This is a genomic window from Stenotrophomonas sp. SAM-B (assembly GCF_013387485.1).
Lineage (GTDB): Bacteria > Pseudomonadota > Gammaproteobacteria > Xanthomonadales > Xanthomonadaceae > Stenotrophomonas > Stenotrophomonas maltophilia_AA.
Map to the genome: position 1 here is coordinate 113776 of NZ_JABBXB010000006.1, position 111746 is coordinate 225521.

Consider the following 111746-nt stretch of genomic DNA (forward strand, 5'->3'; position numbering starts at 1 on the left):
GCTGGGTTGCACCAACACAGACGGGTTCGCCTATTTATCTTTACCGGGCGATCGGCGGCGCGGAACCAGGCGCTTCCCACTGGCTGGGCTTGGCGATTGACTCGGACGCCATGATCAAGACCATGAATGGCAACGGCATTGGCGACTTTGCTTTGCTGGACAGGCACGGGGAGGCAGTCCTGACGCAAGGGGAGCGCTCCCCTTCCGCGAACTGGATGCGTCGGCATGCACAGGACGAGTTCGGATGGATCTGGGATGGCGCACGTCCCGAAGGCCTGGCACTGGTCAAGGGCATTGGCGAAGACGGCTGGCGGCTGGTGTACCACGCGCCCCTGAGCCTGCTGCTGGTTGATATCGCGCCCCATCTGGGCATTTCGCTGCTGATGTCCTTGGCTGGCGTGGTTGCGCTGCGTGCGCTGACTCGACGCATCGACCGTCAGTTGATCCAGCCGGCGCTGCTACAGCATCGCCAACTCCTGGAGAGCTTCGATTTCGGCAGCACGGTGATCGAGATGGCGCCGGTCGGAGTTTGCGTGCTGCGCGGCCACGATGGCACCCCGATGGTGGAGAACCAGCTTGCACGTGACTGGCTTGGCAACGATGCCGCAGCAGGCGACTGGCTGGGCAATCTGCGAACCGGCAATGCGGACCCGCTGGGCGAACGTCGCAGCGCGGACTACACCACCAGCGATGGCCGACAACTCCAGGTGCTGGCCGCTCGGACCCGCTATCACGGCGAAGATGTCCTGCTGTGCGTTTTCAACGACGTGAGCCGACATCGTCAGATCCAGGCTGCCTTGTCCGCGGCAAAGCAGGCGGCTGACGCCGCCAGTCAAGCCAAGACTGCCTTTCTTGCCACGATGAGCCACGAGATCCGGACCCCGTTGTATGGCCTGCTCGGCACGCTGGAGCTGTTGGCGCATACGTCACTGGACGCTCGACAGAGCCAGTACCTTGCAACCATCGAGCAATCCTCTTCGGCCCTGCTTCAGCTGATCAGCGAGATTCTGGATGTGACCAAGATTGAATCGGGTCAGCTCACCTTGGTCGTGGCACCGTTCTCCCCCTTGGATCTGGCGGAGTCGACCCTTCGTGCGTATGCGGCAGCCGCTGAACGAAAGGGAATACGGATCATGGTGTGCACCGACCCCGGGCTGCCGGACCATGTCCTGGGCGACGCCGGTCGGATTCGGCAGATTCTGGGAAATCTGTTGAGCAACGCGATCAAATTCACTGACAGCGGGAACATCTGCCTGCGCGTCCGGCTGGTCGCACGTGAGGCGGATATGGTGTCCGTAAGCTGGCAGGTCACTGAGACCGGCGTAGGCATCGCCCAAGCCGAACATGCGCGTCTGTTCGAACCCTTCCGTCAGATCGGCACACACAGCCGCTTGGAAGGTGCAGGGCTGGGATTGTCCATCAGCGACCGACTGGTGCGGCTGATGAACGGCGACATCCGTCTGGTCAGCGAGCCCGGCCTGGGCAGCAGTTTCACGATGGTGCTGCCGCTGAAGACCGATTCGCGGGCCACGCCCGAGGAAAGTGCGCCCAAGTTGCTGGCGCAACCGCTGATCTATGTCCGGTGCTCTGTTTCCGAGTTGGCAGATAGTGGGAGCGATTGGCTGCAGCGGTGGGGTGCCACCGTGCGTCGCTATGAACCGGGGATGCCGCTCGCGCCGGACGAGAACGCCATTCTGCTCGACAGCGATCCACGCGGCTCTCCCCCCGTCAGCTGGCGGGGCCCCCGCGTCACCGCACTGCCTGATGCAGGCGATACGCCCGTCGTTGATCCGGAGAACCCCCGCCACCTCACCGTCACAATGTTCAGCATCCGCGCCATTGCAAACGCGTTGGCGCGGCTGCAACAGAGCGACGCCCCTGTCCCGATGGCAGCGGTATCCCGACCCGACGCGCTGGATCTGCGGGTGCTGGTCGCCGAGGACAATCCGATCAATCGCATCATCATGAAGGAGCAGCTGGAAACACTCGGCTGCAGCGTCCTGACAGCAACCGACGGCCAGCATGCTTTGGAGCTGTGCCGGTCGCAACCGTTCGACGTGGTGTTGACCGACATCAACATGCCGCGCATGAGCGGGCATGCGTTGACCAGAAGCCTGCGTCAGCACGACATCCTTGTCCCAGTGATCGGCGCGACAGCCAGCGCCACCCCCGAAGAGCGTGAACGCTGCTTTGCCAGTGGCATGGCCGGCTACCTGGCGAAGCCCGTTGACATCGGTACCTTGCGCCGCGCCCTGACCCAACTGTCCCACGGAGCACCGGCATGACCATCCGCCATGTACTGATCCTGGAAGACCAGGCCTTCCAACGCAGCATGCTGGCTCAGCTCTTCAACAGCGCATCGAGAACCCACGCAGATACCTCGGGCGATGGCGCCGATGCGCTGGCGATGTGCCACTGGCGTCCCTACGACCTGGTCGTCACCGACATGATGATGCCCGGGGTGGACGGCATTCAGTTCATCCAGAGCCTGGCTGCCCAGGATCGGAAGCCTGCACTGGTATTGGTCAGCTCGGCATCGACACGCATGATGTTCTCCGCCCGTCTGATGGCCGAATCCTTGGGATTCAGCGTGCTTGCGGTACTCCCAAAGCCCGTATCCCCTGGCGATGTTGCCGATGTAATGGCGTTGTTGAGCCAGAAGCAGGAAGGCGCGCATCGCGTCGCCGCCGTCAGCAAGGAGGCCAAGCTCCCGTTGGCGGCAAGCCGCGACACGTTGTGGCGGGCCATGAAGAGCGGTGAGATCACGGCGTGGTTCCAGCCGAAAAAATCGCTGGGCTCCGGCCTCGTGGTGGCGGCCGAAGCGTTGGTCCGCTGGTGCCACCCAGAACAGGGCTTGATATCGCCCGGTCAGTTCCTACCGTTGATCCAGGAAAACTCACTCGAGCTGGCACTACTGCGGCACATGGTGAAGATGAGCGTTCGCGCGCAGGCCGAGTGGCGCGCGAGGGGCTTTCGAATTCCCGTATCAGTCAATTTGCCTCCCCATCTCCTGGAAAGAAGCACCTTGCCGGAGGAACTGGCGGAGCTGACCATTGAGCACGGCGGCTCGCCTGCTGATCTTTGTTTCGAGCTGATGGAGAGCAGCACCACCCGGCATGTCAGCGACTATTACGCTGGCGCCTGCCGCCTGCGCATGAAAGGCTTCGGGTTGGCCCAGGATGACTTTGGACAGGGACTGAGCTCCGTGCACAACCTGGTGAGCGCTCCATTCACCGAGGTAAAAATCGATCGGTCTCTGGTACATGGCTGCACGCGGGATTCTGCACTGCGGAGCGCCTTGAGCACCGTGATCACGCTTGGCCAGAAGCTCGGCCTCAACATCGTCGCCGAAGGTGTGGAGACGGATGAAGAGCTGTCTACGCTCCGGGCACTCGGCTGCACACAAGTGCAAGGCTATCTGATCTCCGCCGCGATCCCCGCAGACGCCTTCGCAGAGCTTTTGAATGGTGCGACGCGCGCCCAGCGGAATGACGGCCGATGAAACGCCAGGACGGCCGAGGGACGTCCCGCGTTGTGATTGCCGACGATCACCCGTTCATACTGGCGGGCGTTCGTGAACTGATCGAGCAGGACGCCCGATTCCGGGTGGTTGCACAGGTGAGTGATTCCGCCGCACTCATGAGGGCGCTCCATACGCAACAACCTGACATTCTGATCACCGACTACCTGATGCCCGGCGATTCCCGCACCTGCGATGGCTCCGTGCTCATCGGCAGGCTGCACAGAGCGTTTCCCTCACTCCCCGTTCTGGTTCTGACAATGATCACCACCCCGTGGATGATCGATGAGATGTACAGGGTCGGAGCGCACTGCGTGATCACCAAATCGGGGGATCCGGCTGAACTTCTCAGTGCACTGACAGCGGCACGGATGCAGCGCACTTATCGGTCAAATAGCGCTGGTCGTTCCAGCGCAACGACTGACCCCCCTCAAGCGCCTCGACACGGCCTGTCGCCGCGGGAGCTGGAGGTCGTCAGGCTGTTTTCCAACGGCCAGACCGTGAGTGACATCGCGGCGAGATTCAATCGCAGCCGCTGTACCGTCAGCGCCCAGAAGGCCAGTGCGAAGCGCAAGCTCGGTACGAGGAGCGATCAGGAACTGGTAGCACTGGGACTGAACTTTGTCGGGATGGGTGACCAGGTCACCTGACGGGAGCCCGTGAATGGTTACACGGGTGAGACCACTGGGGGGAGCTTCCCCGTTCCGTGCGCGGCCGGGTTCCTATCGATTATCCTTCGCAAGGGCCGCTCCGCCCGTCAGACGAGATATGCATGCCGGTCGAGTCCACTCCCGTGCGCTTGCTTGCGCGCAGGTCCCTGTGGCTGCACAGCCTGCTCGTGGGCACCATCGCCGTGGCCACCATTCAGGCGGGCCTTCTTCTGTCCAGCTCGCTACAGCTGCTTCGGGAAGAGCAGCAGAAGGTGGATTTCCACTTCAAGCGCCTTTCTGGTGCGCTGCACGAACAAGAGCGCTTCATGGCGCGCTGGCAGGGCCATCAGCTGGATTCCGCGGATTCAAAGCGTGCTACGCCACGCTTTCTGGATGCCAGTCCTTACCCCGCAGCCTTCTCTCCATTTTCCGTCGTAAGCAGCAACGGATCCCCCCCTTCACCCGCAGCAATGGAGTTGGGCAGAGCTTTCTCAGGATTCTATGGCAGCTTTTGGTCCGATTCGCGCTATCCGTCGCCCCGTTGCCTCCTGCTCGATGGCACCGGCACGATGGCAGCCCTGGTGCCGCATGCGCTTCCCATAAGCGGTTCCGATAACACTGCGGATCCAACCCTGCGCCGGATGATGGGCATCATTCACGCAGAAGCCTCGATCACAAGCCCGCAGAACGGCGGCATGGGGTGGCACCGACGCGATCTGGCCGATGGGAGCCGTTGGCTGCTGTCCGTCATGCGCTCTCCCCAGGATGCGGCCCTATGGGCCAATGGCGGGACCCCGGCGATCTCCTGCATGGTGGATGTGTCCCGCATCGACGACCACCAGCAGGTGCTTGGAGAGCCTATTTACGACCGGCTTTCGATCCTGGCCCCCGACGGGCGGCTGCTCTACGGGCCGGAGGTCGATGGTGGCGGCGGGCAAAGCAGACACTACAGCGCAGGGAGCATTACCTATCGCATGCGTGACGCTGAAGGCTGGCAAGCGGTCTATCAGGTCGGCTGGGCGCGCGTGCTGCTTCACCAGCGTTGGCCCCTGATCGGCGGCGTGATTGCGGCCATCCTGCTTGCGCTCGGTGGCATCGTGGCGCTTCGCAGCTACCGCCGCTCCGTCCTGGTGCCGCTGCGCAGGAATCAGGAACGGCTGCAGGAGAGCGAGGCGTTCAGCCGCACCGTCCTGGAGGCCGCTCCGATCGGGCTGTGTCTTCTTCGCAGCAGTGATGGCAGCGTGGTACTGGAGAATGCGCTGGCTCGCGAGTGGCTGGGTGCTCGACACGACGCTCCCGGCTGGGATGGCACGTGGCGTCAAGATGCACTGACGTTGGTGAAATCCGGGCAGAGCCGCACGATCCCCTACCGGACACCGGATGGACGCCACCTGCTGATCAATACCACCCAAGCCCGGTATCGCGGCGAGCCTGTCACCCTTTGCCTGTTCATCGATCTCACTACACAGCATGAAGCCGAGCAGGTTCTACAACAGGCTCGGCAGGAGGCCGATCAGGCGAACCGCGCCAAGAGCCTGTTCCTGGCGACCATGAGCCATGAGATCCGCACCCCCCTGTACGGCGTCCTGGGCACGCTGGAGCTGCTTGACCTCACCTCGTTGGACAGTCAGCAGAGAGACTACCTGAGCACCATCCAGCATTCGTCATCCACGTTGATGCAGTTGATTGGTGACATCCTGGACGTGTCCAAAGCCGAAGCCGGACAGCTAATCCTGGAGCCCGTGCTGTTCTCCCCGGCCGAACTCACCGAAGAGGTACTCCGCTCATATGCCGCGTCCGCGACGCGGAAGAACCTGCAGCTGTATGCCTGCATTGATGGCGACGTGCCTGAGCACGTACACGGCGACGGGGCGAGGATACGTCAGGTCCTGAACAACCTGGTCAGCAACGCCATCAAGTTCACCGAAGCCGGCCGCGTGGTCATCCGACTTCAGGCACGAGACGTGAGCGGGCGAAAGGCGACGCTCGCCTGGCAGGTGGCCGATACCGGGATCGGGATCGAGGAACACCATCAAGCGCATCTCTTCGAAGCGTTCTATCAGGCCAATCCGGGCGCCGATGCGCAGCGGGGCACCGGCCTTGGGTTGGCGATCAGCGCGCAACTGGTGGGCCTGATGGGCAGCCAACTGAGAGTGGTGAGTGACACGGGGCTTGGGAGCAGCTTCAGTTTCGAGCTCGAGCTGGACCGGCCAGAGGATTCCTCCCCGACCGGACGTTCCGCCGACGCAGAGCAGCGCGTTTACGTGCGCTCGCCGGCCGGCGAGCTGATTGACACCCTGTGCGCCCGTCTGCGCAAGCGCGGTTTCCTCGCGCAGGGGCTTCACCGGGACCCGGGCATGGATGCGATCCCTGGCACGCCTCTTCTGGAGGTCCCCATGAATGGACCAATCGGCGCATGGGACGGCCCCCACGTGGTCGCCCGCACCGGCGGTGGCGATCATCCCCAACAGGTCAACGGCGTATGGCTGGTGTCCATGCACCGCCTCGATGCGATGGTCGATGCACTGCTCCTCGCGACCGGCCGCCCACTGCCACTGCAGGGGGAACCGTCGGCCAAGGCGTTCCAGCCGCTCCACCTGAGCGTCCTGGTCGCAGAGGACAACCCCATCAACCAGATGATCCTGCGTGAACAGCTGGAGCGACTCGGGTGCCATGCCGTCGTCGCCAGTGATGGCGCCGAGGCATTTGATTATTGGACACGTCGTCATTTCGATGTGGTCATCACCGACCTGAACATGCCGCATGTCGATGGCTATGCACTGGCAGAGCGGCTGCACGGGCACGGCGTCACGGCGCCGATATTCGGTGCCACCGCAAATGCCGACCCTACTGAGCGCGCGCGTTGCCGCAGCGTGGGCATGGCCGATTGTCTGGTGAAGCCCATCCGGCTGGACGATCTGTACCGGCATCTGAGCCCCTTGGCGGTTACCGGATCCAGCCCGGATGTCCTGTCGGTCACTCCGCGGATGCGGACGCTCTTCCTGGAAACCATGCGTGATGATATGGCCGCGCTGGCCAGATCACAGGAGACCGGGGATCTGCAGGGCGTCAAGCACATGCTGCATCGCCTGCGTGGTGCGCTGGTCATAGTGTCGGCAGAGCCGTTGGCCGATGAGAGCAAGCGTATCGAGGATAGAATCGACGACGGGACCAGTGCGGAGGACTGCGCGCCTTGCATCGATGCGTTCATTGTCCGATTGGAATGCGCCTTGGCCCATCTCGAGTCGACATCCGCCGACCCGACCGATCCAACTTGACCTTTCCCCGCGATCCGGAGACCCCGCCTTGAAGACCAAGATCGTCATTGCCGACGACCACCCGATTGTGCTGGCGGGCATCGCCGACCTTGTTGATCGCGACCCGCGCTTCCAGGTCGTCGGTCAGGCACAGGACCCGGCCGGGCTGGTGGAACTCGCACAGCAACATGCGCCGGACATCATCATCACCGACTACAGCATGCCTGGTGACGAGCGGATGGGGGATGGGATCAAGCTCATTTCCTACCTGACCCGCAATTTCCCGGACACTCGCGTTCTGATACTGACGATGGTGTCCAACCCCTCCATCGTTGCCGAAATGTACCGCGCGGGTGCCAGCGGTGTGGTGCGCAAGAGCGGGAACCTCAATGAGCTCGACGGGGCCCTGACCAGCCTGCTGGCACAACGGATCTACCGTTCCCCCGAACTGCCTCGCGAAGAGACGGTACCTGAGGCTGGCGAGCCAACCTCGGCTGCCACCTTGTCGCCCCGGGAGTTCGAAGTGATTCGGCTGTTCGCCAGCGGCCAGAGCGTTGGCGACATCGCTCGCGCGCTCAATCGCAGCAGCAAGACAGTCAGCACCCAGAAGATCAGCGCCATGCGCAAGCTGGGCACCCGGACGGATCAGGAACTGGTCGCGTTCTGTCTGGAATCAGGCCTTTTCGGCTGATCGAGTCGCGGTTGCTTCGCAGGAAGACGTAGAAAAGCCCGCGGTCTTTCGACCGCGGGCTTCTTTTTACACTACAACGGCAAGCTCTCTGCGCTTACCAGCTGATGCCGGCACCTGCCGAGACGCTCTGGTCGCTGCCACTGAAAGCACCGCCCAGCGAGACCGACACGTTCTTCTTCTCGCCGAGGATGCGCTGGTAGCCGACGGCCAATGCACTGCGACCGTTCTGCGACCCGATACCGGCGCCCAAGCGGTTGTCGCCGCTCAGACCGGCCGTATTGATGGCCATACCGGCGTAGGCCGCACTGATGGCACCCATCCGGTCAATGCGCTTGTCCATCGACTGGAAGCGGCTGTTGGACCAGTCATGCTCGGCCTTGAAGCGGTCATCCATCTGCTGCAGATTGACTGCGTCAGTGCCCTGGATACCCGCGGCGACATTGCTGACAACACGTTCCGAACCCGCCGAGCCCATCGACACTTCATTGTCCCGGGTGGTGGTGGATCCGCTGCCGATGGCAACCGAGTTGTCGTTCGTCACCTTCGCACCCTCACCGATGGCGACCGAACCTGTACCACTGGCCGCGCTGCCCTCGCCGACACTGATCGCGCCAGTGCCACCGGCCGAGCTGCCACCACCGACGCTGATGGAACCGGTGCCGGCCGAGCTGCCACCGCCGACGGCGATCGAGCTGTCGCCCTCCGCCTTGCTGCCGTCGCCGACGCTCACCGCACCTGAACCGCCGGCCGAACCGCCGCCGACAATCAGCGCACCTTCGCCAGCACCCGGACCAACCAAACCGCCCTCGGCTGCACCGTCGCCGGCAGGATTGCCGTTGCCGTTGCCGTTGCCGTTGCCGTTGCCGTTGCCGGAACCATTGCCACTCCCAATCGAGCCCTCGGCAATGCCCTTCTCAATGGTGCCGACACGGCCATCCAGCCCATCCATCCTGCCCTGGATAGCGGCATTCATGTCGAACAGCTGGCCACCGTTGATCGCTTCCATGCTGCCCGCGCCGATGAACCCGTTGGCGACGTTGGCCAGCACGGTTCCCTGGCTACCGCCCAGGGTGGCACGCGACAGATCGGTACCGTCGTAGGTCAGCACGCTCAACGTCTGGCCACTGACCGGATCGATCGCACCGGCTGCACGCAGCTGGGCAATCGTCACCACGTCGTCCTCCTCCGTGCCGTTGGCAACACCGCTGACACGACGCTTGCCGTCGGTACCTTCCATGTCGACGAGGGTACCGCCCTGCGCTGCAGCGACCTGCACATTGCCGGTGACCTGATCAACCGTGACCAGACCGGACGTGCCGTTGGACAGTTCCTTGATGGTCGTGCCCAGCGTGGTGAGCTCGGTTGCGTTGATGGTCGTGCGGTCATCGATGTTGGTGATGGCATCGCCGAAGTTGGTCACCGTAGTCCCACCGACCGTGTAGCTCGGCTGGGAGACAGTGCCGTCCGCGTTGACGACCGAACCGCCACCGATGGCTGCGGCCACACTCTGTGCAGTGCCCTTCAGCTGGGCAACATTCACCGCGTCGCCTTCGGCGCTGCCTGCAGCAACGTTGGTCAGCGTGCGCGCTTCGTTGTCACTGTTGGCAAAGTCGACCGTGGTGCCTGCCTGGGCCGAAGCGACCTTCACGGTGTTGGATGCCGCATCGAAGGTGACCATGCCGCTGGTGCCTGCCGTCAGTTCTTCGAACTGCTTGGTCAGGTTGGTCATGCTGCTGCTATTGCCCGTGACACGCCCATCCAGGTCGGTCAGCGAGGTGTCCACTGCAGCGAAAGTGTCGCCGACGTTGCTGTAGCGGCCGCCACCGATGGTGAAGCTCGGCGCGGTGACGGAACCGTCTGCCGCAATGGAGGCGCCTCCGCCGATCGCGGCGGCAACGCCCTTCACCTGGCCGACGTTGGCCGCGTCGGTGTCTGCGCTACCCGCCTTGACGTTGGAGAGGATCGTGCCCTCGGCACCCGCCAGGCTGACCGTGCCCTTGTCGGCATCGGTGTAGGCCACAGCCAGCGGATTGGCTGCACCACCACTGCCACCGTTCTCACCCACGTACTTCTTCAGCTGGCTGAAGTTGACAGCATCGGTCTCGGCCGTGCCGGCCGCCACGTTAGTGATCTGCCGCTCGTTGTTCAAGCTGCCGACTGACACCGTGTTGGCACGGGTATTGGTCGTGTTGCTGCCCAGCGACATCGCATTGGTTGCGCCAGCACCCACGCTGGCGTTGCGGCCAAAGGCCATGGAGTTGGTGGCCGTGGCGTCGATGTTGGCCAAGGTGCCGATGGCCACTGCATTATCAGCGTTCGCGCGGGTGCTGTTACCCAGGGCAACGCCATTCATGCCCCCCGAGCGCGCGTTCGCGCCGATGGCCAGCGTGTAGGCACCGGTGGCACGCGCACCGTTACCCAGCGCCGTGGAATTGTCGGCTTCGGCCCGGGCGGAGCCCATCGCCAGAGCGCCCTGACCCTCGGCGTAGGCGCCACCGCCAATCGCCGCAGCCTGCGAACCCTTCGCGTAGGAGGCGCCACCAATCGCCGTGGCAATACTGCCGATGGCGCTGGTCGATGCACCAATGGCCACAGCGGAGTTGTTCAGATCAACTACCGCCGCATCGGAGCCTTCCGGGGCATCGATCTTGATGAATGAATCGTCCACGACGCCGCGTACATCCAACGCGGCGAAGCGGCTGTCCACATCCTTGAGCGCGCTCTGGGTCCGCGTGTTCTGGCCGGACACCATCGACACAAGCTGGCGGTAGTTGACCGCGTCGTAGTTGCCCTCGCCGTCGGCAACATTGGTGATGCGACGTTTCTGGTCATTACTGCCAACGGACACCGTGTTGTTCTGGTCGGCGACCGAGTTGATGCCGATGGCAACCGAACCGAACGCACTTGCCTTGGCCGCCGTGCCGCCGCCCTTGCCACTGAACCACGGATTGGCGGTTGCAGCGGTCAGCTGGCTGACATTGACCGCGTCGCTGCTGTCCACGCCAGCGGCGAGGTTCTTCAGGCGCACCGGTTCACTGCCAGCGATCTTACCCAGCGTCACCGAACCATAGTTGGTCGAACCGTCCTTGTTCTGGCCGTAGACAACGGCGGCCAACGCATTGCCCTTGTCATCCACCAAGCCCGTGCCGGACAACTTTTCGTCCAGCTGCTTGGCCCGGCCATCCAGGTCAGACAGCGAGGTGTTGACCGCGCCGAAGGCGCTGCCCACATCGCCGTGCTTGGTGCTACCCACGGTGTAGCTCGGTGCCGCAATGCTGCCGTCGGCCTTCACGGTGGAACCGCCGCCCAGCGCTGCTGCCACCGAAGCGGCGGTGCCTTGCAGCTGCGCACCATTGATGGCCTCGCTGCTGCCGGCATTCACTGCACCTGCAGCAACGTTCTTCAGCTTCACTGCCGTGCCCGCGTCACCCAGGGTGACCGACGTGCGATCGACCGTGCCGTCCTTCTTCTGGTCATAGGTGACGGCAGCCAGCGCATTGCCGTCCTCGCTGACCAGGCCGGCATCTTCGAACTTGACGGACAGGTCATTGGTGACTTCCTTCAGATCGGCCAGCGATGTGTCGACCGCACCGAGGGCGCCGCCCACGCTGGCATGCTTGTTGCCACCGATGGTGAAGCTCGGAGCGGCCAAAGTGCCGTCCGGCTTGACCTGGCTGCCACCACCTAGCGATGCGGCAACAGACGCGGCGTTGGCCTGAAGCTGAGCGCCGTTGATGGCCTCGGTGCTGCCGGCGGCTACCGAACCGGCGGCCACATTCGACAGCTTCACCGCATCCTTTGAGCCCAGGGTCACGGACGCATAGTCAGGCGAACCGTCCTTCTTTTGGTCATAGGTGACGGCAGCCAGGCTCTTGCCATCCTCGCCCACCACGCCCATACCTGCGAGCTGCTCCGCCATGGACTTGGCACGGCCATCCAGATCGGTCAGCGAGCTGTTCACCGCACCGAAAGCGCCGCCGACGTCGCCGTACTTGCCGCTTCCCACGGTATAGCTCGGCGCGGTCAGCGTGCCGTCAGCCTTCATCACTGCGCCGCCGCCCAGGGCCGCCGCCACCGAAGTGGCCGTCCCCTGCAGCTGTGCACCGTTAATGGCATCCCTGCTCGCGGCGGTCACCTTGCCGGCGGCCACGTTCGAGAGCTTCACGGCGGTATCCGCATCGCCCAGCGTCACCGACGCGTAGTCCGCCGAGCCGTCCTTCTTCTGGTCGTACGTCACTGCCGCGATGGCATGGCCCTTGTCATCCACCAATCCACTGCCGGCAAGCTGCTCGGCGAGATCATTGGTCCTGCCATCCAGCGCCGTCACCGATGTGTCCAGAGCGTCCAATGCGCCACCGATGGAGGCATGCGGCTTACCACCTACGTTGTAGCTCGGCGCCGAAAGGGTGCCGTCTGCCTGCACCGTCGAGCCGCCGCCAAGTGCGGCCGCAACCGAGGCTGCCGTACCCTGCAGCTGCGCGCCATTGATGGCGTCGGTGCTGGCCGCGGTTACCTTGCCGGCGGCGACGTTCGACAGCTTCACCGCAGTGCCCGGCGTGCCAAGGGTCACCGAAGCACGATCGGCGGAGCCGTCCGCCTTCTGGTCATAAGTAACCGCCGCCAAGGCGTTGCCCTTGTCGTCCACCAGCCCGGTGTCCCTGATCTGGCTGGCCAGTTCATTGGTGCGGCCATCCAGGTCAGTCAGCGACGTATCCACCGCACCAAGAGCGCTGCCGACGGAGCCATGCTTGTTGCCACCCACGGCGTAGCTCGGCGCCACGAGGGTGCCGTCGGCCTTGACTGTGGAGCCGCCACCCAGGGCCGCTGCCACGGAAGCAGCCGTGCCCTGCAGCTGAGCGCCGTTGATGGCGTCGGTGCTGACGGCGGTCACCTTGCCGGCCGCCACGTTCGAGAGCTTCACGGCGGTGCCCGGCGTGCCCAGCGTCACCGAGGCCCGGTCAGCCGAACCATCCGCCTTCTTGTCGTAGGTCACGGCGGCCAGGGCGTTGCCCTTGTCGTCCACCAGGCCGCTGCCCTTGATCTGGCTGGCCAGGTCATTGGTACGGCCGTCCAGAGCGGTCAGGGAGGTATCCACGGCACCCAGAGCGCTGCCGACGGAGCCATGCCTATTGCCACCCACGGTGTAGCTCGGCGCCACGAGGGTGCCGTCGGCCTTGACCGTCGAACCGCCGCCCAGCGCGGAGGCAACCGAAGAGGCCGTGCCCTGCAGCTGCGCGCCGTTGATCGCTTCGGTGCTGGTGGCCGAGACGGCGCCAGCCTTCACGTTGCTGATCGTCGTGCCGTTTTCGCCGGCCAAGGCAAGCGAGGCTTTCGTTTCATCGGCGTACGACACCGTCAGCGGACCACCACCATTGGAACCGACGAAGCTCTTCAGCTGGCTGAAATTGACGGCGTCGGTGTCAGCGGTACCGGCCGCCACATTCGTGATCTGCCGCTCGTTCTTCAGGCTGCCGACCGACACCGTGTTGGCACGGGTATTGGTCGTGTTGCTACCAAGCGACATCGCATTGGTCGCGCCAGCGCCCACGCTGGCGTTGCGGCCAAAGGCCATGGAGTTGGTGGCCGTGGCGTCGATGTTGGCCAAGGTGCCGATGGCCACTGCATTATCAGCGTTCGCGCGGGTGCTGTTACCCAGGGCAACGCCATTCATGCCCGCCGAGCGCGCGTTCGCGCCGACGGCCAGCGTGTAGGCACCGGTGGCACGCGCACCGTTACCCAGCGCCGTGGAATTGTCGGCTTCGGCCCGGGCGGAGCCCATCGCCAGAGCGCCCTGACCCTCGGCGTAGGCGCCACCGCCAATCGCCGCAGCCTGCGAACCCTTCGCGTAGGAGGCGCCACCAATCGCCGTGGCAATACTGCCGATGGCGCTGGTCGATGCACCAATGGCCACAGCGGAGTTGTTCAGATCAACTACCGCCGCATCGGAGCCTTCCGGGGCATCGATCTTCAGGAACGGGCTATCCAAACCGACACGGCCCGTCTGCTCGCTCAGTGCCGACAGGCGCGTGTTGACGTCCTTCAGTGCACGCTGGGCGCTCGAACTGGCGTTACCCACCAGAGCCGTGAGCTGGCCATAGGTTGCGGCATCGCTTTCTTCCTGGGCCGATGCCAGGTTCGTGATGCGACGCTTCCCCGCCGTCGAGCCCACCGACACGGTGTTTGCCTGGTCGGCCACCGAGTTGATGCCCAGAGCCACCGAGTTGAAGCCGGTCGCCTTGGCTGCCGTGCCACCGCCCTTACCGGCCAGGAAGGCGCTTTCGGCCGGCGTTGCGTTGGCCATGGCGTTCTTGAGCTGGGTCATGTTGACGGCGTCGGTATCATCCGTGCCCGCCGCCACGTTCTTTAGCGAGACGGCACCCTTGCCGTTGCCCAGCGTCACCGAGCCATAGTTGGTCACGCCTTTGATATCGCGATCGTAGCTGACAGCAGCAATTGCCTTGCCGTCGGCTGCCACCAGGCCACTGTTTGCAAGCGATTCCTTCAGCGCGCTGGTGCCTGCGTCGAGACTGGTCAGCGCATCGCCCAAGTTCTTCTGTTCCCTGCCGTCTACCTTATAGGTCGGCCCGGTGACCGCGCCTGTGGTGGGATCAATGGCTGCGCCACCGCCCAGGCCAGCCACCAACGGCGACAGCTGGCTGACATTCACCGCATCGGTTGCAGCCTTGCCGGCGGCCACGTTCTTCAGCTTCACCGGACCAGTGCCGTTGCCCATGGTCACTGAACCAAAGTTGGCTTCACCTTTCACATCCCGGTCGTACGTTACCGCTGCGATGGCTTTGCCGTCCTCGGCCACAAGCCCGCTGCTGGTCAGCTTGTCCTTCAGCGCCTGAGCGTTGTTGCCCAACCCGGCAATAGCTTCGCCGAGGTTCTGATCCTTGCCGTCGACCTTGTAAGTGGGGCCGGTGACGACACCTGTCTTTGCGTCGATCGCAGCGCCACCGCCCAGGCCCTCGATGAGTGAAGACAGCTGACCAATCGTGGCCGCGTCATTGGCAGTCCTACCGGCGTCAACATTGACAATTCTGCGCTTTACGCTTGCATTGCCCACTGACACGATTCCGCTTGACTCCGCAATGGAGCCGCTACCTAGCGCCACCGAGGATCCGGCCTTTACCTTCGCCAGGTATCCAAGCGCGGTTCCTAGTTTCGCTTCGGCCTCAACAGTTGCCCCGGTACCGACGGCGGTTGAGCCCTCTCCAGCAGCGATAGAGTCCATTCCGTAAGCACTCGTCCACCTACCCTGTGCTTTCGCGCCTGTCGCCACTGCGGTTGAGTTCAGTCCGGTCGCCATCGACCCTGAGCCGATGGCAATGCTGCCAGTACCCGTAGCACTGCCGCCGTCTAGGGCACCGCGCGGAGCGACGCTGGTTGCGCGAGTCTCCAGTACGTTTACCGCTTCGCAGAGCTTCCCATCGTGGGACCTCACTTCATTCACCGAACACTCCAGCGCCGCCGGAGAATCAGCCGCCATCGCAGCACCCGCCGGCAGCGCCAGCGCAACGGCCATGGCCTTCGCCAACCGGGTGCGGCTCTTCTTGCCGCGCGAAACAGCGAGCTCGTGGGCGACTGCCCATGTGCCCGTCGAAATATTGAAGATCAACTTGTATACAAAGTTCATGGAGTATCCCAGGAGCGGCGCGGAAAACTGCGCGTGAGAGTGGAGGGGCCTTGGTTCCGGTCTTGCCGGATGGCTCCATCCTCCTCACCTGTCTCCCCGGGAGATATCAGCGGTTTCTTAAAAAAGCGTCTTAGGCAAGCTATGAAGCCGATGTTATGTTGCCGTTAAGGGACGGCGCTGCCCAACGAGAGGCTAGCAGGCCTGCCCCCATAGTTTGTGCTGGCTGCTGCGCCCACAGTTTGTGTAATCGACACCAACTATGGGGAGATGGCTACAGATACCGTCGACAAAGTTCCTTCGAATACCCTTGTATTTATGTACTGCTCAGTTTGATATTCAGGGCTAATTGGGGTGACTAACGGATAATTCACACCTGTCGCCAGCAGCGATTTCCCCTCCCCTCTGCTGGCGGACAAAACCAAAAAATAAAAAGGTGTCCCCGATGATGAAGACTTCCCTGCTTGCCCTGGGTCTGCTCGCTGCACTGCCGTTCGCTGCTTCGGCAACCGACGGCCTGTCGTACAACTATGTTGAAGGCGGCTACGTGAACACCGATGCCAAGGGCGGCGACGCTGACGGTTGGGCGGTGAAGGGCTCGGTCGCCGTGGCGCCGAACTTCCACGTCTTCGGTGATTACAACGCGCAGGAAACCAAGCGCGGCAGCAATGATGTGGACCAGTGGAAGGTCGGTGTCGGCTACAACTACGGCATCGCCCCGACCACCGATCTGGTCGCCCGCGTTGCTTACCAGAAGTTCGATCCGAAGCACGGCCTGGACTTCAACGGCTACTCGACCGAAGTCGGCGTGCGCAGCGCGTTCACCCCGAACTTCGAAGGCTACGTGATGGCCGGTTACGAGGATTACAGCAAGAAGCACGGCATCAACCCGGACGGCGAGTTCTACGGCCGCGTCGGCGCCCAGGCCAAGCTCAACCAGAACTGGGGCCTGGCCGGCGAAGTGAAGCTGGCCAAGGGCGGCGACAAGGAATGGTTCGTCGGTCCGCGCTTCACCTGGTAATACGCGATACGCAACACCGCGGTACGTTGTTGGATGGCGCGGTCTCTCTCCCCTGCGCCATGAAGCCCGGCTCACGCCGGGCTTCTTTTATGCAGCACCTGGCGACACCCTCGTCGGTACGCCACGAAACAACCCGGCCATGTGCCGGGTTTTTTCGTTCTGGCGCTGAAAAAAAACCCCGGCGCTTGCCGGGGTTTTTCATGCGTCACTTGAACAGCGTGTCCGGATACTCCGGCTTCTGTTCGCGTGCCAACAGCGCACGCAATCCTTCTTCCGGGGTCTGCTCACCGTGCAGCACGGCGCGCACCCGGTCGGAGATGGGCAGGTCGATGCCGTGACGCCGCGCCTGGCGCATCACTTCATCGGCGGTCTGCACCGATTCCACCACCTGGCCGATCTCGCGCACGGCATCGTTCAACGATTGCCCGCGGCCCAGGGCCAGACCCAGCCGACGGTTGCGCGAGAGATCGCCGGTGCAGGTCAGCACCAGATCGCCCAGGCCGGCCAACCCCATCAGGGTTTCCGGCTTGGCGCCGATCGCGGCGGCCAGCCGCAGCATTTCATTGAGCCCACGCGTGATCAGGCCGGCGCGGGCGTTGAGGCCCAGCTGCATGCCGTCGGCGACGCCGGTGGCTACCGCCAGTACGTTCTTCATCGCACCGCCGAGCTCGGCACCGACCATGTCATCGCCGGTGTAGGCGCGGAACGCCGGGCCGTGCATCGCATCGGCCACCTGCTGGGCGAAGTCCGGCGCGTCACCGTGCACGGTGATCGCGGTCGGCAGGCCCTGGGTAACTTCCTTGGCGAACGACGGGCCGGTCACCACCGCCAGCGGCACGTCCGGCCCGAGGACCTCACGTGCTACTTCGTGCAGGAACCGACCGGAGCCGGGTTCGAAGCCCTTGGTCGCCCACGCCACGCCGGCATCGGCCGGCCGCAGCGGTGCCAGCGCACGCACGGTTTCACCGAAAGCATGCGACGGCACCACCACCAGGACCCAGGCGGCGTCCTTGACGGCAGCGGCGAGGTCGGTGGTCGCGCGCAGCGACTCGGGCAACGGAATGCCCGGCAGATAACGGGTGTTCTCGTGGCGCTGGTCGATGGCCTCGACCATCGCCGCATCGCGCCCCCACAGCACGGTCGGGTGACCGTGCCGCGCGAGCAGGCTCGCCAGGGCGGTGCCCCAGGAGCCGGCGCCGAGAACCGCGATTTTGTCTGCGTGGTTGCTCATCCGTACGACTGCAGCGCCGATCAGGCGTTGCCGGCCGGCTCGGAATCGGCGAGCGAGGTCTCGCCCTGTTCCTGGCGCTGGCGCAGGGTTTCGGCGTACAGGCCTTCGAAGTTGATCGGCTGCAGGAAGAACGGCGGGAAGCCGCCGGCCTGGATCAGCTCGCTCACCAGCGAACGCACGTACGGGAACAGGATGTTCGGGCACTGGGTGCCGAGCAGCACGTCGATCGACTGCGGGTCCAGGCCGACCAGGCCGAACACGCCGGCCTGCTGCACTTCGGCCACATAGGCGGTCTTCTCGCCGGCCTTGCAGGTCAGGGTCACGGCCAGCACGACTTCGAAGGCGCTCTCGCCCAGGCGCTGCACGCGCTGGTTCAGGTTGAGCTGCAGTTCCGGCTGCACGGCGTCATTGAAGACGGCCGGAGCGTTCGGCGATTCGAACGAAACGTCCTTGACGTAGATCTTCTCGACGGTGAACGAGGGACCGGTAGCGGCGTCGACCGGCGCGACGGCGCCGTTGGTGTTCTCTTCGGACATTTCCTGTTGCTCCAAAAATGAATGCTGTAAAAACGGATTGTTACATGCCCTGCGATGGGGGCGCTGTGCGCCGCGCACAAGGCGTGCGCTGGAATCCGAGGGGAATCAGTTGCGGCCCTTGACCAGCGGCAGCTCGGCCTGCTGCCAGGCGGGGATGCCACCGTCGAGCACGCTGACCTGGGTGAAACCGGCCTTCTTGAGTGCCTTGGCCGCGGTCTCGGAGGCATTGCCGCTGCGGCAGACCAGCACCACCGGGCTCTGCTGCGCCTTGGCCACCAGCTTGTGCTCCGGGCCGAACTGGGCCGGCTGCACGTTGCGGCTGCCGGCGATGTGGCCCTTCTCGAAATCGCTGCTCGAGGACAGGTCGACCACGATGGCGCCACCGGCATTCATCAGCTGGGTCAGTTCAGCCGGCTTGAGCGACTTGAAGCCACGGAACAGGCGGCGGACTTCGGTCACGATGATGGCCACGGTCAGGCCGACCAGGGCCATCGACAACATCGGGTTTCGGCCGGCAAAGGCCAGCAACTCTTCGTAATTCACTAAGATCACGGGTCGATAAGCGGGCGCCGATTGTCGCACATGCGGGCGAATCGGCGTCCAGCCCCGTGCGGGCGGGCCTCAGCGGTCCTGCCAGAGGTCCGGCAGGCCGTTGGCCTGGAGCCAGCGCTTGTCCTCGGCGTCCCAGCGCCAGATCTCCCGCACCCGCACCGTCCGCTCGGACTGGGTGTTGTTGTTGATCACCCGCACCTCGGCCGTGCGCCCGACCCGACCGTCGGGCATGGGCACGTTGTCGCTGGCGCGATAGCTGGAGATTTTGACCTGCTCGAAGCGGCGCAGCTCCAGATCGGTCATCGGGTGGGCCTTGGCGTATTCCGGATCCAGGTACGGCAAGGCATCCTCGACGGTGCCCCAGCGCATCGTGGCGTCGTACTTGACCTGGGTTTCCTCCAGCGCCTTGCGCTGTTTCCTGGTGGTCTTCTGCTCGGCGGCCAGCGCGGTCACGCTGGTCAGCGCGAACAGGGCGATCAGCAGGATCTGAAGCGTACGGCGCATGCGAATTCCCCACTAGGCAAGGCGCCCATCCTACCGCCTGGCGAAGGCCACGAAACGGCCGCTCAGTTCAGCGGCCGCCTTGTCGCCCTCGCCCGGCTGGCGGGCGGTGAGGCTGATGCGCGCCTTGCCGCGTTGGGCGAAGGTGGCCAGGAAGCTGTCCCAGTCGGTTTCCGCATCGGCCTGGGCCTGCGCATGCAGATCGCCGTACACCGGCGCGAGGTAGCGGATGTGGCTGTCGGCCACGTAGACATCCGCATCGAACCCGGCCAGGCGCAGCCGCAGCGTCACCAGGGCCCAGCCGGACAGGGTCAGGGCCGAGGCCAGGCTGCCGCCGAAGGCGTTGCCCTTGTCGTTGACGTTGGCGGCCAGCGGGGCATGGATGTGCAGGACGCCGTCGCGATAGTCGTGGACACGGATCTGCATGGCCGCCACCGGCGGCATGGTATCCAGGACATGCTGCAGCGCGGACAGCTGCGCCGGCAGGGAATCGGTTGCGGACATCTGGCTGGTCACGTCACATCGAAGGGCTCGCATAATGCCCGCAATGAACACCGAAACGAAAGTCGCGCGCTGGACCCTGATCTCGCTGCGCCCGCGTGGTCAGCATGCGCCGCTGCGGCGCGCGGCCAAGGGCACCGGCGCAACCGTCATAGCGCTGTCGCCGTGGGCGCTGCAGGCACGCAGGGATGCGGCCACCTGCGTCGACCTCGCCGCTGCGCTGGCGGCCGAGCGGGTCGTCTTCAGCAGTCCGGCCGCCGTGCATGCCGCCGCGCGACTGGTGGACCTCGCCGCGCCCCACCCGGGGCAGTGGCTTGCGGTCGGCGCCGGCACTGCGGCGGCACTGCACCGGCAGGGGGCACTGGACATCGCCGCGCCGGCACGGATGGACAGCGAAGGCCTGTTGGCGCTGCCCGCCCTGGCGGACCTGCGCGGCCTGCGTGCCGGGCTGGTGACCGCACCTGGCGGGCGCGGTGTCATCGCCGACACCCTGCAGCAGCGCGGCGCGCAGCTGCTGCGCGCCAACGTGTATGCGCGCCGGCCGTTGCCCTTCGCGCCGCGCACGCTGCAGCGGCTGCGGCACGCGGTTGCTCCCTGGGCATTGGCGGTGAGCAGCGGAGAGGCGCTGGCGCTGCTGCTGGCGCAGCTGCCCGACGATCTGCAGGCGCCCCTGCGCGCCGCCACCGTGGTGGCCGCCAGCGAGCGGCTGGCGGTACAGGCACGGGCCGCCGGCTTCGGACAGGTCCATGTCGCGGCCGGGCCGTTGCCGGCGCAGCTGGTCGCCGCTGCACACGCCGCGCTCATCCCGCCCGCATCTTCCTGAACAGGGAGGCGGGGCGGTCTTGCAGGGGGCTCGGGCGACGGGCGATGCTGTGCGCCACGTCGCTCGCCAGCCAGCGGACTGCCCGGCGCGCGCGACAAGGATGCCCGTATGAACGACCCGGTTTCGCCCTCCTCTTCGAGCCGCCCCTTGCGCTGGATCGTACCGATCGCGGCGCTGGCCGTATTGGTCGGGGCTGGTGCATGGGGCTGGACGCAGTGGCAGGCGCGGCAAGCCCAGGAGCAGTTGCGGCTGGAGAACGCCCAGCGGCAGGTGCAGGGCCTGCTGGACAGCGTCGAGGCACTGCGCCGCGACCAGCGTTCGACGTCCCAGCGCGTGCAGGATGCCGCTGCGACCAACCGCGTGCTGCGCGATGAAATGTTGGGCCTGAGCCAACGCAACGCCCTGCTCGAAGAGAACCTGGCCAAGCTCGCCGACAGCACCCGCCACGGCGCCCAGGCGCTGCAGCTGGAAGAGGCCGAGTTGCTGCTGAGCCAGGCCGGGCAGCGGCTGGCCTATGCCGATGACGTCGAGGGGGCCAAGCGCTTGTACGCGTTGGCGGCCACCTCGCTGGACGATGTACAGGGCAATGAATATCTGAACCTGCGGCAGGCGCTGATGCAGGAGCGCAACGCGGTGGATGCCCTCGGCCCCGGCGCGCGTGCCCAGGCGCAGGCCGCGCTGGCGCAGTTTGCCGCTGCGCTGACCGGGCTGCCCGAGCAGATCGACGCAGCGGTCGACGCCACCGCGGTGACGCCGTGGTGGCACCAGGTGCTCGCCCCGTTCGTGACCATCACCCCCACCCGCCTGCAGGGCCCGTTGACCGAGGCCGAGCGTGTGGCCGCCTGGGATTCGCTGCAGCTGGAGCTGACCCTGGCACGCGCCGCCGTGGAGCGCGGCGACCAGGCCGGCTACGTCCAGGCGCTGGACCGGGTGGCGCTGTGGCTGCCGCGGCTGTGGCCGGATTCACCTGCTCTGCGCGAGCGTCGTGCTGAACTGCACCAACTACGCGCCCGTGAGCTGCGTCCATCGTTGCCCGAACTGGGCAGCACCCTGCAGCAACTGCGCACGATGCGTACTGGGAGTTAATCGATGAAGCCGTTTCAATCTCTAGTGGTCCTGCTGCTGGCCGTGGCCCTGGGCGTGATCGCCTCGCAGTGGCTCGGCACCGAGCAGCTGCGCCAGTTCGGTGAAGTGATCTACCGCTACGGCGGTACCGACTACCGCTCCACCGTGCCGCAGGTCGCCCTGATGGTGCTGGTCGGGCTGCTGGTGCTGTGGCTGCTGTGGAGCCTGCTAGCCTCGCCGTTCCGCGCGTGGGGCCGCTACCGCCGCAAGCAGGGCCGCGCCCGCCTGACCGAAGGCCTGCAGGCGCACGAACATGGCCACTGGCAGCGTGCGGAAAAGCTGCTGACCAGTGCTGCTGAAGACAAGGAAGTGAGCGCGGTCGCCATGGTGACCGCGGTGCGCAGTGCGCAGGCGCGCGATGACGATGCTGCGGTCAATCAGTACCTGCAGCGCCTGGCCACCGAAGATGCCACCAGCCATGCCCTGCTGCTGGCCGAACGCCTGCTGGCCCAGGAACGCCCGGTCGATGCGATCAACGTGCTCGACGTGGCCGCGATCCAGCCGCTGCCGCCGCGCGGCCTGTGGCTGCGGACCGAAGCACTGGCCCGTGCCGATCGCGCGCACGAGGCGTATGGCCAGCTGGGCGCGCTGCGCAAGCAGAAAGTGCTGCCCGATGCCGCCGTGGCCGAACTGGAAATCCGCCTGGCCGCGCAGTCGCTGCTCGAAGCCGGTGACGTCAACGCGCTGGCCGCCCAGTGGGAAGCCACGCCGAAGGCATTGCGCAGCGATCCCGATGTCGTCTCCGCCTATGCGCTGCGCGCAGTGGCCCTGGACTGGGACGAACCGGCCCTGCTCAACCTCGAACAGGCACTGGACACGCGCTGGGACGAATCGGTGGTGACCCTCTACGGCCAGATGCCGGTAGAGAAACTGGCCACCCGCCAGGCCAACCTGCAGCGCTGGTTGACCACGCAGCCTTCCAGCCCGGCATTGCTGCTGGCGCTGGGTCGCATCGCCGCCCGTCAGCGTCAGCACACGCTGGCCGAGGATTACCTGCATCGCGCGATCGCCGCCGGTGCCGGCCCGGCCGCATGGGAAGCGTTGGGCGAAGTGTTCCTCGACCGTGGCGAGACCGCGCTGGCCTCGCAGTGCTTCGCCAATGCCCTGCGCCAGCAGCGCGGCGATGACAGCGTGGCGCTGGCCCGTGCCTCGACCGCGACCCCACTGGACCCGATCGTGCCCGAGCGCGCCACCATCGAAGAGCAGTCGCTGATGGGCGAACCGGCGCCGCTGCAGGATCGCCTGCACGGGGAGCCGGGTCGCATGCACGTCGAAGAAGATCGCCTGCACGTGGAACGCGACGAGTTCGGCAATCCGCGCCTGCCGTAACAGGCGGCGCGGGATCTGGGACATCCACGCATGGCGTGGATCTACCCGGAAACGAAGAAGGCCGCCCTTGGGCGGCCTTCTTCATTTCCTGCGTCGGCGATCAGCGCTCGACGATCGCCACCACGCCCATGCCGCCGGCGGTGCAGATCGAGACCAGCGCGCGGCCACCGCCGCGCTCGGCCAGCTGCTTGGCCGCCGTGGCGATCACGCGGGCACCGGTGGCGGCGAACGGGTGGCCGGTGGCCAGCGACGAACCCAGCGGGTTGATCTTGGCCGGGTCGATCCTGCCCAGCGGCGCATCCAGGCCGAGGCGGTTGCGGCAATAGTCTTCGCTTTCCCACGCGCGCAGCGTGCACAGCACCTGGGCGGCGAACGCTTCGTGGATTTCGTAGATGTCGAAATCCTGCAGGGTCAGGCCGTTGCGCTTGAGCATCTCCGGCACGGCGATCGTCGGCGCCATCAGCAGGCCTTCGCCGTGCACGAAATCAACCGCAGCCACCTGCGAATCACGCAGATACGCCAGTGGTTCGTGGCCGTGCGCGCGTGCCCAGTCTTCGCTGGCCAGCAGCACCGCCGAGGCACCATCGGTGAGCGAGGTCGAGTTGGCCGCGGTCAGCGTGCCGCGGCCGGAAACCTTGTCGAACGCCGGCTTCAGCGTGGCCAGCTTTTCCAGCGAGGTATCGGCACGCAGGATGTTGTCGCGCTCCACGCCGCGGAACGGGGCGATCAGGTCGTTGAAGAACCCGCGCTCGTAAGCAGCGGCGAGCTTCTTGTGCGAGGACACCGCCCACTCGTCCTGCGAATCGCGGGAGATGTTCCACTCCTTGGCCATGTCCTCGCAGTGATCCCCCATGCTCTTGCCGGTGCGCGGCTCGGCCACGCCCGGGAATTCCGGCTTGAGTTCGCTCAGCTTGAAACCCCGAGTCAGCGCCTTGAGCTTGTCGCCGGTGCTCTTGGCGCGGTTGGCGGCCAGCAGGCGTGCGCGCAGCTTCTTGCCGTAGACGATCGGCACGTCGGACGTGGTATCCGAGCCGCCGCCGATGCCCGAGTCGATCTGGCCCAGCGCGATCTTGTTGGCCACCGCGATGATGGTGTCCAGCGAGGTGCCGCAGGCACGCTGCATGGTGATGCCCGGGGTCAGCGGGGACAGGCCCGAGGACAGCGTCGCTTCGCGGCCCAGGTTCCAGTCGCTGGAGTGCTTGATCACCGCGCCCATCGCCACTTCGCCCAGCTGCTGGCCGTGCAGGCCGAAGCGCTCCACCAGCGCCCCGAGCGTGCGTACCGACATACCGAGGTTGCCGACGTCCGAATAAGCCGTGTTCTGGCGACAGAACGGGATGCGGACGCCGCCGAGGATGGCGACGGGACGGGCGTTGGGCATGGAGATACCTGGCATGGGAGGGGTGTCTGCAACATGGCCTGCACGAAGGAGCAGGCATAATGGGGCCAAGTGTAGCTGCCGCCCTGTGATGGGCCAACCGTGAAACCATGAGCAAACCCGACCACGGCATGAATGCCATTGGCGTACTGGCATTGGAACTGGCCGGCGGCGACGCCCCGCGCCATGCCGCGCTGTCCTCTGAACAGGCTGGTGAACTGGCCGAACGTGTCGGCCGCGATCTGGCCAAGCTGGTGCCCGGCGTCAGCGGGCTGGACTTCGTGTTCGCCGGCGCCCATTTCGATCCGGCCGAAGTGCTGCGTCCGGGCTGGCCGGTACACCGGCGCCTGGAAGAGCTGCAGATGCGTGCCCCGGGCCGCAGCCAGGGTCCGCGCGTGCTGGCGTTCGGTGCCGGCGCCGACGGCGATGTGCCGCTGCCGTTCCAGGCCGATGCCACCCTCACCGGTGGCGGGCTGCGGGTGGTGCCGTTCCTGCTGACCGGCACCGAAGTCGCCCAGACCCAGGCCGTGGCCGAAGCACTGGAAGAAGTGCTGCTGGCCCAAGGCATGGCGCAGCCCGATACCGCCCTGCAGGCGCAGAACGCGTTCGGCGCACAGATCGAGCATGCGCGCTATTTCACGGTGAACGATCTCGCCGCGATGATGTCGATGCAGTACGACAACCAGGGCCTGGCGATCCTGTGGCCGCTGATCGAAACCGCGCTGATGGCACCGCACGTGGAAGAGTGGCTGGATGCCGCGCCGGAGCCGCTTCTTCGATACGCTGACGGCGAAGTACGTATGGCGCTATTCGACCCTGCCGGCTGGTGTGCGTACTACAACCACGGCACCGGTGACTGCGATCGCCTGCAGGCCATCTACGACCAGTACCTGATCCGCCAGCGGCAGATGGCCGCCGTGCTGGAAGCCCACGGACTGCCGGTGCTGTTCGTGCATTGCGAAGCCGGGCAGGACGCGCGCGCGCTGCTGGCGCGTTAATAGGGACGGAGGTAGTTAAGCCGGCGGCTTAACTACCTCCGTCCCCGTTATTTAAAAAAAAACGCCGGCGAATGCCGGCGTTTTTTCGTCAACCACGGCCCGGATTACGGGGCCGCTTTGATGACCGCGCAGGCCAGGCGCGCGCCGGCGTTGCCGGTCGGCTGGGTCTTGTAGTCGTCCGCGTCGGCGTGGACGATCAGCCCGCGGCCGATGATGTCGAAGTCATCGCCCTTGCCGATGTTGACGTTGGTCGAGACCGGAGCGTCGACCACGGCATTGCCCTGGGCGTCGGCCTTGATGTTGGGCATGTCACCGCCGTGGTGCGGTGCGGTGGCAACGCTGCCGTGGTCTTCCTTGCCCGGGTTGAAGTGGCCGCCGGCGCTGGCGCCGTCCGGCGCGCTGCAGTCGCCCTTCTCATGGATGTGGAAGCCATGCTCGCTGTTGGGCTTCAGGCCGCTGACCTGGCCCTTCACGTGGACCTTGCCGTCGACGATGCTGAAGGTCACGTTGCCCTTGACGTCGTTGCCCTGGGTGGCGGCGAGATCGGCGCTGGCGGTGTGGTTGGCATGGGCTTCGCTGGTCATTGCCGGCGGGGCTTCCGGGGTCGCTTCGGCCGTCGGCTGGGCCGCGGTGGCTTCAGCGGCCGGGGTGGCTTCCGGGGTCGTGTCGGCCGGCTTGTTGCAGGCGGTCAGGCCGAGCGCGGCGATGGCAGCGAACAACGAGGTATGGATCAGGCGCATGTGGATCTCCTTGCGGGTAGCGTTGGAAGAAGCGACGTCGGGGGACTGCGCGATCAGCGCACGACCCGGATGACGCCGCAGGCGATTCTGGCGCCGGCGTTGCCGGCGGGTTGGCTGCGGTAATCGTCGGCGTTGGCATGCACGATCAGTGCACGTCCGGCGATATCGGTGGCTGCGCCGCCGCCAAGAGTAACCGCTGGCAGGCGGATGTCGACGTTGACGCGACCCTGCGCGTCGGCACGCAGGTTGTCCATGTCACCGGCGTGATGCGCACCGGCACTGTTGCGGCCGTGCGGCTGGCCGGACGGATTGAAATGCGCACCGGCGCTGCTCGCATCGACCGCACTGCAGTCGCCGCGCTCATGCACATGGAACCCGGCCACCTGCAGTGGCTGCAGGCCGCCGATGACGCCGGTGATATGCACGCCGCGCGTGTCCGGGACCAGCGCAAGGCGCCCGCTGACCAGGCTGGCCGAGGCCGGCGACAGATTGGCTTCGGCCATCTGCGCGGTGCTGACCACCGGCACGACGGGTGCCACGGGGCGCGGCGGCGGCGTGCTGCCGCAGGCGGCGAGGCCGACCGCGATCACCGCAGCGAGGACGACAGGGGAACTGCGCATGGGAAGACTCCTTGGTTGCAAACTAACGGTGCGCTCGTCCACAGGCCATGAAAGTGGCCGGGACACGGCGCACACGCGGTGTGGACATGCGGTTCATCCGCCGCGGCGGCGCCCGGCGCCGAGCTTGCGGGTGAGGGTGTTGCGGCCCATGCCCAGCCGCGCGGCGGCCTCGGCACGGCGACCATGGGTGATCTGCAGCGCGGCCTCGAGCAGTGCGTGGTCCACGCGCTCACGCACCTGTGCGTGTAGGCCTTCGGCGCCTTCGGCCAGCCGCTGGCGCGCCCACGCCGACAGCAGCGTTTCCCACTGGCCCGGATCGCCGGCGCTGCGCGAGCGCGGCGCACCCGCGCCCCGATGCAGCGCGCTGTCGACGTCGGCCACACCGATGCTGTCGGCCGCTGCGAGCGCGGCCATGCGCCAGCACACATTCTCCAGCTCACGCACGTTGCCCGGCCAATCGTGTTCGCGCAGTGCCTGCAGCGCCGCCGCGGTCAGCCGCTTGGGGGACGTGTCCAGTTTGTGTGAGGCAGCCGCAAGGAAGGTCTCGGCGAGCTGGGCGATATCGTCGCGACGCTCGCGCAGTGGCGGCAGCCGCAGCCGAACGACATCCAGCCGATGCAGCAAGTCAGCGCGGAAGCGCCCCTGCGCGACCAGGCTTTCCAGGTCCTGGTGGGTCGCGGCGATCACGCGCACATCGACGCGGATCAGCTCGCGTCCGCCGACACGGAAGAACTCACCCTCGGCCAGCACGCGCAGCAGGCGCGTCTGCAGCGGTAACGGCATGTCGCCGATTTCATCGAGGAACAGCGTGCCGCCATTGGCCTGCTCGAAGCGGCCGATGTGGCGGCGCTGCGCCCCGGTGAATGCGCCGGCTTCGTGGCCGAACAGTTCGCTTTCCAGCAGTTCGGACGGAATGGCCGCGGTATTGAGTGCGACGAACGGCCCCTGCACGCGCGGCGATTCGTGGTGCAGTGCATGCGCGACCAGCTCCTTGCCGGTGCCGGTCTCGCCATTGATCAGCACCGACAGCGGCGCCTGCGCCAAGCGCCCGATCGCCCGGAACAGCGCACGCATCGCCGGCGTATCGCCGACCAGCTGCGGGCGCTGGTCCGGCGGCGTGGCGCTGGCGGTCTCGCTCGGCTCGGCCAGGGGCACATCCGGGGCCGGCAGCACGCGCTGCGCCAGGGCGACCGCATCGTCCAGATCGAAGGGCTTGGACAGGAACTCCTGCGCACCGCCGCGGAAGGCACCGGCCGTGCTGGCCACGTCGGTGTAGGCCGACATCACGATCACCGGCAGCTGTGGATGCGCCGTCTTGAGCTTGTCCAGCAGCACCAGCCCATCATCGCCGGGCATGCGCACATCGGTGAACAGCAGGTCCGGTGGCGGCTGATCGGCGAGCATCGCCAGCGCCGCGGCAGCGCCGTCGAAGCCTTCGACACGGTAGCCGGCCTCGCGCAGCGCGGTGCACAGCACGAAGCGCACCGCGCGGTCATCGTCGACCACCCAGACGCGCTGGGCGGTGGTATCGACCTGGTCAGCCATGGGCGGCGGTGTCCTCGGCGGGGGTGCCCTGCCCGATCGGCAGGAGCACGGTGAATACAGTGTGGCCCGGGCGCGAGCGGTAGGTCAGGGTGCCGCGGTGCTCGCGCGCCACCTGCTGGGCCAGTGCCAAGCCCAGCCCGGTGCCCTCGGCGCGACCACTGACCAGCGGCAGGAACAGATGCTCGGCCAGGTCTTCGGGCACGCCACGGCCGTCATCGGCGATTTCCAGCCGCAGCGCCAGCGGGTGCAGCTGATCGGTGATGCGTACGCCGTGCTCCACCCGCGTGCGCAGGGTGACCGTGCCGGCACCGGCCTGGATCGCATTGCGGACCAGGTTCCACACCGCCTGGGTGAGGCGGTCGGCGTCGCCATCGAACTCGGGAATGCTGGGGTCGTAATCGCGCTGCATCCGGACGGCCCAGCCACCCTCGCTCTCGGCCAGGCGCAGCACGCGCTCCAGCGAGGCATGGATGTTGAGTGGTGCATGCGGCGCGGCCGGTGCCGGTGACAGCAGCTGCTCGAGCAGGCCGTTGAGACGTTCGATCTCCGAGCCGATCAGCTCGATCAGTTCACGCTCATCCGGATCACGCTGCGCGTTGCGGCGTGCCAGCAGCTGGGCTGCGCCCTTCAACCCGGCCAGCGGATTGCGCAGCTCGTGCGCCAGGCCCTTGAGCGCGGCACTGAGCGCGCTGGGCAGCGCCTGGGTGGGATCCAGCCCCGGGAATTCGTCGACCGGATGCGCCTCCAGCAGCCAGCCACCCTCGTCCCAGCGGCTCAGCCACCCTTCGGCAAAGCGTGGCGCATCGCCCGGCAGCGCCAGGGCCAGCCGGTGCAGTCGCAGGGTGTCGCGCTCGTCACGGGCCAGGAAGTGGGCCAACGCGTCGCCCTGTGCCTCCAGCGAGGCCAGCGGCTGGCCCAGCAGGCGCCGCACGCTCACCCCCAGCCAGCGCGCGAAGGCGGGATTGCAGCCCACCAGGCGGCCGCTGGCATCGGCCCAGGCGACCGGGGTGCCGAGGGCGTCGAGGGCGGGGGGCGGTAGCGCGGTGGTCATTGCACCAATGTAGTGCAAAACGGCAGGCCTGTTGATCCCGGTTTCCTGCCTCGCTCACGCATGCTGCAGGATGTTGACCAGCCGGCCCAACGGATCGCGAAGGTAGAACCGACGCACGCCCCACGGTTCGCTGGCTGGGCCATAGGCGATGGGGAGGTTGGCCGCGTGCACCCGACGAAGCACTTCGTCCAGATCGTCGACCTCGATGGAGAGATCAGGCACGACGGTACCGGAGCCGCCTTCGGACGCCACACTCACCTGGACAGTCATATCCGCGGATCCCGCATAGGTGCGGATCCAGCCGTGATCCATGACCAGCTCCAGGCCGAGGATGTCCCGATAGAAACTGTCCGCGGCGGCCGGATCGGACGCGGCGATGTTGGCGATGATGCGTTTGACTTTCATGAGTCCTCCCGGGCGCTGCAACAACCGCACGTATACCCGCCTCCACCAGATCCGCGCGTCGTCAGTTCGCCGTGACCGGCGCCTTCGGCAACGCCACGCCCTTCGGCCACAACATCCAGATCGTGCCCTTCTGCTTCATGTGCCCGGCCAGCTCGCCGGCAGCATCGCCAGTGCCCCAGAACAGGTCCGCGCGGACCTCGCCGGTGATGGCACCGCCGGTATCCTGCGCGGCGACCGGGCGCACCAGCGCAGTGCCGTCCGGGCGCGTGGTGGACAGCCACAGCAGGCTGCCCAGCGGCACCACGTTGCGGTCGACGGCGACGCTGTAGCCGGCGGTCAGCGGCACGTTCAACGAGCCGCGCGGGCCGTCGTCACTGTCGGGGCCGCGGGTGAAGAACACATAGCTCGGGTTGCTGGCCAGCAGCTCGGGCACGCGTGCGGGATGGGCATCGGCCCAGGCGCGGATGGCGGCCATGCTCACGTCGGCCTGCTTCAGCTCGCCCTGCTCCACCAGCCAGCGGCCGATCGGGCGATAGGGATGACCGTTCTGGTCGGCGTAGGCGACCCGAAGCTGGCGGCCGTCGGCCAGCTGCACGCGTCCCGAGCCCTGGATCTGCAGGAACTGCAGGTCCATCGGGCTGGTGAGCCAGGCCAGCACCGGTGCTTTGACGCCGTTCGCGGCGATCTGCGCGGCATCGTCATACGGCTTGAGCACGCGCCCCTCGACGCGGCCGCGCAGGCGCTTGCCCTTGAGTTCGGGGTAGAGGCTGTCGAGCTGGACGCTGACCATGTCGCCCGGCACGCCGTACACCGGCACCGATGCCTTGGCGGTACGGGTGACGCTGCCGGCATAGATCGGCTCGTAGTAGCCGGTGATCAATCCGTCCGACCGGCTGCCACCGGCGCGCAGGGCATAGACGTCGAGATTCGCCTGCAGGAACTGGCGGATGGCGGCCGGCGTGGTGGCGACATTGGCCGCTGCGGCGCAGGTGGATGCCCAGTTGGCCTCCGTCTTCAGGCGCGGGCAGGCACTGCGCCAGGCCGCGAAGCCAGCCTGCAGATCGGCGTCTGCGACGGCAGGCAATGCGTTCCAATTTGCCTTCGCGTAAGTGCTGGTTTGCACAGCCGCTTGTGATGCGGGGCGCTGCGGCGCGACCGCGCAGGCACTCAACAGCGCCAACCCCACGCCCAACAGCGCGGTGTGCTTGAGAGCGGGGCGGAGGGGCGTGAACTTCATGGGCGGCGTTCCTGTTGCAGCAGCAGCGAGTGCAGGATGCGGGCGTCTTCGGCATCGAGATCTGCGGGGAGATCGTCACGGCCGCGGAAGCGGCGATGGAAGGCACCGACCGCGGCAGCCCGGTCGTCCATCGGATAGCCGAACGCCTGCAGCGCCAGCCAGGCATCGAAGCCGGGCGGGGCCGGGCCATCGGCTGCGCGCGGCCATACGCCGAAGCCGGCTTCGGCCAGGGTCTGCCACGGGAAGAAACGACTGGGATCCTGCTTGCGCGACGGCGCCAGGTCGGCATGCGCGATGATCTGGCTGGGTGGGATGCGCAGGCGCGTGCACAGGTCCTCCAGCAGGCGGATCAGGGCGGCGATCTGCGCCGGCGCGAACGGCGTATCGCCGTCGTTGTCGATCTCGATGCCGATCGAGGCCGAGTTGAGATCGGTGATCGTGCCCCAGCGCCCGGGACCGGCATGCCACGCGCGGCGGTCATCGCCGACCAGCTGGTAGAGGTGGCCATCGGCCCCGACCAGATAGTGGGAGCTGACCTTGCCGCCGCTGTTGGCGCTGCGCAGCGTGTCCAGGCTCTCCTGCACGGAGTGCTGATCGGTGTGGTGCAGCACGATCACCACTGGCGCGCGCGCGTTGTGGTTCGGCGACGGCACCCAGGTGGCGAGCGGACTGCGGACCCCGGTACTGGCGCAGGCAGCGAACAGCAGGCAGGCGAGCAGCGGAAGCAGGAAGCGGATCTGGCGCATGACCGCATTGTGCGTGATCTGGCGCGCGGTTGCCGGACGCGGCGTGAATCGGCAGTGTGCGCGGACGTCGTTGAAAGCAGCCCGATAAAAAAGCCGGCGACCCGAAGGCCGCCGGCGAAGGTGAAGCATCTCTCTCTCGTTTCTAATGCGGTATCGCGCGGCTCAGGCCTCGTAGGCCGACTCGCCGTGCGAGGTGACATCCAGGCCGGTGCGCTCTGCTTCTTCGGTGACGCGCAGGCCGAACACCATGCGCACCACCAGCAGGATCAGCACGGTGGCCACGGCGCACCAGACGATGGTGAAGCCGACGCTGACCAGCTGCACCCAGACCTGGTGGCCGATGTCCAGGTCGGCCTTGGTGCCGCCCAGCGATTGCGCGCTGAACACACCGGTGAGCAGCGCACCGACGATGCCGCCGATGCCGTGCACACCGAAGACGTCGGCGGTGTCATCGACCTTGAGCAGGCGCTTGAGGCCGGTGACGCCCCAGACGCAGACCACGCCGGCGACCAGGCCGATCACGATCGCGCCCAGCGGGCCCACGGTGCCGCAGGCCGGGGTGATGCCGACCAGGCCGGCCACGGCGCCGGAAGCAGCGCCCAGCGCGGACGGCTTGCCCTTGCTGACCGCTTCGACCAGGGTCCAGCCCAGCACCGCGGCGGCCGTGGCGAGGATGGTGTTGATGAAGGCCAGCGAGGCGACGGTGTCGGCGGCGGCGGCCGAGCCGGCGTTGAAGCCGAACCAGCCCACCCACAGCAGCATCGCGCCGATATAGGTGAACGGCACGTTGTGCGGCTTCAGTGCGGTCTGGCCGTAGCCGATGCGCTTGCCGACGAAGTACGCGCCCACCAGGCCGGCCACGCCGGCATTGATGTGGACCACGGTGCCACCGGCGAAATCGATCGCGCCGAGCTCGGCCAGGTAACCGCCGCCCCACACGATGTGCGCCATCGGGATGTAGCTCAGGGTGAACCACAGGGCCGAGAACAGCAGCACCGCCTTGAACTTGATGCGCTCGGCAAAGGCACCGACGATCAGTGCGGTGGTGATGCCGGCGAAGGTGGACTGGAAGGCGACGAACAGATAGTCCGGCAGGCCGGCGATCGGCGTGTTGCCGACGGTATCCGGCCCGAAGCCCTTGAGGAAGGCGAACTGGGTGAACGAGCCGAAGAACGCGTTGCCTTCACTGAACACCGCGCTGTAGCCGTAGGCCACCCACAGCATCAGCACCAGCGAGAACACCACCAGAATCTGGCTGAGGATGGAGAGCACGTTCTTGGAGCGCACCAGACCGCCATAGAACAGCGCCAGGCCCGGCACCACCATCAACAGCACCAGCAGGGTGGAGGTGAGCATCCAGGCCACGTCGCCGTGGTCGAAGGTGGGTGCAGCGGCGGCTTCGGCGACCGGGGCAGCCGTGGCCTCCGGCGTGGCCGGCAGCGGCTCGACCGCGACCGTTTCCGACGGCACGGGGGTGACCTGGGCCTGGGCATGCGCACTGCTGGAGAAGGCACCAACGGCCAGCGCGCTGAGCAGCATCATCAGGCACACGGCATGGAACCGGGCTTGCCACCCGGTGAACAAAGAGGTCTTCATTGTGGGCTCCGAGTGGGGTTAGAGCGCGTCAGCGCCGATTTCGCCGGTGCGGATGCGGACGACCTGTTCGACCGCGGTGACAAAGATCTTGCCGTCGCCGATCTTGCCGGTGCCGGCCGCGGTCTGGATGGCCTCGACCACGGCCTCCAGGCGATCGTCGGTCACGACGGTCTCGATCTTGATCTTCGGCAGGAAATCCACGACGTACTCCGCGCCGCGATACAACTCGGTGTGGCCCTTCTGGCGCCCGAAGCCTTTGACTTCGGTCACGGTGATGCCCGACACGCCAGCGTCGGAGAGGGCCTCGCGGACCTCGTCGAGCTTGAACGGCCGGATGATGGCGGAGATCAGTTTCATGCGCATATCCCGATGGTGGATGGAACCGGCCCGCGTGGGGCCGATGTCAGGTCAACCGGCGGCCACTTGCACATGGCCGCCGGTCGTTGCGCCGAACGTTGCATGGGCCACGCCGTTGCCGACGCCCGGAGGGCGACGCCAGCGGTGACGCGGGAGGGAGGAAGGGCCCATGACACGCGTCCGGTCTCTCTTGCCCCTGGTGGTGCGTACTGCCTGCGTCACGGCTCCCCAGCCGCAGCGCATCTACCACTGTCCCGTTGAACCGCGGTGCGGGGCGCGTTGCAGGCCGCCCCGGCCCCGGTTGCAAAAGGTGGCGACGATGACGAAGGGTGGGAGGGAAATCCTTCGTCATCGTCACCCATTGCTCAGTTCGCGTAGTACATCTGGTACTCGAGCGGGTGGGTCGCCGCGCGGAACTTGGTGACTTCCTGCATCTTCAGCGCGATGTAGCCGTCGATGAAGTCGTCGCTCATCACGCCACCGGCCTTGAGGAACTCGCGGTCCTTGTCGAGCGCTTCCAGGGCCTGGTCCAGCGAGGAGCAGACCTGCGGGATCAGCTTCTCTTCTTCCGGCGGCAGGTCGTACAGATCCTTGTCGCTCGGCGCGCCCGGGTCGATCTGGTTCTTGATGCCGTCCAGGCCGGCCATCATCAGCACGGTGAAGGTCAGGTAGCCGGACTGGATCGGATCGGGGAAGCGCATTTCGATGCGGCGCGCCTTCGGGTTGGACACCCACGGAATGCGGCACGAGGCGGAGCGGTTGCGGGCCGAGTAGGCCAGCATCACCGGGGCTTCGAAGCCCGGGACCAGGCGCTTGTAGCTGTTGGTGCCGGAGTTGGCGAAGGCGTTGATGGCCTTGGCGTGCTTGAAGATGCCGCCGATGTACCACAGCGCCAGCTGGCTCAGGCCGCCGTAGCCGTCACCGGAGAACAGGTTGGTGCCACCCTTGGAGAGCGACTGGTGCACGTGCATGCCGCTGCCGTTGTCGCCGACCAGCGGCTTAGGCATGAAGGTGGCGGTCTTGCCGTTGCGGTGGGCGACGTTCTTGATCACGTGCTTCATGCGCAGCAGTTCATCGGCCTTCTGCACCAGGGTGCTGAACTTGGTGCCGATCTCGCACTGGCCGGCGGTGGCCACTTCGTGGTGCTGCACTTCCACTTCGATGCCGACCTGTTCCAGCGTCTTGCACATTTCCGCGCGCAGGTCGTGCAGCGAGTCGGTCGGCGGGACCGGGAAGTAGCCGCCCTTCACCGCGGGACGGTAGCCGCTGTTGGCGCCGTCGTACTTGTCACCGGTGCTCCAGGCCGCTTCTTCGGAATCGATCTTGAAGAAGGTGTGGCCCATGTCGTTGGCGAAGCGGACCGAATCGAAGATGAAGAACTCCGGCTCCGGGCCGAAGAAGGCCTGCTCGGCGATGCCGGAGGACTTCAGGTAGGCCTCGGCGCGCTTGGCGATGCCGCGCGGGCAGCGGCCATACGGCTGCATGGTGGCCGGATCGAGGATGTCGCAGCTGATGACCAGGGTCGGATCGGCGTAGAACGGGTCGATGTAGGCACTGGACGGGTCCGGCAGCAGGACCATGTCCGATTCGTTGATGCCCTTCCAGCCGGCGATCGAGCTGCCATCGAACATCTTGCCTTCTTCGAACAGCGACGGCTCCACGATGCTGACCGGGAAGGTGACGTGCTGCTCGATACCACGCATATCGACGAAACGCAGGTCGACGAACTCGATCTGGTTGTCCTTGATCAGCTTCTCAACATTTTCCACGGACATCGGTGAAACCTCAGATGGGTGATTGCCTGAGTGGATAGAGCAATCCCCGTGCCAACTTTTCAGACTTCACAAACCCTTGATTTCACTGGGCTCATCGACGACCCGGTGGGCGCCCGCCCGCACCAAAGTAGTGCACGCCCTGCACCATGCACACATTTGGTGCGGGACGCGGATGTTTTATGCTGCCTCCCGATTTCACCCATTCCGAGCCCCAGCACTCCCGATGTCCGACCTGCTCTCCGCCCTCCTTCTGGGCATTCTTGAAGGCCTCACCGAATTCCTGCCGATCTCCAGCACCGGCCACCTGCTGATCGCCCAGCACTGGTTGGGCGCACGCTCGGACTTCTTCAACATCATCATCCAGGCCGGCGCGATCCTGGCGATCACGCTGGTGTTCCGGCAGCGGCTGTGGGCCCTGGCGACCGGCCTGCACGAGCGCGCCAACCGCGATTACGTGCTCAAGCTCGGCACCGCGTTCCTGGTGACGGCCGTGGTCGGCCTGCCGGTCCGCCTGGCCGGCTGGGAACTGCCCGAGACGGTCACCCCGGTGGCCTGGGCACTGATCATCGGCGGCCTCTGGATGATCCTGGTGGAGGCCTACACCGCGCGCCTGCCCGAACGCGATGAAGTGACCTGGAAGGTCGCGGTCCTGGTGGGTGTGGCACAGGTGGTGGCGGGCGTGTTTCCCGGCACCTCGCGTTCGGCGGCGGCGATCTTCATCGCGATGCTGTTCGGCCTGAGCCGACGCGCGAAGGCCACCGAGTTCGTGTTCCTGGTGGGTATCCCGACCATGTTCGCCGCCAGCGGCTATGCCTTCCTGGAACTGGCCAAGGACGGCAAGCTCGCCAGCGAGAACTGGACCGATGTCGGCGTGGCCTTCCTTGCCGCGGTCGTCACCGGCTTCGTCGTAGTGAAGTGGTTGCTGGGCTACATCAAGTCGCACCGGTTCACTGCGTTCGCGATTTACCGCATCGCACTGGGCGCGGCATTGCTGCTCTGGTTGCCGGCTGGCAACTGAACAGCCCGGCGCCGGCGTAACCCCGTTGTGGTGGCACCGGCGTTTTTCCCCAGGTTCCCAAGGAGATGTACATGAAACGCACCCTGATGCTGATCCTGCCGCTGGCCCTGATGGCCGCCTGCAGCAACCCCTCGACCGCGCCGGCCGGCCGCGATGACCTCGCCCCGGCGCCGACCGCCGCCGCCGACCAGGCCGCCGTGGCCCGTCTGGACGTGCAGCGCCTGCAGGGCAGCCATTGGCGCCTGGATTCGGCCACCGATGCCAGCGGCAAGCGCATCGATGCCCTGTTCGCGCGCGCCGACAAGCCGGTCACGCTGGATTTCCAAGGTGACCGCATCGCGATCAGCAACACCTGCAACCGCATGGGCGGCGGCTACACGCTGGCCGATGGTTCGCTGACGATCTCGCCGATGGCGTCGACCATGATGGCCTGCACCGACAAGAACCTGATGGCGCTGGACCAGGCCGTCGGCAGCCGTCTGGAAGGCGCGCTGAAGACCGAACTGGGCGATGCCGGCCAGCTGACCCTGCGTACCGCCAAGGGCGATGTGCTGGTGTTCACCCCTGAGCCGACCGCGGAAACCCGCTACGGCGGCGAAGGCGAGACCGTGTTCCTGGAAGTGGCCGCGCAGACGAAACCGTGCCCGCACCCGATGATCCGCGACAAGCAGTGCCTGCAGACCCGCGAAATCCGCTACGACGCCAACGGCATCAAGGAGGGCGAGCCGGGCGAGTGGGAGAACTTCTACGATGTCATCGAGGGGTATACCCACGAAGACGGCGTGCGCAACGTGGTGCGCGTGAAGCGCTACAAGATCGCCAACCCGCCGGCCGATGCCTCGTCCAACGCGTATGTGCTGGACATGGTGGTCGAGTCCGCGAACGAGAAGAAATAAGAAAGCAGAAGGGCGGCCACCGGCCGCCCTTCTCCATTCTGTAGTGCCGGCCGCTGGCCGGCTCCCGATAGCGCAGTACCGGCCAACGGTCGGTACCTACCGGATGTAGTGCCGGCCGCTGGCCGGCTCCCGATAGCGCAGTACCGACCAACGGTCGTTACCTACCGGATGTAACGCCGACCAATTCCCGGCACCCACCGGGGAATCACGCCAACGCCGGGTTCAACGTATAGGTGCCATGCAGCGATGCTTCGGCCAGCACGTGCCCGTGCATGGCGCGCAGCACGTCCGCCCCGGTGAACGGGGTCGGCAGCGCCAGCTGCGCCACGTCCAGCGCGAACACGCGGAAGAAATAACGGTGCACGCGCTCGTCGTTGAACGGCGGATACGGGCCGTCATAGCCCAGGTACTGGCCGGCCATGTCCGGGTTTCCGGCAAACCAGCCGGTGAAATCATTCAATCCCTGGCGGCTGCCCGCCGGGCCCGCCGGCTGGGTCTTGCCGCGCACCGTGAAACCGTCGCTGCAGCTGCCGGCGGCCAGCGCGCGCACGTCGGCCGGGATATCGGCCATCGCCCAATGGGTGAAGTGCGCACGCGGCTGGTCGCGCGGCACCGTGCAATCCTGGCGGCCGACCGTATCCGGCACGGTCGGCACGTCCGGATCGATGCACAGCAGCGCGAACGACCGGGTGCCGGCCGGCACGTCGTGCCAGGCCAGCTGCGGATTGCGGTTGGGTGCGAAGCCCTCGGCATTGCCCGCCGCGAACGTGGCGGGAATCGGCTGGCCGTTGGTGATGCTGTCGCTGCTCAGGTGCATGTGTCTCTCCTCACTCTTCCGGGTAGCCCAGGCGCACCGCGACCGAGGTCAGCAATGCGAACGCGGGGCCCATCTCATCGCGGTAATCGCGCCAATGGCCGGGGGCCATCCGGGCCGGGCCCAGCGTCGCCGCCGGCGGGAAGCGCATGCCGAACAGGTTGCCCAGGTACTGGGCCATCGCCTGCGCGTCGTGCCCGATGTCATCGATGCGCACCAGTGCGTTCGGGTACAGATCCTGCTCGTGCAGCGTCGCGATCTGGGCCAGCGAGCGCGCCAGCCACTCGGCGGCTTCGTGCACCGAGTTCACCGCGAACGGCGCCGGTGCGCCGAAGGCGATCCATTCCAGCAGCATGTCGCGCGGATCGCGCAGGGCGACGATCAGGCGGCCTTCCGGCAGCTGCGGACGCAGCGCCCACAACAATGCGTTGTCCCACCACAGCAGCCAGTCGATCACGGCGCCACTGTTGATCCCGCGTGCAGGCAGCTGCTCGCGCCACCGCGCGACCAGCGCCTCCGGCGTCAGCGTGCCGGTCGAAAGGTCCTGCAGCGTGTGATAGCTCTGGAAGGCATCATTGGGCGGCGTCGCACCGAAGCGATCGCCGCGGACCACCGGGCTGGCGGCGGCCAGGGCGGCGATTACGCGCTCCACGCCCGAGCCCGGGGCGCCCCACACGAAGATCGGCGCGAGGGTATTGTCCTCCGGCACCGTTGCCAGCTCCGGCCAGCTCAGCGGCGCCTTGGCCTGCGGCGGCAGCGGCAGGCGCTGCGGTGCGTCGGCCGCGTGCAGATCCACCCACGTGCGGACGGCATCGCGGTACTGGCCGGCACGGTCCTGGATCGAGCCCAGCCACGCGCGCAGCGATGGCCTGGCCGCCTCGGGTGCGCCATCGTGCAGGGCCTGCACGCGCGCGATCGCAGCGGACGGATCGCGCTTCAGCAGGCCTTCGACCAGGCGCGCTTCGCCACTGACGCGGCCCGGCTCAAGCGTCACGATCCGCTCGGCGATCGCTTCGGCCGCGTCATCTTCATCGTTCATGTCGTGCAGGCGCAGGCGCGTTTCCAGCGCCGGCAGGTGCTCGGGCATGGCCTGCAGCCAGCGCTCGCCGACGGCTACCGCTTCGGGGCCCCCCACCGGCTCGACGGTCAGGCGCGCCATCCACAGGTCGTGCACCTCGGGGTGATCGGCCAGGGTCGCATCGAGGGTCTCGCGGGCCTGCTCTTCGCGACCCAGGCGCTGCCAGGCCATCAGCAGCAGCTGCAGCGTGTGGCGATCGGACGGCCATTGGGTCAGCACCGGCAGCAGATGCTCCAGCGCCTGCAGCGGCTGCCCGGCCTGCAGCTCCAGCTCGCCGGCCAGGCGGCGCATCGCCGGGGTGTCACCGGCCGGCGTGGCCAGCACCTGGCGCATCATCTCCGCGGCCACATCCACATGGCCCTGGCGCAGGGCCAGCTGCACGATCAGGCCCTGCAGCGAGGTGACGCTCGGGTTCAACTCCAGCACGCGGCGGAACGCCTGCTCGGCGAAGGCCAGCATGTCCTTGCCCATGTAGGCGAAGCCGAGCGCGTACAGCACCCGCGAATCGCCCGGCAGGGCTTCGCTGGCGGCCGACAGCAGGGCCAGCGCGCGATCCACCTCGCCCCGGCGCAGCGCGACCATGCCCGAGAGCGCGGCCAGTTCCGGGTGCTCTTCGTCCACGCGGGTGGCCATGCGGGTCAGCCGCTCGGCTTCCTCCACATCGTTGCGGGCCAGCGCCAGATGCGCCTGGATCACGTAGGCGGACAGTTCATTGGGGTTGAGTTCGGCGGTGCGGTCCAGCGCCGAGCCGGCCGCATCGAACTGGCGCAGGGCCAGCAGCAGGCCGGCCTGCTGCAGGTGCAGGTCGGCATTGTCCGGCGCCAGCGTCAGCGCCTGCTGCAGACTGGCCAGCGCGTCGTCGAACTGGCCCTGCTGCTGCAGCGACAGCGACAGCCAGCGGTGCGCCTGCGGCTGCTCCGGCTCGGCCGTGGTCCACTCGCGCGCCAGCTGCACGGCATCGTCCACCGCATTGCGGCGCAGGGCTTGGAGAATCTGGTCTTGCATGACGGTCCGAACTCGAGGGCAAACCCCGATTGTAGCGGGGCCGGCCGGCCTGGGCGGTCGCTCAGGCGGGCGTATTTGCCTCGATCCGCAGTCGCTGGGCCACCCAGCGCTCGGAGAAGCCATCGCCGCGCCAGTTCTCCAGGAAGCCGCAGTGGCCGCCCCAGGGGGCGATTTCCAGGTGGGCGTGGGCCGGCAGGCGCCAGCCGTTGAAGGTGGCGAAGGGGATGACCGGATCGTCCTGCGCCATCAGGATGTCGGCCGGCACCTGCAGCCCGGCCAGCCGGTCGCCGGCGATCGAGTACCCGTCGAAGTAGGCCTGCAGCGAGCCGAACTCGGTGTGGTGCTCGACCAGCCAGGCGGTCAGCGCACGGATGTCCAGCTTCAGCACGCGGTCGTCCCAGTCGCTCAGCTCGGGGAACAGATCGCGCTTGCGGCGCAGCGAGCCGGCCCATTTGCGCCGGAAGTACCAGTCGTACATCGCCGGGCCGTTCTCGATGCTCTCCATCGTGATCGCCGGGTCCAGCACCGGGCAGACCGAGGCCACGCGGCGCAGCGGCACGCCGGCCGAGGGCGCGCGCAGTGCCAGGCGCAGCACGAAGTTCCCACCCAGCGAGTAGCCGGCCGCGACCAGCGGCAGCTCGGGCCAGCGGCGGGCGATGTCGCCGGCGGCCTGCACCACTTCATCGATGCGGTTGGAGTGGAAGATGCCGGGATTGAGGTGATGGGTGTTGCCGTGGTCGCGGAAGTTCAGCCGGACCACGTCGTAGCCCTCCTCCAGCAGCCGCGCGGCGGTCATGCGCATGTAGCTGGATTCGGCACTGCCTTCCCAGCCATGCAGCAGCAGCGCCATGCCGATCGGCTGGCGTCCCTGGATATAGCTGTGCCAGCCCTGCAGGCGGACGCCTTCGCCACCATCGAGGATGAGTTCGTCGGTGTGCGCGCCGGTGGCCGCAAGCAGCACCAGGCCGCGCTGCATGCGCATCCGGCTGGAGCTGAGCATCGACTGCAGGTGCGGATTGCGCAGCCAACGCGGCGGTTGATAGTCGGCAGCGGTCAACATGGGCGCGAGCCTGCTCCCGGCTGCGACGCTGGCGCGTGAAGGAACACCGCCGGCTTACTCGGCGGACATGGCCGCCAGGATGCGCGCACGCGAGGTTTCCGCGATGCGGCGACGGCCTTCCAGATCATGGGTATCAATGGGCGCGAGGAAGTGCACCTCGGCCCGCCGTGCCGGCTCTCCCAGCAGACGCAGGAAGTTGGCGAAAAAGCTCTCTTTCGGGCCGAAGGCGACAATGGTCTGCGCATCACCGCGCCAGCCATAGCGCAACGCCACCGGCTGGATCGGCACCTGGGTCTCGACCGCGGCCTGGAAAATGCGCGCATGGAACGGGCCCACTTCATGGCCGCCGCGGGTACGCCCTTCCGGGAACACACCCACTGCCTTGCCCTCGCGCAGGCGCACGACCATTTCCTGCATCACGCCGCCCAGCGATTCGGTGCTGCCGCGCTGGTGGAAAATGGTCTGCCCGCGCGCGGCCAGCCACCCGACCACCGGCCAGCCGGCGATCTCCTGCTTGGCCACGAAGCCCATCATGCGCTGGCTGTGCAGCATCGAGATGTCGACCCAGCTCACGTGGTTGGCCACGAACAGCACCGCACCCGGCAGCGGCGTGCCGATCCGGTGCAGGCGGAACCCGAAGATCCACATCAGGCCGGCCGACCAGACGTTCACCGCCGCATGCTCGAGCGTGCGCTCGCCCACGCGCACGCGCGCCCACAGCGGCAGCATGGCGATCAGCAGCATCGGCAGGAACAGCAACAGGTGGACCAGCAGCAGCGGTACGCGGTACAGGTAACGGCACACACGCGCCACGCCGCCACGTGAGGCCGGAGTGGGGGAATTCATCCGCGAACGATACCCGAGCGCCGCAGGCTCTGCCAGCGGAATCCGGACAAATCGATGGCGTGCGCACGCCAGCCGCCGCAAGCGATCAAGCCAACGGCCAGCGGCGGCACAACGGCCGTCCGACATGCGCCGGCGCACTGTCGTGGGTCGCGCAACACAGCATCCGTGCCATGTGCGCGATCAGCCCGGGCGCACGGCCGGTACCACCGCCAGGGTCAGCCGCGAGGTGCAGACCAGCTTGCCGGCCTCGTCCTCGATGCGGATGTCCCAGACCTGGGTGCTGCGCCCGACATGCACCGCACGCGCGGTGCCGGTGACGGTGCCGGCGCGCACGGCGCGGATGTGGTTGGCATTGATTTCCAGCCCCACGCAGACCTGCTGCGTGGTATCCACGCACAGATTGCCGGCGCTGCTGCCGAGGGTTTCCGCCAGCACCACCGAGGCGCCGCCGTGCAGGATGCCGTAAGGCTGGCGGGTACGCGGGTCGACCGGCATGGTCGCGCTGATCCAGTCCTCGCCGGCGGCGGTGAACGTGATGCCCAGATGCTCGATGAGCGTGTTGCGGCCGAGATCGTTGAGGGCTTCGATCGACACCGCTTCGCGGAATACCTGGGACATGCAGCTTCTCCGTGGGGGTTGCAGACTTACAGAATCGGGACCAGCCCGGCGCCGAAGGCGGTGAGCATGCGCACCAGCAGCCACTTCGGCCCGACGTTGACCTCGGGGAAGTCCCCGACGGCCACATAGCAGGTGTGGAAGGCCGGGTCCTGCCGCTTGAGCGGGTCCGGGCACTCGGGCCCCGGCTGGAATTCGTAATCGGTGGCGTAGCGCCACGGCCAGAAATCGAGCACCGGCAGCGCTTCGGAGGCCTTGCCGACGCTGTAGTTCAGGCCGGACAGCACCGGCGGCTTGGCCCGCGGCGCGACCACCCAGGAGTTCTGCGGATGGATGTCACGCAGGATGCTCTGCGCCAGCGCTTCGGCGAACACGGGGTCATCGATGATCACCGCGCCTTCGGTGTTGTAGTTCTCGCTGCGCGGATCGAAGTTGTGCGTGCCGATCACGCCGATGCGGCGATCCACCACCATCGACTTGGCATGCAGGCCCATGCGCGCGCCCTTGCGGGTGACCGGCAGCGGTTTGTTGACCGCCTTGGTGCCCAGGAACGAGGGCCGGGTTTCGGCACGCAGCACGCGGCGCTCGACCACGCTGCCATCGGTACGCCGGCGCGCGGACGGACCCGGCGTGGGCTGGCGCGTGACGCGGGCGTCGCTGGCACTGTCCGCATCGCTGCCGGCATCGCGGCCGCGGCGACCATCGGCAGTACCGCTGCCGCGCGCATTGCTGCCGGCCGCGCTGCCACCGAGCAGGCTGCTGCGCTTGCCCTGCGACGCCGGCACCTCGGTTCCCAGCGGGGCGGGCAGCAGATTGCGGTAATCCACCGGCGCGTCCAGCGGGAACGGCTTGAACTCGTAGATGTTGAAGCCCAGCTCGCGCAGGTTGCGACGCTTGTACTTGTAGGAGAGCGCGTAGACGATCGGGTTGTCGGTGGCGGCCAGGCTGTTCGTCGACACCACCACGCGCGGTGCGTGCTCGCGCTTGCGCAGGTCGCGGAACAGGCGCTGCGCCGGCTTGGACAACACCAGATACGGGGTCTGCAGCAGCACTTCGGACTGCGCGCTGGCGATCAGCGCGTCCAGCTGCGGCTCGGTCACGTGCTGGCCGTTGGCCGGCTGGCTGGCGCGTTCGCGGCGATGCTTGCGCGGCAGATCGGCGACGTACTGCACCGAGGCCACCGGCAGGGCGGTATCCACGAACGTGCGGCGCACGAACTCGGGATCGTCGGCCTCTTCGCTGACCCGCTCGACCCGCTCCGGCCGCCGGAAGTCGGCCGGCGGCATGGCCGGAACGCCCTGGCGGAGCAGCGTGCGCCCGACATCGTTGAGACGCTCGGCCGGCACGCTGCGCGGCGCGCGCCAGAACGCATCGAAGTTGGCGGCCATCTCGCGCACTTCCGGGCCGGCCACGATCACATCGCGGTCGCGGAAGTTGTATTCGCTGTCCCAGTCGTAATAGTCGTCCTGGTAGTTGCGTCCGCCGACCACGCCGAGTGCGTCGTCCACCACCAGCAGCTTGTTGTGCATGCGCTGGTTGAAGCGGCGGAAGCAGCACACCACGCTGGCGGCGTAATCGAAGTAGTTCAGGCGGGCCTTGCCGAAGGTCGGGTTGTAGACCCGCAGCGCGAAGTTGGCATGGCTGCCGGACAGGGCGCCGAGGATCTCCAGATCGGAGATCGCCGAGAGCTGGTCGATCAGCACCCGTACCTTGACCCCGCGGCGGGCGGCCGCCTGCAGTTCGTCCAGGACCAGCCGGGCGCTGTCGTCCTTGTCGAAGATGTAGGTCTGCAGGTCGATGCTGCGGGTGGCGCTGCGGATCAGGTTCAGCCGCGCGACCAGGGATACCTCGCCCTCGTCCAGGATGGTGGCGTAATGCCGCGGCTGGTCCGGCCGGGATTCGGCGAACGCGCGGCCGCCCAGGGCGCGCAGCGGTGAATCCAGCGCGCAGCGGTCCGGTTGGTCGCAGTCGACCACGGTCGAGCGCGCCTGCACGGCGATGCCGGCCGCGCGGTCGCGCTCGGCGTTGGACAGCGAGGCACAGCCGCTGCCCAGCAACAGCGTTGCCAGCACCAACAGACGCAGCAATGGGTTCACGGTTTCGGCGCCTCGCTCAGACGCGCACGCAATACAAAAGTCACTCGATCACTCAGGGCAAGCTGCCAGCTGTCCATTCCATACCGGCCACGCTGGACGGTACCGCGGCTGACCACATCGCAATCATACCCGGCCCGGGCACACGCCGGCGGTTCGACCCGCAGGGTCTCCGGGTGGCTGACCCCGCGCAGGATCAGGCGGCCCTCGATGCTGCCGCCCTTCTCCACCACCTCGGGCCAGTACGGCAGCGAGTCGAACTCGACCACCGGGTAGCGGGCCGAGTCGAAGAACTCCTCGCCGCGCATCCAGCCGGTATAGCGCGGCTTGCCGGGAATCTCCACATAGCGGGTGAACATCCGCAGGTGCACCTGGTGGCGACCGTCGGAGAGCACCTCGATATTGCCTTCGAAGCGGGGAAAGACCCCCTCCATGCGCTGTCCCAGCCGCGTCCGGATCTCAAACCCGAAGCGCGAACTGGCCGTATCGAAGGCCAGGGCATGGCTGGTCGGCGCCGGTACCGACGACGGCGGGGCGGCATGCACCGCCCCTGCCATCAACAGCAGCCCGAACCACGCCGCGCGGACTGCCCACACTGCTTACGGCCACCAGAAGGCGGTCAGGCTGGCCACGCCGGGCTCGATGGCAGCCTCACGGTCGAAGGCCAGTACCGCGATTCCGCCCGGCGGCATGCCGCGGTAATCGCTGCTGGTGCCCTCGCTCATCAGGGCCACCAGTTGTTCCAGGCCGGGATTGTGGCCCACCACCAGCAGGCGGTCCACATCGCGGCGCGCATCGATCAACCCCATCAGGGTGCCCGGGGTGGCGTCGTAGACGGCATCCTCCAGCCGCTTCTCGACGAAGCCGGTGATGCCCAGTACGGCCTCCAGGGTTTCGCGGGTCCGCCGTGACGGCGAGCAGAGCACGCAGTCGGGCAGCAGGTTGTTTTCCTTGAGCCAGCGGCCGGCGGCCTCGGCTTCGGCCAGGCCGACCGGCGACAGCGGGCGGTCCAGATCGGCCTGGCCGGTGCTGGCGGTTTCGGCATGGGCGTGACGCAGCAGTATCAGTTCTCGCATGGGATCTCTCGTGTCAGGCTTTCTTCAGCCACTTCAACAGCGGCTCCCAGTCACTCTGGTGCTCGCGCACCTGGGCCGAGCGGTAGTCGAACAGACTCCGTCCCAGCCCGACCATCACCACATAGCTCTGGCTGTCGCGCAACTGCGCGACGACCTCATACGGCCAATCGGCCAACATCTGTATCGCCTGTTGCGAAGTCTGCGTCCAGGGTTTGGTGCGGTTGAGCACCAGGCCGACCGGCAGGCTGCGGTTGTGCACGCGGGGGACGCGCGACAGGCTGTTGAGGAAGCCGACGATGGCCTCGATGTCCAGCGCCGAAGGCAATACCGGCACCACCACGGCATCGGCAACGTCAAGGAAATGCGGAATATCGTCGGCCATCGCACCGGCCGGGGCATCGATGATGACCTCCTCGGTGCCGTCGGGAATCAGTCGTTCCCAGCTCTTTTTGCGGTACACGTCGATGGGCAGCACGGCGCTTTCCAGGACCGAGCGCCGTTGTGCCCAACGGGTACTGGAGCCCTGTGGATCGGCATCGGCCAGGACGGTCGGTCTGCCCTGCAATGCCGAATGCGCGGCCAGGTGGGTGGCAACGGTGGTCTTGCCCACCCCGCCCTTGGAACCGGCCACCAGGATCGTCTTCATGCAAGCCTCGCTTCCGGGGAACGTTTCCGCAGCCTACACCGGCGCCTGTGACGGAGATAGTCGCAGCGCTGAACCCGAACCGACGGCCGTGGCTTTGCTATCGTGGATGGTTCCAATGGACTGACCGCCAGCATGAGCGAACTACAGGACCTCAGCGCGCTGATCCGCGCCAACACCCCGCTGATCATCATCGAGACCCAGGATGAGGGCCGGGTGGTGGAGCTGTTCCGGCAGACCCTGATGCATGTCTGGCGCGCCCTGCACCGCTGGTCGATCACCGAAGGCCTGCGCCGGATCGACATGGACCGCGAGGACGACCCGGTCGGCCCGCCCGATGCGAGCGCGGCGCTGCAGATGATCCGGCAGGCCGAGCAGCGCGGCATCTACCTGCTGCTCGATTTCCATCCCTACCTGGGCTATGCCAGCCATCAGCGCGCGCTGCGCGACCTGATCCAGCGGCGGCACTGCGAGGCGCACGTGCTGGTGCTGATCGGGGCCAAGGTCGAGCTTCCGGCCGAGCTGGAAGCGCTCGCCACCCGCTTCAACCCGCGCCTGCCCGACCTCAACGCGCTGCTGAAGATGCTGCGCGAGGAAGCCGAAGCCTATGCCCGCGAGAACGGCGGACGGCGCGTGGAGGTGGACAACGAGGCGGTCCAGAAAATCCTGCACAACCTGCGCGGGCTGAGCCTGGTCGATGCCCGGCGGATCGCCCGGCAGTTGATCTTCGCCGACGGCGCGCTCAGCCAGGACGACCTGCCGCAGCTGGCCCGGCTCAAGTTCGAGCTGCTCAACCGCGCCGGCCACCTGCACTACGAATACGACACCACCCGCTTTGCCGACGTGGCCGGCGCCAACCGGCTCAAGCGCTGGGTCAACCAGCGCCGCCCGGTGTTCCTCGGCGGTGCCGGCCCGGCCGGCCTGGATCCGCCGAAGGGCATGCTCCTGCTCGGCGTGCAGGGCTGTGGCAAGTCGATGCTGGCCAAGGCGACCGCTGCCGGTTTCGGCGTGCCGCTGCTGCGGCTGGACTTCGGCAGCCTGTACGACAAGTTCCACGGTGAAACCGAGAAGAACCTGCGCGAGGCGCTGGCCTCGGCCGAGCAGCTGGCGCCCTGCGTGCTGTGGATCGACGAGATCGAGAAGGGCCTGGCCAGTGGTGGCGAGGATGGCGGCGTCTCGCGCCGCGTGCTGGGCCACCTGCTGACCTGGCTGGCCGAGCGCAAGAGCACGGTGTTCATCGTCGCCACCGCCAACCAGGTGCACGAGCTGCCGGCCGAGCTGCTGCGCAAGGGCCGCTTCGATGAAATCTTCTTCGTCGACCTGCCCGATCCCAACACCCGGGTCGAGCTGCTGCGGCTGCACCTGGGCAAGCGCCAGCTCAACGCCGACGACTTCGCGCTGCCGGCGCTGGCGGCCGCGGCGGAGGGCTTCTCCGGCGCGGAGATCGAACAGGCCGTGGTCTCCGGGCTGTACGCCGCGCATGCCGAATCCCGGGTGCTGGATACCGAGCTGTTGATGCAGGAGATCCGCGGCAGCCGGCCGTTGTCGGTGTTGATGGCCGAACAGGTCACCGCACTGCGCGACTGGGCCCGGGGGCGCACGGTCAGCGCGGACGAGTGACGCCCGCGCGTCATCCCGCCAGCCGGTGCAGCACCCACACCCACGCCGGCAGCGTCACCAGCGACAGCAGGATGCCGTAGCCGACCAGCGCGGCGGCCAGGCGCGGGGCGAGGCGGTGGGACATCGCCAGCGCGGCGGCGGTGATCATGGTCGGCATCGCCGATTCGAGCACATTGGCCTGCAGCATCGTGCCCTGCAGCCCGAAGGCCCAGGAGATCGGCAGCGCCAGCGCCGGCATCACCAGCAGCTTGAGCAGCAGGCCGATGCCCAGCGGCTTGAGTTCATCCAGGGGCAGCCGCAGCTGGATGGAGAAACCCACCGCCAGCATCACCAGCGGCAGCATCGCATCGGCCAGCTGCTTCAGCCCGGTGCCGATCCAGGCCGGTGGCTGCTCGGGCATCAGGGTCAACGCGAACAGCAGCGCCCACAGCGGGGGGAACTTCGCGATCCGCAGCAGGATCTGCGCGGCGGTGGGCGGGGTATCGCCGCTGTAGCGCGCGATCACGTACAGGCCGAAGGTGGACAGCAGCACGAAGGTGCCGAACTGGTCGTAGACCACCGCATACGGCAGGGCGTGGTCGCCGAGCAGCGCGCGCACCATCGGGTAGCCGATGAAACTGGAGTTGGCCAGCGCCACGCAGATCAGCAGCACCGCGTGCACGTCGCGGGCGAAGCCGAACGCGCGCGTGGCCAGGCTGACCAGGACCAGGGTGGCGAGCATGAGCAGCCACGGCGTCGCCACCAGTCCGATCAGGCTGGCATCCAGGTGCAGCCGCGGGACATAGATCAGCACCGCCGCCGGCAGGCACACGTACAGCACGATGCGGTTGAGCACATCGGCGGTGTTGTCCGGCAGCGCGCGCAGGCGCGAGAACGCCATGCCCAGGCCGAGCATGGTCAGGATGAGCGCGAATGCATCGAAAGCCATCGCGACAGCCTAGCCCACTCGCCTGCGGTCTCCGCCCCGACCTTGGTCGACGTGCCGATGCCCCGCGCGACCGACAGTCCCTGCCCGCCCGCGCGGGCAGGGACGCCCGATCACGGCCAGGCCGGTGGTTTCTCGGCCCACGCCTGCTGGATCTCGGCCAGGGTGCTGCGTTCGCTGTCGCGCCAGCCCGGCAACAGGGCGGCGTAGCGGTCCGTCCCACTCCACTGCTGCGGCTCGGTGCGCACCGCGGCGGCATACCACTGCACCGCATCGTTCCTGCGGCCCAGCGTCCACAGGGCCAGCGCATACGTGGGCGGCACCCACGACGGGTTGCCGCGCAGCCCGTTCTGGGCCGTCGTCCACTGCACCAGCGCGGCCTCGGTATCGCCCAGGCGGAACAGGTCCCAGCCGTAGTTCCAGCGTACCGAACGCGCCTGCATCGAGCTGGCGGCGGTGGTCGAGGTGGCCTGTTCGTACAGGCTGCGCCCCAGTTCCGGCCGCCCCTGCGCGATCGCCACGCCGGCCAGCTGCACGGTCGCCTCCAGCGTCTTGCGGCCGCGTTCGCGCTGCTTCATCAACTGGTCGACCAGGTCGGCACTGCTGCCCGTCACCGCCACCATCGGCGTGGCGGCTGCGTCCTTGTCGAAGTAGAACTCCTGCACGGCCGGCAGCGATTGCGCCGACACGTTGAACACACAAGCCCCCATGGCCAGCATCACGCCGGCCAGCATCTGTCTTGCAACTGCCATGCAAACTCCCCCAGGTTGTCACAACAACCTCCCCTCCTGATCCTAACCGCAGCGCGGGCCCGGCACCAAGCGCCGCCGACCGGCGGTCGGCGCTAGCGGCCGCGGCGCCAGACCCGCAGGCGGTTGTTGGCCGGCATCGCCACGTCCTCGAGCAGCACCAGGCCCACCCCGGCCGCCAGCGCATCCACCGCCTCGGCGTCGCGGATGCCCGAGGCCGGATCCCGCGCCTTCAGCCACGCATCGAACTGGCGGTTGCTGTCGCTGCTGAAGGCGCCGTGGTGATTGAAGGGCCCGTAGACCGCCAGCACGGCGTCATCGGCCATGACCGCGGGCAGGCCGGCGAACAGTGTCTGGACGTGCGCCCAACTCATGATGTGCAGGGTGTTGGCGCTGAACACCGCATCGAAGGCCAGCGGCACGGCCGGCAGCGGGCCGAGCCCGGGCGCGGGCGACAGCACCGCCTGCAGCGGCCATGGGGCCGGCGTGTTGGGCAGGCCGGCCGACTGCAGCCGCGCCGCGATGCCGGGCAGATGATCCGGATGGTCGCTGGCCTGCCACTGCAGGTGCGGCAGTGCGCCGGCGAAGTATTCGGCATGCTGGCCTGTGCCGCTGCCGATCTCCAGCACCCGGCGGCGGTCGGCGAAGTGGCGCTGCAGCACCGCCAGGATCGGCGCGCGGTTGCGCTCGCAGGCCTCGGACCAGCGTATCTGGCTCATCGGGATGTCACACCGGCAGGGAATCGATCTCCATCCAACCATGACCGCAGTCACTTGTGCCACTGTGCGATGGCACCGAAAGTCGAAGACTTGTCCAACGCCGGCCGCCTCCGTGCCGTCGGCCGTCCTTGGGGGATGTGAGCTGTGCAACGTCGTGAGTTCCTAGCGCTGTCTGGAATGGGCCTGGCTGGCCTGGTACTGCCGCACGGCCGGCTGATCGCCGCCGAGCAGCTGCTCGAACCGGGCGATGTCGGCCGGCGCAAGGCACTGGCCGAGGCCGCGCTCGCCGCCGCCAAGCGGGCCGGCGCCAGCTACTGCGACGTGCGCATCGGGCGTTACCTCAACCAGGCGATCATCACCCGCGAGAGCAACGTCCAGAACGTCACCAACAGCGAATCCTCGGGCATCGGCATCCGGGTGATCGTCAACGGTGCCTGGGGCTTCGCGGCCACGCACCAGCAGACGCCGGCCGCGGTGCTGGCCACGGTGGAGCAGGCCGCGGCGATCGCCCGCGCCAACGCCGGCATCCAGACCCGCCCGGTGCAGCTGGCCCCGGTCACTGGGGTGGGTGATGTGAGCTGGAAGACGCCGATCCGCACGAACGCGATGGCGGTGCCGATCAAGGACAAGGTCGACATGCTGCTGTCGCTGAACGCGGCCGCGCTCAATGCCGGTGCCGACTTCATCAACTCCACGCTGTTCCTGGTCAACGAGCAGAAGTTCTTCGCCTCCAGCGACGGCTCCTTCATCGACCAGGACGTGCACCGCATCTGGCTGCCGTTCACCGCCACCGCGATCGACAAGGCCAGCGGCAAGTTCCGCACCCGCGCCGGGCTGTCCTCGCCGATGGGCATGGGCTACGAGTTCCTGGATGGCGACGCGCGCGGCAAGATCGCGCTGCCGGGCGGCGTGGTCGCCTACCGCGATTCCTACGACCCGGTCGAAGATGCCATCGCCGCGGCCCGCCAGGCCCGCGAAAAACTCAAGGCGCCGTCGGTCAAGCCGGGCAAGTACGACCTGGTGCTGGACCCGTCCAACCTGTTCCTGACCATCCACGAGAACGTCGGCCATCCGCTGGAGCTGGACCGCGTGCTCGGCTACGAAGCCAACTACGCCGGCACCAGCTTCGCCACGCTGGACAAGCGTGATGCGGGCTTCCGCTGGGGCAGCGACATCGTCAACTTCTTCGCCGACAAGACCGCGCCGGGCAGCCTGGGTGCGGTGGGCTATGACGATGAAGGCGTCAAGACCAAGCGCTGGGACCTGGTCAAGGACGGCATCCTGGTCAACTACCAGGCCACCCGCGATGAGGTGCACATTCTGGGCGAGAAGGAATCGCACGGCTGCAGCTACGCCGATTCGTGGTCCAGCGTGCAGTTCCAGCGCATGGCCAACGTCTCGCTGGCGCCGGGCAGGACCCCGCTGAGCGTGGCCGACATGATCAAGAACGTGGAGAACGGCATCTACATCCACGGCCGTGGCTCCTACTCGATCGACCAGCAGCGCTTCAACGCGCAGTTCGGCGGCCAGCTGTACTACCAGATCAAGAACGGTGAGATCACCGGCATGGTCGAGGATGCCGCCTACCAGATCCGCACGCCGGAGTTCTGGAATGCCTGCAGCGCGATCTGCGACGAGCGCGATTTCCGCTTCGGCGGCTCGTTCTTCGATGGCAAGGGCCAGCCGGGCCAGGTCTCGGCGGTCTCGCACGGCTCGTCGACCACGCGCTTCGATGGCATCAACATCATCAACACCGCACGCAGCCTGGGATGAGCCTGTCCCCGCTCCGTGCCGAATGTCACTACCGCGGCGCCCGCATGGCCGCAAGAATCGGCTGTGCCGCCGCGGCGGTCGCCCTGATGTCGCTGTTTCCCTGCCACCCCCACACCGACGTGGAGAGCTGCCTTGCAAAGACGTGACTTCCTCGCCCTGACCGGGCTTACCGCTGGCGGACTGATCGTGCCGTCGTTCTTCGGCAAGGTCATTGCCGCCGAACAGCTGCAGAGCGCGCTCGATCCGGCCCTGAAGAAGCGCCTGGCCGATGCCGCGCTGGCCGCCGCCCGCCAGGCCGGCGCAACCTACTGCGACGTGCGCATCGGCCGTTACCTGCGCCAGTACGTGATCACCCGCGAGGACAAGGTCCAGAACGTGGTGAACACCGAATCGACCGGCGTGGGCATCCGCGTGATCGTCAACGGGGCCTGGGGCTTTGCCGCCACCAACCAGCTCGGCACCACCGATGTGGCACGTGCCGCGCAGCAGGCCGCCGCGATCGCCAAGGCCAACGCCGGCGTGCAGACCGCCCCGGTGCAGCTGGCGGCCGCACCCGGCGTGGGCGAAGTGTCCTGGCGCACGCCGATCCGCAAGAACGCGATGGACGTGCCGATCAAGGAGAAGGTCGAGCTGCTGCTGGACGTCAATGCAGGCGCGATGGGCGCCGGCGCCAGCTTCGTCAACTCGATGCTGTTCCTGGTCAACGAGCAGAAGTACTTCGCGTCCACCGATGGCTCCTACATCGACCAGGACGTGCACCGCATCTGGGCGCCGATGACGGTCACCGCCATCGACAAGAGCACCGGCAAGTTCCGCACCCGTTCGGGGCTGTCCTCGCCGATGGGCCTGGGCTACGAATACCTCGATGGCGTCGGCACCGGCAAGGCGGTCTCGCCCAACGGCGTGGTCAACTACCGCAACTCCTACGACATGAAGGCCGATGCGATCGCCGCGGCCAAGCAGGCGCAGGAGAAGCTCAAGGCACCGTCGGTGAAGCCGGGCAAGTACGACCTGATCCTGGATCCGTCGCATACCTGGCTGACCATCCACGAGTCGGTCGGCCACCCGCTGGAACTGGACCGCGTGCTCGGCTACGAAGCCAACTACGCCGGCACCAGCTTCGCCACGCTGGACAAGCGCGAGCAGCATTTCCAGTACGGCAGCGACAAGGTCAACATCTTCGCCGACAAGACCCAGCCGGGCAGCCTCGGCGCGGTCGGTTACGACGATGAAGGCGTCAAGACCAAGCGCTGGGACCTGATCAGTGAAGGCAAGCTGGTCGATTACCAGACCATCCGCGACCAGGCCCACATCCTGGGCAAGACCGAGTCCGACGGCTGCTGCTACGCCGATTCGTGGTCCAGCGTGCAGTTCCAGCGCATGGCCAACGTGTCCCTGGCGCCGGGCAAGACCAAGCTGAGCGTGGCCGACATGGTCAAGGACGTCGAGAACGGCATCTACATCATCGGCGACGGCTCGTTCTCCATCGATCAGCAGCGCTACAACGCGCAGTTCGGTGGCCAGCTGTTCTATGAAATCAAGAACGGCCAGATCACCCGCATGCTCGAGGACGTGGCCTACCAGATCCGCACGCCGGAGTTCTGGAACGCCTGCACCGCCGTGGCCGATGAAAGCGACTACCGCCTGGGCGGTTCGTTCTTCGACGGCAAGGGCCAGCCCGGCCAGGTCTCGGCGGTCTCGCACGGTTCGTCCACCGCGCGCTTCAACGGCATCAACGTCATCAACACCGCGCGCAGCCTCGGCTGACCGGTCAGGAGCCCCAATCCATGAGTATCTTCACCGAAGCCCAGGCCAAGGCCATCCTCGACAAGGTCATCGCGCTCTCCAAGGCCGATGAGTGCACCGCCGTGCTGGCCGGCTCGATCGACGGCAACATCCGTTTCGCACTGAACAACGTCTCCACCAGCGGCATCGTCGACAACACCGAACTGGCCGTCACGGTCGCCTTCGGCAAGCGGGTCGGCACCGCCTCGATCAACGAGTTCGACGACGCCGCGCTGGAACGCGTGGTGCGCCGCGCCGAGGATCTGGCCCGCCTGGCCCCGGAAAACCCGGAATTCCTGCCGGCGATCGGCAAGCAGACTTACCGGTCCAGCCCGACCTTCAGCGAATCCACCGCGGCGATCGACCCGGCGTTCCGCGCCAAGGTCGCCGCCGATTCGATCGCGCCGTGCCGTGGCAACGGCCTGATCGCGGCCGGCTTCCTCGAAGACGGCCAGAGCTTCCAGGCCACCGCCAACAGCAACGGCAACTTCGGTTACCAGCGCGGCACGAACTTCGATTACACCTGCACGGTGCGCACCGAAGACGGCCGCGGTTCGGGCTGGGTCGGCCGCAACCTCAAGGAGGCCGCTGATTTCAAGGCCGGCCAGGACATCCGCATCGCCATGCGCAAGGCCACCGAATCGGCCGAAGCCAAGGCGCTGGAGCCGGGCAAGTACACGGTGATCCTGGAGCCGGCCGCCGCGGCGGGCCTGATCAGCTTCATGATGAACTTCTTCGATGCGCGCTCGGCCGATGAAGGCCGCAGCTTCCTGTCCAAGAAGGGCGGCGGCAACAAGCTCGGCGAACAGGTCTACGACCCGCGCGTGAACATGGTGGCCGACCCGTGGCACCCCGAGGCCGCCGTGCTGCCGTGGGACAGCGAAGGCCAGCCGCGCGAGAAGCTGGACATCATCAAGAACGGCAAGATCGCCAACCTCAACTACTCGCGCTTCTGGGCGCAGAAGCAGGGCAAGACCGCCAACGCGCGGCCGGGCAACCTGCTGATGGCCGGTGGCGACAAGAGCACCGCCGAGCTGGTGCGTGGTACCCAGAAGGGCATCCTGGTCACCCGCACCTGGTACATCCGCATGGTCGATCCGCAGACCGTGCTGCTGACCGGCCTGACCCGCGATGGCACCTTCTACATCGAGAATGGCCAGATCAAGCATCCGGTGAAGAACTTCCGCTTCAACGAATCGCCGGTGATCATGCTCAACAACATCGAAGAACTGGGCAAGCCGGTGCGTGTGGCCGGTGACGAATCCAGCCTGGTGATGATGATCCCGCCGATGAAACTGCGCGATTTCACCTTCACCTCGTTGTCCGACGCGGTCTGATGCACGGTCGTGACGGCCGCTGGCCGTCTCTCCGTCTGGCCGGTTGCCCCCGGGAACGTGCGTGGCGATGAACCGCGCACAGTTCCTGCGCCTGATGCTGGGCAGTGCCGCCTTCGCGGCATTGCCCGCGCCGGCACGTGCCCAGGCCGGGCGCTATGACTTCTGGTTCACCCGCCTCAAGTACGACTCCGGCGACTGGGACGTGGATGCGCGCATGCCGTCCAACGTGATCACCTCGCTGATCGATTACACCTCCCTGCGCGTGGACCCGACCGAGCACGTGATCGCCCTGTCCGATCCGCGCATGCTGGAGGCGCCGTTCTGCTATCTGGCCGGGCACAAGCTGGTCGAGTTCAATGCCGCCGAGCGGCAGAACTTCGTGCGTTACGTGCGTAACGGCGGCTTCGTGTTCGTCGATGACTGCAACCACGACATCGACGGTCTGTTCGCGAAGTCCTTCGAAGCACAGATGGCCAAGCTGTTCGGGCCCAAGGCGCTCAACAAGCTGCCGAACAACCACGCGCTGTACCGCAGCTTCTTCCGCTTTCCCGAGGGCCCGCCCGCCACGGGGTTCGAGCTCAATGGCTGGGGCGACGACCTGGTCCACGATTACCTCAAGGGCATCGAGATCGATGGCCGGCTCGGCGTGCTCTACAGCAACAAGGATTACGGCTGCGAGTGGGACTACGACTGGCGCAACAAGCGTTTCCTGGCCGAAGACAACACCCGCTTCGCGGTCAACATCATCATGTATGCGTTGAACAGTTAGGTTCCTTCCTGCATTCCAGCCACGCATGGCGTGGCTCTACACCGATCTCTGCGAGTGCCTTATGACGACCGACAGCCTTGATGTCCTCCTGCCCCGACTGGATCAACTGCGCAGCGCGCTGGGCCAGGCCGTGGTCGGCCAGCACGCCGTGGTCGAGCAGCTGCTGATCGGCCTGCTGGCCGGCGGCCACTGCCTGCTGGAAGGGGCACCGGGCCTGGGCAAGACCCTGCTGGTGCGCTCGCTCGGCCAGGCGCTGGAGCTGCAGTTCCGGCGCGTGCAGTTCACCCCGGACCTGATGCCCAGCGACATCCTTGGCACCGAGCTGCTGGAAGAAGACCACGGCACCGGCCACCGTCATTTCCGCTTCCAGAAGGGTCCGATCTTCACCCACCTGCTGCTGGCCGACGAGCTCAACCGCACGCCGCCCAAGACCCAGGCCGCGCTGCTGGAAGCGATGCAGGAGCGTACCGTCAGCTACGCCGGCACCACCTATGCGCTGCCCGCGCCGTTCTTCGTGCTGGCCACGCAGAACCCGATCGAACAGGCCGGCACCTACCCGCTGCCCGAAGCGCAGCTGGACCGTTTCCTGCTGCACGTGCGGGTGGACTACCCCACCGAGCAGGAAGAGCGCGACATCCTGCTGCAGACCACCGGCAGCGCCACGGGCAGCGTGCCCAAGGTGATGCACGCCGAAGACGTGCTGGCCCTGCAGGCGGCCGTGCGCCAGGTGCACATCAGCGAGGACGTGCTGACCTGGATCACCCGCCTGGTGCGTGCCAGCCGACCCGGCAGCGATGCGCCGGCGGCGGTGAACCAATGGATCAAGTGGGGTGCCGGCCCGCGTGCCGGACAGTCGCTGGTACTGGCGGCCAAGGCACGTGCACTGCTGCAGGGCCGTTTCGCCGCAACCCGCGAGGATGTGCAGGCCCTGGCGGCCCCGGTGATGCGCCATCGCCTGCTGTTGTCCTTCGCCGCCGAGGCCGAGCAGAAGAGCGCCGACGACGTGGTCGCCGCGCTGCTGCAGGCCGTGCCGTTCCCGGGTTGATCCACACGCCGTGAGCCGCAACGCACCGATCGCGATCCCCGCCGATGTCCGCAGCCGCCTGAGGGCACTGCGGCTGCTGCCGCGCCGTGCGCGGGGTGCACACGGGATCGGCCAGCACGCCAGCCGCAGTCGTGGCGCCGGGCTGGAGTTTGCGCAGTACCGCGCCTATGAGCCCGGCGATGAGCTGCGGCAGATCGACTGGAAGCTCTACGCGCGCTCGGACCGCTTCTTCGTCCGCGAATCCGAGCGCGAAAGCCCGATCACGCTTTGGGTACTGCTTGATGCCACCGCCTCGGCGGGCCAGAGCGATCGCGCGCGACCGGACTGGTCGCGGCTGGACCACGCCTGCGCCACCGCCGCCTGCCTGGTCGAACTGGCCCTGCAGCAGAGCGACCGCTTCGGCGTGATCGTCCTGACCGGCGAAGGCGTGCACCTGGTGCCGGCCGGCCATGGCCCACGCCAGCGCGACCGCGTGCATCTGCTGCTGCGCCGGGTGCAGGCCAGCGGCAGGTGGCCGCCGGTCACGGCACTGGCACCGATCTGGGAGCGCGTGCAGGCCGGCGACCTGCTGGTCGCGCTGGGCGACGGTTTCGACGAGGCCGGCATCGTGCTGCTGGAGCGGCTCGCCGCTGCGCGCCGCGAGGTGCTGCACCTGCAGCTGCTGACCGCCGAAGAGCGCGATTTCCCGTTCACCGACGGCCACCGCTTCCGCGATCCGGAGACCGGCGAAGAACTGCTGGGCGACGGCCGCGCCATCCGCGCGGATTACCTGGCCCGCTTCGACACGGCGCAGCGCGCATTGCAGGCACGCCTGCAGAGCAGTGGCATCGTGCATGCCACCGGTTATCTCGACCAGCCGCTGGATCAACCGCTGCGTGTGCTGCTCGGTGCCGGGGGCGGCGCATGAGCCTGCTGTATCCACTTGGCTTGCTGGCACTGGCTGCCTGGCTGGTGCCGCTGCTGATCCACCTTGCACGCCGGCATCAGTACGCGCCGCTCGACTTCGCCGCCCTGCGCTGGCTGCGGGCCCGGATCCGGCCGCGCCAGAAAATCCGTTTCGACGAGTGGCCGCTGCTGCTGGTGCGACTGCTGCTGCTCGCCGCACTGGCCCTGCTGCTGGCACGCCCGTTGTTGCACGACGCTGCGGCCGACACCCACCCGGTCACGGTGGTCGCCCCGGGGCTGGACGGCACTGCCCTGCGCGGGCGGGACGCCACGGGGGACTGGCGCTGGCTGGCCCCGGGTTTCCCGGCACTGGCCGATGCTGTCCCCGCATCCCCCTCACCGCTGGCCAGCCTGCTGCGCGAGCTGGACCAGACCCTGCCCGCCGGTACGCCACTGACCGTCTACATGCCCGACCCGATGCCCGGGCTGGATGGCGAGCGTCCGCGCCTGTCACGCGCCGTGACCTGGCGGCCGGTGCCCCTGGCACCCGCCATCACACGCGCGGCGACGCTGCCTGAGGTGCAGGTCGGCGCCGGCATCGCCGACGCCGAGCAGCGGGTGCTGGCAGCGATCCAGCGCGCCTGGTCGAATCAACCGCTGTCGCCCGCCCGCGCCGCGGCCACCGCCCCGGACGATGGCCAGCTCGGCGTGTGGCTTGCCGCTGGACCGTTGCCCACCGCCTGGCAGGGGTGGGTGCAACGGGGCGGCAGTGTGCTGGTCGCGCCCGGTGCTGCGGGGTCCGGCTGGACGCCGGCCCTGCGCGATGCACAGGGCGCGGTGGTGCTGGAACAACGGCAGGAAGGCAGCGGTCGTCTGCTGCGCTTCAGCGCAGCGCTGTCGCCGACGGAGCTGCCGGCGTTGCGCGATCCCGGCTTCCCCCGCCAGTTGCTGGCGGTCATCGCGGCACCGGCCGCACCCACCCTCGCACCTGCGGCCACACAGGCACCGTTGCGTGGCGCTGCCGCACCGCTCCCCGCACCACGTGAGCTTGCGCCGTGGCTGCTCGCGCTGATCGTGCTGCTGTTCGCGCTCGAACGGGTGATGGCCACCTCGCCGCGCCGCGGAGCAGGCGCATGAACCCCATCATCCAGCGCGGCTGGCAGCGCGCGCGCCGGCGGCAGTGGTGGATCACCGCCGTACTCGCGGTACCGATCGCGCTGGCACTGAGTGCCGTTGCATGGCGGATCGCGGGCTTCGATGCGTTCACCGTGATCCTGCTGCTGACGTTGCTGGTCGGCGTCGGTCTGGCCACCTGGCGCGCACGCCGGCTCGATCGCCAGTGGCTGGTTCGCCGCCTGGATGAACACCCGATCGCACAGGACAGTGCCGACCTGCTGTTCGCGACCCCCGACATGTTGAACCCGTTGCAGCGGCGCCAGCGCGCGCATGTCGAGGCGGCACTGCAGTCGCGCCTGCCCGAGCTGCGACCCCGCTGGCCGTGGCGCTGGGTACTGGCGTCGGCGGTGATGTCAGTGCTGGCCATGGCCCTGGCCTTCGGCTGGCCGCGCGGCCCGAGCGCAGCGCCGCTGTTCCCCGGCGCGACCGCACCGCCGGCCACACCGGCGCAACCGCCGCAGCTGCGTTCGACGCGGCTGGAGATCACCGCCCCGGCCTACACCGGGCAGGCGGTGCGCGTGCAGAACGCGCTGGATGGCAAGGTCGCGCAGGACAGCCGCCTGCACTGGTCGCTGCGCTTCTCCGCGCAGCCGCACACCGCCGCCCTGCAGTTCCACGATGGCCAGCGCATCGCGCTGCAGCGCGAGGGCGACCTCTGGACCGCACGGTGGACCGCGACCCGCCCGGTGCTGTACCGCGTGGTGACCGAGCCCGCCCTGCGCGACACCCGTCTGTACCGGCTGGATGTGGTGCCGGATCGCCCCCCGGTGGTGCGCGTGATCGCCCCGGACCGCAGCCTCGTGCTGGGCACGCCCGGCCAGCGCCAGTGGCCGCTGCAGTTCGAGGCCACCGATGACCATGGTGTGGTCGCCACCGCGCAGTTGAAGGTCACGTTGGCCCAGGGCAGCGGTGAGAACATCACCTTCCGCGAGCAGACCTTCACCCTGTCCGGCACCGGGCCGGCGACGCAGCGGCGCTTCGCGCGCACGCTCGATCTCGGCGCGCTGGGCGCCACCGAAGGCAACGATGTGATCGCGCAGCTGACCGTGCGCGACACCCACGCGCCCACCGCGCAGAGCGCACAGAGCAGCAGCGTCATCCTGCGCCTGCCCAGCGCCGCCGAGATCCAGGGCACCGACATGGAGGGCATGGTCAAGAAGACCCTGCCAGCGTACTTCCGCAGCCAGCGCCAGATCATCATCGACGCCGAGGCGCTGATCAAACAGCGCCGCCAGCTGCCGGCCGAGGAGTTCGTCAAACGCGCCGATGCGATCGGCGTGGACCAGCGCATCCTGCGCCTGCGCTATGGCCAGTTCCTCGGTGAGGAAAGCGAGGGCGGGGCCAAGCCGCCACCGACCAGCGACAGCCTGCCCACCAGCGACACGCCGGCGACCCCGCATGACGATGATCATGATCACCATGGCGAGCCTGCACAGGCACAGGCCGGCCACGATGATCACGACCATGGCGCACAAACCGACGGCACCGCACCCGTGTTTGGCAGCGCCACCGATGTGCTCTCCGAGTACGGCCATACCCATGACCACGCCGAGGCCGCCACCCTGCTCGATCCCAAGACGCGCGCCACGCTGAAGGCGGCGCTCGACCAGATGTGGTCGTCGGAAGGCGAACTCCGCCAGGGCCAGCCCGAGCGCGCCCTGCCCTACGCCTACAAGGCGCTGGGTTTCATCAAGGAAGTGCAGCAGGCCGAGCGCATCTATCTGGCGCGGGTCGGTCCGGAGCTGCCGCCGATCGATGAAGGCCGGCGCATGACCGGCGATCGCGCCGAGCTGGCCAGCAGGGCATTGCCGCTGCGTGCGCTGGAAGCCCCCGACCAGGCCATCGTGCAGGTCTGGCAGCAGCTGGCCGATCCCGGCAGCGCGCCCGATCTGGACGCGCTGACCCAGTGGCTGCGGCGCAATGAAGCGCGGCTGCCGGATCCATTGAGCCTGGCCGCCGCCATCGAAACACTGCGCATCACCCCGGACTGCGCCGACTGCCATCAGGCCCTGCGCGCGCAGCTGTGGCGTGCCCTGCTGCGGCCGCTGCCGCAGGTGCCTCGTCGCAACGCACCCGATGCCATGGGCCAGCGCTACCTGGATGCCCTGGAGGCCACCCCATGAGCGAACCGCGCTGGATCCTGATCGCGCTGCTGGCCGTGCTGCTGCTGGCCAGCGCACGTCTGTGCTGGCAGCAGTGGCGAGGGCCGGTGCGGTCGCGCGGCGTGTTCGTTGGCCTGCTGCTGTTGCAGATCGCGGTCACCGCGCTGCTCTATCTGACCCTGCTGCCGCCGATGCAGCGCGCGGCCGGGGGTCAGCTCACCGTGCTGACCGCGGCGGCCGATCAGGTGCGCTGGTCGGCCGCGCCCGGCGAGACCGTGGTCGCGCTGCCGGAGGCGCCAACGGCGGCCGAGGCCCTGCGTGCACCCGACCTGGCGACCGCGCTGCGCCAGCATCCGGGTACCACCTCGCTTCGGCTGATCGGCGATGGCCTGACGGCCCGCGATCGCGATGTGGCGCTGCCGCGCGGCGTGCGTCTCGCATCGCCCGGCGCACCGCAGGGCTGGATGTCACTGCAGCCGCCGCCGGTCACCGCGCCCGGTGCGGTGTTCACCGTCGGCGCGCGTGCGCAGGGCGTGCCGGACGCGCGCGCCGAGCTGGTGGATCCGGCCGGCCTGGTCGTCGACCGTGCCACGCCCGGCGCCGATGGCAGCGTGCACCTTGACGGTGTGGCACGCGTCCCCGGGCAGAGTGTGTTCCGCCTGCGCCTGCTGGATGCCCGCCAGCATGTGGTCGATACCCTGGCCGTACCCGTGGACACCGTCGCCGCGGCCACGCCGCGCCTGCTGATCCTGGCCGGTGCGCCAGGCCCGGAGCTCAAGTACCTGCGCCGCTGGGCCACCGATGCCGGCCTGCGCGTGCAGGCGCAGGCCAATGCGGGCGGTGGGGTATCGCTTGGCGATGCGCCGATCACGCTCGCTGCGGACAGGTTGGCCGAAACCGATGTCGTGGTGCTGGATGAGCGCAGCCTGGCTGCACTGTCGGCCACGCAGCGCAGCACGCTGCAACAGGCCATCCGCAATGGGCTCGGCATCCTGGTCCGTACCAGCGGCCCGCTTGGCGATGGCGCCCGTCAGGTGCTGCGCAGCTGGGGACTGCCCGTCACCGGCGGCAACCAGGCCGCGCCCCTGTCACTGCCCGCGGATGCCGACGCCGCCCTGCTGCAGGCGCGCCGTGGCCCACAGCGGCCCGCGTCGGACAGCACCGCCTACGTCGAGGAAGCAGACACCGCCTCGCACCAAGCCGCGCTGCCGGTGTTGGAGCGGTTGGCCGTGCAGACCGCCGGCGCGACGCCGCTGCTGCACGATGACAAGGGCACGTCGGTCGGCGGCTATCGCGCCCTCGGACGCGGACGCGTCGCGCTGCTGCCGGTCACCGACAGTTATCGGCTGGTGCTGGCCGGTCGCGACGATCGCCATGCCGAGCTGTGGAGCAGCGTGCTGGCCAGCATCGCGCGCGCGCTTCCCGCCGCGGAGGCCCCACGCATCGACGCCATCACCCCCTGGGCCGGTGAGCGCATGGCCCTGTGCCACCTGCAGGCGACCGCGCAGGTGCGTGCACCGGATGGTGCGTTCATTCCACTGCGGATCGATCCGGCCAGCGGTGCGGAGCACTGTGCCGGCTATTGGCCAGCGCAGGCCGGCTGGCATCAACTGCAGCAGGGCGAGAACCGCCACACGTTCTACGTGTTCGATCCGGCCACCGCGCGACCGCTGCATCGGCAGCAGCTGCGGGAGGCAACGGCACAGCGTCTGGCTGGCGGCACCGCAGCCGCATCGGTGGGCCTGGTCGAAACGCCGGGCGCACGCTGGCCGTGGCTGTTGGCCTTCGTGCTGGCGGCAGGGTTGCTGTGGTGGCTGGAGCGGCGGCGGGTGGCGGCGGCTGTCTGACCGCTGCGCGCGATGTCGCATCTGGCCGCTCGTGATTGTCGCTTCCAGCACCCAAGGTGTAGCTGATCGCGACTAATGCGCTCTTCAAGCGGTGATCACGACACATACGCTTGCCGTTCCCCTGGCCACCCCACAGTCTGCGCGGTTTCCTGTTCCCCGGTGCGTGCCCGTGTCAGTTCCTCTCTTGGTGATCATGGTCGCCGCGTTCGTACTGGGACCCGGTCGCTACCTGTGGATGCGTGCGTCCAGCCGCAACGCGCTTTTGCACCTTCGCGCCCAGCCTGACCATCGTTCGCTCGAGGCTGACGAACAGGCGGCACTGTCACCGGTGCAGGCCTCGCTGGGTCAATCCGTAGAAGGAGGCGTAAAACGGCTCTCCGGTGCCTACCGCCAGGCCCACCTCTGGTTCCGCGGCGGGATGGCGGCGCACGACCTGATCGAAGGCGTGGAGGTCGTGTTGCCGTTCGATGCGCGGGACCACCTTGGCGCACATAACGACATGGAGGTGGTGATTTGTGGCGAAAGCGTCATCGTCGTACGCGTGAATGCCTTCCACCTGCCGGAGGGATACGCACGCGCCCTTCAAGAGCAGGCTGACCTGCTCGGGGATGTAGGCACGGTACCAACCGTCCTGCCTTTTCCTTCCCCCGCGCAGGTGCTCCTGGAGCGGAATGAGACTACCGAGGAAGTTGCGCTTCGCCGCAGCTGGGCGACGCTATGGCCGTGCCTCGCGGCGGGTATGTCGGCCTGCCTGGTCTGGTGGATCGCCACGTTCGACATCGGCCGCATGAGCTGGGTGGGTCTGGCTGCCGGCCTGGTTCTGCTCGCCGTAGCGGTGGCCTTGATCCGGCGCCCCGCCGCGAAGGGCGCCACGCCGGGCCGGGTGCAGCGGGTCCGTGGCGTCTTCCACGTGCTGACACTGCCCAACCCCGGGAACGCCGCAGTTGCCGAGACCCATCTGCTGATCGGCAGTGATCGACGCCTGGACCTGCCCTTCGAATGGCGCAACTCGAAGAGGCTGGTGTCGGGCCAATGGCTTGAAGCAGAGATTTGCCTGGTCGACGGCAAGACCTTGTCGATTGGCTGCGACTGGTCGCGGGTCGATGAGCAACGGCGCTTTCCAGTCACGGGCTGGGCCCGCCTTGCTGTTCTCTTCGGTGCCGCGATGCTGGCGATGGTCTGGGCGTTGCTGAGCGGGCATGGCCCACTGGACGACGTCCGGCGCGCCGCGTGGTTGTTTTCGGGCAGCGAATCGCGCGATGACGTCGTCCCCGCGACATTGGTGAACCGCGCCCCTGAACCGGGTGATCATCTCCACGTTCGCGCCCACGGCTATTGCGTGTTGACCGGCCATGAAGGCGATATGGAGGCAGTGCCGCACAGCGACTGCAGCCGGTTGCGCTGGGACGCCACACCCATGGACGTCCCACAGATAAGGCTGCCTCCTGCAATTGGCGCTTTGGAGGTCGGCCCGCGGCTTGACACCCACGCGGATCCGTACCGCTCGGTCCCGGAGCGTCAACAAGCAAACGACCCCGTCGCACGGATCATCAGCACCGTGCTGATACCCCGTTGGCTGATGGTCGAAGGGTTGTCCCCGTTGGTCGAGCTTGTCGATCGTGCATGCACCGAAGGGCTGCCGGACTGCGACGCTGTGTACAACGCGCTGCTGGACATGCCTTGGGCCTTTGTTCCCGCCGGGACCGGGAGCGATGCAACCCTGGCGTGGTCGGACCTGGTCCGCCTGACCGCGAGCGGCGCACGTGACACGCCCCTGCGGGTGGAAGAGCGCGAGCTGGAGCTGCTGCGCGGACTGATTCAAGGCCGGGTGGACCAGTACGTGCAGGCACAGTTGAAGGCGCTGGTGCCTGCGCTGCAGGAGGCACGGCTTCCAGGCGTGGTGCTCGTGCGCGGTACTTCGGCGTACGACGCGCTGCGCGCCCGTGAATCGGCACATGAACGCTGGGAACGGACGCGAATGGAACTATCCCGGCCACGTACCGTCGTGCTATCCGGACAGATCATCGAGCGCGTTGACGACGGGCGAAACCTGTACCTGACCATCGACCCTGCCGTGCCGTCCAACCTGGGCATCGCCGGGCTGATCCATACGGTGTGGTGGATCCTGGCCTTGCTGCTGGTCTGCTGGCACGGTCGGTGGTTGATTCTCCGCACCTCGCCGGCGCTGGAGCGTTCCGCAGCGCTCGCCGAGGACATTGCCAGTCGCCGCCCGCCCGGCGGGTGGGAGCGGGAATGAACGGTGGTGAGAGGCCAGGCCCTGCTGGGCGCGTTCAACGCTACGGCAGTGGCGTCGGGCACCCACCCTGCTGCGCACACACCTCCATGGCGCGACGCTGTTCTTCCTCGGTGAGTTCCGGCGGAGGGCGGGCGGTCGCGGACTGGATCTGCGCGGGCCCGCCAGTGAGCTTGCTCACGCCCTGCGCCGCCTTGGCCAATCCCTGGTTGATGCCCATCATCAGATAACCGCCACTCATGCTGACCTGCTCGGGCGACGGCGGCTCGCTCCAGGTGCGGCTGAAGCGATTGGGCTGCACCTGCACCGGATTCTTGAAGCGGTACAGATCCAGCGGTTCGTCGTCGGGCTTGAGCGCACGCACCTCGCCCAGCGTGGTGACCTCCCCCTGCGCTGTCGCGGGCGGTGGCTCCACCGGCTCGGGTGCGGCGGCCTGCTGGGCCTGTGCGGCGGCACCCAGCAGCAGGCCGGCCAGCAGCGCGGCGCCTTGATGTCCACGTAATGCCACAGCGACTCCATCCGTGTTTGGTTGCGGGCTGATCTCAAGGATACGGAGGCCGGTGTCAGATTTCGTTGATGGCAGCTGTCCAGGCGACGCCGGCATGCACTGAACCATTCACCCGCGCGCACCCCGATGTCTCAGACGTTGAGACGCGGTCATGTTTCCATGGCGTCCTTTGCAGACCGTTGTGACCATGGCTTACGAACTCGCCAAGCGCACTGAAGACGCCGAGCGCCGCCTCGCCACCACCGATGGGCTGCCCTCGCGCGATGGCGCGCTGCTGACCGCGCGCCTGCAGCGCCGCTACAACGACCGCATCACCGGCAGCTTCACGATTCCGGCCCGCGAGGGCCAGTACGCGCCGATCCCGGCCGATGTGCCCGACGCCCTGGTCCAGGCGCTGAAGGCGCGTGGCATCGAGCAGCTCTACAGCCACCAGGCGCAGGCCTGGGAGGCCAGCCAGCGCGGCGAGCACGTGGCGATCGTGACCCCGACCGCCAGCGGCAAGTCGCTGTGCTACACCCTGCCGGTGGTCAGCGCGGCGATGCAGGGCAAGGCCAAGGCGCTGTACCTGTTCCCGACCAAGGCGCTGGCCCAGGACCAGGTCGCCGAGCTGCTGGAACTCAACCGCGCCGGCGATCTGGGCGTGAAAGCCTTCACCTTCGATGGGGATACGCCGGGCGATGCGCGCCAGGCGATCCGCCTGCACGGCGACATCGTGGTCTCCAACCCGGACATGCTGCACCAGGCGATCCTGCCGCATCACACCAAGTGGGCGCAGTTCTTCGAGAACCTGCGCTACGTGGTCATCGATGAAGTGCACACCTACCGCGGCGTGTTCGGCAGCCACGTCACCAACGTGCTGCGCCGGCTCAAGCGGATCTGCGCGTTCTATGGCGCGGAACCGCAGTTCATCCTGTGCTCGGCGACCATCGGCAACCCGCAGGCGCATGCCGAGGCGCTGATCGAAGCGCCGGTGACGGCGATCACCGAGTCCGGCGCGCCCAGCGGGCCGAAGCATGTATTGCTGTGGAACCCGCCGGTGGTCAACGCCGATCTCGGCCTGCGCGCTTCGGCGCGTTCGCAGAGCAACCGCATCGCCCGCATCGCGATCAAATCCGGGCTGAAGACCCTGATCTTCGCGCAGAGCCGGCTGATGGTCGAAGTGCTGACCAAGTACCTCAAGGACATCTTCGACCACGACCCGCGCAAGCCGGCGCGCATCCGTGCCTACCGGGGCGGCTACCTCCCCACCGAGCGCCGTGAGACCGAACGCGCCATGCGCGCGGGGCAGATCGACGGCATCGTCAGCACCTCGGCGCTGGAGCTGGGCGTGGATATCGGCAGCCTGGACGTGGTCATCCTCAACGGCTACCCGGGCAGCGTCGCCGCGACCTGGCAGCGCTTCGGCCGTGCGGGTCGCCGCCAGCAGCCCGCGCTGGGCGTGATGGTGGCCAGCTCGCAGCCGCTGGACCAGTACGTGGTGCGGCATCCGGACTTCTTCGCCGAGGCGTCGCCCGAGCATGCGCGCATCGCGCCGGACCAGCCGCTGATCCTGTTCGACCACATCCGCTGCGCCGCCTTCGAGCTGCCGTTCCTGGCCGGCGATCCGTTCGGCCCGATCGATCCGCTGGTGTTCCTGGAAGCCCTGGCCGAAACCGAGGTCGTACATCGCGAAGGCGACCGCTGGGAGTGGATCGCCGACAGCTACCCGGCCAATGCGGTCAGCCTGCGCTCGGTCGCCGATGGCAACTTCGTGGTGGTGGACCGCAGCGACGGCAAGCAGCAGATCATCGCCGAGGTGGATTATTCCGCCGCCGCGCTGACGCTGTACGAAGGCGCCATCCACATGGTGCAGTCCACGCCCTACCAGGTGGAGCGGCTGGACTGGGAAGGCCGCAAGGCCTATGTCACCCGCACGCATGTGGACTACTACACCGACAGCATCGACTTCACCAAGCTCAAGGTGCTGGACCGTTTCGATGGCTGCATCGCCGGGCGCGGCGATTCCCACCATGGCGAGGTGCACGTGGTGCGCCGCGTGGCCGGCTACAAGAAGATCCGCTACTACACCCACGAAAACATCGGCTACGGCCCGGTCAACCTGCCCGACCAGGAGCTGCACACCACGGCGGTGTGGTGGCAGTTGCCGCAGGCGCTGCTGCTGACCGCGTTCGACAGCAAGCAGGAAGCGCTGGATGGTTTCCTCGGCGCCGCCTACGCGCTGCATATCGTCGCCACCGTCGCGGTGATGGCCGATGCGCGCGATCTGCAGAAGGCGGTCGGCAATGGTGACGGTACGTGGTTCGCGGTGGCCGACCAGAGCGGCCGCGGGCAGCTGCGCGGCGCCGAGTTCGACGCCAGCGCGATCGAGCTGCAGCAGCAGTTCGTGCCCACGGTCTATCTGTACGACAACTTCCCCGGCGGCGTGGGCCTGAGCGAGCCGCTGTGGGTGCGCCAGGCCGAGCTGCTGCTGCGCGCGCGTGAACTGGTGCAGGGCTGCGACTGCAAGGCCGGCTGCCCGGCCTGCGTCGGCCCGGTGCTGGCCGGCCAGGAAGACGATGCCACCACGCCGAAGGCGCTGGCGTTGAAGGTACTGGACCTGTTCGACAGTGCCGCGCTGCCGTCCGCGGCCGAACGTGAGCGCCAGCATGCCGAAGTGGTCGCCCCGTGAGCCTGAGCCTGGACAAGCTGCGCCTGCTGCGCCGGCAGGCCGGTGATGCGACGGCGGCGGCGCCTGAAAACCCGGTAGGTGCCGACCGTTGGTCGGCACATCCCACCGAACCCGCAGCCCCGCTTCCGGCCGCCGCCAACGACGCGCGTGCGCGCACGCCTGCGCCTGCCTCCGTTTTCGGCTGGGTCGAGCAGGAGATCCGCCACAAACCGACCGGCGCCGCCGCACGCGAGACCGCACCGGCGGTTCCCGCTGTTCCTGTCCCCGCACCCGCGCTGCGCAGACCCGAGATCGGTGGCCTGCGCCGCCTGCTTGGCCTGCGCGATCGTGGCATCAGCACCGCCAAGCCGCGCGAGAACGCCGCGGATCGCCACGTGCCGGGCGAGGAAATCGCGCCGGGGCTGTTCCTGATCGAATCGTTCGTCGCGCAGGCGATCCCCACCGAACCGCTGTCGCTGGCCTTCGCCAAACGCGAGGGCGAGCAGGTGCAGCCGCGGGATCTGTTGTTCTTCGACACCGAGACCACCGGCCTGGCCGGCGGCACCGGTACACGCGCCTTCATGATCGGCGCGGCGGACTGGCACATCCATCCCGAACGTGGCGACGGCCTGCGCATCCGCCAGCTGCTGATGACGACGATGGCCGCGGAAGCCGCGATGCTGCGCGAGTTCGCCGGCTGGCTGCAGCCGGGCACGGTGTTCTCCAGCTACAACGGGCGCTGCTACGACGCCCCGCTGCTGAAGACGCGCTATCGCCTGGCGCGGCAGCGCTGCCCGATCACGCCGCTGGATCACGTCGACCTGCTGTTCCCGACCCGCCGCCGCTATCGCGGCACCTGGGAGAACTGCCGGCTGGCCACGATCGAGCGCCAGCTCCTGCAGATCGTGCGCGAAGACGATCTGCCCGGCTCCGAAGCCCCTGCGGCGTGGCTGAATTACCTCCGGGGCGGCAGCGCGGTGAACCTGCGCCGGGTGGCCGAGCACAACCACCAGGACGTGGTGACCTTGGCGCTGCTGATGCGGCGGCTGGTGGCCGAGGAGCAGCGCGACCGGGAGACGTTGGCTTTGTCCTCGCCGTCCCCCTGAGGGAAACGCAGGATCAGCTCAGTCCGGCACGCAGTCGATCAATCATCAGGGACAGAAGTTCATTCACGCGATGGGCCTCCGCCGGAGGAATCATCTCATTCATGGTTTGCGCGTCCTCCTGACAGTCAAAAATGTCCACGGACGTCCAGCCGCTGGACCAGAAATCTATCGTCGCGAATTTATTGTTTCCTTCAACACTCGCTCTCTGCAGCTCTCCGAAGTCCCCGCGCCCTTCGTCTGTGTAGGTAATGTTGAATCCCGTCAAATGGGGATGAATACTGCCCCTGAACCACGTGATATCAGGTGCGCTCATTGTTTTCTCCGACAAATCAAACCTTGCTCGCAGGCGCTGCCTGCTGAAGGGTGGCTGATGGCTTCCCGAGAGGTACGCCGCCAATAATGACGGCAGGTGGTGCGTCATGTCTTGACGCGGCGTGAAGTAGGCGTGTTCCACACTGCACGCACTCTCCGTGGGAGGACCACCACATGCGTCTGAACCTTCTGTTCGCCCTGGGCTGCGCCCTGCCGCTGGCCGCCTGCAGTCATCCCGGCAAGACGGCGGGAACACCCGCTGACAGCCCGACCTCGACCGCGCCGCCCGCGGTGGCCGGCAGTGGCGGCCAGTGCGATCCGGAAAAGCTCACCGGCCTGACCGGGCAGACCGCCACCGAGGCGGTGATCCAGAAAGCAGTGAAGGACAGCGGTGCCCGCAACGCCCGCGTGCTCAAGCCGGGCATGGCGATGACCATGGATTACCGCGAAGACCGGCTCAGCATCGAAGTGGACGCGCAGAACAGGATCGTGCGCGCCAACTGCGGTTGAGGAGGCTTCCTGCAGGTCAGTCGCGCAGGCGCTGGGCCTTGCCGCTGGCCAGCGCCTGATCGATGGCCGTGCGTACTTCCCGCACGGCGCGGGCCGAGGCCAGGCTCTGCTGCTGCGCCAGGCGCGCCTGCTCCCGGCCCAGCTCGGCCTGCTCGCGCGCGACCAGGGTGATCTGACGGGCGTCCACCGCCTTGGCCGCGGCGGTACGCGCTTCGCGCGCTGCCTGACTGGCACCGGCGGCAGCCGCACGTGACTGGCGCGCGGCCTGGTTGGCCTCGGCGGCCGCATCCAGTCCCACTTGGCGCGTCGCGTGGTTGACCACCGCCGCGACATCCACCGCGGCCAGCGCGTCGGCGGTGACCTGCATCGAGACCTTGGCCAGCTGCTGGCCGATCGCCGCCTGGCGGTTGCCCAGCTCGGCCTGCGCGTTGCCCAAGGCCGCCACGTCGGACTGACTGCGGCTGAGCTGGCTGAGGACGGCGGGATCGCGGATGAGATAGCGCGCCTGGCCACGACGTACCCACAGCGCCGGTTCGTCACCGCCCGCGTCGCGGCGCGCCTGCTTGAGATCGGCCACCGAGGCATCGACGAAGTTGTCGTCCTGCCCCATCAGCACGAACGCCTGGGCGGGTTGCTGGCGGATGTTGAGCTTGCCATGGGTGACGAAGGACATCCCGTCATCCAGATCCTTCGGCGGTTCCGGCGCACGCGGGGCGGCGGGGGCGGCCGGCGGTTCCGGGGCCGGCATGGGCTCCGGTGCGGGCATCGGCTCCGGTGCGGGCATCGGCTCCGGCGCGGGGACCGGGGCGGGTGCCGGACGGGGGGCGCGCGCAGGCAACGGCGTGGGTACGTTCGGTGCAGTCGGGGCCGGGAGCGCCGGCGGCGGCGGCGCAGCCACCAACCGCAGCGGCGCCACGCCGACGACCACGAACAGCGCGGTGATCGCCAGCGAGGCCACGCGCGGGAAGCTGCGGGTCTGCTGCAGGGTCAACAGGCGGCGCTTGAGGCTGCGCAGGTTCGGCGAGGCGCTCGCCACGCCCACGGCGGGACGCGGCGCGACACCCAGCTGCACCAGCAACCGGCCATAGCCATGCCGGCAATGCCCGTGGCCGGCCACCACCGCACCATCGCAGGCTTCTTCGCGGGCCAGGGCGTATTCACGCGCGGCCAGGTGGACCAGCGGATGGAAGAAGAAAAGATGCTGCGACAGTGCCGGCAGCAGGCCCCACCACAGGTCGCGGCGCTGCAGATGGATCAGCTCATGGGTCAGCGCCATGTCCAGGTCATCGGCCGACATCGCCGGCAGTTCACGCGCTGGCAGCAGCAGCACGGGTCGCCACGGGCCGATCAACTGCGGCGAGCGGATCTGTGCGGAGAGCTTCAGGCGCGGCGCGCGACGCAGGCCATGCGCTTCGGCAGCGAGCTGCAGGGCCTGCTGCAGACCGGCGTCGGTGCACTCGGTGGCACCGCGCACCAGCGCGCGGCTGGCGCGGTAGCCACGCAGGCTGTGCACCAGCATCAGGAGCACGCCGGCGGCCCACAGGGCCAGCAGCAGCGACGGCCAGGACACTGCCATCGTCGCCGTCTCGGCCGCGCTCGCTGCATGGATGACCGGCGCGGCCTGCACGGCCGCATCGAACGCAGGCAGTGCCGTCACCGGGGCGGTCGGCGCAGTCAGCGCGGCGGGTGCAGGCAGCACCGCCAGTTCCAGCGGGCTGCTCCAGAACAGGCCCAGCACCGCCTGCGCCGCCACCAGCCACCACAGCCGGCAGCGGGTGGCGGAGGGCAGCTGCGGCAGCAGGCGGCATACGCCCCACACCAGCGCCACCAGCACCGCACTCTGCACGCTGGTCCAGCCCAGCCGCATCAGCAGTTCGCTCATCATCATGTCCATGGCTCAGCCCTCCCGCTTGCGTGACTGCAACTGTGCGACCAGCGCTTCCAGCTCGGCCAGCTCCTGATCGCTGACGTCGACCTTGTGCGACATGAACGCTACGAACGGCGAGACCGAGCCCTGCAGCGTCTTCTCCACGAAGCTGGCCACCGCGCCCTGCACCACGCTGTCCTGGCCGCTGGTGGTGGCATAGCGGTACACGCCGTCCACCTGCTTGCGGCTCAGGTACGACTTGGCGCGCAGGCGCTCCATCATGGTCAGCACGGTGGACCGTGCCAGCCCGCGCTGCTCGCCGAACCCGGCGGCGACTTCGCCGACGCTTGGACGGTCCTGTTCCGCGATGTACTGCAGCAGGGCCAGCTCCTGGTCCCCGATGGTCTTGCCGCGCATGGCGCACTCCCTATGACTACACGTGTCGCCACCGTGCCAGTGACTACAGGTGTCGTCAAGTGCCGGACGGTCGGTGCCGACGAACGGTAGGCCGAGCGCGAGCGCCCTGCCGGCGGCCTTAAACCTTTTCGCCGCGGCCCGCATCCAAGCCTTCGAGCTGCGGCATCCCGCCCCGGCGCCGCGTTACCTTCGCCAAGGACCTGCTGCATGCGCTCCACGTACCGCGTGATCTTGATGGCCGCCCTGCTGTTCCCGCTGGGCGCACAGGCGCGAGCCGGCAATGTGGACACGGCCAACCAGCAGACCCGGCAGTTCATCGGCCGGACCATGGATGCCCTGCGCATTCCCGGCCTGCAGATCGCCGTGATCCAGGACGGGAAGGTAGTGCTCTCGGAAAGCCACGGGCTGGCCAACGTCGAAAACGGGCTGCCGGCCACGCGCACGACGCGTTTCCCGCTCAACTCGGCGACGAAGTCGTTCACCGGGGTGGCGATGATGCAGCTGGCCGAGGCGGGCAAGGTGAACCTGGATGCGCCGATCTCGACCTACCTCGCCGATCTGCCCGAGGCATGGCGCGGCGTTCGGGTCCGCCAGCTGCTGGCGCACACCTCCGGGCTGCCGGACATCCTCGATGCGCAGGGACTGCTCGGCGGAGGCAGCGAGCAGGCGGCCTGGGCGGCGGTGACCCGGCTGCCGGTGGAGGCCGCCCCCGGCGCGCGCTTCACGTACAACCAGACCAACTACGTGCTGCTGGCACGGATCATCGCCGCGCAGTCGTCCATGCCGTACGACCGCTACGTGGCCACGCGTCAGTTCGATGTCGCCGGGATGCCGTCCACGACGTTCGGCGACAGCTACGACCTGATCGCCAACAGCGCCACGATCTACAGCTGGTTCCCGCGCCGCACCGATGCGCCGGACGCCGCGCCACGTCTCTCGCACTGGTTCTACGACATGACGCCCGGGCTATGGGCCGGCGGCGGCATGCTGACCACCGCCGATGACGTCGCGCAGTGGCTGGTCGCGTTGTCCGGCAACCGCCTGATCAACGCGGCCAGTACCCGCAGGATGTGGAGGCCGGAACGGCTCAACGATGGCAGCGAGGGCGCCTGGGGAGACGGCTGGGCGGTGTTGCAGGGCGCCCCGCAACGCCAGGTGGCCGGCATGGGTGGCGCGCGCTCGGCCTTCATCGTCTACCCCGACCAGGGGCTGGCCATCGTGGTGCTGACCAACCTGGTCGGGGCCAACCCGCAGAACTTCATTCCGCAGATCGCCGCGCTTTACGGCGTGGACGCGCCGGTGCCGACGGTCAGCCGCGCGGCCCGCCCATCACTGGCAGGATCACACCGCTGATGTAACTCGCAGTGATCGGCGAGGCGAGGAATACATAGGCCGGCGACAGTTCTTCCGGCTGCGCCGGTCGGCCCATGTCGCTGTCCTGGCCGAACTCGGCCACGTCGGGCGCTTTCTTGTCGGCCGGATTGAGCGGCGTCCAGACCGGCCCCGGGGCGACCGCATTGACCCGGATGCCGCGCGGCAGCAGCTGGCTGGCCAGCGCCTTGGTGAAGGCATGGATCGCGCCCTTGGTGGCCGAGTAGTCCACCAGCGACTTGCTGCCGAACAGGCCGGTTTCCGAGCCGGTATTGATGATGCTGGCGCCTTCGCCCAGATGCGGCAGCACCGCGCGCGCCATCTGGATGTAACCGCCGATGTTGGTCTGCAGGGTTTCCTGCAGATGGTCGTCCTCGAGGTCTTCCAGGCGGTCGCAGTGCAGCTGGAAGGCGGCGTTGTTGACCAGGATGTCGACCCCGCCGAACGCCTTGACCACCTGCTTCACCGCCTTGTTGCAGAAGGCCGGGTCGCGTACGTCGCCGGCGATCACCAGACAGCGGCCGCCTTCCTTCTCGACGTGCTCGCGGGTGATCTTCGCGTCCTTCTTTTCATCCAGGTGCAGCACCGCGACGTCGGCCCCTTCGCGGGCGAACAGCACGGCCACCGCGCGGCCGATGCCGGAGTCGGCGCCGGTGATGATCGCGCGCTTGCCCTTGAGCTTGCCGCTGCCCTGGTAGTCCGGCGCGAGGAAACGCGGGGCCAGCTGCATCTCGTGTTCGTTGCCCGGTTTGGCCAGCTGCTCGGCCGGCATTTTTTCCGGCTGGCGGCGCGTGCCGGCCTGGGTAGCCTTCTTGGTCCTGGAGGCGGCGGCCTTCTTCGCCGCACGCGCGTCCTTGGCCTTCTCCTGGTCCTGCAGACGACGCTGGCGCGCCGCCACGCGCGCAGCGCGCGGATCGGTGGCGGCAGCCTTGCGGGTCGCGGTTTTCACGACCGGCGCACGGGTACGCAGTTCGGTTGCGTCGGCCGCCGGGGCCGCCTTGCGGGACGTGGGGGTCTTGGTGGTCTTACGGGGTTTGGCCGTGGCCATGTTCGACTCCTGTTGCCGGATCAGATGCGTGGATCTCACGCGGGCGCATGTCGCCGCGGCGGTGCCGCTCTGGAGTGCGCAGCCCCACTATGGTCAACCCGGCGGCCAGGGATGGTGAATGGAACGTGCCCACACCGTGTAGAGGATTCATGCGCCGCATACGGGCACCGATGCACCCTGAGCGCAATTCCCATGGAGTGCGTCGCATGCTTCGTTACCTGTCCGCGGCTGTGGCCGTCCTTGCTCTTTCCGCCTGCAGCAGCACCCCTGTCGCGCAGGTCCAGCCGATCGACGGCGTGATTTCCGGCCAGTGCCATGTCGACAAGGTCCGCGGCGCCACCGGGCTGGCCGCGTCGGCGGCCACCGTGGAGCGGGCCCGCGTGGACAGCGACAGCCTCGAGGTCATCGTGCTGCGGGGCCAGCGCCAGGAAAGCGGCCCGACCGCCAGCGGTGCGGTGCCGTCCAGCGCCGGGGCGGAAAGCGGTGGCGAACGGCTCACCATTGAAACCGGCAACACCAACAACATCACCGCGATCTACTGCGGCTGATCGCTGCGCTCATCCCGCGCGGGCGCGCCGGACGGTGCGCCGCGCGGCTTTGAGTACTTTCAGCGTGGCCAGTTCCCACTGACGGTCGCCGCGCAGCCCGGCAAGCGCCTTCAATGAGCCGGCCCGCCAGCCATCGAATACGCAAGGATCGATGTAGGCCTTGCGGCACACCGACGGTGTGTTGCCCAGCAGGTTGGCCACCTCGCATACCACCTGCTTCTGCAATGCCGCCAGCGCGCGCTCACTGGAGGGTTCGGGCAGCTCGGTCGCGGCAAGCTGACGGATCGCCTCCAGCGTTCCGCCCCAGGTGCGGAAATCCTTGGCGCTGAAATCCTCGCCCATCGCATCATGCAGATAGTCATTGACCATGCCCGAGTCCACCGGTTGCACCGCGCCCTCGTCATCGCGGTACTGGAACAGCGCCTGCCCGGGCAGCTGCTGGCAGCTGCGGATGAGCTTGACCAGTTCGCGGTCATCCACGTCCACCTCATGCGCCTGGCCGGACTTGCCCCGGAAGCGCATCTGCGCCCGGCCGCCCTTGACCAGCGCGAGGTGGCGGTTACGTAGCGTGGTCAGCCCGTAAGAGCGGTTGTCACGTGCATAGACTTCATTGCCAACGCGCACCAGCGTCTGTGCCAGCAACGCCACCACGATCGCCAGCACTTTGTCGCGCGGGAAGCCGGGCAGCTTCAGATCGCGGCGCAGGCGCCGACGCAGCGTGGGCAGGGCGGTACCAAAGGCAATGATGCGATCGAATTTGCCATCGCCCCTCACCCGCGCCCAATCGGCGTGGTAGCGGTATTGCTTGCGCCCGCGCGCGTCGCGGCCGGTCGCCTGCAGGTGGCCGTTGGGCAGCGCGCAGATCCACACATCGGTGTACGCCGGCGGGATCGCCAGCGCGCGGATCCGGGCCAACGTGGCGGCATCGCGCACCGCCGCACCGTCGGCGTCGCGGTAGGCGAAGCCCTTGCCGGCCTTGCGGCGGGCGATGCCGGGCAGTTCATCGCTGACATAACGCAGGCCGGCCTGGCGGGCGGCGGCGGCTTCGGGGGTCGTGGTGCGGCTCGGGCTCATGGACGCGGCGCGGATCAGGGAAGCGCAGTGTTACCGCTGCCGGTGCGGCGCCGCGTCAATAACGCAACACAAACACCTCACGCCGCGCTTGGCGATATCCTCCAGAGTTTACTGGCTCGCTTTCTGGAGTACCGATGTCGTCCCTGTCGTTCCGCCGCGTGCGGCGTTCTTTCGGGCTGATTGCCCTGTTCCCCGCCCTGCTGGTCCTCGGTGCGTGCAGCGCCCCGCCGATGGACGAGCAGGAGGCCGTCGCCACCCATGCGCAGAAGGCGGCCGAAGCCGCCGCCGCGCCGACCGACGAAGCCGGCAAGGCGACCGAAGCGCCGCCGGTCGGCAGCTGCGATGCCACCCAGGTGCAGAGCCTGGTCGGCCAGCCCTATACCGACGAGCTCGGCAGCCAGGCCCAGCAGGATGCCGGCGCCACCAGCGTGCGCGTGCTCAAGCCGAACGACATGACCACGATGGAGTTCATCGGCGAGCGCCTGAACGTCGAAGTGGATGCCAAGAACGTGGTGGCCGGCGTCCGCTGCGGCTGAACAGGCGACGGGGAAAACCCCTGAAACACAGGGGTTTGGTTGCGCCTGCAACCGTGTATTGCGGCGTTGCAGCAACTATGCTCTAGTCGAGTCATCCGGTGCCTCCAGATGCGCTCAACGGATTGAGCGGGGACGAGTGTCGCCGCTCACCCGACATTGAGGCAGAGATGGCCCCCCGCAACCGCCAAGGGCTTTACGACCCGCAAGATGAGCGAGATGCCTGTGGTTTCGGCATGGTCGCCCAGCTCGACGACCAGCCGTCCCGACTGCTGGTCGACACGGCTATCGCCGCGCTCTCGCGCATGACCCACCGCGGCGGCGTCGCTGCCGACGGTGTCACCGGTGACGGCTGCGGCCTGTTGCTGCGCCGCCCCGACGTGTTCCTCAAAGCACTCGCCGCCGAAGCGGGTCTCACGCTGGGTGCGCGCTTCGCCGCCGGCGTGGTGTTCCTGCCGCACGACACCGCTGCCGCACAGGCCTGCCGCGACACGCTGGAACAGCAGCTGCGCGAGGCCGGCTGCCAGCCGGTCGGCTGGCGCGTGGTACCCACCGATCCCAGCGTCTGCGGCCAGCTCGCGCGCGACACCCTGCCGCACATCGAGCAGGTGTTCGTCGATGCCGGTGCCGCGCAGGACGAGGCCGCCTTCACCCTGGCCCTGTTCCTGGCCCGCCGCCGCAGCGAACAGCAGCTGGGCGAGCACGCCGATTACTACGTCGCCACGCTCAGCCCGAACGCGATCAGCTACAAGGGCATGGTGCTGCCGGACAAGCTGAGCCGCTTCTACGTGGACCTGCAGCGCAACGACCTGGCCTCCAGCGCGATCGTGTTCCATCAGCGCTTCTCGACCAACACGCTGCCGCGCTGGCCGCTGGCGCACCCGTTCCGGATGCTGGCGCACAACGGCGAGATCAACACCATCGAGGGCAACCGCCGGTGGGCGCAGGCGCGCAGCAAGGTGTGGAAGACCCCGCGCTTCGACATCGGCGAATTCAATCCGGTGATCTCCATGCACGGCTCGGACTCGCAGAGCCTGGACAACATGCTCGAGCTGATGGTCAGCGCCGGCATGGAGCTGATCCAGGCGCTGCGCATCCTGGTGCCGCCGGCGACCCAGTCGCTGGAGTTCAAGGATCCCGACCTGGCCGCGTTCTACGAGTTCTACGGGCTCAACAGCGAGCCCTGGGACGGCCCGGCCGGCATCGTCGCCTGCGACGGGCGCTATGCCGCCTGCACGCTGGACCGCAACGGCCTGCGCCCGGCGCGCTGGATGCTGACCTCCGACCGCCACTTCCTGGTCGCCTCCGAAGCCGGCGTGTGGGAAGTGCCGGCCGAGCGCGTGGTGCGCAAGGGCAAGCTCGGCCCGGGCGAGATGATGGCCATCGACCTCAAGCGCGGCGACCTGCTCGACTCGGATGCCATCGACCGCATCAACCGTGGCCGCGCCCCGTACAAGCAATGGCTGCAGCAGGGCGTGACCTACCTGCAGACCGAGCTGATCGATCCGTCGCTGGTGGAAGAGCCGTTCGACGAGCGCACCCTGCGCAGCTATCACAAGCTGTTCCAGCTCAGCACCGAGGAAGTGGAGCAGATCCTGCGTCCGCTGGCCGAGACCGAGCAGGAAGCCACCGGCTCGATGGGCGATGACACGCCCATGGCCGTGCTGAGCCAGCACAGCCGACCGCTCTACGATTACTTCCGCCAGGCGTTCGCGCAGGTCACCAACCCGCCGATCGATCCGCTGCGCGAAGACTGCGTCATGTCGCTGTCCACCCAGCTCGGCAAGGAGACCAACATCTTCCATGCCGGTGCGGAGACGGTGAACCACGTCATCCTCAATTCGCCGGTACTCAGCCAGCGCAAGCTGCGCCAGCTGATCAAGATGGAGCAGTACGCCGACAAGAACCGGCTGATCGATCTGTCCTACAGCCTGGACGAAGGCCTGAAGGCCGGCATCGAGCGCATCTGCGCCGAAGCCGAAGCCGCCGCGCGCGAAGGCATCGTCATGCTGCTGCTGAGCGACCGTTACCCGGTTGCCGACCGCCCGATGGTGCATGCCCTGCTGGCCACCAGCGCGGTGCATCACCATCTCTCCAATGCGGGCCTGCGCTGCGACGTCAACCTGATCCTGGAAACCGGCACCGCGCGCGATCCGCACCACATGGCCTGCCTGCTCGGCTTCGGTGCCACCGCGGTGTACCCGTACCTGGCCTACCAGACCCTGTTCGACCTGGGCCGGCGCGGCATCCTGCAGCTGAGCAAGGGCGGCGAGCAGTCGCAGATCGGGCGCCGCTACCGCAAGGGCATCTACAAGGGCCTGTCCAAGATCATCTCCAAGATGGGCATCTGTACCGTGGCCAGCTACCGCGGCGCGCAGCTGTTCGAGATCGTCGGGCTGGATGACGAGGTGGTCGACCTGTGCTTCCCGGACACCGCCTCGCGCGTGGCCGGGGTCGGCTTCGCGCGCCTGGACGATGAGGCCCGCGAGCTCACCGTGCGCGCCTGGAATGATCTGCTGCGCCCGGATGTCGGCGGCGTGCTCAAGTACGTGCACGGCGGCGAGTACCACATGTACAACCCGGACGTGGTCATGACCCTGCAGCGCGCCGCGCGCAGCGGCGATGCCGCGGACTGGCAGCGCTACTGCGAGGCCGTGCACGGCCGACCGGTGTCGGCGCTGCGCGACCTGCTGCAGCTCAAGGCCGCGCCCACGCCGACGCCGCTGGACGAAGTGGCCCCGGCCGAAGACCTGTTCCGCCGCTTCGACACCGCCGCGATCAGCCTCGGTGCGTTGTCGCCGGAAGCGCACGAAGCGCTGGCGATCGCGATGAACCGGCTTGGCGGCCGCAGCAATTCCGGCGAAGGCGGCGAAGACCCGGTGCGCTACGGCACCGAGAAGCGCAGCAAGATCAAGCAGGTGGCTTCGGGCCGCTTCGGCGTCACCGCCGAGTACCTGGTCAACGCCGAAGTGCTGCAGATCAAGGTTGCCCAGGGCGCCAAGCCCGGCGAAGGCGGCCAGCTGCCCGGGCACAAGGTCAACGAGCTGATCGCGCGGCTGCGGTACGCCAAGCCGGGTATCGGCCTGATCTCGCCGCCGCCGCACCACGACATCTACTCGATCGAAGACCTTGCCCAGCTGATCTACGACCTCAAGCAGGTCAACCCGACCGCGCTGGTCTCGGTGAAGCTGGTCAGCCATGCCGGTGTCGGCACCATCGCCGCTGGCGTGGTCAAGGCCGGCGCCGATCTGATCACCGTCTCCGGCCATGACGGCGGCACCGGTGCCAGCCCGGTCAGCTCGATCCGCTATGCGGGCGTGCCGTGGGAGCTGGGCGTGGCCGAATCGCACCAGGCACTGGTCGCCAACGACCTGCGTGGGCGCACCCTGCTGCAGACCGATGGTGGCCTGAAGACCGGCCTGGACGTGATCAAGGCCGCGCTGCTCGGTGCGGACAGCTTCGGTTTCGGCACCGCGCCGATGATCGTGCTGGGCTGCAAGTACCTGCGCATCTGCCACCTCAACAACTGCGCCACCGGCGTGGCCACCCAGGACGAGCGCCTGCGTGCGCAGTACTTCACCGGCCTGCCGGAGCGCGTGGAGAACTTCTTCCGCCTGCTGGCCGAGGAAGTCCGTGGCTGGCTGTCCTACCTGGGCGTGCGCTCGCTGGAGGAGATCGTCGGCCGTACCGACCTGCTGCAACAGCTGGAGGTTTCACCGCGACCGGGCGTCAAGGTGGATCTGTCGCGCCTGCTGCACCCGGCCGACTACGCGGGCAGCCACTGCGCCGCGCAGCGTCTGTACGAATCGCCGGACAGCCTGGCCACGCAGATGGACGGCCTGCTGGCCCCGGCCATCGCCGGCAAGCTGGGCGGTGAACACCGCTTCCTGATCCACAACACCGACCGCTCGATCGGCACCCGTCTGTCCGGCGAGATCGCGCGCACGCATGGCAACCAGGGCATGGCCGATGCACCGCTGACCCTGCGCTTCCGTGGCACGGCCGGGCAGAGCTTCGGCGCGTTCAACGTGGGCGGCCTGCAGCTGGAGGTCGAAGGCGAAGCCAACGATTACGTCGGCAAGGGCATGGCCGGCGGCCGGCTGGTCGTGCGTCCGCCGCGTGGCGCACGCTTCGAGGCGCGCAACACCGCGATCATCGGCAACACCTGCCTGTACGGCGCCACCGGTGGCGAGCTGTTCGCCGCGGGCCGTGCCGGCGAGCGCTTCGGCGTGCGCAACTCCGGCGCGCTGGCGGTGATCGAAGGGGCCGGTGACCACTGCTGCGAGTACATGACCGACGGCATCGTGCTGGTGCTGGGCAAGGTCGGGCTGAACTTCGGCGCCGGCTTCACCGGTGGGCTGGCCTACGTGCTGGATATCGACCGCGATTTCGTGGACCGCTACAACCACGAACTGATCGACATCCACCGCATCTCGGCCGAGGGCTTCGAGAACCATCGCCAGCACCTGCATACGCTGATCAGCCGCCACCGCGAACTGACCGGCAGCATCTGGGCGCAGCAGATCCTCGACGAGTTCCGCGATTACGTCGGCAAGTTCTGGCTGGTCAAACCCAAGGCCGCCAGCATCGAATCGCTGACCGACTCACTGCGCCGCGCTGCGTGATCCATCCCGGTAGTGCCGGCCGCTGGCCGGCAACGCCACACAACCCGAGCAAGCCATGAGCCGCAAGCAAGCTTTCCAGTTCCTCGATCTGCCCCGGACCATGCCGCAGCGCATCCCGGTCGAACTGCGCACCTCCGGCGACTGGGGCGAGCTGTACGGCAAGTTCGGCAAGGAAGACGCGCAGTTCCAGGCGGGGCGCTGCCTGGATTGCGGCAACCCGTACTGCAGCTGGAAGTGCCCGGTGCACAACGCCATCCCGCAGTGGCTGCAGCTGGTGCAGGAAAACCGCATCCACGAAGCGGCCACGCTGTGCCATTCGACCAATCCGCTGCCGGAAGTGTGCGGCCGGGTGTGTCCACAGGACCGCCTGTGCGAAGGCAGCTGCACGCTGGAGGAGTTCGGCGCGGTGACCATCGGCGCGGTCGAGAAGTACATCGTCGATACCGCGCTGGCCACCGGCTGGCGTCCGGACATGAGCGCGGTGGAAGCCACCGGCAAGCGCGTGGCGGTGATCGGCGCCGGCCCGGCCGGGCTCGCCTGCGCCGACAAGCTGGCGCATGCCGGCATCCAGGCCGTGGTGTATGACCGCTACGAACAGATCGGCGGGCTGCTGCAGTTCGGCATCCCCAGTTTCAAGCTGGACAAATCGGTGATCAGCCGCCGCCGCAACGTGCTCGAAGGCATGGGCGTGCAGTTCCGCCTCGGGGTGGAGATCGGCCGCGATGTGAGCATCGAGGACCTGCTGGCCGAGTACGACGCGGTGTTCGTGGGTACCGGCGCCTACCGCTATACCGACGGTGGCCTGCTCGGCCAGGACCTCAAGGGCGTGCTGCCGGCGCTGCCGTTCCTGGTGCAGAACAGCCGCATCGTCAGTGGCAGCGATGCCCACGGCCGGCCGATCGCCGGCTGGGAAGACCAGATCGCCCTGCCCGACCTGGAGGGCAAGCGCGTGGTGGTGCTGGGCGGTGGCGATACCGGCATGGACTGCGTGCGCAGCGCGATCCGGCTCGGCGCGGCCAAGGTGACCTGCGCCTACCGCCGCGACGAGGCCAACATGCCCGGCTCGGCGCGCGAAGTGGCCAATGCCCGCGAGGAAGGCGTGCGCTTCCTGTTCAACCGCCAGCCGCTGTCGATCGAGGCCGGTGCGGATGACGAAGTGATCGGGGTGATGGTGGTCGAAACGCAGCTCGATGCACCGGATGCACAGGGCCGCCGCAATGCGGTGCCGATCGCCGGCAGCGAATCGCTGCTGGAAGCGGACGTGGTGATCATCGCCTTCGGCTTCTCGCCGACTGCGCCGGCCTGGCTGACCGGACAGGGCGTGGAGGCAGGCACCAATGGCCGCATCGTGGCCGGTGGCAGTGGCCGCCTGCCGTTCCAGACCGCCCATCCGCGCCTGTTCGCCGGGGGCGATGCGGTACGCGGCGCGGACCTGGTGGTGACGGCCGTGGCCGAGGGCCGCGATGCGGCCGGCAGCATCGTGCAGCTGCTTTCGGCGTAGTCGCGCCTACGCGGCAGCGGGCAGCGGTGACGGCGTGTGGCGCACGCCGGCCCGCTCGATCTCCAGCGCCATCAGCAGCTCGATGTTGTCGAGCTGGTCACGGATGCGACGGTTGCTCGCCGGATCATCGTGGCCGCGGCCGATATGCGCATCGAGCATGCGCGCCAGCCCGGCCAGCAGGACCTCGGCATCGGCCTGCGGGGCGTCACGCAGCACGGCTGCCAGCGCGCGGATGCGACTGCCCTGATCCGCGACAGCGGGCTGAGACGAGGCGGCAGCGGCAGAAAGGGAGAGGGTCATGCCAGGGGTTTCCTGATTGACGGGCGACCTCTACTGTCGGATATGGCCCCCTCCGGACACCATGCAACAATTACGAAAATGCGTGATGACGCGTGACGGTCATCACCGTTCGGCGCTAGCGCCGCTGCAATCTGAACGACATACACTGACCGCGTCTCCCTCTGGACTGCTCCCATGCGCATCGGCCTGGCCGCGAACCGCCTGCACCACCACGACAAGCACGCCGCGCTGTTCCGCTGGCTGCGCGCCAGCGACACCGGACTGCGCGAACTGGGCGTGGAGCTGCACGCGGTCGGACGCACCTTCGATGCGATCCAGCGGCTGGGCTTCCTGCAGGACTTCGCCCCGCTGCGGCGCTACCCGAACGGCCGCGAGGGTGGGCTGATGAAGCTGGTCGCCGAGGTGGTCGGCATGGGCACGCCCGAGCGCACCCTGGATGGCGCCATCTACCTGATGGACCCGGTCGATCCCTCGTCGGTGTTCCCGGAGGCGACCGCGCTGAAGCGGCAGTGCGTGATCCACGGCAAACCCTTCATCTCCACCGTCGCCACCGCGCGCGACTGGGTCGAGGTGGAGCGCCTGCACGCCGGCCTGGCCCCGGACCCGGGCGCCGATGACCTGCACGCCTTCGCGCAGCACACGCTGGCGCTGATCGCGCATGACGCGATGAAGCCGGCGATGCTGGCCTTCGCCGACGAGCACTTCGAGGTGCTGTCGCGCTTCCGCAGCCGGGTCGGCACCGGCACCACCGGCCAGCGCCTCAACGAACTGGCCTGGAGCCGCGGCTGGCCGCAGGGCGAGGAATGGGTGATGCGCTACCAGAGCGGCCCGATGGGCGGCGATGCGCAGATCGCCGACCGCGTGCTGGAAGGCCATTGCCAACGGGCGATCTTCTTCGAGGATCCGCACGTGGCGCGCCAGCACGAGGCCGACATCCAGCTGCTCGAGCGCGCGGTCACCACCGTGACCGATCAGGCCGTGTGCATCACCGCGCCGCGGGTGGCGGCCCGCTGGGCGCAGGCGGCGGCGTTGCGGATGGGGAACTGACGGAAACATCGCATCGGTAGTGCCGGCCGCTGGCCGGCAATCGCGCGCGGGTGGGTTTCATGGGGAGCCGGCCAGCGGCCGGCACTACCGGTGGCGGGCGTGGCAGCAGCCGGCTCTACCCCGCCGGGGTCAGCATCTGCCGCAGCATCGCCTTCAGCCGCCGCCCTTCGAGCTGGAAGTAATCCCGCTCGGCGTGCCACGCCGGGAAACGCTTCTCCACCTCGGCCCAGAAGGCCGGCGAGTGGTTGGCTTGGATCAGGTGGCAAAGCTCGTGCACCAGCACGTACTCGAACGCCGACGGCCGCCCCAGCACCAGGGCCAGATCCAGCGCCATGCTGCCGTCCGGGGCCAGTGAGCCCCATTGCGAGGACATCACCTTGAGCCGCAGCCGCGCCGGTGCGCGGGGCAGGCCCGGCAGGTAGCGCGGCAGCCACTGGCCGACATCGGCACGGGTCTGTGCTTCGTAGAACTCGCGCAGGGTACGGCGCAGCGTGGCGTCGGTGCCCCGGCTGGGCCAGTGCAGGCAGGCGCCGTCGGCGTCGATCTCCATATGCGCATAGCGGCCGGCTTCCCAGCGCAGCGGCAGCAGCTCACCGCGCAGCGGCAGCACGCCCGCCTCGCCGATCACCAGCGGCGGCGGCAGGTTGGTCGCCTGGTAGCTGCGCAGCTGTTCGGACAACCAGCCACGGTGCTGCTCTAGGAAGCGCTCGCCCATCACCAGGCTCGCGCGCGGTGGCAGGGTCAGGCGCACGCCGCGCTCATCGACGCTGAGCTTGATCCGGCGCGCGCGCGGATCGCGTACGCGCAGTACATCGATCTCGGCATCCTCCAGGCGCAGCCGTACCGTATCGCGCTGCAGCGTGCTGACAGCCGGCGAAATCAGGCGGCGGAGGAATCCGGACATGGGTACAGCATAGCGCCGGCCGTGACCGGCGCATGACTGGGGACTGATCGGATCCGGTCAGTCCGCCTTGCTGAGCTTGAAGGCCTCTTCCAGCAGCAGGAACAGGCGACGCACTTCGCCGCTCTGCAGGGCGAAACGGGCGTCCAGTTCGGCGCGGCGGCCGTCATCGTCGGCATGCTCGAGCTGGTCCAGCGCGCCATCCAGGAACTTCAGCTTGCGCACGATCAGGTCGTCGCCGAGCACGAAGGACAGGTTGTCCTCGAACACCAGCGCCAGCTTGGTCACCTGCTTGCCGGCATCCAGGTGCTTGTCGATCTCGTCGCAGCGCAGCTCCTGGTGCTGGCACTTGACCACCGCACCGCCCTCGGCCGGGTCCTTCATCTCGCACTCTTCGCCCAGGCTCAGCCCGGTCGGCAGGGGTTCGCCGGCGATCCAGCCGGTGAGGATCGAGCGCGGCGCGACTTCGGCGTTCAACGGCATCGCCGGGAAGCTGCCGAGCAGGCCACGGATGTCGGACATCATGTTCTCGCCCTTCTTGCTGCTCGAGCAGTCCACCGCGACGTAGCCGTGGGTCAGGTCGATCAGCGCGTCGGTACGCGAGCTCTTCACGAAGGCACGCGGCATCAGTTCGTGCAGCAGGTCGTCCTTCATGCGCTTGCGCTCGCGGCCGCCGGGCTTGCGGCCTTCCTTCTCTTCGATTTCCTCGAGCTTGCGCGCGAGCAGGTCGTTGACCACCGCGCCCGGCAGGATCTTGTCCTCACCGCCGACGGTGAGCCACAGCGCATCGCCGACGCGGTGCGAGAACACGGCCTTTTCTTCACGGCCGAACGGCGAGATGAAGCCGCGCGAATTCATTTCAAGCGGACCGACCGGCTTGAGCAGCACCTGCGGCAGCAGGGTGTCTACGTCGGAGAAATCGGTGGCGGTCGGGAAGCGGAACAGCGTCAGGTTGCGAAAGAACATGGACGTCCAGAGTAAGAGCGTGAAAGGGAGGGCGGGCGCGCCGGCGTGGCTCAGGCCGGGCCGGGGGCGTCGCCGGGGTCGTGGGCAGTGCCGGCCCAGGCCGGCGGGTCGGGCAGCGGGGCCGCCGCGGCGCGCCCCAGTGCCATGAAATCGAACAGCGCCGGATCGGCCAGCTGCGAGGGATGGATGTTGCCCAGCGCGCGTGCGATCTGGTCGATGCGGCCGGGCTGGTCGCGCTCCCACTGCTGCAGCATCTGCTCGACCTGGCGGCGCTGCAGGGTGTCCTGGCTGCCGCACAGCGTGCAGGGAATGATCGGGAACGCGCGTGCCTGGGCGTAAGCGCTGATGTCCGCTTCGCTCACGTAGGCCAGCGGGCGGATCACGATGTGCTGGCCGTCGTCGCTGCGCAGCTTGGGCGGCATCGCCGAGAGCTTGGCGTGGTGGAACAGATTGAGGAAGAACGTGGCCACGCTGTCGTCGCGGTGGTGGCCCAGCGCGATCTTGGTGAAGCCGTGTTCGGCCGCATGCCGGTACAGCGCGCCCCGGCGCAGGCGCGAGCACAGCGAACACATCGTGCGGCCTTCCGGGATCACCCGGCTGACCACCGAATAGGTGTCCTGCTCGATGATCTGGAACGGCACGCCGATCGAGGCCAGGTAGGTCGGCAGCACGTGCTCGGGAAAGCCGGGCTGCTTCTGGTCCAGGTTCACCGCCACCAGCTCGAACGGCACCGGCGCTTTTTTCTGCAGCTGCAGGAGGATGTCGAGCAGGGTGTAGCTGTCCTTGCCACCGGACAGGCACACCATGACTTTGTCGCCGGCCTCGATCATGCCGAAGTCGGCGATCGCCTGGCCCACCTGGCGGCGCAGCTGCCGCGCCAACCGGTCCTGCACGCCGCCGGGCGCGCGCGGATCGCGGGCGCGCGGGACGGGATCGGGCAGGCGGATGACAGCGCTCATGGGGTTCATTCTACCGGCTCGCACCGGCCGCCACGGAGCCCGTGAGGTGACTGCGTTCACTCCCGGCGGTCATCCGGGATGTGTATGCTCGGAGCCTGTGGAAACCATGACCCCCAGCGATATCAGTGCCCGACTTGCCACGCTCCGGCAGGAGCACCGTGCGCTCGATGACCAGATCCTGCGCATGGCCGCCAACGGCGACGACGAGCTCGAAGCCAAGCGCCTGAAACGGCGCAAGCTGCAGTTGAAGGACTGCATCGCCAAGCTGGAAGACATGCTGATTCCGGACGAGCCGGCGTAGCCGGGATGCCCGCATCGCGGTGGTAACGACCGTTGGTTGTCACACGATGACCTGGGTGCCTTCCGTCCCGCCGTCATGAAGCCCTGAAAGGCCGCTCCGGACAATGGTCAGCGCCGGCAGGTGGCTGCACGACGCGTTATCCGGAATCCGGACGCTTGTGCCGCGCTGGCGCGCGGGTACCGACCAACGGTCGGTACCTACGGATTGCTGGCGAACGCAATAAGATCCGGACACGTCGGATCGACGACGTGCCGTCGTCAATCCTGGGCTACCGGTTCCTCTGGCTTCGCTGCTTCCGGGCTGACGCGCTCGATGGTGTGGCGCAGTTCGCGGCCGAGGATGAATTTCGCATCCTTGGCCCAGGCGTCCAGGCGCGCGTCGAACAGCAGCTTGCTGTTCTCATCCGGCCACACCAGGCGCAGCTCGCGCAGCTTCTGGATGAAGCCGCGGAACAGCGTGCGGTCGAAGAACTCCGGCGCGGCCGGCGCGTAGAGCAGGCTCAGGCGCTGCGCGGCCTGCTGGCACAGGCTTTCCAGCTCGGCCGCACCCAGCGTACCTGGGCCGTTCTTCACCAGCACCGAGATCGCGATGTAATAGCGCTCGAACGCCTGCTGTAGCGAATGGCCGATCGCACGCAGGCGGAAGACTTCGTCGGTCTGCCCGGTGTTGCGCGCCAGGATGCCGCCATCGTCATCGTTGATGTTCTGCAGCAGCCCTTCGCGCACGAACACGTTGATGGTCTGCTCGATGCGCTGGGCGAACTCGTCTTCCGTCCACGGCAGGAACAGCTCGGCCTGCAGGAACGGGTACACGGTACGGCCCAGCTGGACCAGCCCGGTGCGGCTCATGCGGCGGTTGTTCTGGAAGCAGCAGGCCACCCACGACGAGGCCGTGAACAGGTGGATGACGTTGTTGCGGAAGTAGCTCAGCAGCACCGCGGTGTCGCCGCTGACGCTGAGCACATCGCCCAGCGGGTGCTTGATGCGGGTGAGGACGTTGATCTCCTCGGCGTGGGCGATGATCCGCTCCGGCGAGTGCGGGGTCACCGTCACCCGGTCCGAGTAAGGCATCTCGACCAGCAGGGTCTTGCACAGCTCGATCTGCGCGATCAGGTCCGCCTCGCCCATCGCATGCTTGGGCGTGGACAGCAGCGCCAGCGCGAGCAGGTTGATCGGATTGACGTCGGCCGCGCCGTTGATGTGCACCTGGATGCGTTCGGACAGGTGATCCACTGTGCCGGACAACCACGAAGGCTTCTCGTCTTCGCCCACCGGCTGACCATTCCAGTCCGGCGCACGCTGGGCGAGCACGTCGTTGAGCGCGATCGGCTCGCCGAAGTTCACGACCACCTGGCCGTAGTTCTGCTTGAGCACTTTCGGGATCGACCACAGCAGCGACCAGATCGATTCCTTTTCCTTCGGCCGACCGGACAGTTCGTCCAGGTAGCTGCCGCCTTCCATCAGCTTTTCATAGCCGATGTAGACCGGCTGGAACAGGACCGGCTTGCGCGGCTGGCGCAGGAACGCGCGCAGCGTCATCGAGATCATGCCGCCCTTGGGCTGCAGCAGGCGCCCGGTGCGCGAGCGGCCGCCTTCGACGAAATACTCGATCGAGTAGCCGCCGGCGACCAGCTGCGCCACGTATTCGCTGAGCACCGCCGAGTACAGCGCGTTGCCGCGGATCGAGCGGCGGATGAAGAACGCACCGCCCTTGCGCAGCAGCGTGCCGACCACCGGCAGGTTGAGATTGATGCCGGCCACGATGTGCGGCGGCACGATGCCGCGGTCGTACAGCAGGTAGGACAGCAGCAGGTAATCCATGTGGCTGCGGTGGCTGGGCACGTAAACCACTTCGTGCCCGGGCGCGGCCGCCTTGAACTTGTCCAGGTGATGGACCAGCACGCCAGCGTAGATGCGGTTCCAGACATGGCTGAGCATGAAGCTGGCCGAGCGCACCACCGGACTGGAGTAATCCGCGGCGATTTCCCACGCGTAGGCGTGGGCTTTCTTCCACGCATCGGCCGGCTTGGAGTTGTCGCGCTTGGCCTGGGAGGCGATCGCTTCGCGCACGGTGTCCGCGTCGAGCACCTTGTCCACCAGCAGGCGGCGGGTCGACAGGTCAGGACCGATCACCGACTCACGGATGCGGCGGAAATGGGTGCGCAGCACGCGCTGCAGCTTGCGCACGGTGCGCTCGGGGTCCAGCCCCTCATCGACCGTGCTGCGCAGCGAGATCGGCGGGGCGAAGCGCACGATCGTGCTGCGGCCGTTGAGCAGCACCGCCAGCAGGCGACGGAAACGACCCACCAGGGCCCAGTTTTCCGAGAACAGCACCGCGAACCAGCCGCTCTGCTTGTCCGGCGCGCGGCCGACGAAGATCGACACCGGCACCAGGTGCACGTCGAGCTCGCCGCGGGCGCGGTGCGCCTGCAGGACCTTGGCCAGCGAGTCCGAGTGGGTCTTGGCGCCGCGCTGCTCGGGAATCAGCGAGTTGCTGCTGCTCCGGCGCGACAGGGCCAGGTAGGCGCGCTTGCGCCCGGTCGGGTCACCGGCGATCGGCACCAGCGGCGAGGGCAGGCCGGCTTCGCGGCAGGCCTTGTCCAGGATCAGCGCGTTGGACAGACCGTAGTCCTCCAGCACGTAGACCACCGGGCGGCCGTCGTTGTACTGGCCGGGGTGTTCGGGTTCGATCTTCAGCGACAGCCACGGCTCGACCAGGCGGCCGAGCAGGCGCGCCCACCACGGCGGGCGGCCACTGGGCGGACGCGTGCCGGGCACGATCGCGGACGGCACGACGGTGGACGGCTCCGCATCGACCGCAACGGCATCCACCGGCGCGCCAGCGACCGGCGGGACCGGGGCGGCGGCACCGTCGGGCGGCACGGTATCGGGCGACGAGGACGTGGCGTCCGGCGTCTTGGGCGGCTCTTCGCCGGGGAAAGGCAGGGGATTCTGGTTCGGCATCGGCTTCATTATGGCTTAGCCGGTGCAGAAGCACCGTCCTTGACCGTCGCGGCGGCCTCTGCTTCCGCTGCCTGCCGGGCGTCATGTTCAGCTTGCGCGGCGTCGGCGGCCTGCAGCAGCGCATCGGTGTCTTCCAGCGTACGGGTCACATACCAGTGGCCATCGCGGCGGGTCATCCGCACCTGCGCTTCGATCTGCTCACCGGCCAGCGTGTACTGGATGCGCACCACCGCGTCGTCGCCCAGTTCGGAGGTCAGTTCGCCGCGCAGCTCGGTCAACGCGCCGTCCAGCGACAGCCCGTAGCTGGCCAGTGCAGTCTTGAAGGCTTTGACGAAGGGGCCCAGCCGACGCAGGCTCTCTTCCATGCCTGCCGCCTGCAGCTCGGCATCGGTGGACAGCCCGGCGGTACGCGCGGTGGCGGTGAGCAGGGTGATGGTGGTCTTCGCCCGCTGCTTGTCCGTCAGTGGCGCCGCGGCGGCCCAGCGGCTGAGCGCGTTCACCACCTGGGTGTAGTGGGCGCGCTCGCTGTCGCTGTACTCGCTCTGGTTGCGCAGGTACTGCTCGCCGAACAACCCCATCGAGTGGGCCGCCTGGCGGACCTGGGAGGCCTGGCCGGCGATCTGGGTATCGAACGAGCGCTGCAGCCGCTGTGGCGCATCCGGCCGCGACAGCGCGGCCAGCATCGGCAGCAGCTGCCCATCCAGCGGCAGCTCGGTCAACGGCCAGCGGCTGTGGCCCTGGTTCCAGGCGCCCTGCAGGCGCGCGTACTGGGCCGGTGGCACCGCCGCCTTGGCGTAGCCGACCAGATCATTGTCGGCGACCCGCTGCGCCAGCTGCTGCAGGGCGGCGACCGGCTCGGACGCCGGTGCGTCCGGATCGATCCGCTTGTCCTTGCAGGCACTGAGCAGCACCACCCCGCACAGGGCCAGCGCCAACGCCTGCCCTCGGTACTGCCACGGCTTCAACGACATGGACATGAATTCGGACTCCCCGGACCGGTCCGCATCTTGCGGCCTGTTCAGTGACGGCGGCAAGCCGGCAATCCCGCCGACCTCGCGCCATATGCGCAAGCCGTTGAATGTACAGAAAAACGGTTGTGACGCGGCGGCTCCGCCCCGTCGTCGCCTCAGCGCGCGGCCAGGGCGTGGGCGATCTCGGCCTGGATGGCGCGCGCGGCGGCCTGCGGGTCGCTGGCCAGCCGGATCGGGCGCCCGACCACGATCGCATCGGCGCCGTCGGCAAACGCCTGGGCCACGCCGACGGTGCGCTTCTGGTCATCGCCGACCGGACCGCCGGGGCGGATGCCCGGGCACACGATCGAGAAGCCGGCACCCGTGGCGGCGCGGATCGGCCCGGCCTCCTGGCCGGAGGCGATCACGCCATCGATGCCGGCCGCCTGGGCAGCCAAGGCGCGTTCGACCACCACCTCGACCGGCTCGCGGTCGATGCCCATCCGGGCCAGGTCGCTGCGGCCCATCGAGGTCAGCACGGTCACCGCCAGCAGGCGCATGTCGCTGCCGTTGGCAGCCGCGCAGGCCTCCATCATCGCCGGGTGCCAGCCATGGATGGTGGCGTAGCTCACCGGCCACTGCGACAGGCGCTTGATCACCGCCGCGGCGGTGGCCGGGATGTCGAAGAACTTCAGATCGACGAACACCCGCTTGTCGCGCGCGGCGAGTGCGTCGAGCACCTCGAAGTACTCGCCGGAGGCCAGCAGTTCCATGCCGATCTTGTAGAACGACACGGCATCGCCGAGGCGATCGACCCAGGCCAGCGCGTCGTCGCGGCCGGGCACGTCGAGCGCGAAGATCAGGCGCTCCTCGTCACGCAGCGGCAGCGGCGCGCGGCTCACGGTGCGTAATCCAGCGCGGCACGCTTGGCGTCGTGGCGGGCCTGGCGCGACTGGCTGTAGTCGTTGTTGAACTGGGCCGGCTCGAAACCGCCGTAGGTCGGGTTGGGCAGCATCCACCAGCGTTCGCCGAACCAGTCGTGGTACTGCTGCAGCAGCGTGTCACGGCCATCGTTGGTGTTGGCGGTGACTTCCACGAAGTCGCCCAGCTGGTCACCGAACTGCATCAGCACGCGGTACTGCTGGCCGGCTAGGCGGCGGCGGCAGTTCTTCTCGCTGCCGGCCTGCTCGCAGCCGTCGACCACCGTGCCCAGGCCGAGAAACACGCTGTCGTCGGCCACCGGCAGGCCCTGCTCACGCAGGTTGGCCAGGGTGGCGTCCTTGAGGTGCACGGCGCGGTTGGAGATGTACAGCAGGGTGACGCCCTTGGCGTTGGCCGCCTTGGCGAAATCGACCACGCCCGGAATCGCCTTGGCCTTCTTCTCGGCGACCCACTGGTCCCAGCTCAGCTCGTCGTATTCCTTGCCATCGCGCACCAGGCGCGCCTGGTAGGGCGAGTTGTCCAGCACGGTTTCATCCACGTCCAGCACCACGGCCGGCTTCAGGCCCTTGGCGGCGTTGCCGCGTTCTTCCGGCACCAGCGCATCCCAGTTGGGTTCCTTGAGGGCCTTGTCCAGGTGATCGGCGGCGGCGCGGTAGGTCTGCTCGGTGATCGCGCGGTATTCCTGCGCGCGCTGCATCCACAGCACGGCATTGAGGTTGTCATTGGCGGCCACGGCGGCATCGCCGGTGGCAGCCGGGGCGCTCGCCGCGGCAGCGGCTGCCGGCGGGGCGGCATCGGCCGGGGTTTCAGTGCGCTTGCAGGCACTCAGTGCCAGCACGGCACAGGCAAGCACGGACAGGGAAACAGCACTACGACGCATGGCATTCACCGGCAACAGATTCGCGCCAGTTTACCGGCTTGTCCCGCGGCATTCATGTGGCCGGCGGGGCTCGGCTATGCTGCACGCCCCTGAAACACCGCGGAGCGCCCCATGACCGACGACACCCAGACCCCTGCCCTGCCCGTGCTCAGCGCGGCCCAGGCCCGCGCGTTGGGCTGCCTGATCGAGAAGGAGGCGACCACCCCGGACGCCTACCCGCTGACCGTCAACGCTGCGCAGGTGGCCGCCAACCAGAAGACCGCCCGCGAGCCGGTGATGGCCCTGTCGGCCGGCGATGTGCACCACGCGCTGCGCCAGTTGGAGACGCTGGGCCTGGCGCGCCAGCAGTATTCCTCGCGCGCCGAGCGCTACGAGCATCGCGCCGGTGCCGCGCTGGACCTGACCCGCCAGCAGCTGGCCATCCTGGGCTTGTTGCTGCTGCGCGGCCCGCAGACCCTCAATGAGCTGCTGACCCGCAGCGAGCGCCTGGTGCGTTTCCAGGACGTGGACGAACTGCGCCATCACCTGGAGCGCATGATCCAGCGCGATATGGCGGTCCAGCTGCCGCGCGCCAGCGGCCAGCGCGAAGACCGCTACATGCACCTGCTGGCCGGCCCGGTGGACGTGCAGGCCCTGGCGGAGCAGTACAGGTCGGCGCCGTCCGGCGCTGGCGGTGGCGCTGCCGCCCATCCGGCGCTGGAGTCGCGCGTGCAGCAGCTGGAAGCCACCGTGGCCGAGCTGCAGGAGCAGCTGGCGGAGTTGCGCGCGCAGCTCGGGGGGCTGAACTAAAGCCACGCATGGCGTGGCTCTACCGGGTCGGATGGCGTTGTTCTACCGGGTCAGACGGCGGGCGCCCCCGGCGTGGCGAACAACAGCACCACATCGCCGCCATGCGGCGGCGGCAGCAGCAGGTCGCCGCGATCCTCCATGCCGAGCTTGCGCAGCAGCGCGGCCGACCGCACGTTGTCCGGCGAAACGATGCCGTACAGGTCGGTGTAGCCCAGCACGTCGCGCGCGTAGTGCATCACCCCGCGCGCGGCTTCGATTGCGTAGCCGTGGCCCTCGTACTGCGACAGCAGCGCATAGCCGATATCCGGTGCCGGCAGTCCGTCGCGACGGACCAGGCCGGCGTTGCCCAGCCAGGCGCCGTCTTCGCGGCGGATGATCGCGTACATGCCGAACCCGTTGAGGGTGTAGCTGCCCAGCACGCGCTCGGCGGTGTAGTCACGCGCCTGCGTCAGGGTACGCACGCCGCGGTCGGCGATGTTGCGGATGAAGCCGGGCTCGTTGAGCAGGGCCAGCATGTCGGCCGCGTCATGGTCGGGGTCGATCAGGCGCAGGTGCAGGCGGTCGGTCTGGATCACGGCGGACATGCGGGTACCGGCTGAGGAAGATAGCCTGATTGTGCCGTAGAGCCACCCATGGGGTGGCTCTACCTGGCGATGCTCAGTCGAACAGGGCCTGGATCGCCGCCAACCCGGCGCTCGCGCGTTCTTTCTTGCGCGCCGCATCGGCGACCGGATCGGCACCATCGCGCTGCATTTCCTCGGCCGGAATCTCATCGAAGAACCGGCTGGGCTTGAGCCGCACGTGCTCGCCGAACTTGCGGGTGAGCTTGCTGTAGCTCATCCACAGCTGCACCTTGGCCCGGGTGATGCCCACGTACAGCAGGCGCCGTTCTTCCTGCAGGTTGCCTTCGTCCAGGCTGACCTGGTGCGGCAGCACGCCGTCCTCGCAGCCGATGATGAACACGTACGGGAATTCCAGGCCCTTGGAGGCGTGCATGGTCATCATGCGCACCTGGTTGCCGCCGTCGTCCTTGTCGTTGCGCGACAGCAACGCCAGCTGCGCGGCCAGATCCGCCGTGGAGGCACCCCGCGGGCCGCCTTCGAACCACTGCGCCAGTTCTTCCAGGTTGCCGAGGCGACGCTGGTAGACGGACTCTTCCTTGCACGCGCTGCGCAGGTCCGAGACCAGCCCGGAATCCTTCACCAGCTTGCGCACCAGGTCGCCGGAGCTGAGCTTGGGCATCTCCGCGCGCAGGTCGCGCAGGATGTCGGTGAAGCGGCTCAGGCCGTTGGCCGCACGCGGTGGCAGCTGCGACAGCGCGCCGATCGCTTCGGCGGCATGCGCCATCGGCAGGTCTTTTTCCGACGCCAGCTCGGCCAGCTTGGCCAGCGTCCCGGCGCCCACTTCGCGCTTGGGCGACTGCACCGCGCGCATGAAGGCCGTATCGTCGTCCGGGTTCACCAGCAGGCGCAGCCAGGACAGCGTGTCCTTGACTTCCTGCCGTTCCAGGAACGCGGTACCGCCGGTGATGTGGTACGGCGCGCGCACCAGCTGCAGCGCCTTTTCCAGCGGCCGCGACTGGAAATTGCCGCGGAACAGGATGCAGAAATCACTCCACGGAATCTTCTTGGAGGTGGCCAGGAAGGAGATTTCCGCCGCTACTTTTTCGGCCTCGTGCTCGCTGTTGCGGCACTCCCACACGCGGATGCGCTCGCCGTCGGCCTGGTCGCTCCACAGCTTCTTCAGGTGTTCGTGCGGGTTGTTGGCGATCAACGCATTGGCCGCGCGCAGCACGCGGTTGGAGCAGCGGTAGTTCTGCTCCAGCTTGATGATTTCCAGCGCGGGATAATCGCGCGCCATCTGCTGCAGGTTTTCCGGATTCGCACCCCGCCAGGCGTAGATCGACTGATCGTCATCGCCCACGCAGGTGAAGTTGCCCTTGCTGCCGGCCAGCTGCTTGAGCAGCCGGTACTGCGCATCGTTGGTGTCCTGGCATTCGTCGACCAGCAGATACCCGATGCGTTCGCGCCAGGCGATGGCGATCTCGGGATTCTCTTCCAGCACCTGCACCGGCAGCCGGATCAGGTCATCGAAATCGACCGCGTTGAACGCGGTCAGGCGCAGCTGGTAGCGCTCGTAGACGCTGGCCGCTTCCTTTTCGCGCGTGCTGCGCGCGGCCGCCATCGCCTGCTCGGGCGAGAGGCCGGCATTCTTGGCGCGCGAGATCAGGTTCTTCACGTCCTCGATGTCGTCCGGCTTGGCCCCGTACATCAGGTCCTTGACCTGCGCGGTCGAATCGTCGGCATCGAAGATCGAGAACCCGCGCTTGAGCCCCACCGCGGCGTGCTCGATCTGCAGGAACTTCAGGCCCAGCGCGTGGAAGGTACAGATCGTCACTTCATCGGCATCGTCACCGCGCAGGCGCTTGGCCACGCGCTCGCGCATTTCCTTGGCCGACTTGTTGGTGAAGGTGATCGCCGCGATCCGCCGCGCCGGGTAGCGCTTGCTGGCGATCAGCTGGCCGATCTTCTCCACGATCACGCGCGTCTTGCCGCTGCCCGCGCCCGCGAGCACCAGCAGAGGACCTTCGCAGTGCATCACTGCCGCGTGTTGGGGAGGATTGAGACCGTGCATGCCATCTCCAGGGGAGGGGCATTGTAGCGGGCCGCCCGGCCGGAGCGTGGTGATCGCCGGCAGCGGACGAAAGCGTCCGCTCCCATGGGCCCGGCAGCCACGGGAGGCGGCCGGGCGTCTAGAATTGGCCGATGGCCAAGCTCTATTTCTATTATTCGGCGATGAACGCCGGCAAGACCACGACCCTGCTGCAGTCGGCGCACAACTACCGCGAGCGGGGCATGCGCGTGGCCATCCTCACCCCCCGGCTGGATGATCGCGCGGGGCGCGGCGTGGTCGCCTCGCGGATCGGCCTGAAGGCCGACGGCATCGCGTTCCAGCAGGACACCGACCTGCAGCAGCTGATCGCCGACGACATCGGCACGCACGGCCCCTTGGGCTGCGTACTGGTCGATGAAGCGCAGTTCCTGACCCGCAGCCAGGTCTGGCAGCTCAGCGAGGTGGTCGACCAGATGCGCATCCCGGTGCTCTGCTACGGCCTGCGCACCGATTTCCGCGGCGAGCTGTTCGAAGGCAGCCAGTACCTGCTGGCCTGGGCCGACGAGATGCAGGAGATCAAGACCATCTGCCACAGCGGCAAGAAGGCCACGATGACGGTCCGCGTGGACGAGCACGGCCACGCGGTGCAGGACGGCCCCCAGGTGGAGATCGGCGGCAACGAGCGCTACGTGTCGGTAAGCCGCGCGGAGTTCAAGAAGATCACGCGCGGCGAGGGAAGAATCGATCCGGCACAGGTCCCATTGCCGCTTTGATCAATACAACGTGCGTTCCGGCGCGCCCTTCGGCGGCGGGCTGTACTGGTACAGCCAGGTTTCGGTGAGGGTCTTGCCGCCGCTGCGCAGGTACAGCCGGATGTCGATCTGCTCGGTGGAATCCTCCGGCGGCACGACATCGAACATGGCGCGGTAGCCCTTGATCTCGCGCAGCGGACGCGCCGAGACGATCTCGGTGCGGCCACGGCTGACCTGGACAACGGCTTCGACCTCGCCCTTGTCGATCAACGCTGCCAGCTCGCCGCCTTCGAAATCGACCGCGAAGCGCCACGAGAAATACGCGCGCTTCTTGCCGATCACCCCGCCCAGGCCGGTACGGCTGGCCACGCAGTGCGCCAGCGGCGTGCGGGCCGGCGGCTCGGCGCCCCAGTACAGGCGGTAGCCCAGCAGCAGCTCCTGGCCCGGCTGCGGCTTGGCCTCGGGATTCCAGAACGCCACGATGTTGTCGAAGGTCTCATCCACGGTCGGGATCTCGACCAGCTGCACCGAGCCCTTGCCCCACTGCCCCTTCGGTTCCACCCACAGGCACGGCCGCTTCTCGTAGAAGACGCCGTCGTCCTGGTAGTGATCGAAGTTGCGGTCGCGCTGGAGCAGGCCGAAGCCGCGCGGATTGTTGTCCACGAACATGTTGAAACGCAGGTTGTACGGGTTGCACAGCGGGCGCCAGATCCATTCCCCGGCCCCGGTCCACATCGACAGGCCGTCGGTATCGTGGATCTCCGGGCGCCAGTCCCAGGCCATGCGGCGGTCGTTCTCGCCCACTTGGTACATGCTGGTGCACGGCGCGATGCCGAGCCGCTCGATCGCCTTGCGCGGGTACAGCGCGCAGTCGATGTCCATCAGCAGCACGTCACCGTTGGTGATCGCGAAGCGGTAGGCGCCGGTGGTGCTCGGCGAATCCAGCAGCGCGTAGACCACCAGGGTGTCGGAGTCCGCCGCCGGCTGCTCCAGGTAGTAGGCGATGAAGTCCGGGAATTCCTCGGGCTTGCCCATCCCGGTGTCGATCGCCAGGCCGCGCGCGGATTGGCCGTACTGGCCTTCCTTGCCGACCGCGCGGAAATAGCTGGCGCCGAGGAACGCGGCGAAGTCGCGGTTGGTGTCCTTGCGCGTGTTGAGGCGGAAACCGGCGAAGCCGAGGTCGGCCGGCAGGTGGCTGCCCTTCAGGCCGCTCTTGCCGTAATCGAACGCCGCGCCGTCATAGGCCAGCTCCTGCGCCTTGCCGTCGGTCACGTCGAACATCCGCACCGGCGAGTGGAAGTACAGGCCGAGGTGGAAGAACTTGGCCTGGTAGCGGCCGGGCTGGTCGGCCCACAACGCATGGTCCTGGCGGTACTGGATCGACTGGTACTGATCCCAGTCCAGCGCTTCGACCGGGCCGGGCAGCGTGCGCTTGTGACTCTGGTAGGCCGCCTGGGACAGCGCGCGGGCCTGCCCCTTCAGCGAGGCGAAGTCGAACGGCTGCGGCTGGCCGAGCCGGCGCAGGCCGACTTGGTTGCCCTGCGCGGCGCAGGCCGGCAGTGCGGGCAGGCCGAAGGCGGCCAGGGCCACGGAGGCATTGCGGAGGAAGTCGCGTCGTTGCATGCAGGCAGCGATGGCAGGGAAGGGCCGGCCATCATAGGCACGCAGACGTTAATTCGCCGAAGTGAATACGGCGCAGCGTTCAGCCAGCGCGCTCAGGGACCGGCGGCTACCTGCGCCGATGTGCAGGCCTGGCGTGCCCGCTCCACCTCCGCCACCAGCTGTCCCCCCTGCGGGAACTGCGCCTGCAGTGTCTGGTGGAGCTGCCCCAGCGCCTCGCGGGCACGTACCGGTGCGCTGCGGCAGTCGAGTTCGGCCATCGCCGTCCGGGCGCGCCAGCGCAGCGCGCGGCGCTCCGGGTCGGCCGTGTCGCCCACCAGCAGGGGGGCCAGCGCGCGGCGGGCTTCCACGGTCTGGCCCATGCGGCCCAGGTTCCGCCCCCAGGCCAGCTGCAGCGCACGCTGCAGGGTCGGCCCGGCGGACCCGGCCCGGTCCACCCGGGGCATGAGCGCGGCCAGCTGCTCCCCGGCCTGGCGCGGGTCGCCGTGCGCACTGACCAGCTCGGCCATGCGGCGGTCGGCCTGCTGCACCGAGGCATCGTCATCGCCGCGCTGCGCGGCCTGCCACTGCCGCCCCTCATGCAGGGCGGCCAGGGCGGCCTGCCAACGCCCGGCCAGGGCCAAGGCCTCGCCCTGGTCGTACAGGCCCTGTGGCAGCAGTCCCACGCAATCGGGCTGCCGCCAGATCGCCACGGCCCGGGCGAAGTCATCGAGGGCGGTGGCGCTGTCGCCGCGCTCCATGGCCAGCCGACCCAACGCGTGCCAGGTCAGCCCGGTATCGCGGTGCTGCTCACCCAGCGCCTGCCGGGTGAGGCGATGGATCTGCTGCAGATCGGCCTGTGCCTGCTCGAGGTCGCCCCGCTGCATCGCCAGCAGGGCGCGCAGGCGGCGGATCGAGAGGGTCTCGGGGTGATCCGGTCCATACAGCGTCACCGCATCGGCACCTGCCAGCCGCAGTGCCTGCTCGGCGGCGTCCACGTCCCCCTGCGCGGCCAGACTCTCGCCCATGTGCCGACGCAGCGCGATCAGCTGCGGGTACCGCATCGTGGCATCGGCCTGCAGCAGCTGCAGCGCCTGCCGGTAACCGGCCAGCGCCGCCGGGGCGCGGCCATCGTCGCTGTCCAGCACGGCAAGGTCGGCCAGGCTCTCGGCGGTGCCGGGCGTGTCGCGGAGGATGTCGCGGCGCAGGACCAGCGCCTGGCCGAAGGCGGCGCGCGCGTTGTCGCGGTAGCCCAGGAGCTGCTGGCAGCGGCCGAGCTGGGTGTGGTACGCGGCCACGGCCGCCGGCAGCCGCAGGCGGTACTCCGTGGCCAGCGACTGCATCGGGGTGAGGTGCGTCACGCAGTCACGCGAGCGGCCGAGCATGCGCAGCGCACGGCCGCGCTGGGTCACGGCCTCCAACTGCAGCGTCGGCGGCACCTCGCCGACCTCCTCCAGCAGCGCACGCTGGCGGTCCAGTGTCTGCAGCGCCAGCTGGTAGTCGCCCATGCCGATCCGGAGCCGGCCGATCACCCCTTCCAGCTCCGCCAGCGACAGCGGCTGATCCCGCAGTTCGGCCTCGCCGCGTTGCTGTCCGGTCGCCAGCAGCTGGCGAAGATCGAAGCTGCCGTGGCGCACACCGGCGGCGCGGTCGAACAACCCCACGGTGAAATCCTGCATGGCCTGGGCCCGCGCGATCTCGCGGCGCGCCTGCTGCATCTGCCACAGCGCGGTCAGTGCCAGGGCAAGCAGGGCCAGCACCGCGACGCTGCCCAGCGCCACGCCCCACCGGTGCCGGCCCAGGTATTTGCGCAGCCGGTAGCCCACGTGCTGTGGACGCGCATGGATCGGCCGGCCTTCGAGGAAACGGCGCAGATCCTGGGCCAGTGCTTCGACCGAGGGGTAGCGCTGTGCCGGCTCCTTCTGCAGGGCTTTGAGCAGGATGGTGTCGAGGTCGCCGCGCAGGCGCCGTGACAGGCGCCTGGCCGCCACCGCGTGTTCGCCACCGGCGGCGGCCAGGCGCGCCATCACCGACGAGGCACGCGGTGCCTGCACCTCCAGGATCGAGCGTTCCCACTCGGCATCGCTGTGCCGGCGCAACCGGTAGGGTTTCTGGCCGGTGATCACCTCGAACAGCACCACGCCCAGCGAGTAGACATCGGTGAGCGTGGAGACCGGCTCGCCACGTACCTGTTCCGGCGCGGCGTAGTGCAGGGTAAAGGCGCGCGCTTCGGTGGGCGGATGCGCGGGCGGCTTGCCGTCGTCGTCGTCCAACAGCTTGGCGATGCCGAAGTCCAGCAGCTTCACCTCGCCATCGGCGGTGACCAGGATGTTGGAGGGCTTCAGGTCGCGGTGCACGATCAGGTTGGCGTGCGCGTGGCTGACCACCGCGCACACCTGCAGCATCAGCTGCAGGCGGCGCTCCAGCGGCAGCGCCAGCCGCTGGCAGTAGTCGGTGATCGGCTCGCCTTCGACATAGGCCAGCGCCAGGTATGGTTGCCCCTGCAGGTCCACGCCCGCATCGAACAGCTGGGCCAGGTTGGGATGCTGCAGCCGGGCCAGGATTTCGCGTTCACGGCTGAAGCGCTGGCGCAGGCCGGGGTCGGCGTAGCCGCTGCGCAGCAGCTTCAGGGCGACCTGGCGCTCGTACAGACCGTCGGCGCGCTCGGCCAGCCAGACCTCGCCCATGCCACCCTCACCAAGCGGACGCAGCAACCGGTAAGGGCCGACCCGGGTGCCGACCCGGCTGTCTTCGGGCGCGGCGGTCCACAGTGGCTGCGCCAGGAACTCGTGGCTGTCGCGCTCGTGGGCGAGCAGGCGCTCCACGTCGTCGGCCAGCCCGGGGTCCTCCGCGCGCAGGCGCAGCAGCCGCTGCTCACGCGCCGGTTCGGGCAGTTCCAGCAATTGATCCAGCAGGCAGGACAGCTGCCGCCAGCGTGACGCCTCCATCGCTCCTCTCCCCGGACGATGCGTGGCTGTTCAGGACTCCCCGACCGAGGCCAGCAGGAACATGCGCGCCTTCTGCCAGTCGCGGCGGATGCTGCGCTCCGAGCGCTGGCACAGATCGGCGATCTCCTGTTCGGAGAGGCCGGCGAAGTAACGCAGTTCCACTACCTTGGCCAGGTGCGCATCCACCGCATGCAGCTGTGCCAGCGCGACATCCAGCGCGAGCAGGTCTTCATCCAGGCGCACGCCGCTGCTGCTGTTCTCGGGCAGTTCCACCCGTTTGAGATCGCCACCGCGCTTGCGGGCCAGCCGGTTGCGTGCGTAATCAACGACCACGCTGCGCATCGCCGAGGCCGCATAGGCGAAGAAGTGCGCACGATCCTCGAAGCGCGCCGCGCCCCGGGAGCCGAGCAGCTTCAGGTAGGACTCGTGCACCAGCGAGGTGGCATCCAGGGTGCGTCCCTGCTGCCCGGCCAGCTGCCGGCGCGCCATGCTGTGCAGCTCGTGATAGAGCAGGGTCAGGACCCGGTCGAGCGCGGCGCGGTCGCCCGCCCGGGCCGAATCCAGCCACACGGTGATATCCGGTCCCTCGTCCATCGCACACCCCCGCCGGTGATGTTGGGCGGACTATACCGCCGGGGGAGCGACAGGCGCGCGACGATTCAGCGCTGGCAGTGCCCGCACCAGACGCTGGCACGCTGGCCGATGGTGGCGTGGCGGAGCAGCCGGCCGCACTGCCGGCAGGGCTCGCCTTCACGCCCGTAGACCAGCAGTTCCTGCTCGAAATACCCCGGCGCCCCGTCCGGATTGATGAAATCGCGCAGGGTGGTGCCCCCGCGGGTGATGGCGTGGGTCAGGATCTGCTTCACCGCGTCGGCCAGGCGCTGGTAGCGCTCGCGCGAGATCCGCCCGGCCTCGCGCAGCGGGTTGATCCCGGCCATGAACAGGCTCTCGGCGGCATAGATGTTGCCGACGCCGACCACGATGGCCTGGTCCATCAGGAAGGTCTTCACCGAGGCGCTGCGGCCGCGGCTGCGGGCGAACAGATGGTCGCCGTCGAACGCCTCATCCAGCGGCTCCGGGCCGAGGCCGGCCAGCAGCGGATGGGTCTCCCCGGCCGGCTGCCAGAGCAGGCTGCCGAACCGGCGCGGGTCGTTGAAGCGCAGCAGCCGGCCGTTGTCCAGGCTGATGTCCACATGGTCGTGCGCCCGCACCGGGGTATCGCCGGGCAGCACCCGCAGGCTGCCGGACATGCCCAGGTGCAGCACGGCGCTGCCCACGGCGGTATCCAGCAGCAGGTATTTGGCGCGGCGGCGCACGCCCTCGATGGCCTGGCCGGGAAGCTGCTCGCTGACCTCCGGCGGGATCGGCCAGCGCAGGTCCGGGCGACGCAGGATCACACCGTGGACGCGACGGCCTTCCAGATGCGGCGCAAGGCCGCGGCGGGTGGTTTCTACTTCGGGGAGCTCGGGCATGGCGCAATTCTAAGGCGTCGCCCGATGAACCGCGGTAGAGCGGCGCGGCGCGCTGCCCCGCTCCGGTCCGAGCGCGAGGCTCAGCGCGGCGGTGCCGCCAGTTCACGCGCACTCAGATAGCCATCGCCATTGGCATCCTGTTTGTGGAACCGCTGGACCAGCGTCTGCCGCTGCTGCTCGCGCGTGATCGGCGGGCCCTTGCCACCGGGCAGCTCATCGGCGCCGAGCACGCCATCGCCGTTGCGGTCCATGCGATCGAAGGCGTACAGCAGCCACTGCACGTACTCCTCAACACTGACCCGGCCATCGCCGTCGGTGTCCATGCGCTGCAGGTAGCTGCCGGTGTCGGTGACCTGCGCCTGTGCCGTCGCGCCGAACAGGCCAACGGCCAGGCCCAGACACGCAGAACGCCGCACAAGGCGGCGTTTCGCGGACACGTTCCCGGGCGGGAGGCGCATCGATCAGTGTGCCGTCAGTGCGTAGCCCTTCAGGCGCGCGGCGTAGTTCTGCAGCGCGGCGATGCCACTGGCTTCGGCTTCATGGCACCACGCCTGGAGCAGCTTGAGGCGCTCGGCGGCATCGTTGCCGCGGGCTTCGAGCAGGGCGGCCAGGCGCGCGCGGTGTTCGACCAGCACGCGGATGCGCGGGCGCTGCTCGACCCAGGTGCTGAGCTGGGCGCGGCAATCCGGCTTGAGCCAGCGGCCGTCGTTGACCAGGCCGCGGCGCATGCGGCGCGGCAGCAGCTTGCGCAGCTTGGCGCCGGCCATCGCGGCCTCTTCGCGCAGGGCCGGCACGAACACGTTGCGCTGGTAGTCGGTCATCGCCTGGAAGCGGTGCGACAGCAGGGCCTTGAGGGTTTCAGCATCCGGCACGGCGATGTTCGGGCGCACGTCCATGCTCGGTGCCACGCGCAGCACCTTGGCCAGGCGCAGGGCCTGCAGGCCACGGATCACCGCCCAGCCGATATCGAACTCCCAGCGGCGCATCGAGAAGCGCGCCGAGCTCGGGAAGGCGTGGTGGTTGTTGTGCAGTTCTTCACCGCCCACCCAGAACGCCCACGGCGTCAGGTTGGTGGAGGTGTCGGCCGATTCGAAGTTGCGGTAACCCCACCAGTGGCCCAGGCCATTGATGACGCCGGCGGCCCAGAACGGGATCCACGCCATCTGGATCGCCCAGAGAGCCACGCCGGGCAGGCCGAACAGCACGCTGTTGATGACCAGCAGCGCGACCGGGCCGAGATTGGCGTGCGGGGTGTACAGGTGGCGCTCGATCCAGTCGTCCGGGGCACCACGGCCGTACTGCTCGATGTCCGCGCGCATCGCGCGGGCCTCGCGGTACAGCTCAACGCCGCGCCAGAACACCATGCCGATGCCCTTGGTCACCGGGCTGTGCGGGTCTTCATCGGTCTCCACCTTGGCGTGGTGCTTGCGATGGATCGCCACCCACTCCTTGGTGATCATGGAGGTGGTCAGCCAGGTCCAGAAGCGGAAGAAGTGCGCGATGACCGGGTGGAAATCCACGCCGCGGTGCGCCTGGCTGCGGTGCAGATACAGGGTCACGGCGAAGATGGTCAGCTGGGTGAACACCAGCAGCACCAGGCCCATGCCCCACCAGCCGAGGCCGACGACACCGCCGGTCAGGAAGTTGAGGAGCGTATCGAACATCGCAGGACTCCGGGCCGCGGTCGGCCGTCAAGGAAACAGGGATACCTTCGGACATCATGGGGCCTGACGTTGCAAACTTCATCCCTCTGATGCCATTTTTGCGCAGTCATTCAGTTCCTCCCTTACCTTCGTGAGCATGCCCCCGCATTCATGACAGTCGCAGCCTCGCCGGTGGTGCCGGCCTCCCCCGTCCCCCTGATCGAGCTCGACCGCGCCTGTGTCATCCGCGGCCAGGTCCGGGTCCTGCACGACCTCAGCCTGCGCATCGAACAGGGCCAGCACACCGCCCTGCTCGGCCCCAACGGCTGCGGCAAGTCGTCCTTCATCAAGCTGATCACCCGCGAGCTCTACCCGCTGGCGCATGGCGATGGCACGGTGGCGGTGCGCGTGCTCGGCCAGAACCGCTGGCAGGTGGACCGGCTGCGCTCGCAGCTGGGCATCGTCACCGGCGACCTGAGCACCAACCTCTCCGACATGCCCGGGCTGACCGTGGAAGAAGCAGTGCTGACCGGCTTCTTCGCCAGCTTCGTGGTGCCGGCCTTCCGTGAAGTGAGCCCGGAGATGCGCGACCGCGCGCGCGAAACCCTGGCCATGACCGGTGCCCTGCCGCTTCTGCAGCGTGGCTATGCCGAGCTGTCTGCCGGGGAAACCCGGCGCGTGCTGATCGCCCGCGCGCTGGTCAATCGGCCGCAGGCCCTGCTGCTGGATGAGCCCTCCACCGGGCTGGACCTGATCGCCCGCGAGCAGCTGATTGCCACCATGCGTGATCTCGCCCGCCAGGGCATCACCCTGGTGCTGGTGACCCACCACATCGAGGAGATCATTCCCGAGATCGAACGGGTGGTGATGCTGCGCGGCGGCAAGATCCTCGCCGATGGCGCGCGTGCCGAGCTGCTGCGCGATGCGCCGTTGTCCGAACTGTTCGGCGGCCCGATCCGGGTGGTGGAACAGGCCGGCCGGTTGAGTGCGTTCGCGGGCTGAGCGCTGCCCGAGGGCACGCCATGCCGGATCTGGCCGGATGACGAACGGCCGCTGTCGTTGAAGGATGAAGCTGCGATCATGCCGCTCCCCTCTTCTTCGAGACCTGCCGATGTCCTCGTCCCTGCGCTCCGCTGCCGTTCGCCCGATGCTGGCGACCGCCCTGCTCGCCGCCCTCGCCGGCTGCTCGTCGACGGCTGCGCCGCGCACTACGGCGGTGGAAGCCTCGGTCACCACCAAGGCCGTCGGCTACCTGCAGGGCGCTGCCGTGCCGGCAAGCCTGGCGCTGGTACCGGCGCCGCCGGCCGCCGGATCGGCCGGCTTCGCGCTGGACGAACAGGTCAGCCGTGAAGCCCGTGCCCTGCGCGGCAGCCCGCGCTTCGAGCAGGCACACCGCGACGCCGAACTCGCCTTCCCGGCCGGTGCCAACCAGTTCTCGTGCGCGATCGATGTCGATGTGGATGCGGTGAAGACGCCGGCCCTGTACCGCCTGCTGGAACGCAGCCGGATCGATGCCAGCGCCGCCACCCGCACCGCGAAGAAGCACTACCAGCGCGCGCGGCCGTTCATGGTCAATGGTGAGCCCACCTGCTCGCCGGAAGACGAGCAGGACCTGCGCGGCAACGGCTCGTATCCCTCCGGCCACACCTCGATCGGCTGGGCGTGGGCGCTGATCCTGGCTGAGATCGTTCCGGACCGCGCCGATGCGATCCAGGCACGCGGCCGCAACTACGGCGAAAGCCGTCTGGTCTGCAATGTGCATTGGCAGAGCGACATCCTGGAAGGCCGTTTCATGGGCGCGGCCGCCGTGGCACGCCTGCATGACAACGCCGCGTTCAACAGCGACCTGCTGGCGGCGCGCAAGGAGATCGCCGCGGCACGCAGGGCGGGGCTGCATTCGGCACGGGATTGCGCGGCTGAAGAAGCGGTGTTGAAGGTGCGGCCGGCGAGCGCGTTGTAAGGCGACACCTGTCGATGGCATGGCATTGTGGGTAGAGCCGGCCGCTGGCCGGCTCCTCGCGTTACCCAACAGGGTGCAGAGCCGGCCAGCGGCCGGCACTACCGATACGGCGGTACCGATTGGCGATACAGCGGTCGGCGGTCGGCGGTCGGCGCGACGATGGCGGCACACAAGAAAACGGCGCGGATTTCTCCGCGCCGTTTTCGTTTCAACAGCGTGCCCACCAACGGTGGGCACCTACCGCATGACGTGCATCAGAACTTTGCGGTGAACTCCAGGCCGAACGTGCGCGGCTCGTTGAGGAAGCCGGTCAGGTTGTTGAAGTCGATCGCGCCGACCACGCGGACCTGGTCGGTCAGGTTGCGGCCGTATACGGCGACGTCGTACTGGCCGTAATCCCAGTTGTAGCCCAGGCGCAGGCCACCTTCCAGCGAGGAGCGGCTGCGGAACTCCGGCGACTCGTACAGGAAGAAATTCACTTCGCTGCGGTAGGCCCAGTCGGTGTAGACGTAGAACTCGCTGGCATCGTTGATCGGGAAGCCGGCGCGCAACGTCAGGTTGTGGATCCACTTCGGTGCCTGCGGCAGCGGGTTGCCGTTGACCAGTGCGTAGGTGCCGCCATCGATGACCGTGGTCGGGTCGGTGATGGTGCAGCCGCCGCCACAGATCGCCACCGCCAGATCCTTGTCCTTGATCTCGGTGTCGTTGTAGCTGCTGCCCAGGGTCAGCAGGACGTGGTCGGTCAGGTAGGCTTCGAAGTCGAGCTCGGCGCCCTGGCCGAGGGTCTTGTCGGCGTTGAGCAGGGTCGCGGTGTTGTTGGTGCCACCCACGGCGATCAGCTGCTGGCCGTCGACGTTGTAGCGGAACACGTTGAAGCCCAGGCGTGCACGGCGGTCGAACAGGTCGGCCTTGATGCCGGCCTCGTACGAGATCACCTTCTCCGAATCGGCCTGCGAGACGCCGCCGAAGGCCAGGCGGCCCTGGATCGACGGCGCGCGGAAGCCCTTGGCCACGCGGGCGTACGCGTTGAGGTTGTCGGTGATCTGGTAGACGCCGCTCAGGTCCCAGCTGACGTCGTTGACGTCGGTCTTGGCGATGTACGGGCCGCTGACCGGGGTGCCGAACGGCACGGCCTGCAGCACGCTGGCGCTGAAGTCCTTCTTGTCCTGCGTGTAGCGCACGCCACCGCGCAGCTTGAAGCGCTCGGTCACGTCGAAATCGCCGGAGGCGAAGGCGGCCCACGCCTTGTTGCGCTGCTGCTGCACGGCGTGACCGGTCTGCGGATTGCCCGGGGTCAGCGAGTCGTAGTTGAAGCTGTCGATGGTGACGTCTTCATCGAAGTAGAAGACGCCGGCCTGCCAGTCGAAGCGGCCCCACTCATTGGATTCCACGCGGAATTCCTGGGTCCACTGGCGGTGGTGCGGCAGGCCATCGGCCGATTCGGAGGCGAACGGGATGTTGCCCGGGCCGTAGTTGCCGGCGCCGAGGAAGCTGGCACCGTAACCGCCGTCGATGTCGCCATGGTTCAGCGATTCGGCGGTCTCGTAGCCAGTGATCGAGTGCAGCGTCACGCGGCCCAGGTCCCACTTCAGGCGCGCGCTGCCGCCCCAGGTTTCCAGGTCGGAGAAGTTCTGGCCATCGGTGGAGACTTCATCGCGGTCGAAGTTCTCGACCAGCTGGTTGGTGCCCGGCTTGAGGATGTTGGCGCGGAACAGGCGCGCGGTGCCGTTGAGCTTGCGCTTGTGCAGGTTGAACAGCGCTTCGACATCATCGCCTTCGTACAGGAACTGCACGCGGGCGGCGGCTTCGTCATAGCCTTCGAAGCCCTGCGCCGGTGCGCCCTGGCGGGTGTTGGTGACCCAGTCGTCGCGGCGCTGGTACAGCGCGGAGACGCGGGCCGACCAGCGGTCGGTCAGCGGGCCGCCGTAGGCGCCCTGCGTGTTCCAGGTGTTGTAGCTGCCATAGGCGACCTTGATGTAGCCGTCGGCATCCTGCGAGGGACGCGCCGAATCGAACTTCACCACGCCGGCGGGGGTATTGCGGCCGAACAGCGTGCCCTGCGGGCCGCGCAGCACTTCCACACCGGCCAGGTCGAACAGCGGGAAGCCCTTCAGCAGCGGGCTTTCCTGCACCACGTCGTCATACACCAGCGACACCGGCTGCGAGGCATTGAGGTCGAAATCGGTGTTGCCCAGGCCGCGGATGTAGAAACGCGGGAAGGCACGGCCGTAGGACGATTCGATGTTCAGGCTGGGCACACGCGCCGACAGGAAGCGGATGTCATCGCCGGCCGAACCGAGCACGTCGAGCTTTTCACCCTGGATCGCCGAGATCGAGACCGGCACGTCCTTGGCGTTTTCGACGCGGCGTTGTGCCGTGACCTGCAGCGTATCGAGGGCAACCGGATCCTTGGTGGCGGGGGCATCCTGGGCTGCGGCCGTCAATGGCAGCAGGGCGGCAAGCGCGACAACGAGCGGGTGCACGGACGGGAAACGGCCGTGGGCAGTGCGGTTCGGGAACATGGCGTTTAGGCTGTGTTGGGAGGGGTGGTGGACCGGCGCTACCAGACAATTGTTGCAGTACAACAACAGCGCCGCAAACAACCGCTATTCATTACCCCTGCCGGCCTGCCACCGCTTCGGTATGCTGGCGGCCCTCGATGCCCATTCACGTTGCCACGCCGATGACCTCACTGCGCCGTACCCGCCTGACGCTGTCCGTTGCCCTGCTCGGCCTGCTGGCCGGTTGCGGCGGTGATCCCGTGCGCCCGACCCCGCCGCCGGCGGCCGTTCCGGTGACGCCGGCCAAGCCGGTCAAGATCGGCATCGCGCTGGGCGGCGGCGCTGCCAAGGGCTTCGCCCACATCGGCGTGATCAAGATGCTGGAGGCCAACGGCTTCGAGCCGGTGGTGGTCTCCGGCACCAGCGCCGGCAGCGTGGTCGGCGCGCTGTATGCCAGCGGCATGGACGCGTTCCAGATGCAGTCCAAGGCGGTGGCCCTGGATGAAGCCAGCATCCGCGATGTGCGCCTGTTCTCCGGCGGCCTGGTCCAGGGCCAGAAGCTGCAGGACTACGTCAATGCGCAGGTCGACAACCGCCCCGCCGAAAAGCTGAGCAAGCCCTTCGCCGCGGTCGCCACCCAGCTGGAAACGGGCGAACGCACGGTGTTCGTGCGCGGCAACGTCGGCCAGGCGGTGCGTGCGTCCAGCAGCATCCCGGGCGTGTTCGAACCGGTGAAGATCGGCAAATACAACTACATCGACGGCGGCGTGGTCAGCCCGGTGCCGGTGGATGCGGCGCGCCAGCTCGGCGCGGACATCGTGATCGCCGTGGACATCTCCAGCAAGGCCAGCGGCAAGGCGCCGACCGGCATGCTCGGGATCGTCAACCAGTCGATCTCGATCATGGGCCAGCGCCTGGGCGAACAGGAGCTGGCACGCGCGGACGTGATCATCCGGCCCAAGGTGCTCGACATCGGCGCCGCCGATTTCGGCCAGCGCAACAACGCGATCCTGGAAGGCGAGAAAGCTGCGATGGCGGCGATGCCGCAGATTCGCGCCAAGGTCCAGCAGCTGCAGAAGGCGCGTGCCGCCGCGCTCGCCCCGCCGCCGCCCAAGCCGAAGTGCGATGAGCCTTCGCGCGTGGGCCGGCTGATGGGGCGCAAGGAGAAGTGCGAGGGTTGAAGCCCCGCCACCGGTAGAGCCGACCGTTGGTCGGCTGCTCCTGGCTCTGGTCTCCACGAAG

The 111746-nt window shown here is 67.9% G+C and carries 90 protein-coding genes (1 of these 90 running past the window's edge); 38 read left to right on the top strand and 52 right to left on the bottom strand.

Annotated elements, in window-relative coordinates; translation table 11 throughout:
- The 5 genes from HH110_RS14015 to HH110_RS14035 all read left to right on the top strand — a co-directional run.
- Positions 1-2285: the 3' portion of a response regulator gene (locus HH110_RS14015; RefSeq protein ID WP_176990228.1), read on the top strand. It extends 541 nt beyond the left edge of the window; the window shows 2285 of its 2826 coding nt (coding positions 542-2826); the start codon falls outside the window, past its left edge; the stop codon is at positions 2283-2285.
- Positions 2282-3502, top strand: coding sequence for an EAL domain-containing protein (locus tag HH110_RS14020; RefSeq protein ID WP_176990229.1), 1221 nt, complete (start codon positions 2282-2284; stop codon positions 3500-3502). Before HH110_RS14015 ends, HH110_RS14020 begins: the two co-directional genes overlap by 4 nt.
- Positions 3499-4170, top strand: coding sequence for a response regulator transcription factor (locus HH110_RS14025; RefSeq protein ID WP_176990230.1), 672 nt, complete (start codon positions 3499-3501; stop codon positions 4168-4170). The genes HH110_RS14020 and HH110_RS14025 overlap by 4 nt, the downstream gene beginning before the upstream one ends.
- Before the next feature lie 122 nt (positions 4171-4292).
- Positions 4293-7448: a hybrid sensor histidine kinase/response regulator gene (locus tag HH110_RS14030; RefSeq protein ID WP_176990231.1), complete on the top strand. Its 3156-nt coding sequence runs from the start codon at positions 4293-4295 to the stop codon at positions 7446-7448.
- Positions 7449-7476: 28 nt separating this feature from the next.
- Positions 7477-8118, top strand: coding sequence for a response regulator transcription factor (locus HH110_RS14035; protein ID WP_206677555.1), 642 nt, complete (start codon positions 7477-7479; stop codon positions 8116-8118).
- Positions 8119-8212: 94 nt separating this feature from the next.
- Here the strand turns inward: HH110_RS14035 and HH110_RS14040 are convergent, their stop codons facing one another.
- The gene (locus HH110_RS14040) at positions 8213-15757 is read right to left on the bottom strand and encodes an ESPR-type extended signal peptide-containing protein (protein WP_176990233.1); all 7545 of its coding nucleotides are present in this window, start codon (positions 15755-15757) and stop codon (positions 8213-8215) included.
- 445 nt (positions 15758-16202) lie between these two features.
- On the opposite strand from HH110_RS14040, the gene HH110_RS14045 reads away from it, so the two are divergent.
- Positions 16203-16775, top strand: coding sequence for an Ax21 family protein (locus tag HH110_RS14045; protein ID WP_172407593.1), 573 nt, complete (start codon positions 16203-16205; stop codon positions 16773-16775).
- A 205-nt stretch (positions 16776-16980) separates the two neighbouring features.
- On the opposite strand, the gene HH110_RS14050 is transcribed toward HH110_RS14045, so the two are convergent.
- The 5 genes from HH110_RS14050 to HH110_RS14070 form a co-directional block, all read right to left on the bottom strand.
- The gene (locus tag HH110_RS14050; protein WP_088434819.1) at positions 16981-18006 is read right to left on the bottom strand and encodes an NAD(P)H-dependent glycerol-3-phosphate dehydrogenase; all 1026 of its coding nucleotides are present in this window, start codon (positions 18004-18006) and stop codon (positions 16981-16983) included.
- A gap of 20 nt (positions 18007-18026) precedes the next feature.
- Positions 18027-18542, bottom strand: a complete 516-nt coding sequence (gene secB / locus HH110_RS14055; RefSeq protein ID WP_019184891.1) for a protein-export chaperone SecB — start codon at positions 18540-18542, stop codon at positions 18027-18029.
- A 105-nt stretch (positions 18543-18647) separates the two neighbouring features.
- Positions 18648-19085, bottom strand: coding sequence for a rhodanese-like domain-containing protein (locus HH110_RS14060; RefSeq protein WP_176990234.1), 438 nt, complete (start codon positions 19083-19085; stop codon positions 18648-18650).
- Positions 19086-19163: 78 nt separating this feature from the next.
- Positions 19164-19598 (bottom strand): hypothetical protein, encoded by a 435-nt coding sequence (locus HH110_RS14065; RefSeq protein WP_176990235.1) that lies wholly within the window; start codon positions 19596-19598, stop codon positions 19164-19166.
- Between the two features lie 30 nt (positions 19599-19628).
- Positions 19629-20099, bottom strand: coding sequence for a YiiD C-terminal domain-containing protein (locus tag HH110_RS14070; protein WP_176990236.1), 471 nt, complete (start codon positions 20097-20099; stop codon positions 19629-19631).
- Positions 20100-20142: 43 nt separating this feature from the next.
- On the opposite strand from HH110_RS14070, the gene HH110_RS14075 reads away from it, so the two are divergent.
- The 3 genes from HH110_RS14075 to HH110_RS14085 all read left to right on the top strand — a co-directional run bounded on the left by HH110_RS14075 (position 20143) and on the right by HH110_RS14085 (position 23373).
- The gene (locus tag HH110_RS14075; RefSeq protein WP_176990237.1) at positions 20143-20919 is read left to right on the top strand and encodes a uroporphyrinogen-III synthase; all 777 of its coding nucleotides are present in this window, start codon (positions 20143-20145) and stop codon (positions 20917-20919) included.
- Between the two features lie 108 nt (positions 20920-21027).
- Positions 21028-22005: a uroporphyrinogen-III C-methyltransferase gene (locus HH110_RS14080; protein WP_176990238.1), complete on the top strand. Its 978-nt coding sequence runs from the start codon at positions 21028-21030 to the stop codon at positions 22003-22005.
- A gap of 3 nt (positions 22006-22008) precedes the next feature.
- Positions 22009-23373 carry a heme biosynthesis protein HemY gene (locus HH110_RS14085; protein WP_176990239.1) on the top strand — a complete coding sequence of 455 codons (1365 nt, stop codon included), beginning with the start codon at positions 22009-22011 and terminating at the stop codon, positions 23371-23373.
- A 100-nt stretch (positions 23374-23473) separates the two neighbouring features.
- Here the strand turns inward: HH110_RS14085 and HH110_RS14090 are convergent, their stop codons facing one another.
- Positions 23474-24769, bottom strand: coding sequence for an acetyl-CoA C-acetyltransferase (locus tag HH110_RS14090; protein WP_176990240.1), 1296 nt, complete (start codon positions 24767-24769; stop codon positions 23474-23476).
- 92 nt (positions 24770-24861) lie between these two features.
- On the opposite strand from HH110_RS14090, the gene HH110_RS14095 reads away from it, so the two are divergent.
- A complete protein-coding gene (locus HH110_RS14095) occupies positions 24862-25749 on the top strand; it encodes a hypothetical protein (RefSeq protein ID WP_176990241.1) in 888 nt (295 codons plus the stop codon).
- Positions 25750-25853: 104 nt separating this feature from the next.
- Here HH110_RS14095 and HH110_RS14100 read toward each other — a convergent pair whose 3' ends face one another.
- From HH110_RS14100 to glnA, 10 genes are all read right to left on the bottom strand, one after another.
- Positions 25854-26489: a superoxide dismutase family protein gene (locus HH110_RS14100; protein WP_176990242.1), complete on the bottom strand. Its 636-nt coding sequence runs from the start codon at positions 26487-26489 to the stop codon at positions 25854-25856.
- A gap of 53 nt (positions 26490-26542) precedes the next feature.
- Positions 26543-27109: a superoxide dismutase family protein gene (locus HH110_RS14105; RefSeq protein WP_176990243.1), complete on the bottom strand. Its 567-nt coding sequence runs from the start codon at positions 27107-27109 to the stop codon at positions 26543-26545.
- 93 nt (positions 27110-27202) lie between these two features.
- Complete coding sequence (gene ntrC / locus HH110_RS14110) at positions 27203-28654, bottom strand: nitrogen regulation protein NR(I) (RefSeq protein ID WP_176990244.1); 1452 nt, start codon at positions 28652-28654, stop codon at positions 27203-27205.
- Positions 28647-29705, bottom strand: coding sequence for a nitrogen regulation protein NR(II) (locus tag HH110_RS14115; RefSeq protein WP_176990245.1), 1059 nt, complete (start codon positions 29703-29705; stop codon positions 28647-28649). Before HH110_RS14115 ends, ntrC begins: the two co-directional genes overlap by 8 nt.
- A 54-nt stretch (positions 29706-29759) precedes the next feature.
- The gene (locus tag HH110_RS14120) at positions 29760-30110 is read right to left on the bottom strand and encodes a VOC family protein (protein WP_176990246.1); all 351 of its coding nucleotides are present in this window, start codon (positions 30108-30110) and stop codon (positions 29760-29762) included.
- Between the two features lie 61 nt (positions 30111-30171).
- On the bottom strand, positions 30172-31347 hold the full coding sequence (locus HH110_RS14125) for a murein transglycosylase A (RefSeq protein WP_176990247.1): 1176 nt from the start codon (positions 31345-31347) through the stop codon (positions 30172-30174).
- Positions 31344-32093 (bottom strand): N-acetylmuramoyl-L-alanine amidase, encoded by a 750-nt coding sequence (locus HH110_RS14130; protein WP_176990248.1) that lies wholly within the window; start codon positions 32091-32093, stop codon positions 31344-31346. The genes HH110_RS14125 and HH110_RS14130 overlap by 4 nt, the downstream gene beginning before the upstream one ends.
- Before the next feature lie 162 nt (positions 32094-32255).
- Positions 32256-33689, bottom strand: a complete 1434-nt coding sequence (locus HH110_RS14135; protein ID WP_176990249.1) for an ammonium transporter — start codon at positions 33687-33689, stop codon at positions 32256-32258.
- An 18-nt stretch (positions 33690-33707) separates the two neighbouring features.
- Positions 33708-34046 (bottom strand): P-II family nitrogen regulator, encoded by a 339-nt coding sequence (locus HH110_RS14140; protein ID WP_019184907.1) that lies wholly within the window; start codon positions 34044-34046, stop codon positions 33708-33710.
- A 365-nt stretch (positions 34047-34411) separates the two neighbouring features.
- A complete protein-coding gene (gene glnA, locus HH110_RS14145; protein ID WP_019184908.1) occupies positions 34412-35821 on the bottom strand; it encodes a type I glutamate--ammonia ligase in 1410 nt (469 codons plus the stop codon).
- 223 nt (positions 35822-36044) lie between these two features.
- Here glnA and HH110_RS14150 point away from each other — a divergent pair, with 223 nt between their 5' ends.
- On the top strand, positions 36045-36839 hold the full coding sequence (locus HH110_RS14150; RefSeq protein WP_176990250.1) for an undecaprenyl-diphosphate phosphatase: 795 nt from the start codon (positions 36045-36047) through the stop codon (positions 36837-36839).
- A gap of 71 nt (positions 36840-36910) precedes the next feature.
- Positions 36911-37735 (top strand): META and DUF4377 domain-containing protein, encoded by an 825-nt coding sequence (locus tag HH110_RS14155; protein ID WP_176990251.1) that lies wholly within the window; start codon positions 36911-36913, stop codon positions 37733-37735.
- 205 nt (positions 37736-37940) lie between these two features.
- Here HH110_RS14155 and HH110_RS14160 read toward each other — a convergent pair whose 3' ends face one another.
- The 9 genes from HH110_RS14160 to HH110_RS14200 all read right to left on the bottom strand — a co-directional run bounded on the left by HH110_RS14160 (position 37941) and on the right by HH110_RS14200 (position 46968).
- On the bottom strand, positions 37941-38552 hold the full coding sequence (locus HH110_RS14160; protein WP_176990252.1) for a YbhB/YbcL family Raf kinase inhibitor-like protein: 612 nt from the start codon (positions 38550-38552) through the stop codon (positions 37941-37943).
- Positions 38553-38562: 10 nt separating this feature from the next.
- Positions 38563-40632: a tetratricopeptide repeat protein gene (locus HH110_RS14165; RefSeq protein ID WP_176990253.1), complete on the bottom strand. Its 2070-nt coding sequence runs from the start codon at positions 40630-40632 to the stop codon at positions 38563-38565.
- 61 nt (positions 40633-40693) lie between these two features.
- Positions 40694-41689, bottom strand: coding sequence for a YheT family hydrolase (locus HH110_RS14170; RefSeq protein ID WP_176990310.1), 996 nt, complete (start codon positions 41687-41689; stop codon positions 40694-40696).
- Between the two features lie 57 nt (positions 41690-41746).
- Complete coding sequence (locus tag HH110_RS14175) at positions 41747-42538, bottom strand: 1-acyl-sn-glycerol-3-phosphate acyltransferase (RefSeq protein ID WP_176990254.1); 792 nt, start codon at positions 42536-42538, stop codon at positions 41747-41749.
- A 180-nt stretch (positions 42539-42718) separates the two neighbouring features.
- Entirely contained in the window at positions 42719-43156 is a 438-nt protein-coding gene (locus HH110_RS14180; RefSeq protein ID WP_176990255.1) for a hotdog fold thioesterase, read from the bottom strand.
- Positions 43157-43182: 26 nt separating this feature from the next.
- A complete protein-coding gene (locus HH110_RS14185) occupies positions 43183-45249 on the bottom strand; it encodes a phospholipase D-like domain-containing protein (protein ID WP_176990256.1) in 2067 nt (688 codons plus the stop codon).
- A complete protein-coding gene (locus tag HH110_RS14190) occupies positions 45246-45803 on the bottom strand; it encodes a YceI family protein (RefSeq protein ID WP_241696586.1) in 558 nt (185 codons plus the stop codon). Before HH110_RS14190 ends, HH110_RS14185 begins: the two co-directional genes overlap by 4 nt.
- A 42-nt stretch (positions 45804-45845) precedes the next feature.
- Positions 45846-46322: a histidine phosphatase family protein gene (locus HH110_RS14195; RefSeq protein ID WP_176990257.1), complete on the bottom strand. Its 477-nt coding sequence runs from the start codon at positions 46320-46322 to the stop codon at positions 45846-45848.
- 13 nt (positions 46323-46335) lie between these two features.
- Positions 46336-46968: a ParA family protein gene (locus HH110_RS14200; RefSeq protein ID WP_176990258.1), complete on the bottom strand. Its 633-nt coding sequence runs from the start codon at positions 46966-46968 to the stop codon at positions 46336-46338.
- 132 nt (positions 46969-47100) lie between these two features.
- Between HH110_RS14200 and HH110_RS14205 the strand changes: the two genes are divergently transcribed.
- The gene (locus tag HH110_RS14205; RefSeq protein ID WP_176990259.1) at positions 47101-48585 is read left to right on the top strand and encodes an AAA family ATPase; all 1485 of its coding nucleotides are present in this window, start codon (positions 47101-47103) and stop codon (positions 48583-48585) included.
- A gap of 10 nt (positions 48586-48595) precedes the next feature.
- Here HH110_RS14205 and HH110_RS14210 read toward each other — a convergent pair whose 3' ends face one another.
- The 3 genes from HH110_RS14210 to HH110_RS14220 all read right to left on the bottom strand — a co-directional run bounded on the left by HH110_RS14210 (position 48596) and on the right by HH110_RS14220 (position 50978).
- Complete coding sequence (locus tag HH110_RS14210; RefSeq protein ID WP_176990260.1) at positions 48596-49513, bottom strand: AEC family transporter; 918 nt, start codon at positions 49511-49513, stop codon at positions 48596-48598.
- A gap of 110 nt (positions 49514-49623) precedes the next feature.
- The gene (locus HH110_RS14215) at positions 49624-50262 is read right to left on the bottom strand and encodes a tetratricopeptide repeat protein (protein ID WP_176990261.1); all 639 of its coding nucleotides are present in this window, start codon (positions 50260-50262) and stop codon (positions 49624-49626) included.
- Between the two features lie 92 nt (positions 50263-50354).
- Positions 50355-50978: a DUF938 domain-containing protein gene (locus tag HH110_RS14220; protein ID WP_176990262.1), complete on the bottom strand. Its 624-nt coding sequence runs from the start codon at positions 50976-50978 to the stop codon at positions 50355-50357.
- 144 nt (positions 50979-51122) lie between these two features.
- On the opposite strand from HH110_RS14220, the gene HH110_RS14225 reads away from it, so the two are divergent.
- From HH110_RS14225 to HH110_RS14270, 10 genes are all read left to right on the top strand, one after another.
- Positions 51123-52751: a metallopeptidase TldD-related protein gene (locus HH110_RS14225; RefSeq protein ID WP_176990263.1), complete on the top strand. Its 1629-nt coding sequence runs from the start codon at positions 51123-51125 to the stop codon at positions 52749-52751.
- A 132-nt stretch (positions 52752-52883) separates the two neighbouring features.
- Positions 52884-54518, top strand: a complete 1635-nt coding sequence (locus HH110_RS14230) for a TldD/PmbA family protein (protein ID WP_176990264.1) — start codon at positions 52884-52886, stop codon at positions 54516-54518.
- A gap of 20 nt (positions 54519-54538) precedes the next feature.
- On the top strand, positions 54539-55873 hold the full coding sequence (locus HH110_RS14235) for a TldD/PmbA family protein (RefSeq protein WP_176990265.1): 1335 nt from the start codon (positions 54539-54541) through the stop codon (positions 55871-55873).
- A gap of 67 nt (positions 55874-55940) precedes the next feature.
- The gene (locus HH110_RS14240) at positions 55941-56642 is read left to right on the top strand and encodes a DUF4159 domain-containing protein (protein ID WP_176990266.1); all 702 of its coding nucleotides are present in this window, start codon (positions 55941-55943) and stop codon (positions 56640-56642) included.
- Positions 56643-56703: 61 nt separating this feature from the next.
- On the top strand, positions 56704-57687 hold the full coding sequence (locus HH110_RS14245; RefSeq protein ID WP_176990267.1) for a MoxR family ATPase: 984 nt from the start codon (positions 56704-56706) through the stop codon (positions 57685-57687).
- 10 nt (positions 57688-57697) lie between these two features.
- Positions 57698-58594 (top strand): DUF58 domain-containing protein, encoded by an 897-nt coding sequence (locus tag HH110_RS14250; RefSeq protein WP_176990268.1) that lies wholly within the window; start codon positions 57698-57700, stop codon positions 58592-58594.
- Positions 58591-59709, top strand: a complete 1119-nt coding sequence (locus tag HH110_RS14255) for a BatA domain-containing protein (protein WP_176990269.1) — start codon at positions 58591-58593, stop codon at positions 59707-59709. Before HH110_RS14250 ends, HH110_RS14255 begins: the two co-directional genes overlap by 4 nt.
- A complete protein-coding gene (locus HH110_RS14260; RefSeq protein WP_176990270.1) occupies positions 59706-61871 on the top strand; it encodes a hypothetical protein in 2166 nt (721 codons plus the stop codon). The genes HH110_RS14255 and HH110_RS14260 overlap by 4 nt, the downstream gene beginning before the upstream one ends.
- Positions 61868-63697 (top strand): hypothetical protein, encoded by a 1830-nt coding sequence (locus tag HH110_RS14265; protein ID WP_176990271.1) that lies wholly within the window; start codon positions 61868-61870, stop codon positions 63695-63697. The genes HH110_RS14260 and HH110_RS14265 overlap by 4 nt, the downstream gene beginning before the upstream one ends.
- Before the next feature lie 193 nt (positions 63698-63890).
- Positions 63891-65954 carry an IgaA/UmoB family intracellular growth attenuator gene (locus tag HH110_RS14270; RefSeq protein ID WP_176990272.1) on the top strand — a complete coding sequence of 688 codons (2064 nt, stop codon included), beginning with the start codon at positions 63891-63893 and terminating at the stop codon, positions 65952-65954.
- A 40-nt stretch (positions 65955-65994) separates the two neighbouring features.
- On the opposite strand, the gene HH110_RS14275 is transcribed toward HH110_RS14270, so the two are convergent.
- Positions 65995-66459 (bottom strand): hypothetical protein, encoded by a 465-nt coding sequence (locus HH110_RS14275; RefSeq protein WP_342589246.1) that lies wholly within the window; start codon positions 66457-66459, stop codon positions 65995-65997.
- Positions 66460-66646: 187 nt separating this feature from the next.
- Here HH110_RS14275 and HH110_RS14280 point away from each other — a divergent pair, with 187 nt between their 5' ends.
- On the top strand, positions 66647-69127 hold the full coding sequence (locus HH110_RS14280; RefSeq protein ID WP_176990273.1) for a DEAD/DEAH box helicase: 2481 nt from the start codon (positions 66647-66649) through the stop codon (positions 69125-69127).
- The gene (locus HH110_RS14285; RefSeq protein ID WP_176990274.1) at positions 69124-70212 is read left to right on the top strand and encodes a ribonuclease H-like domain-containing protein; all 1089 of its coding nucleotides are present in this window, start codon (positions 69124-69126) and stop codon (positions 70210-70212) included. Before HH110_RS14280 ends, HH110_RS14285 begins: the two co-directional genes overlap by 4 nt.
- A gap of 13 nt (positions 70213-70225) precedes the next feature.
- Here the strand turns inward: HH110_RS14285 and HH110_RS14290 are convergent, their stop codons facing one another.
- Complete coding sequence (locus tag HH110_RS14290; RefSeq protein ID WP_176990275.1) at positions 70226-70666, bottom strand: hypothetical protein; 441 nt, start codon at positions 70664-70666, stop codon at positions 70226-70228.
- Between the two features lie 32 nt (positions 70667-70698).
- Here HH110_RS14290 and HH110_RS14295 point away from each other — a divergent pair, with 32 nt between their 5' ends.
- Complete coding sequence (locus HH110_RS14295) at positions 70699-71034, top strand: I78 family peptidase inhibitor (protein WP_176990276.1); 336 nt, start codon at positions 70699-70701, stop codon at positions 71032-71034.
- A gap of 16 nt (positions 71035-71050) precedes the next feature.
- On the opposite strand, the gene HH110_RS14300 is transcribed toward HH110_RS14295, so the two are convergent.
- Both HH110_RS14300 and HH110_RS14305 read right to left on the bottom strand, forming a co-directional pair.
- Positions 71051-72916 carry a M56 family metallopeptidase gene (locus HH110_RS14300; protein ID WP_342589247.1) on the bottom strand — a complete coding sequence of 622 codons (1866 nt, stop codon included), beginning with the start codon at positions 72914-72916 and terminating at the stop codon, positions 71051-71053.
- Positions 72917-72931: 15 nt separating this feature from the next.
- Positions 72932-73318 (bottom strand): BlaI/MecI/CopY family transcriptional regulator, encoded by a 387-nt coding sequence (locus HH110_RS14305; protein ID WP_070472651.1) that lies wholly within the window; start codon positions 73316-73318, stop codon positions 72932-72934.
- Positions 73319-73546: 228 nt separating this feature from the next.
- Here HH110_RS14305 and HH110_RS14310 point away from each other — a divergent pair, with 228 nt between their 5' ends.
- The gene (locus HH110_RS14310; protein WP_176990313.1) at positions 73547-74671 is read left to right on the top strand and encodes a serine hydrolase; all 1125 of its coding nucleotides are present in this window, start codon (positions 73547-73549) and stop codon (positions 74669-74671) included.
- Here the strand turns inward: HH110_RS14310 and HH110_RS14315 are convergent.
- A complete protein-coding gene (locus HH110_RS14315) occupies positions 74628-75737 on the bottom strand; it encodes an SDR family oxidoreductase (RefSeq protein ID WP_176990278.1) in 1110 nt (369 codons plus the stop codon). The genes HH110_RS14310 and HH110_RS14315 overlap by 44 nt on opposite strands.
- A 206-nt stretch (positions 75738-75943) precedes the next feature.
- On the opposite strand from HH110_RS14315, the gene HH110_RS14320 reads away from it, so the two are divergent.
- On the top strand, positions 75944-76285 hold the full coding sequence (locus HH110_RS14320) for a hypothetical protein (RefSeq protein ID WP_176990279.1): 342 nt from the start codon (positions 75944-75946) through the stop codon (positions 76283-76285).
- Between the two features lie 9 nt (positions 76286-76294).
- Here the strand turns inward: HH110_RS14320 and HH110_RS14325 are convergent, their stop codons facing one another.
- On the bottom strand, positions 76295-77359 hold the full coding sequence (locus HH110_RS14325) for a DNA topoisomerase IB (protein ID WP_176990280.1): 1065 nt from the start codon (positions 77357-77359) through the stop codon (positions 76295-76297).
- Positions 77360-77493: 134 nt separating this feature from the next.
- Between HH110_RS14325 and HH110_RS14330 the strand changes: the two genes are divergently transcribed.
- The 3 genes from HH110_RS14330 to HH110_RS14340 all read left to right on the top strand — a co-directional run bounded on the left by HH110_RS14330 (position 77494) and on the right by HH110_RS14340 (position 84018).
- On the top strand, positions 77494-77895 hold the full coding sequence (locus HH110_RS14330) for an I78 family peptidase inhibitor (RefSeq protein ID WP_176990281.1): 402 nt from the start codon (positions 77494-77496) through the stop codon (positions 77893-77895).
- 167 nt (positions 77896-78062) lie between these two features.
- Positions 78063-82517, top strand: a complete 4455-nt coding sequence (gltB, locus tag HH110_RS14335) for a glutamate synthase large subunit (RefSeq protein WP_176990282.1) — start codon at positions 78063-78065, stop codon at positions 82515-82517.
- A gap of 55 nt (positions 82518-82572) precedes the next feature.
- The gene (locus HH110_RS14340; RefSeq protein WP_176990283.1) at positions 82573-84018 is read left to right on the top strand and encodes an FAD-dependent oxidoreductase; all 1446 of its coding nucleotides are present in this window, start codon (positions 82573-82575) and stop codon (positions 84016-84018) included.
- A 6-nt stretch (positions 84019-84024) separates the two neighbouring features.
- On the opposite strand, the gene HH110_RS14345 is transcribed toward HH110_RS14340, so the two are convergent.
- The gene (locus HH110_RS14345) at positions 84025-84318 is read right to left on the bottom strand and encodes a hypothetical protein (RefSeq protein WP_176990284.1); all 294 of its coding nucleotides are present in this window, start codon (positions 84316-84318) and stop codon (positions 84025-84027) included.
- 174 nt (positions 84319-84492) lie between these two features.
- Here HH110_RS14345 and HH110_RS14350 point away from each other — a divergent pair, with 174 nt between their 5' ends.
- Positions 84493-85365, top strand: a complete 873-nt coding sequence (locus HH110_RS14350; protein ID WP_176990285.1) for a methylglyoxal synthase — start codon at positions 84493-84495, stop codon at positions 85363-85365.
- A 115-nt stretch (positions 85366-85480) separates the two neighbouring features.
- Here HH110_RS14350 and HH110_RS14355 read toward each other — a convergent pair whose 3' ends face one another.
- The 3 genes from HH110_RS14355 to ttcA are packed head-to-tail and all read right to left on the bottom strand — an operon-like array spanning position 85481 to position 88191.
- Positions 85481-86269, bottom strand: coding sequence for a M48 family metallopeptidase (locus HH110_RS14355; RefSeq protein ID WP_176990286.1), 789 nt, complete (start codon positions 86267-86269; stop codon positions 85481-85483).
- A gap of 57 nt (positions 86270-86326) precedes the next feature.
- On the bottom strand, positions 86327-87232 hold the full coding sequence (locus HH110_RS14360) for a recombination-associated protein RdgC (RefSeq protein WP_019184123.1): 906 nt from the start codon (positions 87230-87232) through the stop codon (positions 86327-86329).
- Positions 87233-87282: 50 nt separating this feature from the next.
- A complete protein-coding gene (gene ttcA / locus HH110_RS14365; protein ID WP_241696581.1) occupies positions 87283-88191 on the bottom strand; it encodes a tRNA 2-thiocytidine(32) synthetase TtcA in 909 nt (302 codons plus the stop codon).
- 97 nt (positions 88192-88288) lie between these two features.
- Here ttcA and HH110_RS14370 point away from each other — a divergent pair, with 97 nt between their 5' ends.
- Entirely contained in the window at positions 88289-88492 is a 204-nt protein-coding gene (locus HH110_RS14370; RefSeq protein ID WP_176990288.1) for a DUF465 domain-containing protein, read from the top strand.
- Positions 88493-88749: 257 nt separating this feature from the next.
- Here HH110_RS14370 and plsB read toward each other — a convergent pair whose 3' ends face one another.
- The 4 genes from plsB to HH110_RS14390 form a co-directional block, all read right to left on the bottom strand.
- Positions 88750-91464 (bottom strand): glycerol-3-phosphate 1-O-acyltransferase PlsB, encoded by a 2715-nt coding sequence (gene plsB / locus HH110_RS14375; protein WP_176990289.1) that lies wholly within the window; start codon positions 91462-91464, stop codon positions 88750-88752.
- The gene (locus tag HH110_RS14380; RefSeq protein WP_176990290.1) at positions 91464-92432 is read right to left on the bottom strand and encodes a hypothetical protein; all 969 of its coding nucleotides are present in this window, start codon (positions 92430-92432) and stop codon (positions 91464-91466) included. Before HH110_RS14380 ends, plsB begins: the two co-directional genes overlap by 1 nt.
- A gap of 149 nt (positions 92433-92581) precedes the next feature.
- Positions 92582-93307 carry an orotidine-5'-phosphate decarboxylase gene (gene pyrF / locus HH110_RS14385; RefSeq protein WP_176990291.1) on the bottom strand — a complete coding sequence of 242 codons (726 nt, stop codon included), beginning with the start codon at positions 93305-93307 and terminating at the stop codon, positions 92582-92584.
- Positions 93304-94227: a 5'-nucleotidase, lipoprotein e(P4) family gene (locus tag HH110_RS14390; protein ID WP_176990292.1), complete on the bottom strand. Its 924-nt coding sequence runs from the start codon at positions 94225-94227 to the stop codon at positions 93304-93306. Before HH110_RS14390 ends, pyrF begins: the two co-directional genes overlap by 4 nt.
- Before the next feature lie 111 nt (positions 94228-94338).
- On the opposite strand from HH110_RS14390, the gene HH110_RS14395 reads away from it, so the two are divergent.
- Positions 94339-95016 carry a YceH family protein gene (locus HH110_RS14395; RefSeq protein ID WP_176990293.1) on the top strand — a complete coding sequence of 226 codons (678 nt, stop codon included), beginning with the start codon at positions 94339-94341 and terminating at the stop codon, positions 95014-95016.
- A 50-nt stretch (positions 95017-95066) separates the two neighbouring features.
- Here the strand turns inward: HH110_RS14395 and HH110_RS14400 are convergent, their stop codons facing one another.
- Together HH110_RS14400 and HH110_RS14405 are read right to left on the bottom strand one after the other, a co-directional pair.
- Positions 95067-95600 (bottom strand): GNAT family N-acetyltransferase, encoded by a 534-nt coding sequence (locus HH110_RS14400; protein WP_176990294.1) that lies wholly within the window; start codon positions 95598-95600, stop codon positions 95067-95069.
- A gap of 73 nt (positions 95601-95673) precedes the next feature.
- Positions 95674-97650 carry a UvrD-helicase domain-containing protein gene (locus tag HH110_RS14405; protein WP_176990295.1) on the bottom strand — a complete coding sequence of 659 codons (1977 nt, stop codon included), beginning with the start codon at positions 97648-97650 and terminating at the stop codon, positions 95674-95676.
- Positions 97651-97781: 131 nt separating this feature from the next.
- Between HH110_RS14405 and HH110_RS14410 the strand changes: the two genes are divergently transcribed.
- Entirely contained in the window at positions 97782-98402 is a 621-nt protein-coding gene (locus tag HH110_RS14410; RefSeq protein WP_176990296.1) for a thymidine kinase, read from the top strand.
- Here HH110_RS14410 and HH110_RS14415 read toward each other — a convergent pair whose 3' ends face one another.
- The 6 genes from HH110_RS14415 to HH110_RS14440 form a co-directional block, all read right to left on the bottom strand.
- On the bottom strand, positions 98403-100004 hold the full coding sequence (locus tag HH110_RS14415) for a glucan biosynthesis protein (protein WP_176990297.1): 1602 nt from the start codon (positions 100002-100004) through the stop codon (positions 98403-98405).
- A 92-nt stretch (positions 100005-100096) separates the two neighbouring features.
- Complete coding sequence (locus HH110_RS14420) at positions 100097-102928, bottom strand: serine/threonine-protein kinase (RefSeq protein WP_176990298.1); 2832 nt, start codon at positions 102926-102928, stop codon at positions 100097-100099.
- Between the two features lie 30 nt (positions 102929-102958).
- Entirely contained in the window at positions 102959-103522 is a 564-nt protein-coding gene (locus HH110_RS14425; protein WP_176990299.1) for an ECF-type sigma factor, read from the bottom strand.
- A gap of 65 nt (positions 103523-103587) precedes the next feature.
- Positions 103588-104400 carry a bifunctional DNA-formamidopyrimidine glycosylase/DNA-(apurinic or apyrimidinic site) lyase gene (mutM, locus tag HH110_RS14430; protein ID WP_176990300.1) on the bottom strand — a complete coding sequence of 271 codons (813 nt, stop codon included), beginning with the start codon at positions 104398-104400 and terminating at the stop codon, positions 103588-103590.
- A gap of 80 nt (positions 104401-104480) precedes the next feature.
- Positions 104481-104858: an EF-hand domain-containing protein gene (locus HH110_RS14435; RefSeq protein ID WP_176990301.1), complete on the bottom strand. Its 378-nt coding sequence runs from the start codon at positions 104856-104858 to the stop codon at positions 104481-104483.
- Positions 104859-104861: 3 nt separating this feature from the next.
- The gene (locus HH110_RS14440) at positions 104862-106064 is read right to left on the bottom strand and encodes an acyl-CoA desaturase (RefSeq protein WP_176990302.1); all 1203 of its coding nucleotides are present in this window, start codon (positions 106062-106064) and stop codon (positions 104862-104864) included.
- A gap of 150 nt (positions 106065-106214) precedes the next feature.
- Here HH110_RS14440 and HH110_RS14445 point away from each other — a divergent pair, with 150 nt between their 5' ends.
- Together HH110_RS14445 and HH110_RS14450 are read left to right on the top strand one after the other, a co-directional pair.
- Positions 106215-107045 carry an ABC transporter ATP-binding protein gene (locus tag HH110_RS14445; RefSeq protein ID WP_176990303.1) on the top strand — a complete coding sequence of 277 codons (831 nt, stop codon included), beginning with the start codon at positions 106215-106217 and terminating at the stop codon, positions 107043-107045.
- 109 nt (positions 107046-107154) lie between these two features.
- Positions 107155-108003 carry a phosphatase PAP2 family protein gene (locus HH110_RS14450; RefSeq protein WP_176990304.1) on the top strand — a complete coding sequence of 283 codons (849 nt, stop codon included), beginning with the start codon at positions 107155-107157 and terminating at the stop codon, positions 108001-108003.
- A gap of 254 nt (positions 108004-108257) precedes the next feature.
- Here the strand turns inward: HH110_RS14450 and HH110_RS14455 are convergent, their stop codons facing one another.
- Positions 108258-110525, bottom strand: coding sequence for a TonB-dependent receptor (locus tag HH110_RS14455; protein ID WP_176990305.1), 2268 nt, complete (start codon positions 110523-110525; stop codon positions 108258-108260).
- Positions 110526-110686: 161 nt separating this feature from the next.
- Here HH110_RS14455 and HH110_RS14460 point away from each other — a divergent pair, with 161 nt between their 5' ends.
- Positions 110687-111685: a patatin-like phospholipase family protein gene (locus tag HH110_RS14460; protein ID WP_176990314.1), complete on the top strand. Its 999-nt coding sequence runs from the start codon at positions 110687-110689 to the stop codon at positions 111683-111685.
- Positions 111686-111746: the final 61 nt, after the last annotated feature.

Excerpts from the sequence above, each read along its gene's own strand:
- HH110_RS14020 (WP_176990229.1), top strand. The coding sequence starts at position 2,282 with ATGACCATCCGCCATGTACTGATCCTGGAAGACCAGGCCTTCCAACGC.
- HH110_RS14025 (WP_176990230.1), top strand. The coding sequence starts at position 3,499 with ATGAAACGCCAGGACGGCCGAGGGACGTCCCGCGTTGTGATTGCCGAC.
- HH110_RS14030 (WP_176990231.1), top strand. The coding sequence starts at position 4,293 with ATGCCGGTCGAGTCCACTCCCGTGCGCTTGCTTGCGCGCAGGTCCCTG.
- HH110_RS14040 (WP_176990233.1), bottom strand. The coding sequence starts at position 15,757 with ATGAACTTTGTATACAAGTTGATCTTCAATATTTCGACGGGCACATGG.
- HH110_RS14045 (WP_172407593.1), top strand. The coding sequence starts at position 16,203 with ATGAAGACTTCCCTGCTTGCCCTGGGTCTGCTCGCTGCACTGCCGTTC.
- HH110_RS14050 (WP_088434819.1), bottom strand. The coding sequence starts at position 18,006 with ATGAGCAACCACGCAGACAAAATCGCGGTTCTCGGCGCCGGCTCCTGG.
- secB (WP_019184891.1), bottom strand. The coding sequence starts at position 18,542 with ATGTCCGAAGAGAACACCAACGGCGCCGTCGCGCCGGTCGACGCCGCT.
- HH110_RS14065 (WP_176990235.1), bottom strand. The coding sequence starts at position 19,598 with ATGCGCCGTACGCTTCAGATCCTGCTGATCGCCCTGTTCGCGCTGACC.
- HH110_RS14070 (WP_176990236.1), bottom strand. The coding sequence starts at position 20,099 with ATGTCCGCAACCGATTCCCTGCCGGCGCAGCTGTCCGCGCTGCAGCAT.
- HH110_RS14075 (WP_176990237.1), top strand. The coding sequence starts at position 20,143 with ATGAACACCGAAACGAAAGTCGCGCGCTGGACCCTGATCTCGCTGCGC.
- HH110_RS14080 (WP_176990238.1), top strand. The coding sequence starts at position 21,028 with ATGAACGACCCGGTTTCGCCCTCCTCTTCGAGCCGCCCCTTGCGCTGG.
- HH110_RS14085 (WP_176990239.1), top strand. The coding sequence starts at position 22,009 with ATGAAGCCGTTTCAATCTCTAGTGGTCCTGCTGCTGGCCGTGGCCCTG.
- HH110_RS14090 (WP_176990240.1), bottom strand. The coding sequence starts at position 24,769 with ATGCCAGGTATCTCCATGCCCAACGCCCGTCCCGTCGCCATCCTCGGC.
- HH110_RS14095 (WP_176990241.1), top strand. The coding sequence starts at position 24,862 with ATGAGCAAACCCGACCACGGCATGAATGCCATTGGCGTACTGGCATTG.
- HH110_RS14100 (WP_176990242.1), bottom strand. The coding sequence starts at position 26,489 with ATGCGCCTGATCCATACCTCGTTGTTCGCTGCCATCGCCGCGCTCGGC.
- HH110_RS14105 (WP_176990243.1), bottom strand. The coding sequence starts at position 27,109 with ATGCGCAGTTCCCCTGTCGTCCTCGCTGCGGTGATCGCGGTCGGCCTC.
- ntrC (WP_176990244.1), bottom strand. The coding sequence starts at position 28,654 with ATGGCTGACCAGGTCGATACCACCGCCCAGCGCGTCTGGGTGGTCGAC.
- HH110_RS14115 (WP_176990245.1), bottom strand. The coding sequence starts at position 29,705 with ATGACCACCGCGCTACCGCCCCCCGCCCTCGACGCCCTCGGCACCCCG.
- HH110_RS14120 (WP_176990246.1), bottom strand. The coding sequence starts at position 30,110 with ATGAAAGTCAAACGCATCATCGCCAACATCGCCGCGTCCGATCCGGCC.
- HH110_RS14125 (WP_176990247.1), bottom strand. The coding sequence starts at position 31,347 with ATGAAGTTCACGCCCCTCCGCCCCGCTCTCAAGCACACCGCGCTGTTG.
- HH110_RS14130 (WP_176990248.1), bottom strand. The coding sequence starts at position 32,093 with ATGCGCCAGATCCGCTTCCTGCTTCCGCTGCTCGCCTGCCTGCTGTTC.
- HH110_RS14135 (WP_176990249.1), bottom strand. The coding sequence starts at position 33,689 with ATGAAGACCTCTTTGTTCACCGGGTGGCAAGCCCGGTTCCATGCCGTG.
- HH110_RS14140 (WP_019184907.1), bottom strand. The coding sequence starts at position 34,046 with ATGAAACTGATCTCCGCCATCATCCGGCCGTTCAAGCTCGACGAGGTC.
- glnA (WP_019184908.1), bottom strand. The coding sequence starts at position 35,821 with ATGTCCGTGGAAAATGTTGAGAAGCTGATCAAGGACAACCAGATCGAG.
- HH110_RS14150 (WP_176990250.1), top strand. The coding sequence starts at position 36,045 with ATGTCCGACCTGCTCTCCGCCCTCCTTCTGGGCATTCTTGAAGGCCTC.
- HH110_RS14155 (WP_176990251.1), top strand. The coding sequence starts at position 36,911 with ATGAAACGCACCCTGATGCTGATCCTGCCGCTGGCCCTGATGGCCGCC.
- HH110_RS14160 (WP_176990252.1), bottom strand. The coding sequence starts at position 38,552 with ATGCACCTGAGCAGCGACAGCATCACCAACGGCCAGCCGATTCCCGCC.
- HH110_RS14165 (WP_176990253.1), bottom strand. The coding sequence starts at position 40,632 with ATGCAAGACCAGATTCTCCAAGCCCTGCGCCGCAATGCGGTGGACGAT.
- HH110_RS14175 (WP_176990254.1), bottom strand. The coding sequence starts at position 42,538 with ATGAATTCCCCCACTCCGGCCTCACGTGGCGGCGTGGCGCGTGTGTGC.
- HH110_RS14180 (WP_176990255.1), bottom strand. The coding sequence starts at position 43,156 with ATGTCCCAGGTATTCCGCGAAGCGGTGTCGATCGAAGCCCTCAACGAT.
- HH110_RS14190 (WP_241696586.1), bottom strand. The coding sequence starts at position 45,803 with ATGGCAGGGGCGGTGCATGCCGCCCCGCCGTCGTCGGTACCGGCGCCG.
- HH110_RS14195 (WP_176990257.1), bottom strand. The coding sequence starts at position 46,322 with ATGCGAGAACTGATACTGCTGCGTCACGCCCATGCCGAAACCGCCAGC.
- HH110_RS14200 (WP_176990258.1), bottom strand. The coding sequence starts at position 46,968 with ATGAAGACGATCCTGGTGGCCGGTTCCAAGGGCGGGGTGGGCAAGACC.
- HH110_RS14205 (WP_176990259.1), top strand. The coding sequence starts at position 47,101 with ATGAGCGAACTACAGGACCTCAGCGCGCTGATCCGCGCCAACACCCCG.
- HH110_RS14210 (WP_176990260.1), bottom strand. The coding sequence starts at position 49,513 with ATGGCTTTCGATGCATTCGCGCTCATCCTGACCATGCTCGGCCTGGGC.
- HH110_RS14215 (WP_176990261.1), bottom strand. The coding sequence starts at position 50,262 with ATGGCAGTTGCAAGACAGATGCTGGCCGGCGTGATGCTGGCCATGGGG.
- HH110_RS14220 (WP_176990262.1), bottom strand. The coding sequence starts at position 50,978 with ATGAGCCAGATACGCTGGTCCGAGGCCTGCGAGCGCAACCGCGCGCCG.
- HH110_RS14235 (WP_176990265.1), top strand. The coding sequence starts at position 54,539 with ATGAGTATCTTCACCGAAGCCCAGGCCAAGGCCATCCTCGACAAGGTC.
- HH110_RS14240 (WP_176990266.1), top strand. The coding sequence starts at position 55,941 with ATGAACCGCGCACAGTTCCTGCGCCTGATGCTGGGCAGTGCCGCCTTC.
- HH110_RS14245 (WP_176990267.1), top strand. The coding sequence starts at position 56,704 with ATGACGACCGACAGCCTTGATGTCCTCCTGCCCCGACTGGATCAACTG.
- HH110_RS14255 (WP_176990269.1), top strand. The coding sequence starts at position 58,591 with ATGAGCCTGCTGTATCCACTTGGCTTGCTGGCACTGGCTGCCTGGCTG.
- HH110_RS14260 (WP_176990270.1), top strand. The coding sequence starts at position 59,706 with ATGAACCCCATCATCCAGCGCGGCTGGCAGCGCGCGCGCCGGCGGCAG.
- HH110_RS14265 (WP_176990271.1), top strand. The coding sequence starts at position 61,868 with ATGAGCGAACCGCGCTGGATCCTGATCGCGCTGCTGGCCGTGCTGCTG.
- HH110_RS14270 (WP_176990272.1), top strand. The coding sequence starts at position 63,891 with ATGGTCGCCGCGTTCGTACTGGGACCCGGTCGCTACCTGTGGATGCGT.
- HH110_RS14280 (WP_176990273.1), top strand. The coding sequence starts at position 66,647 with ATGGCTTACGAACTCGCCAAGCGCACTGAAGACGCCGAGCGCCGCCTC.
- HH110_RS14295 (WP_176990276.1), top strand. The coding sequence starts at position 70,699 with ATGCGTCTGAACCTTCTGTTCGCCCTGGGCTGCGCCCTGCCGCTGGCC.
- HH110_RS14300 (WP_342589247.1), bottom strand. The coding sequence starts at position 72,916 with ATGAGCGAACTGCTGATGCGGCTGGGCTGGACCAGCGTGCAGAGTGCG.
- HH110_RS14305 (WP_070472651.1), bottom strand. The coding sequence starts at position 73,318 with ATGCGCGGCAAGACCATCGGGGACCAGGAGCTGGCCCTGCTGCAGTAC.
- HH110_RS14315 (WP_176990278.1), bottom strand. The coding sequence starts at position 75,737 with ATGGCCACGGCCAAACCCCGTAAGACCACCAAGACCCCCACGTCCCGC.
- HH110_RS14320 (WP_176990279.1), top strand. The coding sequence starts at position 75,944 with ATGCTTCGTTACCTGTCCGCGGCTGTGGCCGTCCTTGCTCTTTCCGCC.
- HH110_RS14325 (WP_176990280.1), bottom strand. The coding sequence starts at position 77,359 with ATGAGCCCGAGCCGCACCACGACCCCCGAAGCCGCCGCCGCCCGCCAG.
- HH110_RS14330 (WP_176990281.1), top strand. The coding sequence starts at position 77,494 with ATGTCGTCCCTGTCGTTCCGCCGCGTGCGGCGTTCTTTCGGGCTGATT.
- gltB (WP_176990282.1), top strand. The coding sequence starts at position 78,063 with ATGGCCCCCCGCAACCGCCAAGGGCTTTACGACCCGCAAGATGAGCGA.
- HH110_RS14340 (WP_176990283.1), top strand. The coding sequence starts at position 82,573 with ATGAGCCGCAAGCAAGCTTTCCAGTTCCTCGATCTGCCCCGGACCATG.
- HH110_RS14345 (WP_176990284.1), bottom strand. The coding sequence starts at position 84,318 with ATGACCCTCTCCCTTTCTGCCGCTGCCGCCTCGTCTCAGCCCGCTGTC.
- HH110_RS14350 (WP_176990285.1), top strand. The coding sequence starts at position 84,493 with ATGCGCATCGGCCTGGCCGCGAACCGCCTGCACCACCACGACAAGCAC.
- HH110_RS14355 (WP_176990286.1), bottom strand. The coding sequence starts at position 86,269 with ATGTCCGGATTCCTCCGCCGCCTGATTTCGCCGGCTGTCAGCACGCTG.
- HH110_RS14360 (WP_019184123.1), bottom strand. The coding sequence starts at position 87,232 with ATGTTCTTTCGCAACCTGACGCTGTTCCGCTTCCCGACCGCCACCGAT.
- ttcA (WP_241696581.1), bottom strand. The coding sequence starts at position 88,191 with ATGAGCGCTGTCATCCGCCTGCCCGATCCCGTCCCGCGCGCCCGCGAT.
- plsB (WP_176990289.1), bottom strand. The coding sequence starts at position 91,464 with ATGAAGCCGATGCCGAACCAGAATCCCCTGCCTTTCCCCGGCGAAGAG.
- HH110_RS14380 (WP_176990290.1), bottom strand. The coding sequence starts at position 92,432 with ATGTCCATGTCGTTGAAGCCGTGGCAGTACCGAGGGCAGGCGTTGGCG.
- HH110_RS14390 (WP_176990292.1), bottom strand. The coding sequence starts at position 94,227 with ATGCGTCGTAGTGCTGTTTCCCTGTCCGTGCTTGCCTGTGCCGTGCTG.
- HH110_RS14395 (WP_176990293.1), top strand. The coding sequence starts at position 94,339 with ATGACCGACGACACCCAGACCCCTGCCCTGCCCGTGCTCAGCGCGGCC.
- HH110_RS14400 (WP_176990294.1), bottom strand. The coding sequence starts at position 95,600 with ATGTCCGCCGTGATCCAGACCGACCGCCTGCACCTGCGCCTGATCGAC.
- HH110_RS14405 (WP_176990295.1), bottom strand. The coding sequence starts at position 97,650 with ATGCACGGTCTCAATCCTCCCCAACACGCGGCAGTGATGCACTGCGAA.
- HH110_RS14410 (WP_176990296.1), top strand. The coding sequence starts at position 97,782 with ATGGCCAAGCTCTATTTCTATTATTCGGCGATGAACGCCGGCAAGACC.
- HH110_RS14415 (WP_176990297.1), bottom strand. The coding sequence starts at position 100,004 with ATGCAACGACGCGACTTCCTCCGCAATGCCTCCGTGGCCCTGGCCGCC.
- HH110_RS14420 (WP_176990298.1), bottom strand. The coding sequence starts at position 102,928 with ATGGAGGCGTCACGCTGGCGGCAGCTGTCCTGCCTGCTGGATCAATTG.
- HH110_RS14425 (WP_176990299.1), bottom strand. The coding sequence starts at position 103,522 with ATGGACGAGGGACCGGATATCACCGTGTGGCTGGATTCGGCCCGGGCG.
- mutM (WP_176990300.1), bottom strand. The coding sequence starts at position 104,400 with ATGCCCGAGCTCCCCGAAGTAGAAACCACCCGCCGCGGCCTTGCGCCG.
- HH110_RS14435 (WP_176990301.1), bottom strand. The coding sequence starts at position 104,858 with ATGCGCCTCCCGCCCGGGAACGTGTCCGCGAAACGCCGCCTTGTGCGG.
- HH110_RS14440 (WP_176990302.1), bottom strand. The coding sequence starts at position 106,064 with ATGTTCGATACGCTCCTCAACTTCCTGACCGGCGGTGTCGTCGGCCTC.
- HH110_RS14445 (WP_176990303.1), top strand. The coding sequence starts at position 106,215 with ATGACAGTCGCAGCCTCGCCGGTGGTGCCGGCCTCCCCCGTCCCCCTG.
- HH110_RS14450 (WP_176990304.1), top strand. The coding sequence starts at position 107,155 with ATGTCCTCGTCCCTGCGCTCCGCTGCCGTTCGCCCGATGCTGGCGACC.
- HH110_RS14455 (WP_176990305.1), bottom strand. The coding sequence starts at position 110,525 with ATGTTCCCGAACCGCACTGCCCACGGCCGTTTCCCGTCCGTGCACCCG.
- HH110_RS14460 (WP_176990314.1), top strand. The coding sequence starts at position 110,687 with ATGACCTCACTGCGCCGTACCCGCCTGACGCTGTCCGTTGCCCTGCTC.